At 66.2% G+C, this 113,981-nt stretch carries 100 protein-coding genes and 1 tRNA gene (2 of these 101 cut by a window edge); 55 read left to right on the forward strand and 46 right to left on the reverse strand.

Annotated features, from left to right (window positions below):
• Positions 1-405, reverse strand: partial view of a VOC family protein gene (locus tag AB4Z10_RS13485; RefSeq protein WP_441470893.1) — the 5' portion only. It extends 234 nt beyond the left edge of the window; the window shows 405 of its 639 coding nt (coding positions 1-405); the start codon lies at positions 403-405; its stop codon lies beyond the left edge, outside the window.
• Between the two features lie 244 nt (positions 406-649).
• The gene (locus tag AB4Z10_RS13490) at positions 650-1,315 is read right to left on the reverse strand and encodes a DJ-1/PfpI family protein (RefSeq protein ID WP_441470894.1); all 666 of its coding nucleotides are present in this window, start codon (positions 1,313-1,315) and stop codon (positions 650-652) included.
• 73 nt (positions 1,316-1,388) lie between these two features.
• Between AB4Z10_RS13490 and AB4Z10_RS13495 the strand changes: the two genes are divergently transcribed.
• Positions 1,389-2,354, forward strand: coding sequence for a GlxA family transcriptional regulator (locus AB4Z10_RS13495; protein WP_441470895.1), 966 nt, complete (start codon positions 1,389-1,391; stop codon positions 2,352-2,354).
• Positions 2,355-2,390: 36 nt separating this feature from the next.
• Here the strand turns inward: AB4Z10_RS13495 and AB4Z10_RS13500 are convergent, their stop codons facing one another.
• The 8 genes from AB4Z10_RS13500 to AB4Z10_RS13535 form a co-directional block, all read right to left on the reverse strand.
• Positions 2,391-3,569, reverse strand: a complete 1,179-nt coding sequence (locus AB4Z10_RS13500; protein ID WP_441470896.1) for an E22 family MetX-like putative esterase — start codon at positions 3,567-3,569, stop codon at positions 2,391-2,393.
• Between the two features lie 79 nt (positions 3,570-3,648).
• Entirely contained in the window at positions 3,649-5,406 is a 1,758-nt protein-coding gene (locus AB4Z10_RS13505; protein WP_441470897.1) for an AsmA family protein, read from the reverse strand.
• Between the two features lie 94 nt (positions 5,407-5,500).
• Positions 5,501-7,186: an ABC transporter permease gene (locus tag AB4Z10_RS13510; RefSeq protein ID WP_441470898.1), complete on the reverse strand. Its 1,686-nt coding sequence runs from the start codon at positions 7,184-7,186 to the stop codon at positions 5,501-5,503.
• Complete coding sequence (locus AB4Z10_RS13515) at positions 7,183-8,193, reverse strand: extracellular solute-binding protein (RefSeq protein ID WP_441470899.1); 1,011 nt, start codon at positions 8,191-8,193, stop codon at positions 7,183-7,185. The genes AB4Z10_RS13510 and AB4Z10_RS13515 overlap by 4 nt, the downstream gene beginning before the upstream one ends.
• 223 nt (positions 8,194-8,416) lie before the next feature.
• The gene (locus AB4Z10_RS13520; protein ID WP_441470900.1) at positions 8,417-9,493 is read right to left on the reverse strand and encodes a DUF2865 domain-containing protein; all 1,077 of its coding nucleotides are present in this window, start codon (positions 9,491-9,493) and stop codon (positions 8,417-8,419) included.
• A 147-nt stretch (positions 9,494-9,640) separates the two neighbouring features.
• Positions 9,641-10,051 (reverse strand): MAPEG family protein, encoded by a 411-nt coding sequence (locus tag AB4Z10_RS13525; RefSeq protein ID WP_441470901.1) that lies wholly within the window; start codon positions 10,049-10,051, stop codon positions 9,641-9,643.
• Between the two features lie 70 nt (positions 10,052-10,121).
• Positions 10,122-11,615, reverse strand: coding sequence for an IMP dehydrogenase (gene guaB, locus AB4Z10_RS13530; protein ID WP_441470902.1), 1,494 nt, complete (start codon positions 11,613-11,615; stop codon positions 10,122-10,124).
• A 186-nt stretch (positions 11,616-11,801) separates the two neighbouring features.
• On the reverse strand, positions 11,802-12,119 hold the full coding sequence (locus tag AB4Z10_RS13535) for a hypothetical protein (RefSeq protein ID WP_441470903.1): 318 nt from the start codon (positions 12,117-12,119) through the stop codon (positions 11,802-11,804).
• 288 nt (positions 12,120-12,407) lie between these two features.
• Between AB4Z10_RS13535 and AB4Z10_RS13540 the strand changes: the two genes are divergently transcribed.
• Positions 12,408-13,847, forward strand: a complete 1,440-nt coding sequence (locus AB4Z10_RS13540) for a DHA2 family efflux MFS transporter permease subunit (protein ID WP_441470904.1) — start codon at positions 12,408-12,410, stop codon at positions 13,845-13,847.
• A gap of 38 nt (positions 13,848-13,885) precedes the next feature.
• Here the strand turns inward: AB4Z10_RS13540 and AB4Z10_RS13545 are convergent, their stop codons facing one another.
• Together AB4Z10_RS13545 and AB4Z10_RS13550 are read right to left on the reverse strand one after the other, a co-directional pair.
• Complete coding sequence (locus AB4Z10_RS13545; RefSeq protein ID WP_441470905.1) at positions 13,886-14,626, reverse strand: RlmE family RNA methyltransferase; 741 nt, start codon at positions 14,624-14,626, stop codon at positions 13,886-13,888.
• An 11-nt stretch (positions 14,627-14,637) separates the two neighbouring features.
• The gene (locus tag AB4Z10_RS13550) at positions 14,638-15,756 is read right to left on the reverse strand and encodes a Ppx/GppA phosphatase family protein (RefSeq protein ID WP_441470906.1); all 1,119 of its coding nucleotides are present in this window, start codon (positions 15,754-15,756) and stop codon (positions 14,638-14,640) included.
• A gap of 218 nt (positions 15,757-15,974) precedes the next feature.
• Here AB4Z10_RS13550 and glpK point away from each other — a divergent pair, with 218 nt between their 5' ends.
• The 14 genes from glpK (at position 15,975) to AB4Z10_RS13620 (ending at position 29,727) form a co-directional block, all read left to right on the forward strand.
• The gene (gene glpK, locus AB4Z10_RS13555; RefSeq protein ID WP_441470907.1) at positions 15,975-17,477 is read left to right on the forward strand and encodes a glycerol kinase GlpK; all 1,503 of its coding nucleotides are present in this window, start codon (positions 15,975-15,977) and stop codon (positions 17,475-17,477) included.
• 211 nt (positions 17,478-17,688) lie between these two features.
• Positions 17,689-18,381 carry an MtnX-like HAD-IB family phosphatase gene (locus AB4Z10_RS13560; protein WP_441470908.1) on the forward strand — a complete coding sequence of 231 codons (693 nt, stop codon included), beginning with the start codon at positions 17,689-17,691 and terminating at the stop codon, positions 18,379-18,381.
• Positions 18,374-19,819: an aspartate aminotransferase family protein gene (locus AB4Z10_RS13565; RefSeq protein ID WP_441470909.1), complete on the forward strand. Its 1,446-nt coding sequence runs from the start codon at positions 18,374-18,376 to the stop codon at positions 19,817-19,819. The genes AB4Z10_RS13560 and AB4Z10_RS13565 overlap by 8 nt, the downstream gene beginning before the upstream one ends.
• A gap of 18 nt (positions 19,820-19,837) precedes the next feature.
• Complete coding sequence (locus AB4Z10_RS13570) at positions 19,838-20,761, forward strand: arginase family protein (protein ID WP_441470910.1); 924 nt, start codon at positions 19,838-19,840, stop codon at positions 20,759-20,761.
• On the forward strand, positions 20,758-21,120 hold the full coding sequence (locus tag AB4Z10_RS13575; RefSeq protein ID WP_441470911.1) for an EamA family transporter: 363 nt from the start codon (positions 20,758-20,760) through the stop codon (positions 21,118-21,120). The genes AB4Z10_RS13570 and AB4Z10_RS13575 overlap by 4 nt, the downstream gene beginning before the upstream one ends.
• Positions 21,121-21,131: 11 nt before the next feature.
• The gene (locus AB4Z10_RS13580; RefSeq protein WP_441470912.1) at positions 21,132-21,983 is read left to right on the forward strand and encodes an alpha/beta hydrolase; all 852 of its coding nucleotides are present in this window, start codon (positions 21,132-21,134) and stop codon (positions 21,981-21,983) included.
• A gap of 65 nt (positions 21,984-22,048) precedes the next feature.
• Positions 22,049-23,140 (forward strand): GNAT family N-acetyltransferase, encoded by a 1,092-nt coding sequence (locus AB4Z10_RS13585; RefSeq protein ID WP_441470913.1) that lies wholly within the window; start codon positions 22,049-22,051, stop codon positions 23,138-23,140.
• A complete protein-coding gene (locus tag AB4Z10_RS13590) occupies positions 23,137-23,544 on the forward strand; it encodes a DMT family transporter (protein WP_441470914.1) in 408 nt (135 codons plus the stop codon). The genes AB4Z10_RS13585 and AB4Z10_RS13590 overlap by 4 nt, the downstream gene beginning before the upstream one ends.
• The gene (locus AB4Z10_RS13595; RefSeq protein WP_441470915.1) at positions 23,531-23,953 is read left to right on the forward strand and encodes a DUF2147 domain-containing protein; all 423 of its coding nucleotides are present in this window, start codon (positions 23,531-23,533) and stop codon (positions 23,951-23,953) included. Before AB4Z10_RS13590 ends, AB4Z10_RS13595 begins: the two co-directional genes overlap by 14 nt.
• A gap of 61 nt (positions 23,954-24,014) precedes the next feature.
• A complete protein-coding gene (locus AB4Z10_RS13600) occupies positions 24,015-25,742 on the forward strand; it encodes a sensor histidine kinase (protein ID WP_441470916.1) in 1,728 nt (575 codons plus the stop codon).
• Entirely contained in the window at positions 25,739-27,115 is a 1,377-nt protein-coding gene (locus AB4Z10_RS13605; RefSeq protein WP_441470917.1) for a sigma-54-dependent transcriptional regulator, read from the forward strand. The genes AB4Z10_RS13600 and AB4Z10_RS13605 overlap by 4 nt, the downstream gene beginning before the upstream one ends.
• 161 nt (positions 27,116-27,276) lie before the next feature.
• Positions 27,277-28,014 carry a MipA/OmpV family protein gene (locus tag AB4Z10_RS13610; RefSeq protein ID WP_441470918.1) on the forward strand — a complete coding sequence of 246 codons (738 nt, stop codon included), beginning with the start codon at positions 27,277-27,279 and terminating at the stop codon, positions 28,012-28,014.
• Positions 28,015-28,312: 298 nt separating this feature from the next.
• Positions 28,313-28,915, forward strand: coding sequence for a DUF6538 domain-containing protein (locus AB4Z10_RS13615; RefSeq protein ID WP_441470919.1), 603 nt, complete (start codon positions 28,313-28,315; stop codon positions 28,913-28,915).
• 224 nt (positions 28,916-29,139) lie between these two features.
• Complete coding sequence (locus AB4Z10_RS13620) at positions 29,140-29,727, forward strand: SH3 domain-containing protein (protein ID WP_441470920.1); 588 nt, start codon at positions 29,140-29,142, stop codon at positions 29,725-29,727.
• A 125-nt stretch (positions 29,728-29,852) separates the two neighbouring features.
• Here AB4Z10_RS13620 and AB4Z10_RS13625 read toward each other — a convergent pair.
• Positions 29,853-29,926: transfer RNA gene (locus tag AB4Z10_RS13625), tRNA-Gln, on the reverse strand.
• Between the two features lie 276 nt (positions 29,927-30,202).
• Between AB4Z10_RS13625 and AB4Z10_RS13630 the strand changes: the two genes are divergently transcribed.
• Entirely contained in the window at positions 30,203-31,552 is a 1,350-nt protein-coding gene (locus AB4Z10_RS13630; RefSeq protein ID WP_441470921.1) for an amidase, read from the forward strand.
• A gap of 74 nt (positions 31,553-31,626) precedes the next feature.
• Positions 31,627-32,739, forward strand: a complete 1,113-nt coding sequence (locus AB4Z10_RS13635) for a M20 family metallopeptidase (protein ID WP_441470922.1) — start codon at positions 31,627-31,629, stop codon at positions 32,737-32,739.
• 160 nt (positions 32,740-32,899) lie between these two features.
• Here AB4Z10_RS13635 and accC read toward each other — a convergent pair whose 3' ends face one another.
• The 4 genes from accC to AB4Z10_RS13655 form a co-directional block, all read right to left on the reverse strand.
• Positions 32,900-34,261, reverse strand: coding sequence for an acetyl-CoA carboxylase biotin carboxylase subunit (gene accC / locus AB4Z10_RS13640; protein ID WP_441470923.1), 1,362 nt, complete (start codon positions 34,259-34,261; stop codon positions 32,900-32,902).
• A 41-nt stretch (positions 34,262-34,302) separates the two neighbouring features.
• A complete protein-coding gene (accB, locus tag AB4Z10_RS13645) occupies positions 34,303-34,758 on the reverse strand; it encodes an acetyl-CoA carboxylase biotin carboxyl carrier protein (RefSeq protein ID WP_441470924.1) in 456 nt (151 codons plus the stop codon).
• Positions 34,759-34,830: 72 nt separating this feature from the next.
• Complete coding sequence (gene aroQ / locus AB4Z10_RS13650; RefSeq protein WP_441470925.1) at positions 34,831-35,286, reverse strand: type II 3-dehydroquinate dehydratase; 456 nt, start codon at positions 35,284-35,286, stop codon at positions 34,831-34,833.
• A gap of 128 nt (positions 35,287-35,414) precedes the next feature.
• Positions 35,415-36,221 (reverse strand): DsbA family protein, encoded by an 807-nt coding sequence (locus tag AB4Z10_RS13655; RefSeq protein WP_441470926.1) that lies wholly within the window; start codon positions 36,219-36,221, stop codon positions 35,415-35,417.
• A 183-nt stretch (positions 36,222-36,404) separates the two neighbouring features.
• Between AB4Z10_RS13655 and AB4Z10_RS13660 the strand changes: the two genes are divergently transcribed.
• Both AB4Z10_RS13660 and AB4Z10_RS13665 read left to right on the forward strand, forming a co-directional pair.
• Complete coding sequence (locus AB4Z10_RS13660; protein WP_441470927.1) at positions 36,405-37,595, forward strand: pyridoxal phosphate-dependent aminotransferase; 1,191 nt, start codon at positions 36,405-36,407, stop codon at positions 37,593-37,595.
• Between the two features lie 76 nt (positions 37,596-37,671).
• A complete protein-coding gene (locus AB4Z10_RS13665) occupies positions 37,672-39,984 on the forward strand; it encodes a mechanosensitive ion channel family protein (RefSeq protein ID WP_441470928.1) in 2,313 nt (770 codons plus the stop codon).
• Between the two features lie 53 nt (positions 39,985-40,037).
• Here the strand turns inward: AB4Z10_RS13665 and AB4Z10_RS13670 are convergent, their stop codons facing one another.
• Positions 40,038-40,391, reverse strand: coding sequence for a hypothetical protein (locus AB4Z10_RS13670; RefSeq protein ID WP_441470929.1), 354 nt, complete (start codon positions 40,389-40,391; stop codon positions 40,038-40,040).
• Between the two features lie 134 nt (positions 40,392-40,525).
• Positions 40,526-43,306 (reverse strand): Rne/Rng family ribonuclease, encoded by a 2,781-nt coding sequence (locus AB4Z10_RS13675; protein WP_441470930.1) that lies wholly within the window; start codon positions 43,304-43,306, stop codon positions 40,526-40,528.
• A gap of 639 nt (positions 43,307-43,945) precedes the next feature.
• Between AB4Z10_RS13675 and AB4Z10_RS13680 the strand changes: the two genes are divergently transcribed.
• The 3 genes from AB4Z10_RS13680 (at position 43,946) to prfB (ending at position 49,339) form a co-directional block, all read left to right on the forward strand.
• A complete protein-coding gene (locus tag AB4Z10_RS13680; RefSeq protein ID WP_441470931.1) occupies positions 43,946-45,211 on the forward strand; it encodes an N-acetylmuramoyl-L-alanine amidase in 1,266 nt (421 codons plus the stop codon).
• 386 nt (positions 45,212-45,597) lie between these two features.
• Positions 45,598-48,045, forward strand: a complete 2,448-nt coding sequence (locus tag AB4Z10_RS13685; protein ID WP_441470932.1) for a penicillin-binding protein 1A — start codon at positions 45,598-45,600, stop codon at positions 48,043-48,045.
• A 165-nt stretch (positions 48,046-48,210) separates the two neighbouring features.
• Positions 48,211-49,339 (forward strand): peptide chain release factor 2 gene (gene prfB, locus AB4Z10_RS13690; protein WP_441470933.1). Its coding sequence is split into 2 segments (ribosomal slippage): positions 48,211-48,279 and positions 48,281-49,339, totalling 1,128 coding nucleotides; the frame shifts between segments, so codons are not numbered across the junction.
• A gap of 74 nt (positions 49,340-49,413) precedes the next feature.
• Here the strand turns inward: prfB and AB4Z10_RS13695 are convergent.
• On the reverse strand, positions 49,414-50,721 hold the full coding sequence (locus tag AB4Z10_RS13695) for a M23 family metallopeptidase (protein WP_441470934.1): 1,308 nt from the start codon (positions 50,719-50,721) through the stop codon (positions 49,414-49,416).
• Between the two features lie 82 nt (positions 50,722-50,803).
• Positions 50,804-51,268, reverse strand: coding sequence for a peroxiredoxin (locus AB4Z10_RS13700; RefSeq protein WP_441470935.1), 465 nt, complete (start codon positions 51,266-51,268; stop codon positions 50,804-50,806).
• Between the two features lie 311 nt (positions 51,269-51,579).
• On the opposite strand from AB4Z10_RS13700, the gene AB4Z10_RS13705 reads away from it, so the two are divergent.
• On the forward strand, positions 51,580-54,933 hold the full coding sequence (locus tag AB4Z10_RS13705) for a hypothetical protein (RefSeq protein ID WP_441470936.1): 3,354 nt from the start codon (positions 51,580-51,582) through the stop codon (positions 54,931-54,933).
• A 15-nt stretch (positions 54,934-54,948) separates the two neighbouring features.
• Here the strand turns inward: AB4Z10_RS13705 and tyrS are convergent, their stop codons facing one another.
• Both tyrS and AB4Z10_RS13715 read right to left on the reverse strand, forming a co-directional pair.
• Positions 54,949-56,202 (reverse strand): tyrosine--tRNA ligase, encoded by a 1,254-nt coding sequence (gene tyrS, locus AB4Z10_RS13710; RefSeq protein WP_441470937.1) that lies wholly within the window; start codon positions 56,200-56,202, stop codon positions 54,949-54,951.
• 191 nt (positions 56,203-56,393) lie between these two features.
• Positions 56,394-56,621: a DUF1127 domain-containing protein gene (locus AB4Z10_RS13715; protein WP_441470938.1), complete on the reverse strand. Its 228-nt coding sequence runs from the start codon at positions 56,619-56,621 to the stop codon at positions 56,394-56,396.
• 128 nt (positions 56,622-56,749) lie between these two features.
• On the opposite strand from AB4Z10_RS13715, the gene gcvA reads away from it, so the two are divergent.
• Positions 56,750-57,697 (forward strand): transcriptional regulator GcvA, encoded by a 948-nt coding sequence (gcvA, locus tag AB4Z10_RS13720; protein WP_441470939.1) that lies wholly within the window; start codon positions 56,750-56,752, stop codon positions 57,695-57,697.
• A gap of 9 nt (positions 57,698-57,706) precedes the next feature.
• On the opposite strand, the gene AB4Z10_RS13725 is transcribed toward gcvA, so the two are convergent.
• Positions 57,707-58,378 (reverse strand): alpha/beta hydrolase, encoded by a 672-nt coding sequence (locus AB4Z10_RS13725; protein ID WP_149129147.1) that lies wholly within the window; start codon positions 58,376-58,378, stop codon positions 57,707-57,709.
• 293 nt (positions 58,379-58,671) lie between these two features.
• Between AB4Z10_RS13725 and AB4Z10_RS13730 the strand changes: the two genes are divergently transcribed.
• The 8 genes from AB4Z10_RS13730 (at position 58,672) to AB4Z10_RS13765 (ending at position 66,504) form a co-directional block, all read left to right on the forward strand.
• Positions 58,672-59,877, forward strand: coding sequence for a cysteine desulfurase family protein (locus AB4Z10_RS13730; protein WP_441471086.1), 1,206 nt, complete (start codon positions 58,672-58,674; stop codon positions 59,875-59,877).
• Between the two features lie 60 nt (positions 59,878-59,937).
• Positions 59,938-61,410 carry a Fe-S cluster assembly protein SufB gene (sufB, locus tag AB4Z10_RS13735; protein WP_441470940.1) on the forward strand — a complete coding sequence of 491 codons (1,473 nt, stop codon included), beginning with the start codon at positions 59,938-59,940 and terminating at the stop codon, positions 61,408-61,410.
• 110 nt (positions 61,411-61,520) lie between these two features.
• Entirely contained in the window at positions 61,521-62,273 is a 753-nt protein-coding gene (sufC, locus tag AB4Z10_RS13740) for a Fe-S cluster assembly ATPase SufC (protein WP_441470941.1), read from the forward strand.
• Positions 62,273-63,622: a Fe-S cluster assembly protein SufD gene (sufD, locus tag AB4Z10_RS13745; RefSeq protein WP_441470942.1), complete on the forward strand. Its 1,350-nt coding sequence runs from the start codon at positions 62,273-62,275 to the stop codon at positions 63,620-63,622. Before sufC ends, sufD begins: the two co-directional genes overlap by 1 nt.
• Positions 63,622-63,828: a tautomerase family protein gene (locus AB4Z10_RS13750; protein ID WP_038365758.1), complete on the forward strand. Its 207-nt coding sequence runs from the start codon at positions 63,622-63,624 to the stop codon at positions 63,826-63,828. Before sufD ends, AB4Z10_RS13750 begins: the two co-directional genes overlap by 1 nt.
• A 2-nt stretch (positions 63,829-63,830) precedes the next feature.
• Positions 63,831-65,084, forward strand: coding sequence for an aminotransferase class V-fold PLP-dependent enzyme (locus tag AB4Z10_RS13755; protein ID WP_441470943.1), 1,254 nt, complete (start codon positions 63,831-63,833; stop codon positions 65,082-65,084).
• A gap of 55 nt (positions 65,085-65,139) precedes the next feature.
• Positions 65,140-65,499, forward strand: a complete 360-nt coding sequence (locus tag AB4Z10_RS13760) for an SUF system Fe-S cluster assembly protein (protein ID WP_441471087.1) — start codon at positions 65,140-65,142, stop codon at positions 65,497-65,499.
• Between the two features lie 114 nt (positions 65,500-65,613).
• The gene (locus AB4Z10_RS13765) at positions 65,614-66,504 is read left to right on the forward strand and encodes a PhzF family phenazine biosynthesis protein (protein ID WP_441470944.1); all 891 of its coding nucleotides are present in this window, start codon (positions 65,614-65,616) and stop codon (positions 66,502-66,504) included.
• On the opposite strand, the gene AB4Z10_RS13770 is transcribed toward AB4Z10_RS13765, so the two are convergent.
• A complete protein-coding gene (locus AB4Z10_RS13770; protein WP_441470945.1) occupies positions 66,499-66,855 on the reverse strand; it encodes an MmcQ/YjbR family DNA-binding protein in 357 nt (118 codons plus the stop codon). The two genes, AB4Z10_RS13765 and AB4Z10_RS13770, sit on opposite strands and share 6 nt — an antisense overlap.
• A 7-nt stretch (positions 66,856-66,862) precedes the next feature.
• A complete protein-coding gene (locus AB4Z10_RS13775) occupies positions 66,863-67,930 on the reverse strand; it encodes a malate/lactate/ureidoglycolate dehydrogenase (RefSeq protein WP_441470946.1) in 1,068 nt (355 codons plus the stop codon).
• Between the two features lie 206 nt (positions 67,931-68,136).
• On the opposite strand from AB4Z10_RS13775, the gene AB4Z10_RS13780 reads away from it, so the two are divergent.
• Positions 68,137-68,526: a HesB/IscA family protein gene (locus AB4Z10_RS13780; RefSeq protein WP_441470947.1), complete on the forward strand. Its 390-nt coding sequence runs from the start codon at positions 68,137-68,139 to the stop codon at positions 68,524-68,526.
• A gap of 108 nt (positions 68,527-68,634) precedes the next feature.
• Here AB4Z10_RS13780 and AB4Z10_RS13785 read toward each other — a convergent pair whose 3' ends face one another.
• On the reverse strand, positions 68,635-69,693 hold the full coding sequence (locus tag AB4Z10_RS13785; protein WP_441470948.1) for a GGDEF domain-containing protein: 1,059 nt from the start codon (positions 69,691-69,693) through the stop codon (positions 68,635-68,637).
• Positions 69,694-69,879: 186 nt separating this feature from the next.
• Positions 69,880-71,349, reverse strand: coding sequence for a DEAD/DEAH box helicase (locus tag AB4Z10_RS13790; protein ID WP_441470949.1), 1,470 nt, complete (start codon positions 71,347-71,349; stop codon positions 69,880-69,882).
• A gap of 162 nt (positions 71,350-71,511) precedes the next feature.
• Here AB4Z10_RS13790 and AB4Z10_RS13795 point away from each other — a divergent pair, with 162 nt between their 5' ends.
• Positions 71,512-72,207 (forward strand): alpha/beta fold hydrolase, encoded by a 696-nt coding sequence (locus AB4Z10_RS13795; protein WP_441470950.1) that lies wholly within the window; start codon positions 71,512-71,514, stop codon positions 72,205-72,207.
• 2 nt (positions 72,208-72,209) lie between these two features.
• On the opposite strand, the gene AB4Z10_RS13800 is transcribed toward AB4Z10_RS13795, so the two are convergent.
• The 3 genes from AB4Z10_RS13800 to parE form a co-directional block, all read right to left on the reverse strand.
• Entirely contained in the window at positions 72,210-72,470 is a 261-nt protein-coding gene (locus AB4Z10_RS13800; RefSeq protein WP_441470951.1) for a hypothetical protein, read from the reverse strand.
• 71 nt (positions 72,471-72,541) lie between these two features.
• Complete coding sequence (locus AB4Z10_RS13805) at positions 72,542-73,513, reverse strand: LysR family transcriptional regulator (RefSeq protein WP_441470952.1); 972 nt, start codon at positions 73,511-73,513, stop codon at positions 72,542-72,544.
• Between the two features lie 159 nt (positions 73,514-73,672).
• Entirely contained in the window at positions 73,673-75,754 is a 2,082-nt protein-coding gene (gene parE / locus AB4Z10_RS13810; protein WP_441470953.1) for a DNA topoisomerase IV subunit B, read from the reverse strand.
• A gap of 337 nt (positions 75,755-76,091) precedes the next feature.
• On the opposite strand from parE, the gene AB4Z10_RS13815 reads away from it, so the two are divergent.
• From AB4Z10_RS13815 to AB4Z10_RS13825, 3 genes are all read left to right on the forward strand, one after another.
• A complete protein-coding gene (locus AB4Z10_RS13815; RefSeq protein ID WP_441470954.1) occupies positions 76,092-76,292 on the forward strand; it encodes a hypothetical protein in 201 nt (66 codons plus the stop codon).
• A gap of 71 nt (positions 76,293-76,363) precedes the next feature.
• The gene (locus AB4Z10_RS13820; RefSeq protein ID WP_441470955.1) at positions 76,364-77,581 is read left to right on the forward strand and encodes a glycosyltransferase family 4 protein; all 1,218 of its coding nucleotides are present in this window, start codon (positions 76,364-76,366) and stop codon (positions 77,579-77,581) included.
• A 7-nt stretch (positions 77,582-77,588) separates the two neighbouring features.
• Positions 77,589-78,971: a hypothetical protein gene (locus AB4Z10_RS13825; protein ID WP_441470956.1), complete on the forward strand. Its 1,383-nt coding sequence runs from the start codon at positions 77,589-77,591 to the stop codon at positions 78,969-78,971.
• A 197-nt stretch (positions 78,972-79,168) separates the two neighbouring features.
• Here the strand turns inward: AB4Z10_RS13825 and glnA are convergent, their stop codons facing one another.
• Together glnA and AB4Z10_RS13835 are read right to left on the reverse strand one after the other, a co-directional pair.
• Entirely contained in the window at positions 79,169-80,578 is a 1,410-nt protein-coding gene (gene glnA, locus AB4Z10_RS13830) for a type I glutamate--ammonia ligase (protein ID WP_441470957.1), read from the reverse strand.
• 96 nt (positions 80,579-80,674) lie between these two features.
• Positions 80,675-81,013, reverse strand: coding sequence for a P-II family nitrogen regulator (locus tag AB4Z10_RS13835; protein ID WP_441470958.1), 339 nt, complete (start codon positions 81,011-81,013; stop codon positions 80,675-80,677).
• Between the two features lie 283 nt (positions 81,014-81,296).
• Between AB4Z10_RS13835 and AB4Z10_RS13840 the strand changes: the two genes are divergently transcribed.
• Entirely contained in the window at positions 81,297-82,823 is a 1,527-nt protein-coding gene (locus tag AB4Z10_RS13840) for an NAD(P)H-hydrate dehydratase (protein WP_441470959.1), read from the forward strand.
• A 68-nt stretch (positions 82,824-82,891) separates the two neighbouring features.
• On the opposite strand, the gene AB4Z10_RS13845 is transcribed toward AB4Z10_RS13840, so the two are convergent.
• On the reverse strand, positions 82,892-83,437 hold the full coding sequence (locus tag AB4Z10_RS13845) for a PRC-barrel domain-containing protein (protein ID WP_441470960.1): 546 nt from the start codon (positions 83,435-83,437) through the stop codon (positions 82,892-82,894).
• 241 nt (positions 83,438-83,678) lie between these two features.
• Here AB4Z10_RS13845 and AB4Z10_RS13850 point away from each other — a divergent pair, with 241 nt between their 5' ends.
• Positions 83,679-83,885 (forward strand): hypothetical protein, encoded by a 207-nt coding sequence (locus AB4Z10_RS13850; RefSeq protein WP_441470961.1) that lies wholly within the window; start codon positions 83,679-83,681, stop codon positions 83,883-83,885.
• Positions 83,886-84,024: 139 nt separating this feature from the next.
• Here AB4Z10_RS13850 and AB4Z10_RS13855 read toward each other — a convergent pair whose 3' ends face one another.
• Positions 84,025-84,192 carry a hypothetical protein gene (locus AB4Z10_RS13855; protein WP_441470962.1) on the reverse strand — a complete coding sequence of 56 codons (168 nt, stop codon included), beginning with the start codon at positions 84,190-84,192 and terminating at the stop codon, positions 84,025-84,027.
• A gap of 184 nt (positions 84,193-84,376) precedes the next feature.
• Between AB4Z10_RS13855 and AB4Z10_RS13860 the strand changes: the two genes are divergently transcribed.
• The 4 genes from AB4Z10_RS13860 (at position 84,377) to AB4Z10_RS13875 (ending at position 88,479) form a co-directional block, all read left to right on the forward strand.
• On the forward strand, positions 84,377-84,652 hold the full coding sequence (locus AB4Z10_RS13860) for a hypothetical protein (protein WP_441470963.1): 276 nt from the start codon (positions 84,377-84,379) through the stop codon (positions 84,650-84,652).
• 197 nt (positions 84,653-84,849) lie between these two features.
• Positions 84,850-85,509 (forward strand): peroxiredoxin, encoded by a 660-nt coding sequence (locus AB4Z10_RS13865; protein WP_441470964.1) that lies wholly within the window; start codon positions 84,850-84,852, stop codon positions 85,507-85,509.
• Between the two features lie 104 nt (positions 85,510-85,613).
• A complete protein-coding gene (locus AB4Z10_RS13870) occupies positions 85,614-86,501 on the forward strand; it encodes an MBL fold metallo-hydrolase (protein WP_441470965.1) in 888 nt (295 codons plus the stop codon).
• Positions 86,502-87,438: 937 nt separating this feature from the next.
• Complete coding sequence (locus tag AB4Z10_RS13875; protein WP_441470966.1) at positions 87,439-88,479, forward strand: zinc-dependent alcohol dehydrogenase family protein; 1,041 nt, start codon at positions 87,439-87,441, stop codon at positions 88,477-88,479.
• A gap of 155 nt (positions 88,480-88,634) precedes the next feature.
• Here AB4Z10_RS13875 and AB4Z10_RS13880 read toward each other — a convergent pair whose 3' ends face one another.
• The 4 genes from AB4Z10_RS13880 to uvrA all read right to left on the reverse strand — a co-directional run bounded on the left by AB4Z10_RS13880 (position 88,635) and on the right by uvrA (position 94,604).
• Entirely contained in the window at positions 88,635-88,961 is a 327-nt protein-coding gene (locus AB4Z10_RS13880; RefSeq protein WP_441470967.1) for a hypothetical protein, read from the reverse strand.
• A gap of 627 nt (positions 88,962-89,588) precedes the next feature.
• Positions 89,589-90,095, reverse strand: a complete 507-nt coding sequence (locus AB4Z10_RS13885; protein ID WP_441470968.1) for a hypothetical protein — start codon at positions 90,093-90,095, stop codon at positions 89,589-89,591.
• A complete protein-coding gene (locus AB4Z10_RS13890) occupies positions 90,082-91,455 on the reverse strand; it encodes an HD domain-containing protein (RefSeq protein WP_441470969.1) in 1,374 nt (457 codons plus the stop codon). The genes AB4Z10_RS13885 and AB4Z10_RS13890 overlap by 14 nt, the downstream gene beginning before the upstream one ends.
• 227 nt (positions 91,456-91,682) lie before the next feature.
• The gene (gene uvrA / locus AB4Z10_RS13895) at positions 91,683-94,604 is read right to left on the reverse strand and encodes an excinuclease ABC subunit UvrA (protein WP_441471088.1); all 2,922 of its coding nucleotides are present in this window, start codon (positions 94,602-94,604) and stop codon (positions 91,683-91,685) included.
• A gap of 260 nt (positions 94,605-94,864) precedes the next feature.
• Between uvrA and AB4Z10_RS13900 the strand changes: the two genes are divergently transcribed.
• The 3 genes from AB4Z10_RS13900 (at position 94,865) to AB4Z10_RS13910 (ending at position 97,337) form a co-directional block, all read left to right on the forward strand.
• Positions 94,865-95,533 (forward strand): GntR family transcriptional regulator, encoded by a 669-nt coding sequence (locus AB4Z10_RS13900; protein WP_441470970.1) that lies wholly within the window; start codon positions 94,865-94,867, stop codon positions 95,531-95,533.
• A gap of 296 nt (positions 95,534-95,829) precedes the next feature.
• The gene (locus AB4Z10_RS13905) at positions 95,830-96,396 is read left to right on the forward strand and encodes a biotin transporter BioY (RefSeq protein ID WP_441470971.1); all 567 of its coding nucleotides are present in this window, start codon (positions 95,830-95,832) and stop codon (positions 96,394-96,396) included.
• Positions 96,397-96,581: 185 nt separating this feature from the next.
• Positions 96,582-97,337, forward strand: a complete 756-nt coding sequence (locus AB4Z10_RS13910; protein ID WP_441470972.1) for a metallophosphoesterase family protein — start codon at positions 96,582-96,584, stop codon at positions 97,335-97,337.
• A gap of 181 nt (positions 97,338-97,518) precedes the next feature.
• Here the strand turns inward: AB4Z10_RS13910 and AB4Z10_RS13915 are convergent, their stop codons facing one another.
• Positions 97,519-97,740: a hypothetical protein gene (locus AB4Z10_RS13915; protein WP_441470973.1), complete on the reverse strand. Its 222-nt coding sequence runs from the start codon at positions 97,738-97,740 to the stop codon at positions 97,519-97,521.
• Between the two features lie 929 nt (positions 97,741-98,669).
• Between AB4Z10_RS13915 and AB4Z10_RS13920 the strand changes: the two genes are divergently transcribed.
• Complete coding sequence (locus AB4Z10_RS13920) at positions 98,670-99,407, forward strand: SDR family oxidoreductase (RefSeq protein ID WP_441470974.1); 738 nt, start codon at positions 98,670-98,672, stop codon at positions 99,405-99,407.
• Here AB4Z10_RS13920 and AB4Z10_RS13925 read toward each other — a convergent pair.
• Positions 99,358-100,299, reverse strand: coding sequence for a LysR family transcriptional regulator (locus AB4Z10_RS13925; RefSeq protein WP_441470975.1), 942 nt, complete (start codon positions 100,297-100,299; stop codon positions 99,358-99,360). The genes AB4Z10_RS13920 and AB4Z10_RS13925 overlap by 50 nt on opposite strands.
• 334 nt (positions 100,300-100,633) lie before the next feature.
• On the opposite strand from AB4Z10_RS13925, the gene AB4Z10_RS13930 reads away from it, so the two are divergent.
• From AB4Z10_RS13930 to ssb, 4 genes are all read left to right on the forward strand, one after another.
• Positions 100,634-101,626 carry an ABC transporter substrate-binding protein gene (locus AB4Z10_RS13930; protein WP_441470976.1) on the forward strand — a complete coding sequence of 331 codons (993 nt, stop codon included), beginning with the start codon at positions 100,634-100,636 and terminating at the stop codon, positions 101,624-101,626.
• Positions 101,623-102,480, forward strand: coding sequence for an ABC transporter permease (locus AB4Z10_RS13935; RefSeq protein ID WP_441470977.1), 858 nt, complete (start codon positions 101,623-101,625; stop codon positions 102,478-102,480). The genes AB4Z10_RS13930 and AB4Z10_RS13935 overlap by 4 nt, the downstream gene beginning before the upstream one ends.
• Before the next feature lie 117 nt (positions 102,481-102,597).
• Positions 102,598-103,863, forward strand: a complete 1,266-nt coding sequence (locus AB4Z10_RS13940) for a 3-phosphoshikimate 1-carboxyvinyltransferase (protein ID WP_441470978.1) — start codon at positions 102,598-102,600, stop codon at positions 103,861-103,863.
• A 165-nt stretch (positions 103,864-104,028) separates the two neighbouring features.
• Positions 104,029-104,589: a single-stranded DNA-binding protein gene (gene ssb, locus AB4Z10_RS13945; protein ID WP_441470979.1), complete on the forward strand. Its 561-nt coding sequence runs from the start codon at positions 104,029-104,031 to the stop codon at positions 104,587-104,589.
• A 232-nt stretch (positions 104,590-104,821) separates the two neighbouring features.
• On the opposite strand, the gene AB4Z10_RS13950 is transcribed toward ssb, so the two are convergent.
• The 5 genes from AB4Z10_RS13950 to AB4Z10_RS13970 form a co-directional block, all read right to left on the reverse strand.
• Positions 104,822-105,094 (reverse strand): hypothetical protein, encoded by a 273-nt coding sequence (locus AB4Z10_RS13950; RefSeq protein ID WP_441470980.1) that lies wholly within the window; start codon positions 105,092-105,094, stop codon positions 104,822-104,824.
• Between the two features lie 159 nt (positions 105,095-105,253).
• On the reverse strand, positions 105,254-105,520 hold the full coding sequence (locus tag AB4Z10_RS13955; protein WP_441470981.1) for a YMGG-like glycine zipper-containing protein: 267 nt from the start codon (positions 105,518-105,520) through the stop codon (positions 105,254-105,256).
• A gap of 12 nt (positions 105,521-105,532) precedes the next feature.
• Positions 105,533-107,362: an SLC13 family permease gene (locus AB4Z10_RS13960; protein WP_441470982.1), complete on the reverse strand. Its 1,830-nt coding sequence runs from the start codon at positions 107,360-107,362 to the stop codon at positions 105,533-105,535.
• Between the two features lie 50 nt (positions 107,363-107,412).
• Positions 107,413-108,618, reverse strand: a complete 1,206-nt coding sequence (locus AB4Z10_RS13965) for a M20/M25/M40 family metallo-hydrolase (RefSeq protein WP_441470983.1) — start codon at positions 108,616-108,618, stop codon at positions 107,413-107,415.
• A gap of 49 nt (positions 108,619-108,667) precedes the next feature.
• Positions 108,668-110,218 carry an AbgT family transporter gene (locus tag AB4Z10_RS13970; RefSeq protein WP_441470984.1) on the reverse strand — a complete coding sequence of 517 codons (1,551 nt, stop codon included), beginning with the start codon at positions 110,216-110,218 and terminating at the stop codon, positions 108,668-108,670.
• A 283-nt stretch (positions 110,219-110,501) separates the two neighbouring features.
• Here AB4Z10_RS13970 and AB4Z10_RS13975 point away from each other — a divergent pair, with 283 nt between their 5' ends.
• The 3 genes from AB4Z10_RS13975 to AB4Z10_RS13985 form a co-directional block, all read left to right on the forward strand.
• Complete coding sequence (locus tag AB4Z10_RS13975) at positions 110,502-111,734, forward strand: alpha/beta hydrolase (protein ID WP_441470985.1); 1,233 nt, start codon at positions 110,502-110,504, stop codon at positions 111,732-111,734.
• A 286-nt stretch (positions 111,735-112,020) separates the two neighbouring features.
• Positions 112,021-112,905: a helix-turn-helix transcriptional regulator gene (locus tag AB4Z10_RS13980; protein ID WP_441470986.1), complete on the forward strand. Its 885-nt coding sequence runs from the start codon at positions 112,021-112,023 to the stop codon at positions 112,903-112,905.
• A gap of 99 nt (positions 112,906-113,004) precedes the next feature.
• Positions 113,005-113,981, forward strand: the 5' portion of a protein-coding gene (locus AB4Z10_RS13985; protein WP_441470987.1) for an MFS transporter. Its footprint extends 193 nt past the window's final position; the window shows 977 of its 1,170 coding nt (coding positions 1-977); it begins with the start codon at positions 113,005-113,007; the stop codon falls past the right edge of the window.

Genomic DNA, 113,981 nt, shown 5'->3' on the forward strand with positions numbered 1-113,981 from the left:
GAGCGGAAGCGAGCCGTCTATCGGGATTGCAAAATCGAACGACGGTTCGGCCCAGGGCAGCGCGATCTTCTCTCCGAAGATGTGTCCGCGCGCCGCGAGCACGGCGTCGATCGCGTCGGTGCGGGCAACCCATCCCCTCAAGCGGCGGCCCGAATCCCAGTCGGCTCGCACCTTCCGCTGATCGTCGAGGCCGAACCAGCGCGCGCGGCCGGGCGGCGCGGCGTCCGGGTCGCGGGCCACGATCTCCAGATAGACCCGGCCGCCGAGCTGGAGCAGATGGTTGTACGTGCCCATATAGCCGTGGCGCTGCCCGAAGGGCACGTCGATATCGAGGCAAGCCCGGACATGGGCCACCCCTTCGGCGAGGGTCGGTGCGATGACGGTGAGGTGATCGAGCTCGAGCATGGTCCATCCGGGGCCGCATTCTCGGGCATCGTCGGCCGGTCAGCGGCGTTACATCCTCCGCTTCCGTTCAACCTTAACATCCCACTGCCGCGCGCGGCCAAGGGGGCAAGATCGCGCGGCCATGCGGGAGCGCCGTGGCGGCAGCCTATCGCCTGTCGTAGGCCCGGGCCTCCGGGATGCCGATACGAGCTCGTTGATCGTCGGTATCGCAGCCGGCGGGTGTGGCGCAGCTCGCCGCCGGCGCTCACTTCCGCAGGAGGATCGCCTCCCGCTCGGCGCGCGACGCGGCCATGCGGCGGCGGGCTTCGGCCACGATGGCGGGCGTCGCTTCCTCCGGCGTGCCGGACCGGAACGGCGGCGAGGGGGCATATTCCAGCGAGAGCTGGATCGTCTCGGCCTCAGCCCGGCTGGTCAATGCCGCCACGACCGTCAGGCCGAAATCGATGCCGGAGGTGACGCCGCCGGCCGTGATGAGGTTGCCGTCCTGCACGACACGCTCCTTTACGGGGATCGCGCCGAGATGGCTGAGGAAGTCATGCGCATTCCAATGGGTAGTGGCGCGCTTGCCGGTGAGGAGGCCGGCGGCGCCGAGGACCAGGGACCCGGTGCAGACGGAGGTGAGGTAACGCACCAGCGGCGCCTGCCTGCGCAGGAAGTCGAGCACCGTCTCATCGGTGAGGAGCGCGTTGATGCCGCCTCCGCCGGGAATGCAGAGCACATCGAGGGGCGGGCACTCCGCCAGCGTCGTCGTCGGCGTCAGAGGAAGGCCGGTCGCCGACCGCACCGGTGCCAGCGTTTTCCAGATGAGGTCGACACGGGCTCCGGGGAGCGAAGCGAAGACCTCGTACGGCCCGGTGAGATCGAGTTGCTGAACGCCGGGGAAAACGAGAAGGCCAAAATGAAACGACATGGAGCAGCTCCTGATTGACAGGGGCACGATAGCGGACCAGCCTTTGGCTGTTCTGTCAAACACCCCTCGTTTCATGCCAAAGACGCCGCGTCGTATCGAGATCCTGACCTTTCCGAAGGGGCAGATCCTGGACGTAACGGGACCGCTGCAGGTCTTCGCTACGGCCAACGATCTTGCCGCCATGGCGAGAACTGACGTGCCCTATGAGACGCGGGTGGTGGCGGCCGAACCCAACGTGATGACCTCGGCGGGACTTGCGCTGCTGACGGAGCCGCTTTCCGGGCCGGACCAACCCGTCGACACGCTGGTCGTCGCCGGCGGCTATGGCATCCAGGCCGCATGCGACAGCCCGGCCCTTGTCGCATGGCTACGCGAGCGGGCCGGTGCGGCACGGCGCGTGGCCTCCGTCTGCAGTGGCGCGTTCCTGCTGGCGACCGCCGGATTTCTGGACGGCAGGCGCGCCGTCACCCATTGGGGGCGCTGTGCCGAGTTCGCGGCGCGCTTTCCCGACGTCCGCCTCGATCCCGATCCGATCTTCATCCGCGACGGCAATGTCTGGACCTCGGCCGGGGTGACGGCGGGGATCGACCTCGCTCTCGCGCTCGTCGAAGCGGATCTCGGTCGCGAAACGGCGCTGGCGGTGGCGCGCCAGCTCGTTGTCTTCCTGAAGCGCCCGGGTGGGCAGTCCCAGTTCAGCACGGCGCTCGCCCTGCAGGGGCGGGACGAGCGCTTCGACGGCCTGCATGCCTGGATCGTCGAAAACCTCCGCAGCGACCTGTCGCTCGAACGGCTGGCCGCGCGGGCGAATATGAGCCTGCGCAGTTTCGCCCGCCATTACCGCACGGCAACGGGCCGGACCCCGGCCCGGGCCGTTGAAGAGATCAGAATCGAGACGGCGCGCCACATGCTGGATCAGGGGCACTCTGTCGCCCGCGTCGCCGGCCGCTGCGGCTTCGGCTCGGAGGAAACGCTGCGGCGCGCATTCCTCAGGCGGCTCGGCACGACGCCGCAAGCCTACCGCGAGCGGTTCGCGGGATAAGCCGGAACCGCGCGCGGGTCTGGAGGAGTCCGGTTCCTACTTCGCCAGGAACGCCCGGATGGCGCCTTCCGCCTGCTTCATCGACATCACGCCGTCGAGATGACCGCGGACGCCGTCGATGGTCACATGGGTGATGTCGCGCCCGGCGTCCTTCGCCGCTTTCACCGTGCGCTCCACCGCGTCCGGGGTGAAGACCAGATCCTTCGGCTGCGTCACCAGCAACATCGGCGCCTTGGTCTTCGCCATGCCGTCGGCGAGCGAAGTGCTGCCGGCCGCGAAGAGCTGGTTGGCCTTGACCAGATAGAGGAAGTGATTGGCGTCGGAGACCTTGGCTCGGGCTGCGCCGGCGTTGTCGAGCACGCTCTGGACCTGGAACTTGTTGGCGAGCGCCTTGGCCGGGTCTTCCCCTTCCTTGGCGGGGCGGCGCCCGAAGGTGGCGTTCGCCCATTCCTGGTGGTTCGCCTGCAGCGTCACCGCTGTCAGCGCCTTGGCGAGGCCGGCAAGCGGCGGCGTCTTGCCGTAATAGTCGCCGTTGTTCCAGTTGGGGTCGACCAGGATCGGCGCCGCCCAGACGTCGAGCCAGCCGATCAGCATCGCATCGGCCTCGGCCGCGCCGATCACCGGCATCGCCTTGGCGACCATCTCCGGATGGCTCGCGGCCCATTCGAAGGTCTGGAGCGAACCCATCGAGGGGCCGGCGACCAAGGCAAGCTTTTTGATTCCAAGGCTTTCGACGAGAGCCTTCTGAACTTCGACGAAGTCGCGGACGGTGACGATGGGAAAGTCGAGCGCGTAGGGCTTGCCGGTGTCGGGATTGACCGAGGCGGGGCCGGTGGTGGTCGTCTTCGGGTCGCCGGTGTTGAGGTTCACAAGCGTGTCGGACGCGATGACGAAATACTTGTCGGTGTCGATCGCCTTGCCGGGGCCGATGATCGCGTCCCAGTAGCCGGGCTGTGCGTCCTTGGCGTCGTATTTGCCGGCGGCGTGCGAGTTGCCCGAGAAGAAGTGGCAGATCAGCACGGCATTGGACTTGTCGGCATTGAGCGTACCGTAGCTCTCCCAGCCGACTCGGACCTGCTTCAGCGTGCGTCCCGATTGGGTCGTGAAGCTCGGCAGCTCGAAGACCTTCTTCTCGGTCATCAGATCCTGTGCGTCGGCCATTCCCGCTGCGACCCATCCTGCAAGGGCGAGAACGCCCGKGATCCATTGCCTCATCACCGCTCCCCCGTTCCGGCCGTCAGGCGGCCTTTGCCGCATCAGAGCGGATTTCCGCGCGCGGCGGAAGTCGCTTCGATCAGCGCGTGAGGAGAGACGGGAAGGACGTGCCGCTGGCGGGGCTCAGGAAGGCCTCGGTCTCGAGCTCGAAGAGCGGGGCGGTCACCGGACCCTTGAGGCTGAAAGGTAGTGTCAGCGTGCTGGTCGTGGACGCCAGCGACGCGGCCATGTCGAGGATGCGGGTGCGTAGCGACGCGTTGCCGCTCAGGTTGAGGCGATAGGACTGCCCGCTCATCTGGGCGTCGGTCAGGACCATCAGCCCGCCGGCGATGCCGGCATTGGCGGTCAGGCTCTCGAACGGCGTCTTGCCCTGGCGCCAGTCGCGCAGGGTCTGGGCGGGCGCGCGCTCGGCGCGGCGCAGCAGGTCGACGAACGCAATCCCGCCGAACTCGCCTTGCTTGACCGACAGATTGGCACGTCCGGCCAAAGAGCCGAGCAATTCATCGAAGGTCCGGCCGACGCCGTCGAGCGCCAGCTGGAAGGTGGCGTTGCCGCTCAGCCGCGACAGCTGCGGCAGGTCGGTCGACGCCTGCCCGAAGTTCACGCGCTCGAGCCCGGCCTGGAGCTTCACATCGACCCCGGCGGGGGCGCTAACCGCCAGGAGGCGCGTCTTGACGCTGCCGCCATAGGCGCCGGCCCGGAGCAGCCCGGTCTCGAAGCGCCCCTTCTTGATCAGGAGATAGCTGGCGACGTCGTTGAGGCGGGCGCCATTCAGCTTGGCGGCATCGACCGAGATTCTGAGGTCGATCTCGCGCTCGGTCCAGCCGTCGAGATCGAGCGGGCCGATATCGCTGGCGTCGACGGACGGGATCGGCAGGCGATTGACGAGGCGGCCGATATCGAGCGTCGCCCCTGCCAGCGTTCCTGACAGCGCGAAGCGTCCGGCCCCGGTCTCGGAGAGTTTGAGCACGCCGTCGAGACGCTCGCCGTCGAGGCTGGCGATGGCGTTGTTGAAGGAGGCTTCATGCGGCTTGAGCTGCAGATCGGCCGACAGCGTCAGGGCCCCGAGCGCCGCGGACAGGCGCGAATCTTCGCCGAACCAGCGCAGCAGCTGGGGAATGGAAGGGGTGGACAGAGCGAGAAGGCCATTGATGACCGGTTCGTCAGGCGCGGACCGCGTGCCGTCGAACCTGAGCTTCAAAAGCGACGAATTGGCCGAGAGCGCAGCCTTGCCGTTGCGGCCGACCATTGGCCAACGCAGGCTCACCTCGGTTGGGACGCCGCGCCAGGTCAGCGATCCCGACAATTCCAACGGCTCGTTCAGGCTGCGTTCGTCGATGACGAGATGGACGTCGCGGACCACGCTCTGGATCGCGCCGTTCGCGCGCAAGAAGAGCGAGCCGCCCTGGACGACGATCTTGCTCTGGCTGCGCAGCCGCTCGATCTCGGCCAGCGGCGCGGCAAGCCACTCCGTCACGCCGTCGCTGCCGGGCGCGACCGCCACATCGATCTGCGGCGCGACGAGGTCGATCCTGTCGAAGCTGAGCGTGCCGGTCAGCAGGGGCAGCAGGCGCAGATGCGCCCGCACGCGAACCGCTTCGCCCGAAAGCGCGCCGTCGCGCTGGCTGAAGCTGACCTGGGACAGGCTGATGCGCGGGAACGGCAGGAGCGCGATCTCGGCGCGCTCGACGGTCTCGACGACGAAGCCGGTCTTCTTGGCGATTGCGGCGACGACGTTGCGCTGCACCCGCTCGAGCGCAAGGTCCCACGGCTGCAATCCGAGCAGGCCGATCAGGACAACAAGGCTGAAGGCGAGGATCGCTGCGCGTCTGGTCATGGACTTCCGAATCGGCACCGGCCGAAATCAGCCAGCCCCCTGGCGGCGGATGGTGTAGGCTGATGTCGATGGCTTGTCGAGGCCGGGAAACCCGCTATCCCGCACGATTTGTGCCGGTTTTGGCCAGAAGCATGGCAGGATAGAGGCCGGCGAGGATGATCAGCAGGGCAGCGAGCGCCCCGTCCTCGAAGACGCCGCGCGAGGCGTGGCCATAGACCACCGTCGCCAGCGTTTCGAGGTTGAGCGGGCGCAGCAGCAGCGTCGCGGGCAGCTCCTTCAGGCAATCGACGAAGACGAGCAGCGCTGCGCCTGCGACGGCCGGGCGCATCAGCGGCCAGTGGATGCGGCGCAGGATCTCGGGCTGGCCGGCGCCGAGAGCGCGCGCGGCATCGTCGATCCGCGGCGAAACGCGGCTGAGCCCACTCTCCACGCCGGAGATGCCGATGGTCAGGAAGCGCACGACATAGGCGATAACCAGCGCCGCGCCGGAACCGATCAGCAGCAGGCCGGGCTTGATACCGAACAGGGCCGTGATCGCGTTGGCCAGCCCATTGTCGAGCGCGGCGATCGGGATCAGCAGCCCGAGCGCGAGCACGGTGCCGGGCACGGCGTAACCCAGCGAAGCGAGGCGGGCGAGGGGCTTCAGCCAGGTTTCGCGGCCGGCGCGGCTGGCCGTGGCGATGCCGAGACCCAGCAGCAGCACGATCGCGGAGGCGATGCCGGCGAGGAGGAGGGCATTGCCCAGCAACCTCAGCAGGGCGGCGTCGAACTGCGCCAGTAATCCGCGTCGCAGGATTTCGGCGGCGAGGTAGCCGATCGGCAACATGGCGCCGAACAGAACGGGCAGGGCGCAGGCAACCGCCGCCAGGAACGCTGCGCGAGGCCGCAGCGGCCGGCGCCCGAGCGGGCGCGGCTGCCGCACGGGCAGGGCGAAGCGACGCTGTCCGCGCAGGCGGGCCTCCGTCCAGATCAGCAGGAAGATGACAAGCAGCATCACGCAGGCGATCTGTGCCGCCCCGGGCAGCGAGCCCCGGTTGATCCAGGTGGTGTAGATCGAGAGGGTCAGCGAGCGGACGCCGAGATATTCAGTCGCGCCGATGTCGTTGAGCGTCTCGAGCAGGACGAGCGTCAGCCCGGCCGCGAGCGCCGGCCGGGCGAGCGGCAAGCCGATGCGCCAGAACAGCCGGCCCGGCGTCGCGCCGAGATTGCGCGCCGCCTCGACGATCGTCGCGCCCTGGATGCTGAAGAGGGCGCGGGTGCTGAGATAGACGTAAGGGTAGAGGACAACAGCCATGATCGCGATCGCGCCGGGCAGGTTGCGCGGATCGGGAAACCAATAGTCCCGCAGGGTGCGCCAGCCGGCGAGCGCCCTCAGCGCGCTCTGCAGCGGTCCCTGGAAGCCGAGGAATTCGACGTAGATATAGGCCGTCAGATAGGTGGGCAGCGCCAGCGGCAGCACCAGCAGCCATTCGAAATGCCGCCGGCCCGGAAACTCGAACTGCGTGACCAGCCAGGCGGTGCCGACACCGAGGATGGTGCTGACGACGCCTACCCCTGCCAGCAGCAAGCCGGTCTGGAGCAGTGCGGACGGCAGCACGTTGGCGACGAGATGCGGCCAGATCTCCGCGGCCTGCGAGGCTGACAGGGCGGTCGCCACGAGCGCCAGCAGCGGCGCCAGGACGAGCCCTGCGCCCGCGAGCGATGCCAGTGCAAAACGCGTCGACGGCCGCCATGTGAATGGCGGCCGTCGCGAAGCGGTGAGCGGAGCGCTCAGGCTCAATTGTCGAAACCGACCTTGTCGACGAGATCGGCGGCGGGCTTGCGCTGCTTGGCGACCTCGGAGAGCGGCAGCTTGTCCGGCGTGACCGCGCCGAGCAGCTTGACGGCGGCCGAGTCGGTGACGGCGCTGTTGACCGGGAACTCGAAATTGCCGTTGGCGTAGAGGGCCTGCGCCTTTTCGCCGAGCATGTACTCGATCAGCTTGACGGCGTTGTCCTTGTTCGGGGCGTTCTTGGCCAGCGCGGCAGCCGAGACGTTCACATGGGTACCGCCATCGGCGAAGGTCGTCTTGAGCGGCTTGATCGCGTCGTACCAGCCCTTCTGCTCGTTCTTCGCCTGGCTCATCAGGCCGATATAATAGGTGTTGATCACAGCGACGTCGCAGAGGCCGGACTGGATGTCGCGCGCCACATCGCGGTCGCCGCCACCGGGCTTGCGGGCAGCGTTCGCGCGCAGGGCCTTGAGGTACGATTCGGTCTTCTCCAGGCCGTTATGGGCGATATAGGCGGCGAAGAAGGCGTTGTTGTAGGGGTGCTGGCCGGCGCGGATGCAGAACTTGCCCTTCCACTTCGGATCCGCCAGCTCTTCATAGGTGATCGCGTCCTGCGCGACGCGCTCCTTCGAGGCAACGACGATGCGGGCGCGCTTGGTCAGCGTGACCCAGTTGTTGTCCGGACGCAGCTGCGCCGGGACGATCTTGTCCACGGTCTGCGAATTGATCGGCTGGGTGACGCCGGCATCGACCGCAGCATTGATCTCGCCGACATCGACCACGAGCATGACGTCGGCCGGGCTGTTGGCACCTTCGGCGCGGATGCGCTCCTGCAGGCCGTCCTTCAGGAAGACCGCGTTGACCTTGATGCCGGTGTCCTTGCTGAAGGCTTCCAGCGCCGGGTTGAGCAGGGCGGGCTCGCGCGTCGTGTAGAGATTGACCTCCTGGGCGAGCGCCGGTGCGGCGAGCAGGCAGGACGACAGCGTCAGGGCGTGGAGGTGCTTCTTCTTGATCATTCTTTCGCTCCGTCGGTTCAGGGCGCCAGGGCGCGACGGGCGAGGGTTAAAGGGGCGCCGACACTGCTGTCAACGGAATCATCCTTTAAAATCAGAGCCTTGTATGAGTTCCAGACTGTTTCTTATTTTGATGAATTCTAATCTTCTGGCCATGGCATTGGAATGGCGAAGCGATTCCGCGCCATGCGAGTCGTACGTCTTCCGTCTAAGCCGCGCTTCGGCGTCAGCGTGACGCAGCCGTGATCGGGATCAGGCGCACGGCGACCCGCGTCCCGGGATCGATCGAGCCACGCAGCACAGCATCGCTGGCGACGGTCTCATCCTGCAGATAGGCCTCCCGCACCAGCATCTGCCGCCTAAGGCTGCGCGCCTCCGCCTCCATGCGTGAAACGCCGACCCGTTCGTCGATCTGCTGGCGCTGGGCCGTGCTCAGCTCCGGCGCCGTGCGAAAGTCGCGGAAGTCGCGCCGGCTGTAGGGCCAGCTCGATCCGCCGGTGAAGGTCGAAACCTTGCCGTCGAGGACGACGCTGTCGCCGGGGCGGAGCGTGATGTCCCGCAGGAGCGAGATGCGTCGCTCGCCGGCCTGGACGATGGCGGGGCGACAGGCAGGGTCGGCAGCCTTCTCGTGGCTATAGGCCATCGGCAGCGCCGCATAGCGCTGGCCATCTGCTGCGACGGCGGAGTCGATGCTGGTCGAGCCCGCGGCTGCTCGAAAGACCTTGACCGGAATGCCGGGGTTCATCGCCTTGCAAAGCGCTTCGTGGGCGTTCAGGTCGCTAGCCGACCGCAGATGGCCGATAGGGGCATGGAAGCCATCGCAGAGCCGCACGCAGAAGGTCTGGGCATTGTTCGCGGAAACCAGGGCGGCACCGGCTTCGGCCGGTCTGTGCGGGCGGGCTGCAACCTTCTTCGGGCTTTGCCTGAAGGGGTTGAGCGCGATCGGCGGGTGGGCGATGCGCCCATCCGGCCGCATCTGCATCAGGGGCAGGCGCCAGCCATTCGTGGCCGGCGCATAAGCGGTCGGGCGGGTCGATGCATAGGAGGCGCTCTGCGCCGGAGCGCGTGCAGCCCTGCGCGCGGCTTCCTCGAGGAAGAACGAACGGATGCCGGCATCGTCGTCCGCCTGGACCAGCGAAGCCGTCAGCACCATGCCGCCGCAGCCGACGGCCATGCCGAGCACGGTCGCCGCAGCCCAGCGGCCGGCACGCGAGCGGGCCGGGGCCTTGCTGACAGAGCCGGCGTAACCGGTCTCGCCGCTGCGGGACAATGCCCGCACGGGGATTTCACGGACACGCAACATCGCGTCACTCCAACCTGCGCTTGTTCACCGTCCGCCGCTGGTTGGGTGTAGTTTACGTTTCGTTAAGATTCAACGCTTTCGCTGCGCCACGCTCCGCAAACGCCTGAAATGCTTAACGACAGGCGGCAGGGCGGCGGGCGAGGGTGCTCAGACGACGGCGAGCAGGACGCCGATCCACATGCCGACCAGGGCGAGGGCGCCGATGCCGTAGACCGCTCCGCGCACGGGCAGCTTGTTGGGGCCGATATGGATGAGCGTGTGGATGACGCGGGTCGCGACATAAACCCAGGCCAGCAGTGCCATCACATAGCTGGTGGCGCCGACCTCCATCGCGAGCATGATGAGCGCGAAATAGATAACCGGCGTCTCGAACTGGTTCGAGAAGTTCGCGGAGGCGAGGCGGGCGGGCACAGGATAGCGCTCGGTCGAAACCGTCACGTCTTCCGGCCGCACGGCGCCGGAGGAGAAGGCGTCCTTCCGGCGCAGCATCAGGATGACGCCGACGATGAAGATCCAGAGGATCAGGGCCAGCGTGGGATAGACGAGCTTCAGGGTCATGGTCGCGGTCGCCTCGTGTCGGCACTGGCCAGGATAGTCCCGGCCAGTGCTGCACGAAGCTTGCGCGGACTCAAGACCGGGTCGGGTAGTTCGGGCTCTCGCGCACGATCGTCACATCGTGGACATGGCTCTCGCGCAGGCCGGCGCTGGTGATGCGGATGAAGCGGGCCTTGTTGCGATAATCCTCGAGGTTGCGGCCGCCGACATAGCCCATGGCGGCGCGCAGGCCGCCAGCGAGCTGGTGGAGCACGGTGGAAACCGGCCCCTTATAGGCGACCTGGCCCTCGATGCCCTCGGGCACGAGCTTCAGCGTGTCCTTGATGTCTTGCTGGAAGTAGCGGTCGGCCGAGCCGCGGGCCATCGCGCCGACCGAGCCCATGCCGCGATAGGCCTTGTAGGAGCGGCCCTGGTACAGGAAGGTTTCGCCCGGCGTCTCGTCGGTGCCGGCGAGCAGAGAGCCGACCATGGCGCAGGAGGCGCCAGCGGCAAGTGCCTTGGCAAGGTCGCCAGAATACTTGATGCCGCCGTCGGCGATGACCGGAACCCCCGCCTTCGCCGCCGCCGAGGCCGCGTCCATGATCGCGGTGAGCTGCGGCACGCCGACGCCCGCGACGATGCGGGTGGTGCAGATCGAGCCCGGGCCGATGCCGACCTTGACCGCGTCCGCGCCGGCATCGATCAGGGCCTGCGCCCCGCCGGCAGTGGCGACGTTGCCGGCGATGACCTGGACCGAATTGGAGAGCTTCTTCACCCGGCTGACCGCGTCGAGCACCTTCGACGAGTGGCCATGGGCGGTATCGACGACGATGAGATCGACGCCGGCGTCGATCAGCATCTCCGAACGCTCGAAGCCCTGGTCGCCGGTCGTGGTTGCGGCAGCGACGAGCAGGCGCCCTTGCGCGTCCTTTGCCGCGTTCGGATGCGCGACCTGCTTCTCCATGTCCTTGACGGTGATCAGGCCGATGCAGCGGTAGTGATCGTCGACGACCAGCAGTTTCTCGATGCGGAACTGGTGCAGCAGGCGCCGGGCCTCCTCCTGGCTCACGCCCTCGCGCACCGTGATCAGCCGTTCCTTGGTCATCAGCTCCGAGACGGGCTGGGCCGGGTTGGCGGCGAAGCGCACATCGCGGTTGGTGACGATACCGACGAGCTTGCCTTTGTGCCCCTGCGGGCCGCGCTCGACGACCGGGATGCCGGAGATGCCGTTCTGCTTCATCAGCGCGAGCGCGTCGGCCAGCGTCTCGTCGGGGTAGATCGTGATCGGGTTGGCGATCATTCCCGACTCGAACTTCTTGACGAGGCGCACCTGCGCCGCCTGCTGGTCGGCCTCGAGGTTGCGGTGGATGACGCCGAGGCCGCCAGCCTGCGCCATGGCGATCGCCATGCGCGCTTCCGTCACGGTGTCCATCGCCGAGGCGATGATCGGCAGGTTGAGCGATATCGACTTGGTGAGCCTGGTGCGGATGTCGACATCCGCCGGCATGACCTCGGACGGGCCGGGCTCAAGCAGCACGTCGTCGAAGGTGAAACCGTCGCGAATCAGACCGTCGAGGGAAAGCGCCATCGTCAACTCCGACGCCGGGCAAGCCGGCTTTCTAGGGGCCGGGCGGATGCGCCCATGGCCAAGTTGACGAGGCCCGTTAGCATGTGCGCCCGCGCTCCGCTAGTGCGGGGCGCGGAGAATTTTGCAGTGCGGCAAAATTCCCGGCGCATCGCTGCCCCGAGATCGGTCGCGAGAAGCCTGCCCGTTTCAGTTGCGCGATCGCAACGGCACGGCCGGGGCGTCCGGCATCACGCCGAAGCAGCCCATTGCCATGGCCATATGCCCCATCTGGTTCGCCAGGCGTTCGCAGTCGCGCTGCCTCACGCAGTTGTTGTAGCGAATGCTCTCGCCATAGCCCTGCGGCGCGGCCTTGTCCTGACAGGCCATCTGCCAGTCGGTCATCGCAGCGGAAGCAGGGGCGGCTGCCGCGCCGTAGCTCAGCCCGGCAAGCAAGGCCAGGCCCGCCAGCCGCACGCCGCCGGGAATACGTCGCGAAACCGTGGAAATGATCGAATTAGGGATCATGTCAGCTCTCCGGAGGTTACGACGCGCGCCCCTCGCGCCGATCCGGACCCAGGCCGGATACCGTAAAGATGGTGGCTTCCGGGCACAGGAAGGAGTGCGGCACACGCATGGCGGATTTGTGTTGGAGGATGGGCCATAAGATCAGCGCATGGCGGGAGCGCGTAGCAATCGCGTGAAATGGCCGGAAATCGCAACTTCGCCTCTCGTCACGCCGCTGCCCTGGCATTAATAACCTAGCTTATGATTTCAACGCCGCTCACATCAGTGTGAGTGCGGAAGGTTATCGCCTTGCAACGCGCCAAACTGCTTCCTCTCATCGTCGCCTGCGCGCTGTTCATGGAGAACACCGACTCGACCGTGATCGCGACCTCGTTGCCGGTGATCGCCAAGTCGCTGGGCGAGGACCCGATCGCGCTGAAGCTCGCTCTGACCTCCTATCTGGTGAGTCTCGCCGTCTTCATCCCGATCTCGGGCTGGATGGCCGACCGCTTCGGCGCCCGCACGATCTTCCGCTCGGCGCTGTGCGTCTTCATGCTCGGCTCGATTCTCTGCGCCGTGTCGAACTCGCTCGGCGCCTTCGTCGGCGCGCGCTTCGTCCAGGGCATGGGCGGAGCGATGATGGTCCCGGTCGGGCGCCTCGTCATCCTGCGCAGCGTCAGCAAGTCCGAGATCGTCGGCGCGCTGGCCTATCTGACGGTCCCGGCGCTGGTCGGACCTGTCGTGGGGCCGCCGCTCGGCGGCTTCATCACCACCTATTTCGACTGGCGCTGGATCTTCTTCATCAACATTCCCATCGGCGTTATCGGCATCGTGCTGTCGAGCCTGTTCTTCGAGGATATCCGCGAGGAGGACGTCGCGCCGCTGGATGTGAAGGGCTTTCTGCTGTCCTCCTTCGGCTTTGCCAGCCTGATGCTGGGCCTGGCGACGGGCGGCCGGCATCTGGTTCCTCAAGTCGTTTCCTATGGTTGCGTGCTGGCCGGGGCGGCGGCGCTGGCGGCCTACTGGTTCCATGCCCGGCGGGTGCCCTATCCGGTGCTCAATCTGTCGCTGTTCCGGATTCCGACCTTCCGGATCGGTGTCATCGGCGGCTCGATCTTCCGCACCGGCATCGGCGCGATCCCCTTCCTGCTGCCGCTGATGCTGCAGCTCGGCTTCGGGCTCGACGCCTTGCAGTCGGGCCTGATCACCTTCGTTTCGGCAGCAGGCGCGCTGATCATGAAGACGCTGGCGAGGACGATTCTGGCGCGCTACGGCTTTCGCAGCGTGCTGGCCATCAATGCCGTGATCGGCGCCGCCTTTCTCGCCGCCTCCGGCCTGTTCACCCCGACCACGCCGCATGCGATCATGCTCTCCGTGCTGCTGATCGGCGGCTGCTTCCGCTCGCTGCAGTTCACCGGCATCAACGCGCTCAGCTATGCTGACGTCTCCAACCGCGACATGTCGAGCGCCACGAGCCTGTCGAGCGTCGCCCAGCAGCTCTCGCTCAGCATGGGCGTGACCATCGGCGCCTTCGCGCTGGAGGCCGCCAACACCTTTAATGGCGGCAAGGCGCTCGCAGCCGGCGATTTCTGGCCGGCCTTCGCGATCGTCGGGCTGGTGTCGGCTTCCTCGGTGCTCTGGATGGTGCAGCTTGCCCCCGACGCCGGAACCGAAGTTTCGGGTCACGTCCCGGTGAGCGCGCGCAAGGTCACGGCCGAGGCGCTCGCCGACCAGAAACCGCTGGAGTAGCGGATCCGGCGCCTTGAAACTGCTGGCTTGCGTCGCCTTCAGGCGTCAGCGGTTTCGTCGGCCTGCTTTCGGCGATAGCCGGTCGCCAGCACATACAGTTCGGAGGAATCGGCGCGGCTCGCGGCCGGCTTGACGTTCCGGACGGTGGTGAAGTCGCGCTTCAGGCCGGCAAGAAGTTCGGCGCTGTCTCCGCCCTGGAACAGCTTGGCGAGGAAGAAGCCGCCCGGCGCCAGCACGCTGTGCGAGAATTCCAGCGCCGCTTCGGCGAGCGCGATGATCTTGAGATGGTCGGTCTTCTTGTGGCCGGTGGTGTTGGCGGCCATGTCGGACATGACGCCATCGGCTTGTCCGCCGAGGCGTTCGGTCAGCAGGGCCGGGGCCTCCTCGGCCATGAAATCGAGTTCGATCAGGTCGACGCCGGGGATCGGATCGACGGGCAGCAGATCGATGCCGACGATGCGGCCCTTGCCTCGTTCGAGCCCGATGCGCTTGGCCGCGACCTGGCACCAGCCGCCCGGCGCGCAGCCGAGATCGAGCAGGCGCTGGCCGGGCTTCAGGAACTTGTAGCGGTCGTCCATCTCCTCGAGCTTGAAGGCCGCGCGGGAGCGGTAGCCCAGTTCCTTGGCCCGCTTCACATAGGGGTCGTTGAGCTGGCGCTCGAGCCAGAGCTGCGAGGAATGCTTGAGCTTGCCCGCCTTCTTCACCTTGACGCGCATGTCGCGCGCACCTCCGGAGGCTTTGCCGTCGCCGGTCTTGCCACCCGATTTTCCGATACTCATGGGCCCTTAACCTATTTCCGCCGCCACCAGGCACGGTCTTCGTGCATCATGCGTAGCAGGATGCCTTCGCGCAGTCCGCGATCGGCGATGCGGACGCGCTCGCTCGGGAAGGCGCGGTGAATCGCCTCGAAAATCGCACAGCCGGCCAGCACCAGATCCGCGCGTTCGCGGCCGATGCAGGCATTGGCCGCCCGGGCGGCATAATCCATATCGATCAGACGGTCGATGACGGCGGCGACGTCGTGCTGGTGCATCCACAGCCCGTCGACCTCGCGGCGGTCATAGCGGGGCAGGTCGAGATGGATGCCGGCGACGGTCGTCACCGTGCCGGAGGTTCCAAGCAGGTGGAAGCCCTTTGAGTCGCAGGCGGCAGAAGCCTTTTTCGCAAATGGCTCAAGCGCTTGCGTGCAATCCTGAACCATCTGTTCGAAGAGCTCGCGGCTGACCTCGATACCGCCGTAGCGTTCAGCCACGATAACGACGCCGATCGGCAGCGAGGCCCATTCGCGGATACGGGCGGCAGGGTCGCGCGCCTCGCTGCGCCCGCCGAGCCAGACGATCTCGGTCGATCCGCCGCCGATGTCGAAGACGATGACGCTCTCGGCCGCCGGGTCGGTCAGCGCCGCGCAGCCGGAGACGGCAAGCGCCGCCTCGGTGCGCTGGTCGATGATTTCGAGCGAGAGCTCGGCCTCGGCTGCGACGCGGCGGATGAAGTCTAGCCCGTTGGTCGCCGCACGGCACGCTTCGGTGGTGACGAGGCGGGCACGGGTGACCCCGCGATTCGCCATCTTGCCGCGGCAGATCTTCAGCGCCTCGACCGCACGGTCCATCGCCGCATCGGCCAGGCGGCTGCTGGCAGCGAGCCCTTCGCCAAGGCGGACGATGCGGGAAAACGCATCGACGACCCGAAAGCCGTGCTGCGCGGGGCGCGCGATCAGGAGCCGGCAATTGTTGGTGCCGAGATCCAGCGCTGCATAGGTCGCGGCGGGCTGCTGATCGATCGATGCCGGGTTGTAGCTCTTGAAGGCGGCGGAAACAGATGCGCCACCGGCCCGTTGCGGATCGGTGGTATGCCTATGCGGCGACGCCACATGCGTGACGTCCCGTTGCTGCCGGTCCTCGACCGCCACCGTTTCCAATCCCTCGACCTGCCAGCACGGGGCTGGACAGGGGCCGCAGCGTCGTGCGGCCGGTTGCTTCGTCGTCAAGGTAACTACAGGGCAAGCCCCATGCCAAGCGGAACCTTGCAGAGGCACCGCCCGGCCTTGCGCGAGCGGCGGCTGATCGGCCAGTGTCCGCCGGCCGGCCCGCCTGCCGGCCAAGACGCATGAAGGGCAAGAGATTCGCCATGGCTGCCAGACACATCCTCGCCATCGACCAGGGCACGACATCCTCGCGGGCGATCCTGTTCGATGCCTCGCTCGCGGTCGTCGCGGCTGCCCAGCAGGAGTTTCCGCAGCATTTCCCAGCATCCGGCTGGGTCGAGCATGAGCCTGAGGATATCTGGGAGAGCGTGCTGGCGACGGCCCGCGAAGCGATCGCCAGGGCCGGGCTGCATGCGGGCGACATCGCGGGAATCGGAATCACCAACCAGCGCGAGACGACGCTGATCTGGGACCGCCGGACGGGCAAGGCGATTCACCGCGCCATCGTGTGGCAGGACAGGCGCACGGCGCAGGCCTGCGCCGACCTCGTGGCGGCGGGCCACGAAAACCTCGTGGCCGAGCGTACCGGCCTGCGCATCGACCCCTATTTCTCGGCGACCAAGATCGCCTGGCTGCTGCACAACGTGCCGGGCGCGCGGCGGCGGGCCGAAGCGGGCGAACTCGCCTTCGGCACCATCGATTCCTTCCTGCTGTGGCGGCTGACGGGCGGAGCGGTACACGCCACCGACGCCACCAATGCAGCGCGCACCATGCTGTTCGATATCGGCCGCGGCATCTGGGACCCGGAGCTCCTGGACCTCTTCGACATCCCGGCGGCGATCCTGCCGGAGGTGCGCGACTGCGCCACCCATTTCGGCGATACGGCGCCGGAGCTGTTCGGAAAGCCGATCCCGGTGCGCGGTATCGCGGGAGACCAGCAGGCGGCGACGATCGGGCAGGCCTGCTTCACGCCCGGGATGGTGAAGTCGACCTACGGCACCGGCTGCTTCGCGCTGCTCAATACCGGCGACACGCCGGTCCGCTCGAAGCATCGCCTGCTCAGCACGGTCGCCTACCAGCTCGCCGGCAAGCGGACCTATGCGCTCGAAGGCTCGATCTTCATCGCGGGTGCTGCGGTGCAATGGCTGCGCGACGGACTCGGCATCATCGAGAAGGCCAGCGACACCGGCCCGCTGGCGGAGGCGGCCGATCCCGAGCAGGACGTCTATCTGGTGCCAGCCTTCGTCGGCCTCGGCGCACCGCACTGGGACGCCCACGCACGTGGCGCGATGTTCGGCCTGACCCGCAATTCCGGGCCGCGCGAGTTTGCCCGCGCAGCCCTTGAAAGCGTCTGCTACCAGACGCTCGACCTGATCGAGGCGATGCATGCCGACTGGCCGGAAGCCGGGCAGGGCGGTCGCTCGGTGCTGAGGGTCGATGGCGGCATGGTCGCGTCGGACTGGACGATGCAGCGCCTCGCGGACATCCTCGACCTGCCGGTCGACAGGCCGACGGTGCTCGAGACGACGGCACTGGGCGCAGCCTATCTTGCCGGGCTCGACGCCGGGCTTCTGCCGGAGCCGGGGCGCTTTGCCGACCAATGGCGGCTGGAGCGTCGCTTCTCGCCTGCCATGGCAGGCAGCCAGCGCGAGCGCAAAGTCAGGGGCTGGCAGGACGCGGTGCGGCGAACGCTGAGTGCGGGATAGGCGCGTCTTGCAGTGCCCGTCGCCGAATCTCTTCGGCGTGCACGCCCGGCTTCATGCTCCAGCGTCGGGATACTCCAAAATTTGATGGATACCCCAATTTTAAGAGCCGGCTGACGCGTCGACTCGTAAGAAATCATAATTAAATCAATGCATTGCAGGATGGCACGACGCTTGCCATTGGCAGCTCCGCGAAACGGGAGCTTCCGCGCAGATGCAATGGCAGGCCATCGTCGATTTCGACGGCACGATTTCAGAGAAGGACACGACGGACTCCGTCCTGGCCCGATTCGCCGAACCCGGTTGGGAAGCGATCGAGGATGACTGGGTCGCAGGACGCATCGGATCGCGGGAGTGCATGGAGCGGCAGGTCGCGCTGCTGCGCGCCTCGCCCGATGTCTTCGACAGCTTCGTCGAAAGTTTCGCGATCGACTGGGGATTTGCCTTCTTCGTCCGGGTCTGCCAGCGCCACGGCGTGCCGGTGACCGTGGTTTCGGACGGGCTCGACCGCACGATTCATACCGTGCTTCGCCGGGCCGGGCTCGCCGGGCTGCCGGTCATCGCCAATCACCTCGAACCGGTTGGTGCGGATCGCTGGCGCCTGACCTCGCCGCATGCTTCCCGCGACGGCAGCTGCAGCAGCGGAACCTGCAAATGCAGCGTGGCCAGCAGCTTGGGGCGGCCTGCCACCATCCTGGTCGGCGACGGCCGGTCCGATTTCTGCCTGGCCGAGCGCGCCGACCTCATCTTCGCCAAGAACGGCCTGATCGCCCATTGCGACCAGGCCGGGGTGGAACACCGCCCATTCTCCCGGCTCGCCGAAGCGGCGCGCATCCTGGACGACATGCTGACCGGCGTCGTTCCTGCCGCAGCGAGCCATCACATCAAGGACTTGATCAATGGATGACGGATTTCCCCAGCACGGCCGCACCGCAGCCGCTCCCGCTGCGGTGAACTTGGCCTCGGTTACCGCCGAGGAGGCCCGCCTGCTCGCGCTCGAGGCGGAGTTCTGCTCGCATGGCGATACCGTGCACTACACGCAGTTCCCGAAGATCTTCTCGGGCTGCGAGGGCTCCTTCATGCTCGATGCTGCCGGCAACCGCTTCCTCGACTTGCAGATGTGGTACTCGGCCGTCAATTTCGGCTACGCCAATCCGCGCCTCAACGATGCGCTCAAGCGCCAGATCGACACGCTGCCGCAGGTCGCGAGCCAGTATCTCCATCGCGAGAAGATCGAACTCGCGGCGATGATCGCCAAGGATGCGCAGCGCAAGTTCGGCGCCAAGGGGCGCGTCCACTTCAATGTCGGCGGCGCGCAGGCGGTCGAGGATTCGCTCAAGCTCGTGCGCAACGCCTCGAACGGCAAGAGCCTGATGTTCGCCTTCGAGGGTGGCTATCACGGCCGCACGCTCGGCGCCTCCGCCATCACCTCGTCCTACCGCTATCGCCGCCGCTTCGGCCATTTCGGCGAACGCGCACACTTCATCCCGTTCCCCTACCATTTCCGCGGGCCGAAGGGCATGAGCAAGGAAGAGTATGGCGAGCATTGCGTGCAGCAGTTCGCCCGGCTCTTCGAGAGCGAATATAACGGCGTCTGGGATCCCAAGGTCGGCCAGGCCGAATATGCAGCCTTCTACGTCGAGCCGCTGCAGGGCACGGGCGGCTACGTCATTCCGCCGCCCAACTTCTTCACCGGCTTGAAGAAGGTGCTCGACGACCACGGCATCCTGCTCGTCGTCGACGAGATCCAGATGGGCTTCTTCCGGACCGGCAAGCTCTGGTCGATCGAGCATTTCGGCGTCCAGCCGGACGTGATCGTCTTCGGCAAGGCCGTCACCAACGGGCTCAACCCGCTCTCCGGCATCTGGGCCAAGGAAGCGTTGATCAACCCGACCGTCTTCCCGCCGGGCTCCACGCATTCGACCTTCAACGCCAACCCGCTCGGCACCGCCGTGGCGCTCGAGGCGATGAAGATGATGCACGAGGAAGACTACGAGACCATGGTCATGGCCAAGGGCGCGTATTTCCTCGACGGGCTCCAGGAGCTGAAGCGCCGGCATAAGATCGTCGGCGAGGTCGACGGCCTCGGCATGGCCCTGCGCATCGAGATCTGCGAGCCGCATGACAGCTATACGCCGTCGAAGCGGTTGGTCGACCTGATGTGCGACGAGGGCATGAAGGCCGATCTGGAGATCGATGGCAGGCGCTACGGCCTCGTGCTCGATATCGGCGGCTACTACAAGAACGTCATCACTCTCGCGCCGGCTCTGACCATGAGCTACGAGGAGATCGATCTGGCGATCGCCCTCCTGGACCAGCTCTTCGCCCGCGTGGCTGGCGCCTGATCCGACCGGAGACGGCTGTTGCGCCTGCAGGTGATCGATCTCGACGGCAGCGTCGCGCGGCAGGAGCCGCTGCGCCGTCGCATCGATGCGGGGGAAGCTTCCCGCATCGATGCGACGCGTCTCGCCGCGCGTCTGCGCATCGTGGCGAGCCGCGGTGCGCGCGCGCGCCTACTGGAGCAACTGGCGGCCGAGGACAGAGGCGGGAGCGGACCACCGGTCTACTTCTACGGTTCCGGGGATTTCCATCACCTCGCGGCGCTGCTGATCGCAGGAGTCTCCGAGCCGGTGACGGTCGTCCATTTCGACAACCATCCCGACTGGGTGCAGTTTCCCGCGACGGTCAATTGCGGCGCCTGGGTCAACCGGGCGCTGGAGCTGCCCCAGGTCCGCAAGGTCATCACCATCGGTCCCTGCAGCGGCGATCTCGTGCGCCCGGAATGGCAGTTCGCCAATCTCAGGGCGGTCGCCGAGGAGCGGATCGCGCTCTATCCGTGGCGGCACGAACCTTCCCGCGTCTGGGGCCGGTACGGAACGGCTGCGAGTTTCCGGCAGGAGGGAAACCATCTGCATTGGCGCAATCTGGCCGATGAGGACTGGGCTCATTTCCTCGACGACCTCGTCGCCACGATCCCGACCGGGGACGTCTGGCTCAGCATCGACAAGGACGTCCTGGGGCGGGACGAGGCGCTGACCAACTGGGACCAGGGCGATCTGCCGTTTGCTCATCTGCTTGCCGCGATCGAGCGGCTGGCGGGCGCACGTCGCGTCGTCGGGGTGGATGTCTGCGGCGACTGGTCCGAGCCGCGCTTCTCCGATCCGTTCCGCGCGACGCTCGCCTACTTCGATCACCCGCGGCCGCTGCGGCCTTCTCCGGAAGAGCTCGCCGTCAATGCCCGGGTGAATGCCGAACTCATCGACTGCTTTGCGCGGGTGCTGCCGTGACCGTGAACATCGTCCTCTGGTTCATCCTGTCGATCGTCTGCGACGTCGTCGGACAGCTCTGCCTCAAGCTCGGTGCCGACAGGTTGCCGCAGGGCGCCGGGCTGCGCGAGCTCACCGTGGCGCTCGGCCGCTCCGGCTGGGCGATGGCCGGCGTGCTGACCTATGTGGCGGAGTTCTTCATCTGGCTGCGGATCCTCGCCGAGGTGCCGCTCTCGATCGCCTTTCCCATCGCCAGCCTCAATTTCCTCGCCATCACCTTCGCCAGCGCGGTTCTGCTCGGCGAGCGTGTCGGTTCCCGGCAATGGGCCGGAGCTTTCCTCATCACCTGCGGCGTGGTCATCGTCGCTCGAACAGTCTGACGGAACGAGACGTGACGACGCGCGATTTCAGCCTTCGCTATGCCGGCGGCCGGACCGGCTTCCTCCTGATCCACGGTTTGGGCGGAACCCCGACCGAGATGCGCCTCGTGGCGCGTGCGCTCAATCAGGCCGGCCACACGGTGCACTGCCCGCAGCTCGCGGGCCATTGCGCTGGAGAAAGCGAGCTGCTGGCGACGGGCTGGCGCGATTGGGCCCAGAGCGTCATCGACGAGCTCGACCGGATGCGCCTGATCTGCGACCGCGTCATCGTCGGGGGCCTTTCGATGGGCGCTGTCCTGGCGATGCACGTCGCTGCCGCGCGGCCCGAAGCCGTCGATGGCTTGGCTCTCTACGCGCCCACGCTCTGGTACGATGGCTGGTCGATTCCGCGCTACGCCTTCCTGCTGAAGTGGCTGATCAACACGCCCATCGGCCGCCGCTACAGCTTCGTCGAGCGCGAGCCTTATGGCGTCAAGGATCTGCGCACGCGCGCGCTGATCACCGCCGCGATCACCCGCGGCGACAGTTCGGAGGCGGGTCTGCTCGGCACGCCGTCCGGCGCGCTCCAGCAGATGTGGGCGCTGATCGCCCAGACGCGACGCGAGATGCCGGCCATCACCTGCCCGGCCTTGCTCGTCCACGCCCGCGAGGACGATGTCGCCAGCCTGTCGAATGCGTTCTACATCCAGCGCCGGCTGGGCGGGCTCGTCGATGCCGTCATCCTCGACGACAGCTATCACCTCGTCACGATCGACCAGCAGCGCGGCATTGTCGTCGAGCGCTCGCTGGCGCTCGCGGCACGGCTTGCGAAGCGGGAGGTCCGGGAGAAGGCGGCGGGACTGCGCGTCGTCGCTGCCGAATGAACCCGCTTGCCGCCCGGATTGTCGGAAGCGTGGCCGCAATCGATCCCGCGGCTTGGGATGCGTGCTTGCCCGGCGAGGCGGAGTGCCACGCCTACTACAGCGCCTGCGAGGCGGCAGCAGCTTCCTCCGGGATTGGACTGCGCATGCCGGCGGTCGTCGTCGAGACGCAAGGCGAGGTGGTCGGGGTCGCGCCCTTCTTCCGACTGAACTACCGACTCGATACGCCGCTTCAAGGCAGGCTGCGCGGGCTTGGCGATGCGCTGTTTCGCCATGTGCCGGGCCTTGTCACCCTCAAGGCTCTCTGCGTCGGCTCTCCCTATGGCGAGCGCTGCCATCTCGGCTTTTCGCCGCGGCTGGATACGGCCGGCCGCGCCGCGGCCTTTCGGCAGCTGGCTGAAACCCTCCAGCGGCAGGCCGCGGCCGAAGGCGCGCATCTCGTCGTCTGGAAGGATCTGGCGCCGGAGCAGGAGCGGGAGGCTGGCGCCTTCCTTTCCCGGGCAGGCTTTGCGCGCCTGGCCAGCCTGCCGGTCGCCGTACTCGATCTGCCTTTCCCGGACGAATCTGCCTATCTGGCGTCGCTGTCAGCGGCAACGCGCAAGGACATCAGGCGCAAGCTCTCCAAGGCTGGCGAAGTCCGGATCGAGTTCCGTACCGACATCGCCGGGCTCGAGCGGGAGATCGACGCCCTCTACGAGTCCACGCGCGCCCAAAGCGGCTTGGATTATGGCGAGCTCGAGCTCCTGCCACCCGGCTATTTTGCCGGGATCTCGCGGGCTCTGGGCGAGCAGGCCGTTTTTGCGCTCTACTGGATCGGAGGCGAGCTTGCGGCGTTCAATCTGCTGCTGGTCGAGGCCGATCGCGTCATCGATAAGTTCCTGGGCATGCGTTACCCGCTCGCGCGTGAGCACAATCTCTACGTCGTGAGCTGGATGGCGAATGTGCGCTTCTGTCTCGAACGCGGCATCCGCCTGTTCCAGAGTGGCCAGACCGCCTACGCATCCAAGCTCCGTTTCGGCAGCCGGCTCGTTCCCTCCACCATCCATGTCCGCCATCGCCGCGCCCCCCTGCAATGGGCGCTGCGCTCGCTTAGCCCCTGGCTCGGCTTCGACCGCTTCGATCCCGATCTTGCCGAACACGCCGGAAAGAAAGCCGCATGAGTGCCGTCACACCTGCCGAAGCGCCCTCGCGCTGGCGCCAGCTAGCAATCTGGCTGGCGTTCATCGGGCTCGACACCGGAACGCAGCTTGCCTTCAAATGGGGCGCCGATGGGCTCGGCGACATGGATTTCGGCCTCGCGATGCTGACGCGATCGCTGGAGCTCCCCGGCGTCTGGTTTGCAGTCGTTGGCTATCTCGGAACCTTCGTGGTGTGGATGGCGATCCTGCGCGACATGCCGCTCAGCCGTGCCTTCCCGATGACCGGATTGGTCTATATCACCGTGCCGTTGTTCGCCTGGGCGGCCTTCGGCGAGCGGATCGATCTGATGCGCGCCGTGGGCATTGCCTTGATTATCGCCGGAGTGATCCTGCTCGGTGGGGAGAGTGACGATGAGCAGCCGTAGCCTGCAAATCGCGTTCGTTGCGGCGGCGCTGATGGGGCCTCTGCCGGCCCGCGCCGATCCGATGTCGGATGTCGTCGGTCGCTGGCGCGATTCCGACGGGGAGTCGGAGATTGCGATCGCCCGCTGCGGCGCAGCACTGTGCGGCCGGATCGTCTGGCTGAAGGAGCCGCGTTTCGACCGCTTCAATCCCGACGCGAAGCTGCGTGCTCGCTCGCTCCTGGGCATCGAGGTTCTGAGCAGGTTTTCTCCCGGCGGGGACGGGAAACTGGCCGGGGAGGGCTACAATCCCGCCGACGGCAAGACTTACCGCACGACGATGGAGCTCGCGGCGCAGAGCACATTGGTGGTCCGCGGCTGCGTCCTCGGTGGCCTGATCTGCGACGACGACACCTGGACGAGGCAGCCGTGAACGCCGCGAGATCACGAAGCGCCGAACGGGGAGGTCGCCTCGCGTCGTTCCGGGGCCTGTCGTGTCTACCCGGATGAYGACGCTCAGGCTCAGGCTGGTGATCGGCTTCCTGCTGGTCATCGTGCCGGCGATGCTGGCATCGGCCTTTGTCGCCGCGAAGCTGATTTCCAACGCGTTCGAGGACAATGTCGCGCATTGGCTGGGCGAGACTTCTCGCTTCTTCGGGTTGGAGGTCGCCGAAGCCGCGCAGGAGGCGCAGCGCGTTGCCGGCGTCATCGGGAGCCGGCTGGAACGGAGCCCGAGCGACGTCAAGATGCAGCATACCGTCGAGCGCGAATTCGGTGTGCTGAGCTCGGTCGGGTACGATCTCATTGCCGTCTATCGACCCGGCGGGGAAGTCATCTTCTCCTCGCGCCGTTTCTCTTCGGTCGGGTCTCTGCCCGAGAAGACGGGGCAGGGATTGTTCAGGATCATTGCCGACGGCCGGCGCTGGATCATGGCGGGAGCCGTCCAGTCCATTCAGATCAACGGGCAATCCGCCAACCTTCTCGTGGGCTCGTGGCTCGACGACAACTACCTGGGCGGGATCAAAGTGGTCACCTCGCTCGAGGTGCACCTGTTCTCCGACTTCGGCGGCGAGCTCGAACCGATCGTGCAGACGCATAACGATCGGCAGATCACCGTGCCCAAGGCGATCCTGACGCGGCTCGATGCCGGCGAGGATGAAATCTTCGATGCGGACGCCGATGGCGGGGGCTACAGAGCCGTCTATACCGGCTTTCGCGGCATAGACGGCAAGCTGGCGGCGATCAGCTTCATCGGCCTGCGCAGCGAGGCAGGCTTCTTCGAGCAGCTCGGCCGCGAGCGGCTGTTCCTCGGCATATTCCTGTTCGGAAGCTGCATCGCGATTGTCGTCGGCATATTGATGTCGGAAGTGCTCGTGCGGCCGTTGCGTGCCCTGACGCGGGGCGTCAGGGCGATTGCAGCGGGTGATTTCGGTCAGCGCGTCACGGCCAGCGGCGGCCGCGAGATCGCGCAGCTCGCCGCTGGCTTCAATGGAATGGCCGAGCAGCTGGGCAAGCTGCATGATCTCGAAATGGAATTGCGCCGCCGCGACAGGCTTTCGGCGCTCGGGCAGGCGGCGATGGTGATCGCGCACGAGGTTCGCAATCCGCTCGGCATCATCAAGACGTCTACGGAAGTGGTGCGCAATCGCTCCAAGCTCGGTGCTACCGAGGGGAAGATGCTCGGCTATGTCATCGACGAGGTTCGCCGGATCGAGACCTTGATGCGCGACTTTCTCGACTTCGCTCAGCCGAGACCGCTCGTGCGCAGCCACTTCCCGTTGCGCAATGTCATCGAACGGGTCGCGGCCATCGCGACGCCCGAGCTTTCCCGGCGCGGCATCACCCTTCACATCGACGACCAGAGTGGAGGCGCCCAGATCAGCGGCGACCCCGACCAGCTTCACCAAGCCTGCCTCAATCTGGTCCTCAATGCCATGGATGTCATGCCCTCGGGTGGCACCATCTACGCGAGCTTGGCAGCGAATTCGGATACGGTGTCGCTGACGATCCGCGACGAAGGACCTGGCGTTCCCGACGCGATCCGGGGCGAGGTCTTCAATCCGTTCTTTACCACCAAGGCGAAAGGTACGGGTCTGGGGCTCGCGAAGGTGCAGAGCGTGGCGGCGGCGCATGGCGGAACGGTTGCTTGCGAATGTGCACCGGGCGAGGGTGCGGCCTTTACCCTCGCATTGCCGCGGGCCGAAACGGGAGGGCGCTCTTGAGCCACACCATCCTGGTCGTCGATGACGAGGAGCGTCTGGCCGACGTGCTGGCGGCCGCACTGGAGGATCTCGGCTATCGCACGACCGCTGTGACGAGCGTGCAGGCAGCCCTTGCGGCACTGGACCAGTCGCGCTTCGACCTCGTGCTCACCGATCTTCGGCTGCCGGTCATGGATGGGCGCGACCTGCTGCGTGAAGTGCGCAGCCGCTGGCCGGATATTCCGGTCATCATCCTGACGGCCTTCGCCGCTGTGCGCGATGCGGTCGAGCTCATCAAGGAAGGCGCGTTCGACTACATCGCCAAGCCCTTCGAGATGGAGGATGTCGCGGCGACGATCAGGCGCGCGCTGCGCCTTGCCGATGTGGTGCGGGACAATGAGCGCCTGCGCAGTGAGCTGGAAGGGCGCCACAGCTTCGATACGCTCATCGGCAACAGCGCGTCGTTCCGCCGCGTAATCGAGCAGGTCACCGAGGTTTGCGAGACCCGGGCGACCGTCATGCTGAACGGAGAGAGCGGCACGGGCAAGGAACTGGTCGCCCGGGCGATCCATTTCAACAGCCCGCGCCGGGGGCGGCCCTTCATCGCCGTGAATTGCGCCGCCATCCCTGAAACCCTGCTGGAGAGCGAGCTCTTCGGCCACGTCAAGGGCGCCTTCACCGGCGCGCTGGCCAATCGAGTCGGCCGTTTCGCGGCGGCTGAGGGCGGCACGCTCTTCCTCGACGAGATCGGTGACATGCCGCTTGCGATCCAGGCGAAGCTGTTGCGTGTCGTCCAGGAACGCAGCTTCGAGCCCGTGGGCGCCAACCGCAGCCAGAGCGTCGATGTCCGCCTGATCGCGGCGACGCATAAGGACATGCGCGAAGAGGTGGCTACGGGCCGCTTTCGGGAAGACCTGTTCTATCGGCTCAATGTCTTTCCGATCCAGCTGCCCGCATTGCGAGAGCGGCCTGAGGACATTCCGCTTCTGGCGACGCATTTCCTGGCGACGCTGTCGGAATCGATCGGCAAGCGGGTCGCCGGCTTCTCACCGGCCGCACTCGCGGCCATGGCGGGGCATGACTGGCCGGGCAATATCCGCGAGCTGCACAATTGCATCGAGCGGGCGCTCATCGTCGCCAAGACCGCGCAGATCGATGTCCAGGATCTCCCGCGCGACCTGTTCGAGGGGCAGCGTCGGGCTGGCCGCGACGCACTGCCGCGCGATCTCGACGCTGAACTCGAACGGATCGAACGGGATTTCATCATCGAGGCGCTGCGCCGGAGCGAGGGCGTGCAAGTGAAAGCGGCACGGATGCTCGGCATCGCCGAACGCAGCCTCTGGCATAGAATCAAGAAGCTCGATATTCGAGTGGGCCGGACGGTGGTCGAATGATTGGCGGGCTTGTAGCGGCACTGTCGCGAAAGCGCGCCAGAGCGAAGTTTGGCGCGTTTGCCGCCCATGGAGGAACCGTGTCGCGTATCGGTTTTGGAAAGATTGGTTGCCTCGTTCTGCTTTCGGCGACGTCCGCGGCGGCGGCTGAGCCGACCCCGGCCTTGACGGATGCAACGCCGGCCAAGGGCTGGATCGTGACGCTCGGCGGATCGTTCCAGATGGGCCCCAAATACGAGGGGGCGAATGCCGTGGGCCCCTCCTTCATGCCCTCGCTCAGCTGGCGCCGCGTCGGCGAGCCGGCGGGCTTCAGCGCGCCCGACGACAGCCTCGATTTCGCGATCTATGAAACCGACCGCTTCAGCTTCGGCGTGGCGGGAGGTTGGAAAACCGGGCGCTACTCCTCATCCAGCGTCAAGCTTTTCGGCATGCGAGACGTCCCCTGGGCGATCGAGGCCGGCATTTTCGCCGAGTACTGGCCGATCCTCGATCGGCTGCGCACGCGCATCGAGATTCGGCAGGGCTTCAACGGACATCAGGGCATCGTTGCCGATCTCTCTGCCGACTGGGTCGAGCGCATGGGACGCTTCACGCTGTCGGCGGGCCCGCGGCTCTCGCTCGGAAGCGCTTCCTACATGCGCACCAATTTCGGTGTGACCGTGCCGGAATCGCTGATCAACGGCTTTATCGCCCCGTACCGGCCGTCCGGCGGCGCCAAGAGCCTCGGTGTGGCGGCGGCGCTCGAATATACTTGGTCCGAGCAGTGGTCGACGACGCTTTTCGCGCGCTACGACCGCATGATCGACCAGGCCGCGCGCTCGCCGCTTGTCAGCACGATCGGCCAGCGTGACCAGTTCACGGTCGGGCTTGGCGCGAGTTACTCGTTCAGAATGGACCTCTGATCCGGCGACTCGAATCCGAGGCCGCCTGACCGCAGCCTCGGATTCGGGCGCCATCAGGCACCGGAAGTCGCTGGATTAAATCTGCGCGCAGCGGCAAGCACCGCTCGGCTCCGCACGTCACTGGATTTTGGTGATTTTCTGCAAACGCCACGCCGAAAAGGCTGGCTGGGGGACTAGGAGCCTCATTTTGGGTTTCTGAAGCTCCCTTAAATAGCTGTAAAATCTAGAAATTGAAGCGTTGCCGTGGGCTACCAGGTTGGGCTACTGATGAGCTACCGATTTGGATAGAAGTCGCGCCATGGCATTCGATAAGCGCTATCTCAAGAAGCACGGCAACCAATGGATTGTCGTCGTAAAGGTCCCCGAACGGCTCCGTAAGGCTGTCGGGAAGGCACACCTCAAGCACCCTCTACACACTGACAGTCTCGCCGTGGCGAACCGGGAGAAGTTCCGTGTCGTCGCCACCCTCAAGGATGAGCTGTTGAAGGCTGAGGCCGAGATGCGCCGCAAAGCCAAGGAAGCCCCGGACCCCTTGGCGGATGAAGCCATGCAGTGGCGGGAGGCGGTGCAGCAGTCCGAAGCGGACCCTAGCTTCTACGCCTATGAGGACGACGAGGGGAACCTAGTCGAAGACGGCCACGGCCTCACCCTGTCCCTTGTCCGCGACCGCGCGGAAGAGATCGCAGTGAAGGAGGGTGTCGTCCGGGCGAAGGACTTCCATGACGTTGCTACAGGGCAGGCTACGCCCATCAACCGGCTGATAGATAAGTGGCTGGCCGAGCGCCCGATGAAGCCGCGCCAGCAGGTGGACTATCGCCGTGCCGTGGAGAAGTTCTCAAGCTGGCTCGCCGCCCAGCGACTCCCCGCGTCGATTGAGGCCGTAAAACGAACACAGCCATAAGGCGAAAGATGCAAAGCTCTCTGACTTGTGGTTGCCAGAGGGCTGACTTAGCGTCGTTCCGTGTGGAGGGCGCTTAGCTGGGTTAGATGGGGCGCAAAAACTCCGGCGGCTGGCTTATCCTTGGGTTGATTGGCCTGGGTCTCTTCAAATGTGGGGACTCCAAGACACCGAGTCCGCCCCCAACAGCCTATTCTCAGCCACCTTCAGTCACCCAAAGCGCTCCCATGCAGACCGCCCCGCCAGCTCAGCCGCTGACGGCTTCCCGCAGCCTGTTCGCTGAGCCGACCACGAATGGTTACAGGGGGGAGCCAGCAGCTCGGGCAAGGCTGATCAAGCGCAGCCTCTATGTGCGCGGCAAAGACGTCCCGATGCGGGCCGAGCCGCATGCCAAGGCAAAAATCCTCAACCGCATGCCGAACGGAATGGAGGTTGGCGAGCTGTCACGCCGCGAAGGCTGGGTTGAGATACGGCACCCGATTTCGGCAATCGAAGGTTGGGTGAGCGCGAGGCGGCTAAGCGAGATGCCTCGGCAGACCGACGAAGCGAAGACCGAGGAACAGCCGAAGCCGAAGCGGAAGGAAACACCGGGCCTTGAAGTTCTGTCCGATGCCGCGATCATCGCCAAGCTCATCGCGCTCGATGCGTCGGCTTACTCGGGCAACTGTCGATGTCCCGAGAACAGGGACCGAGCAGGCAGGCTATGCGGGAAGCGAAGCGCCTATTCGAAGCCCGGTGGCTGGGCTCCGCTCTGTTATCCCGGCGACGTGAGTCGGGAGGCGATCGCACGATTTAGGTCAGAGGGGGGGCGATAGCAGCAAGAATGCCGGGCCGCGCGGCGGAGCCAGGATACCAAAATGGGCTACCGCTGGGCTACCAGAGCGATTTTGACCCTTCGCAATTGCTTGATTTTATTGAACTTTGAGGTGCCACGCGGGAGTGGCTGGGGGACTAGGATTCGAACCTAGACAACCAGAGTCAGAGTCTGGGGTCCTACCGTTAGACGATCCCCCAACGAAGTGGCGCTTCGTGGCGCCGCGTTGGTGAGCCGGGGTCTAATCAATGCGGTCCGGCTTGGCAAGAGCTGAATTCACCCCGCACCCCAAACATTTCACAGGAACATGTCGTTCGCTGCGACATCGCGGGGATCGCCTGTGGCGGCGGCGGGGCCGCCTTGCCTGCACATAGCTATGCTGTTGGTCCGCAGCATGCCAAACATGCGCGGCTTCCTCCGAAGGGCGGCCTGCCTGCTCCTCGATATCCTCCGCCTCCACCCGGTCCGACAACATCATGGCTCGCACTCTTTCCGCCCTTGCCGACGATCTCGCCTCCGGCCGGACCACTGCGCTTGCCCTCGTGCGCGAGGCGCAGGCTCGGATCGACGCGCCGGAGGGGGAGGGCAAGCTCGCCTTCGTCAAGGTCCATCGCGAGGCGGCGCTCGCCGCGGCCGAGGCGATGGACAAGCTACGGTCTGCGGGGCTGGCGCCGTCGCCCTTTGCTGGCATCCCGATCTCGGTGAAGGATCTGTTCGACCTCGCTGGCGAAGCGACCACGGCCGGCTCGGTCGTACTGGCCGATGCGGCTCCGGCCGAGCGCGACGCGCCGGCAATCGCACGGCTGCGGCGCGCCGGCTTCATCGTGATGGGTCGGACCAACATGACCGAGTTCGCCTTCTCGGGGCTCGGCCTCAATCCGCATTACGGTACGCCGGCTTCGCCCTATGACCGCACGGCACGCCGCATTCCCGGCGGTTCTTCTTCGGGGGCAGCCGTGTCGGTCGCGGACGGCATGGCCTATGCCGGTATCGGCTCGGACACCGGCGGCTCCTGCCGCATCCCCGCGGCGTTCTGCGGCATCGTCGGCTACAAGCCGACCGCAGCCAGCGTGCCGCGCGAGGGTGCCTTTCCGCTGTCGCAGACGCTCGATTCGATCGGGCCGCTCGCCAACAGCGTCGAATGCTGCCGCGTGCTGCACGAGATCATGAGCGGAGCCGAGCTGCCGAAGGAGGTCCCGACCAGCCTGGGCGGGCTGCGCATCGCCGTGCCGCAGACGGTCGCGCTCGACGGGCTCGACGCCCATGTCGCGGCGAGCTTCGACCGGGCGCTGGAGTTGCTGGCGAAGGCCGGCGCCGTCGTGATGGATACGCCCCTGGAACGCTTCGCCGAAGTCGCCCGGATCAACGCCAAGGGCGGCTTCGCTGCCTCGGAGGCCTACGCCCATCACCGCGCCCTGATCGAGGCGAAGGGCGATGGCTACGATCCACGCGTGCGGACGCGGGTTCTGCGCGGCCGCAACCAGGATTGCGCCGACTATATCGAGCTCACCCATGCGCGGGCCGCTTTCGTCGCGGCGATGCGCGAGGAGGTTTCTGCCTTCGACGTGCTGGCCATGCCGACCGTGCCGACCGTCGCGCCGACCATCGCCGAGCTCGCCGAGGACGACGAGGCCTTCACCCGCATCAACCTGCTGATGCTGCGCAACTCGACGCTGGTCAACATGATGGATGGTTGTGCGATCTCGCTGCCGATGCATCGTGCGGGCGAGGCGCCGGCCGGGCTGATGCTGGCACGGGCCGGCGGCGGCGATGCTGCGCTGTTTGCGATCGCAGAGGCGGCGGAAGCGGCTCTGGCCGGCCGCTGAGCCGCGCCCGGAGCCTGCGAGCCATGCATGGAAATGGCCTTCCGGGCCTCCGCATCTTTGGAGAACATGACCCCATGAATCAGAACGATGCCGCCGCCGCGCTCTCCGTCTGGGTTGCGCTCGAGAGTCCCACGAACCATGCCGCCGGGCTGAACGGCATGATGGATCTGGTCCAGAAGGATGTCGAAGGGCTGCCGATCGCGCTCGAGCGCATTCCCGGCCGCGACGGGCTCGGCGACATGGTCATGCTGCGCGCCGGCCTCGACAACGGCCAGCCGGCGGTCGCGGTGATGTCGCATCTCGATACGGTGCATCCGGTCGGCACGAGCTCCAAGGAGCTGCCGGTCAGGATCGAGGGAGACCGCCTCTACGGCCCCGGCGTCTACGACATGAAGGGTGGCGCCTGGCTCGCGTTGCAGGCCTTCAAGCAGGTCGCGATCGCCGGCAGCGCCAAGCGGCCGCTGGTCTTCCTGTTCACACCGGACGAAGAGATCGGTTCGCCGACCAGCCGCGGGTTGATCGAGGAGATCGGCCGGAATTCGTCAGCGGTGCTGGTCACCGAGCCGGCGCGGCAAGGCGGCAGGATCGTCACGGCGCGCAAGGGCGTCGGCCGCTTCGATGTCAGGCTGGAAGGCCGGCCGGCCCATTCCGGGTCGCGCCATGCCGATGGGCGCAGCGCCATCCGTGAGGCGGCGCACCAGATCCTCGCCGTAGAGGGCATGACCGACTATGCCCGCGGCATCACGACGAGCGTTGCCCTGGTCGGCGGCGGAACGGCGGCGAACGTCATCCCGCAGCATGCCTGGTTCAGCGTCGATTGCCGCGTCACCACGCTCGCCGATGGCGTGATGATGGAGAACCGCATCCTCAGCCTCAAGCCGCACGACCCCGATGTGAAGCTGCGCATCACCGGCGGCATGAACCGGCCGCCCTATGAGAAATCGGCGATGGTGGCGGAGCTGTTCGCCAAGGCGCAGAAGGTCGCGGCCGGCATCGGGCTCGACCTGCAGGACTGCCCGATGACGGGCGGCGGTTCGGACGGCAACTTCACCGCCGCGCTCGGCGTGCCGACCCTCGACGGCCTCGGCATCGACGGCGACGGCGCACATACGCTGCAGGAATACGCGCTGATCTCCTCGATCGCCCCGCGCCAGGCGCTGATGAAGGGCCTGCTGGAGACGATTTGAAGCTCCCGTCCCGGGGCACGGGCTTCCTAAGGGAAACGCAGCTCATCCCGGACGACCGTAGGGACACCCGGGATGCCCCCCGGGGTTTCCTTTCCAATATGAACAAAAAAGCCCCCCGCGAGATGCGGGGGGCTTTGTCTTTTCCTGGGTTGCCGGGCTCTCAGGTCTGAGATTCGCCCATGCCGCCGGCGGCGAGGAATTTCTCGAGCCAGTGGATGTTGTATTCGCCGTTGAGGATGTCCGGGTTGCGCACCAGGGTCCGGAACAGCGGCAGGGTCGTGTCGACACCGTCAACGACGAACTCGTCGAGCGAGCGGCGCAGGCGCATCAGGCACTCGTCGCGGTTGCGGCCGTGAACGATCAGCTTGCCGACCAGCGAGTCGTAGTGCGGCGGGATGGTATAGCCCTGGTAGGCAGCGGAATCGACGCGCACGCCGAGGCCGCCCGGCGTGTGGAACGAGGCGATCTTGCCGGGCGAGGGGCGGAACGTCGCCGGATGCTCGGCATTGACCCGGCACTCGATGGCGTGGCCCTCGATGACGATGTCCGACTGCTTGAGCGAGAGCGGCGCGCCGGCGGCGATGCGGATCTGCTCGTTGACGAGGTCGATGCCGGTGATCATCTCGGTGACGGGATGCTCGACCTGGATGCGGGTGTTCATCTCGATGAAGTAGAACTCGCCGTCCTCGTAGAGGAACTCGATCGTGCCTGCGCCGCGATACTGCAGTTCGCACATCGCCTTGGCGCAGACTTCGCCGATCCGGTCGCGTTCGCTGGCGTTGAGGGCGGGCGAGGGGCCTTCCTCCCAGACCTTCTGGTGGCGGCGCTGCAGCGAGCAGTCGCGCTCGCCCAGATGGATCGCATGACCGCGGCCGTCGCCGAGCACCTGGATCTCGATATGGCGCGGCTTCTCGAGATATTTCTCGATGTAGACCGCATCGTCGCCGAAATTGGCCTTGGCTTCGCTACGGGCCGTGGCGAGCAGAACGGAGAGTTCCGCCTCGTTCCGCACGACCTTCATGCCTTTGCCGCCACCGCCCGACGCGGCCTTGATGATGACCGGGAAGCCGATCTCGCGAATGATCTTCAGCGCCTCCTCGTCATCCGCGATGCCGCCTTCCGAGCCTGGCACGCAGGGGATGCCGAGGCGCTTGGCGGTGCGCTTGGCCTCGATCTTGTCGCCCATGCTGCGGATATGCTCGGCCTTGGGGCCGATGAAGGTGATGTTGTGCTGCTCGAGGATCTCGGCGAAGCGGGCGTTCTCGGAGAGGAAGCCATAGCCGGGATGCACGGCATCGGCGCCCGTGATCTCGCAGGCGGCGATCAGCGCGGGGATGTTGAGATAGCTCTCGCGCGCCGACGGCGGGCCGATGCAGACGCTCTCGTCGGCGAGGCGCACATGCATCGCGTTGGCATCGGCGGTGGAGTGGACCGCGACCGTCGCGATGCCCAGTTCCTTGGCTGCGCGCAGGACACGCAGCGCGATCTCTCCACGGTTTGCGATCAGGATCTTGTCGAACATCTTGAAACCCAAATCCGACCCGGCGGCGAGCGGCGCCGCGCTCACTCGATCACCAGCAGCGGCTCGCCGTATTCGACCGGCTGGCCGTCTTCGACGAGGACGGCCGTGACCGTGCCGGCGCGGGGCGCGACGATGTCGTTGAAGGTCTTCATCGCCTCGACGAGCAGGATGCGCTCACCCTGCTTCACGACGCTGCCGACCTCGACGAAGGGCTTGGCCTCGGGCGAGGGGCGGCGATAGGCGGTGCCGACCATCGGCGAGGTGACCGCACCCGGATGGGCGGCGGTCGGCTTGCTCTCGACCGGGGCGGCCGCGACCGGCGCGGCTGCGACGGCCAAGGGCGCCGCGGCCGGGACCTGAACGGTCGTGGTGATGCTGCGGGCGACGCGGACGCGCAGATCGCCCTTCTCGACCTCGATCTCGGTGAGATCGGTCTGGTTCAGGAGCTCGGCGAGCTCGCGGACAAGTTCGGGATCGATCGGGCTCTTGGTCGCCATGGCGGGTGTCACCGTCTTCTTTAGATTCTCGGATGGGCCGGCCGCAGAGCTGCCGTCCCGTTCATTCGGTTTTCAGGCGGCCTTCGCCGCCCGCTTTTCCAGCAGCGGCACGATGGCATCGAAGGCCAGCTCGTAGCTCGCGACGCCGAAGCCGCAGATCACGCCCACGCAGACCGGCGCCATATAGGAATGGTGCCGGAACTCCTCGCGTGCATGCACATTCGAGATATGAACCTCGATCGCCAGAGCATCGACGCCCTTGATCGCATCGCGCAGCGCCACCGAGGTGTGGGTGTAGGCACCGGCATTGATGACGATGCCGGCCCCGGCAAGGCCCGCCTCCTGGATGAAGGTGACGAGCTCACCCTCGAAATTGGTCTGGCGGAAGCTGAGATCGACACCCCCAGCCTCGGCCCGGCGCCGCAGCCTTTCCTCGACGCCGGCCAGTGTGACCGCGCCATAGGTTCCCGGTTCGCGGGTGCCGAGCAGGTTGAGGTTGGGTCCGTTCAGGACGTGGACGGCGACCATGGAAGGCGTTGATTCCGGCGCCGCGCGCGGGCGGCAGGAGCCGCCCTCATAAACGTTGCGGGGCGGCAGGGGAAGCCTGAAGGGCGCCCGCCGGCCCGATGACGCCGCAGCGTGAGCGCCGTTGCGGGTCAGCCGGCGCAGTCGGTCTTGCCGCAGCGGCGCACGGAGTCGATCTTCTGCTTCAGCGCGGCCTGGCCGACGGCGCCGAAGACGATCTCGTCGCCGACAATGAAGGCGGGCGTGCCGGTGAGGCCGAGGCGGTCGCCGAGCGCGACCGTGTCCTCGATGGCCGCCTTGGTGGCCGGGGCCTCCATGTCCTTCTTCAGCCGCTCGACATCGGCGCCGGCCTCCTTGGCGACTTCAAGCGCCTTGGCAGCGTTGACCTTGCCCTTCACGGCCATCAGCTTGTTGTGGAAATCGAAGTACTTCTGGCCCTGGAGCTGGCTCTTGACGGCAACCGCGACGCGGCTCGCCTCGACCGAATCGGGCCCGAGGATCGGGAAGTCCTTCAGCACGACGCGGAGCTTCGGATCGCTCTTGGCGAGTGCCGTCACGTCCTCCATCGCCCTTTTGCAGAAGCCGCAGTTGTAGTCCATGAACTCGACGAGGGTGATGTCGCCTTCGGGGTTGCCGATGATGACGGAGGTTGCCGGGTCGCTGATCCGCGCCTTCTCGGCGGCGACCGCGCCGCGCTGCGCCTCGGCCTGGGCGACGGTGTTGCGGCGCTCGAGCTCGATCAGCGCATCCTGGATGATCTCGGGATTCTTCAGCAGCGTCTCGCGGATCAGGTCGGTCACCGCCTTGCGCTGCTCGGGCGACAGGGGCTGGCCCTGTGCCATGGCGGGCACCGCGGAGACCGCGAGCCAGAGGCCGAGCGCGAGGGCGGCGGGCCGCAGGCAGGCGCGCGCCAGGCTGGTGAGGGTCCGGAAAGCCATCTCGTTGTCCTTTCAAAGCCGCCGGGCGGAGAATGACCCACCGGAACAAAGCACTCGTAAGCGCGAGCTTGTGTGTCTTCGCCGCCCGAAGGTCAAATCACAGCTCTGCCAGCAGGGCGGCGGTTGCGGGCAGGCTCCGGCTCGGCTACGCGGGCTCGGCCCCTCGATGAACCGGACAAGTCGATGCAGAAGCCCCCGTTTTCGCCCGCTGCGCTGCCTGCCCTCGCCGAGCGCGCCGAGCGTGTCGCCCCCTTCATCGTCATGGACGTGATGAACCAGGCGGCCGCGATCGAACGTCGCGGCGGCTCGGTGGTGCATATGGAGGTCGGCCAGCCCTCGGCGCCGACCCCGGCCTCGATCCGCGCTTCGGTGGCGCGGGCGCTGGAAGACGGGCGGATCGGATACACGCAGGCTCTCGGCACGGATTCGCTGAGGGATCGCATCGCGCGCCATTATCGCGAAGCTTATGGCGTCGACGTGGCGGCCGAGCGCGTGGTGGTGACGACAGGCTCGTCGGGCGGCTTTATCCTGGCCTTCCTCGCCTGCTTCCAGCCGGGGTCGCGGATCGCGATCACGGCGCCGGGCTATCCGGCCTATCGCAACATCCTCATCGCGCTGGGCTTGGAGCCGGTCGCGATCGAGGTCGGGCCCGAGACGCGCTTTGCGCTGACGCCCGAGCTGATCGAGCGCGCCCATCGGGAAAAGCCGCTGGCCGGCGTGCTGACGATGAGTCCGGCCAACCCGACCGGCGTGGTGATGGCGCCGGACGCGATCGCCGAGGTCGCGGCCTGCTGTCGCAGGCTCGGACTCTGGTACATCTCGGACGAGATCTACCACGGGCTGACCTATGACGCGCCCGCTACGACAGCCCTTGCGGCCGACCAGAACGCAATCATCGTCAACTCGTTCTCGAAATACTATTGCATGACCGGCTGGCGCGTCGGCTGGCTCATCGTGCCCGAGCGGCTGGTGCGCACCATCGAGCGGCTCCAGCAGAATTTCTCGATCTCGGTGCCCTATCTCAGCCAGGTGGCGGGAGAGGCGGCCTTCGACGCGACGCAGGAATGCGAGGCGATCAAGGCCGGCTATGCGCAAAACCGCGCCTTCCTGCTCAAGGCCTTGCCCGAGATAGGTCTCGGCGATTTCCTGCCGGTCGACGGCGCCTTCTACATCTATCTCGATATCGGCCGGTATTCGAACGATTCCATGGCCTTCTGCCGCAGCGTCCTCGAAGAGGCCGGCGTCGCGATCACACCGGGGCTCGACTTCGACGAAGGGCGCGGCGCCCGCACCGTGCGACTGTCCTTCGCGGGCTCGCTGGCGGAATGCGAAGAGGCGGTCTCCCGCATCGGTGGCTGGCTTGGGAAACGTTGAGGCATAGTGCCTCGTCCCCCTTGCAAGAATCCGCAGAACCTCCGCATTCTCCGCTTGGGATAAGGGGAGATCGACCATGGACGTCGCTGCAGCCGGCAGGGCTTCTGCGAGGCGCTTTTCGGCGCTGTCCTCAGCGATCCTGATCTCTGCGCTCGTTTCGGTCGCCCTCCTGCTCGCCTTCGGCTTGATCGGGACGGCGCGCGCCGAAACCGAGGCCCCGGTCGTCCTCAACCTTCGCGGCGACGAGACGCCCGAAACCATCCGCAGGATGGTCGATGCGCTGTCGGGCCGGCCAGTGGAGATCCGGGTGGGCGGCGTGCCGACCGCGCCGCCCGCGGCGCTCCCGAAGGAGACCCCGGGCAAGGCAAAGCCGTCTGCGGCAACTCCCGCGCCTGCGCTGTCGATGACGGATGAGGAGGGCTTCCAGGCCGAAGTCAACGCGCTCGTCGACCGTTTCGTCGACGGCGTCGAATATGGCAGCACCTCGATTCCCGCGATCGGCGAACTGCCGGCCGACTGGGACCAGTCCTGGCAGCGTAATCTCAATGGCCGGGAGGGTCCGACGGCCGGCTGGCGCGTCTTCGGGATCATCTGCCTCGCGCTCGCCGTCGCCCTCGCGTTCCGGATCGCGACGGCCCGATGGTTCTGGCGCAAGCGCCAGCCTGCGGGGCCGGAGTTCACCCCCCGCCTCATCGCCTCGTCCTGGGGGCTGCTCCAGGATGTCGCGGCGATCCTGCTGGCTCTTGCCGTGGTGCGGATCGCCCGCAACGCCTGGCTCCCCGACAGCGACCTTGCGAACATCGCGCTGTCGATTGGCGCCAACGGAGCCGCGATCGGCGCCATCTATATCGCGGTCGGCCGGTTCCTGCTCTCGCCGGGCACCCCCGAACGCCGCATCATGCCACTGCCGCGCGCCGAGCGGCATTTCCGGCTGCTCGCCGTCTACTCCGTCGTGACGCCATTGATCGTGACGGGCATCCTGCTGGCCAATCAGGTCAGTTCGGGCCCGCGGCCAGTCACCGGGCTCATCGCGCTCACCGGTCTTTTCGTCACGCTGTTCAAGCTCTGGTGGTTCCACGATGCGCGGCACGATCTCGCGGCGCTGGTCCTGTCCGGCTCGTCCGAGCCCGGGCCGATCCGACGTTTGATGGCGGCAGGAGCGGCATGGTTCTACATGGCGACGACGGTCGTGCTCTGGATGGTCAGCAGCGGCGCGGCGATGATGTCGAACGGCGGGCGTTGGGCCGAAGCGTCGGCCCTGTCGCAGGCTGCGCTCATCATCGTCCCCATCGTTGCCGTCGGTGTCGCCAGTCTGCTCCGTTGCCGCGCGGCGCGGCGCGAGGCGGAGCAGGGCGTAACACCCGTGCTGCGCGCCACCGGTGCCGCTTTGCGGGCCGCCGCCGTCGGGTTGATCTGGGCGGCCGGCTTCTTCATCCTTGCGCGCCTCTGGGCGGGGCTTCTGCTTGGTGTCAGTTCGGCGCAGTTCGCTGCCGTCATGCGCCAGACTGGCGGCGTCGCGGTGTTCGCCTTCGTCGGCTGGGTGGCCCTGGTCTTCCTGCACGCGTTCTTCGATGCCTATGCGCCGCGACACCGCGTGGTCGGCCCCGCCGATGAGGACGTCGCGCATGAGGAGGACGTGCCGAGCCGTCTGGCCACCGTGCTGCCGGTGCTGCGCGGCGTCGTGCTCGGCGCCGTGCTCGGCCTCACCGTCCTGGTGGTGCTCTCGCGCCTGGGCGTTGATATCGGTCCGCTGCTGGCAGGTTTCGGTATTCTCGGCCTCGCGATTTCCTTCGGCTCGCAGGCCCTGGTGCGCGACATCGTCTCGGGCGTGTTCTTCATGCTCGAAGATGCCTTCCGCGTCGGCGAATATGTCGATACCGGCCGGCTCAAGGGCACGGTCGAGAAGATCTCGCTGCGCTCGATGCAGCTGCGCCATCAGAGCGGGCAGATCCACACCGTGCCCTTCGGCCAGGTCCAGTCGCTGACCAATGCCAGCCGCGACTGGGCGACAGTGAAGTTCAATGTCCGCCTCGACCATTCCGCCGATCTCGAGCAGGCGCGCAAGGCCATCAAGAAGGTTGGCCTCGCCTTGCTGGAGGACCCCGAATACGGGCCTCACTTCATCGCGCCGCTCAAGATGCAGGGTGTGGCGGATATTACCGACCAGGCGATCGTGGTCCGGCTGAAATTCACCGGCAAGCCCAATCAGGCGTCGATGCTGCAGCGCGAGGCGCTCAAGCGCGTCTATCGCGCGTTGAACGAGGCGCACATTCCCTTCGCTTCCAACGCCGTCACCGTGCGCGGCGGCGAGGGAGGAGCGCAGAGCCAAGCTGCCGCCGCGATCTCGACGGTGCCGCCGCCGACCCCGCTGGCGCCGGCAGCGAGCTGATAGGCGAGAGACGGGTTCGCCGATCGGCTCGCGGTGAAAGCTGATCGGAACGGCTAGAGCAAGAAGAACAGGCCGAATCCCACGACAGTCAGTCCGCCCCCGAACAGACTGGCGAGGCGGGCCGTGCTGGCGACGACGCCACGTTCAGCGCTACGATTTGCGCGCTCGGCGTGGTCGAAACCCGCCTCGGCGCGATACTGGCTGGCGTGGAGATCGGGCGTCATTTGCGGGCCGATCGGCCGATTGCCTTCGAGTTCGATCCTGACTGCGAGGAAGACGACGAGGAGGCCGAGGAGCCCGACGCCGAACCAGCCTATGGCGCACCAGGCGAGATAGGCCAGACCGAGCAGCCCGATCGCGCACAGGAGGAGGAGAACGTCACGTTCCCTGTTTCGAGGCGGCTGCATCGGCTTCTTCCCGGCTCGGCGATCATCCATCGACCACAATGCCGAGCCGGCGCCAGGCTGCCAAGCACCGCGAAAAACAAAGCCCGCCGCGGGTGGCGGCGGGCTTCGTTATCTACCGTTCGGAAACCGGGCGCTCAGGAGCGGCCGGCGAGCCTGTTCCACCAGCCGCCGCGCTTCGGCCGGTTCGGGTCCGGCTCCGTCAGCACGACCGCGACGGGCTCCTCGGCCGGGGCGGGCGCGGGGGCCGGCTCGGGCGCTGCAGCGGGCTCGGCCGGGGCCGCGGCTTCCTCGGCGGCTTCCGTTACGGCTTCAGGCTGCGCCTCAGCGGGGGCCGGAGCGGTGTCCGCGGCTGCTTCCCCGCCTTCGGTGATCGGCACGACCTTCTTGCGCGAGCGGCTGCGCTTCGGCTTCTCCGCAGGCGCGGCTTCCGCCGTGACCGTCTCAGCCTTGTCTTCGGCCTCCTTGGCGGCCTCAGCCTTCGGCTTGCGGGCGCGGCTGCGCTTCGGCTTCGCCGGCTCGGCAGATGCCGCCTCTTCGGCGGCCGGTTCCGGCGCGGCTTCGGCGACAGGCGCCTCGATCACGGCCTCGGCAATGACCTCGACATCCGCGCCCTCGGCCGCGTCGTCTCCCTCCTCGCCCTCATCACCCTCGGCGTCCTGGCCCGCGTCGAGCTGCTGGCCCTGGTCGTCGCGCTCTCCGCCACGCCGACGACGGCGGCGACGGCGGCGGCGGCGATTCTCGCGGTCGCCTTCGCCGCGTTCGCCCTGGGCTTCGCCGGCGGTCGTCTCGTTGTCGCCGGTCTCGGCGTCGAGAGCGGCAGCCTCAGCAGCAGCGTCCAGCGCCTCGTCATCGACATCGGAGGCGATGGCTTCGGCCTTGAAGCCGGTCGGGATCACGCGACCTTCATTGCCGACGAACTCGCCGCGCTCGACCTCGAAGTAGCGAGTGCCTAGCAGGTTCGGATCGGTCGAGATCGTGATCGCGATGGCGAACCGGTTCTCGAGATCGGTGAGATGGGCGCGCTTCTGGTTGAGGACGTAGAGCGCGACCTCCGGCCGGGTGCGGACGGTCAGGTTGTGCGAGGCGCTCTTGATCAGCGTCTCCTCCAGCGCGCGCAGGATCTGCAGCGCGACGGACGGCGTCGAGCGGATCATGCCGGCGCCGGCGCAGTGCGGGCAGGGCACCGAGGAGCTCTCCAGCACGCCGGTGCGGATGCGCTGGCGCGACATCTCCAGCAGACCGAAGGCGGAGATGCGGCCGACCTGGATGCGGGCGCGGTCGTCCTTCAGGCACTCCTTCAGCTTCTTCTCGACGGCGCGGTTGTTCCGGTTCTCCTCCATGTCGATGAAATCGATCACGATGAGACCGGCGAGGTCGCGCAGCCTGAGCTGCCTTGCGATCTCTTCCGCCGCTTCGAGATTGGTCTTGAGCGCAGTGTCCTCGATGTTGTGCTCGCGGGTCGAGCGGCCCGAGTTGATGTCGATCGCGACCAGCGCTTCCGTCTGGTTGATGACCAGATAGCCGCCGGACTTCAGCGTCACGGTATTGGAGAACATAGCGTCGAGCTGGCTCTCGACGCCGAAGGCGGCGAAGAGCGGGGTCTGGTCGCGATAGGGCTTCACGCTCTTGGCATGGCTCGGCATGAGCATGCGCATGAAGTCCTTGGCCTCGCGATAGGCCGTCTCGCCGGCGACGTGAACCTCGTCGATGTCCTTGTTGTAGAGGTCACGAATCGAGCGCTTGACGAGGTTGCCCTCCTCATAGACCAGCGCGGGCGCGACCGAGGCGAGCGTCAGCTCGCGCACGCTCTCCCACATCCGCATCAGGTATTCGTAGTCGCGCCGGATCTCGACCTTGGTGCGCGAGGCGCCGGCCGTGCGCAGGATGAGGCCCATCCCCTCCGGAACCTCGAGCTCCTGGGCGATTTCCTTCAGGCGCTTGCGATCCTCGGCGTTGGTAATCTTGCGCGAGATGCCGCCGCCCTTGCCGGTGTTCGGCATCAGCACCGAATAGCGGCCGGCGAGCGAGAGATAGGTGGTGAGCGCCGCGCCCTTGTTGCCGCGCTCTTCCTTGACGACCTGGACCAGGATGATCTGGCGGCGCTTGATCACCTCCTGGATCTTGTACTGGCGGCGCGACTGGCGGTGCGGGCGCTCCGGCATGTCGTCGAGGGCGTCGCCGCCGCCGAGCTGCTCCGGCTGCTCGTCGGCCTCGTCGCCGTTTTCCTCGTCGTCGCCGTCCTCGGAGCCTTCGTCCTCGGAAGGCTTGCGGGCCTCGACTTCCGAAGCCTCGGCGTCTTCGGCGGAAGCCTCATGAGCCGAGTCGGTCGTCTCGACCGTCTCGAAGGTCAGCGGCGCGGCATTCTCGGCGGCGTCCTCGGTCGTCGATTCGGCAACCGCCGGGGCGAAGTACTCGCCGAAGGCCGGCGCGCCCTCGTTGACCATGGCGGCTTCCTTGCCGTCGGTCTCGACACGCTCCTCGGCGTCCTCGCCATTCGCCTCGACCTCGGCCGAGACGGTCTCGTCGGCGACAGCCTTCTTCGCGCGATTGTCGCGGTCTCCGCCACGGCGGCGATCGCGCCGGCCGCGCTTCTCGCGGCGCTCCTCGTCGCGCTCCTCGTCACGCTCGGCCCGCGCCTCGTCGTCGATGAGCGCCTGCCGGTCGGCGACCGGAATCTGGTAGTAGTCGGGGTGGATTTCGGAGAAGGCGAGGAATCCGTGCCGGTTGCCGCCATATTCGACGAAGGCAGCCTGGAGCGACGGCTCCACGCGCGTCACCTTGGCGAGATAGATATTGCCGCGGAGCGGCTTCCGGCTGGCGGATTCGAAATCAAACTCTTCGACGCGGGATCCGCGGACCACCACGACCCGGGTCTCCTCCGGGTGGGTGGCATCGATAAGCATCTTGTTGGCCATATGAAACTTCCATTGGCGCGGTCGCCGGTGCAGGCGCGGCTACGGATGACAATCCGCCGTCGCGTGCAGGGGCGCCGCGTGAAGGCCGGAACGAGCCGGCATGTTGCAGGAGGTGGGAAAGACTGGCCTGAACAGGAATACGGTTCGGGACACCCGCTCGGGCTTGAAGCCCGGCGCGGTCCCGCAGGTTCGGACGGTTCACCTGAGGTGCTAGCGTCGTCTTATGCCCCGTCATCTGTCCTGACCTGCGATGTGCCTGCCTGGCGGCCGGCCCATCGCGTTTGCACGCTCGCGAGACAAGGTGGGGCGCAGAACACTCGCAATCCCCATACCAACCGTCTGCGGACGATCCGTTGCGGCTATCCCGCCGCCGCTCCCGAGGGAGAAGGTGGCACAGCCTGACCGGACGCCGACGGATCGCTCGATCCGGGTGTGTCCCATGGGCAGGCTGACGGGCAGCCAATTCCATTACAGACAGGTGATGGTGATTTGCAAGTCACATGACGGCCGCATTTCGCCGACCCCGTCCCCAAGCGGTTCACGCCCTCCATAAGAGGTGGTAACCGCCTCTTAAGATTTCACCCCCGTTATGGTTAAGCCTTGGTGACATCAAACGGGATTTTCCAGCTGTTTTTGCGCATGCGCCACGCTGTTCAGGGCCCTGAAGGTCGGTCGTCCCGCGGTTTCCTGCGGGGCGCTGCCCTCATCGCCTTTGCGTGCGGGCTCGCGCTCGCCTCTGCGCCGGCCCGCAGCGAGAGCAAGCCGCAGACCGAGTATCCGGTCGCGACCGACGCTCGCCTCGAGCAGAGCGGCGAAAGCGTGCGCCTGACCATGACGCTGTCCTCGATTGTGGAAGTGGAGGCCTGGGTGCAGGCATCGCCCGACCGCGTCATCGTCGAGATGCCGTCGACCAATTTCCAGATCCAGGGGAATGCCAGGAAGACGGCCGGCTTCGTCAGTGCCTATCGCTACGGCCTCTTCACTGCCGACAAGGCCCGAATCATCATCGATCTCTCGCAGCCGGCCACGATCGCCAGGACCGAGGTGAAGCCCGTGCGCGGCGGCTTCGGCGAACTCACGATCGAATTGAAGAAGACCGCGCGCGCCGATTTCCTCGCCGAAGCGGCCAAGACAAAGAAGGCGCAGGAGACGCCGGCACCGGCGATCCCTGCCGTCAAGCCGCCCGGCGAGACACGCCGAATCGTCGTCATCGACCCCGGCCATGGCGGCATCGACCCCGGCACCATGGTCGCTTCCATCTCCGAGAAATCTGTCGTGCTGGCCTTCGGCAAGGCGCTCAGGGAGCTGCTTGAAGCATCCGGCCGCTATCGCGTCGTGATGACCCGCGACGACGACCGCTTCGTCTCGCTCTCGGACCGGGTGCAGACGGGGCGCAGTGAGCAGGCGGACCTGTTCATCTCGATCCATGCCGATTCGCTGATGCAGGCGCAGGATGTGCGCGGGGCCACAGTCTATACCCGCTCCGAACGGGCGACCGACGCCGAGGCCGCCAAGCTCGCCGCCAAGGAAAACGAGGCGGATGCCGCCGCAGGCCTGGAGACGCGCGAGGAAGTGCAGGATGTCGCCGGCATTCTGATGGATCTCGCGCGACGCGAGACGCGGACCTTCACCGGCGTCTTCGCCCGCAACCTCGTCGACAAGCTCGGCGGCTCGATCAAGATGCACAAGATCCCGCTGCGCTCGGCGCGCTTCTGGGTGCTGAGCGCGCCGGACGTGCCCTCGGTGCTGATCGAGCTCGGCTATATGTCGAGCCCGAAGGATGCCGAACTGCTCAATTCCCCAGAATGGCGCGACAAGGCCGTGGCGGCGGTTTCCGCTGCTGTCGACGAGTATTTCGCGAGAGCGCGCGCCTCCGTCGGCAAGGCTGCGGAGAATCGCAACTAGCGCGTTTTCGGGCGAGGTGAATGCCGGTTCGCGTGAAGAAAACGCGATCAAACGACGAAACGGGGCAGCTCTGCGATTCGCAGAAGCGCGAAAATGCTCTGGAACCGGATCCGGTCAGGTTGAAACGACCCGATCGGCCAATCCGTCTTTCACATATCGATCACATATCGATGGAGAGCGGATGATTCGATCGGATTGCAGTGCAATCTGATCGGCGGGGGCTCCAGTATTGCGGTGGAACCGCTTCGTTCCGACCCATTGTCGGATCATGCGAAATGTGGTCTCAAGGCCACGGTTCCGCCATCTACGTCATGTTATAGCTCTGATTTGCGACGCGCCCCGATTTGGCGCCCGCCGGGTGGCAAAGATGGGGTCCAAGGCCTGAGATGCGGTTCATTCTGCGAATCTTCGGATGGTTGTTCGCCGCCGGTGCGATCGCCTTCGTGATCGTTGCTGCCTTGGCCGGCGGCCTGATCTGGCATTATTCGCAAGACCTGCCCGACTACGCCCAGCTCCGGAACTACGAGCCGCCGGTGATGACCCGCGTGCATGCGGGCGACGGCAGCCTGATCGCCGAATATGCCCGCGAGCGCCGTCTCTACCTGCCGATTCAGGCCGTGCCGAAGCTCGTCGTCGACGCCTATATCTCGGCCGAGGACAAGAACTTCTACAAGCATATGGGCGTCGATCCCGAAGGCCTGGTCCGCGCCGCGATCTCCAACTACCGTAACCGCAGCGCCAATCGCCGGCCGCAGGGCGCCTCGACCATCACCCAGCAGGTGGCGAAGAACTTCTTCCTGAGCCCCGAGCAGTCGATCGAGCGCAAGATCCGCGAGGCGCTCGTCGCGCTGAAGCTCGAATCGACCTACTCCAAGGACAAGATTCTCGAGCTCTACTTGAACGAGATCTATCTCGGCGCGCCGGCGCCGGGGCAGGGCAGCTATGGCATCGCCGCTGCCGCGCTGAACTATTTCGGCAAGTCGGTCCATGAGCTCAACCTGCAGGAGGCGGCTTACCTCGCCGCCCTGCCGAAGGCGCCCTCCGATCTGCATCCCTTCCGCAACCGCGACCGCGCGATCGAGCGCCGCAACTACGTGATCGACCGCATGGTCGAGAACGGCTACGTCAAGCGCGAGGTCGCCGAGGACGCGAAGAAGCAGCCGCTCGGCGTCAATCCGCGCACGGTTTCACCGAATCAGATCGCCGCCGGCTATTTCGCCGAGGAGATTCGGCGCGAGCTTCAGGACCGTTACGGCGAGAAGAAGCTGCTCGAAGGCGGCCTGTCGGTGCGCGCCACCGTCGATCCCAAGACGCAGTTGATGGCACGCAAGGCGCTGGTCGACGGTCTCGTGCGCTTCGACGAGGCGCGCGGCTGGCGCGGCGCGATCCAGAAGCTCGATATCGGCCGCGATTGGGGCGCCGCGGTTGGCGAATTGCCGGTCCTCGGCGACGTCGCACCCTGGCGGCTTGCCGTCGTGCTCGAATCCAGCGGTGACAGCGCCAAGCTCGGCCTGCATCCGCTGCGCGACAATGCCGGCCATCTCAACAAGGAGCGCCAGACCGTCACCCTTGCTGCCGACGGCATCAAGTGGACGCGCCGCGCGCGCGTCTCCCAGGCCGTCTCGGCCGGCGACGTCGTCTATGTCGAGCCGATCGACAGCCGGCCCGGCTATGTGCGCCTGCGTCAGCTCCCGGAGGTCAACGGCGCCATCGTGGTGATGGACCCGTTCTCGGGCCGTGTGCTCGCCATGGTCGGCGGCTTCTCGCATGACCAGTCGGAGTTCAACCGCGCGACGCAGGCGCTGCGGCAGCCCGGTTCGTCGTTCAAGCCCTTCGTCTACGCGACCGCGCTCGACAACGGCTACACCCCGTCCAGCATCATCCTGGACGCGCCGATCGAGATCGATCAGGGGCCGGGGCTCGGCATGTGGCGGCCAGAGAATTTCGACGGCAAGTCGACCGGCCCGCGCACGCTGCGCTACGGCATCCAGTTCTCGAAGAACCTGATGACGGTGCGCCTCGCCAAGGATGTCGGCATGCCGCTGATCGCGGAATATGCCCGCCGCTTCGGCATCTATGACGATCTTCAGCCCGTGCTGTCGATGTCGCTCGGCGCCGGCGAGACGACGGTGATGCGCATGACCGCCGGCTATTCGATGCTGGTCAATGGCGGCCGTCGCATCCGTCCGACCCTGATCGACCGCATCCAGGACCGCACCGGCACGACCATCTATCGTCACGATCAGCGCGTCTGCGAAGGCTGCAATGCCGACAAATGGGCGAACCAGTCGGAGCCGCGCCTGGTCGACAACCGCGAGCAGGTGCTCGATCCGCTGACCGCGTATCAGATGGTCTCGATCCTGGAAGGCGTCGTCAACGCCGGCACTGCGACAGTGGTGAAGTCGGTCGGCAAGCCGCTCGCTGGCAAGACCGGCACGACCAACGACGCCAAGGACGTCTGGTTCGTCGGCTTCTCGCCGGATCTCGCGGTCGGCGTCTATATGGGCTTCGACAAGCCGAAATCGCTCGGCACTTCGGCCACCGCCGGCCAGTATGCCGCGCCGATCTTCCGCGACTTCATGACGGTCGCGCTGAAGGACAAGCCGGCCACGCCGTTCCGTGTGCCGGCCGGCATCAAGCTGATCCGCGTCGACCCGAGGACCGGCATGCGGGCCGGCGGCGAGGGCGGCATCCTCGAAGCCTTCAAGCCCGGCACCGCCCCTCCGGACAGCTATTCGGTGATCGGCGCGGCGGGTGACGGCAGCGCGCCGCTTTCCGTCGGCCCCGGCGGCGGCGGGCGCGCCATCGGCTCGGGAACCGGCGGCCTCTACTGACGCCGGCACGGGACTTTTCGATGCCCGGAGCGATGCTCCGGGCATTTTGCATTCCCTGGACCAGGCACGCTCTTGCAACTCGCCTCGGCGCGGGCGTTTACAGCCGGCGCATTCCCCCCTATCTCAGCCCTCGAACACAGATCACAAGGACGTTTCGACGGAATCATGCGCCCCGAAATCCAGACGCAACTCGACAACGCCAAGCAGTCGATCGGACTGCTGAGGAGGCATCTTTGACTGGGATCAAGCCCAGCGCCGCCTAGCGGAACTCAACGCTCTCTCCGAGGGCCCCGATTTCTGGAACGATGCCGAAGCCGCGCAGAAGCTGATGCGCGAGCGGACCTCGCTGGAAACCCAGATCGAAGGCATCAGCAAGCTCGAGCGTGATCTCGACGATGCGCTGACGCTGATCGAACTCGGCGAGATGGAGGAGGACGACGCCACCGTCACCGAGGGCGAGCAGGCGATCAAGGCCATTCAGGACGAATCGGCGCGCCTTCAGGTCGAGACTCTGCTCTCCGGCGAAGCCGATATGCTCGACACCTATGTCGAGATCCATCCCGGCGCCGGCGGCACCGAGAGCCAGGACTGGGCCGAGATGCTGCTGCGCATGTACCGGCGCTGGGGCGAACGGCGGAAGTTCAAGGTCGAGACGCTCGAATACCAGGACGGCGATACCGCCGGCATCAAATCGGCGACGCTCCAGTTCAAGGGGCACAACGCCTATGGCTGGCTGAAGACCGAATCCGGCGTGCACCGGCTCGTGCGCATCTCGCCCTTCGATTCGAATGCGCGGCGGCAGACCTCGTTTGCGTCGGTCTGGGTCTATCCGGTCGTCGACGACCGCATCGTCATCGATGTGAAGGAGTCGGACTGCCGGATCGACACCTACCGCGCCCAGGGCGCCGGTGGGCAGCACATCAACACGACCGATTCCGCGGTGCGCATCACGCATATTCCCAGCGGCATCGCGGTCGCCTGCCAGCAGGAGCGCTCGCAGCACAAGAACCGGGCCAAGGCCTGGGAAATGCTGCGCGCTCGCCTCTACGAGGTCGAGCTGAAGAAACGCGAAGAGAAGGCCAACGCCGAGCAGGCTTCCAAGACCGATATCGGCTGGGGCCACCAGATCCGCTCCTATGTGCTGCAGCCCTATCAGCTCGTGAAGGACCTGCGCACCGGCGTGAGCTCAACGGCGCCTTCGGAGGTGCTCGACGGCGATCTCGATCCCTTCATGGAGGCGTCGCTGGCCCAGCGCGTCTACGGCACGGAGGTCGAGGTCGAGGATATCGACTGAGCCTTGCTCCGTTTCCCACGGTCCAAACAGAAAAAGCCGCGCAGGTTGCGCGGCTTTTTCATTGGATCAGAGGCTCAGAGTGCGTTGGCGAAGAGCTTGCCGCCAGCCCGCAGGAACCGTGTCGGGTCGACCGGTTCGTCGTTGATCCGGGTCTCGTAGTGCAGATGCGGCCCGGTCGAGCGGCCGGTCGAGCCGACCCGGCCGACCACCGTGCCGGCCTTGACCGTCTGCCCGACCGAGACCGAGATCGCCGACATATGGGCGTAGCGCGTGCTCAGGCCGTTGGCGTGCTCGACTTCGACCATGTTGCCGTAGCCGCCATTGTACTCCGCCGCGACGACCTTGCCGGGCGCCGTGGCGAGGATCGACGAGCCAGTCTCGGCGCGGAAGTCGACGCCCGTATGCATGGCGAGGCCCCGGGTGAAGGGGTCGGTCCGGTAGCCGAAATTGGATGTGAAATCGTGGTCGCCGGCCATCGGCCGGGCGAGGGGGAGCTGATCGATGACGCCGCGCAGGCGCATGACCGAGGCCATGCGCGGCTGCAGGGCGGCCAGCGTCGCCTCGAAGGGGCCGGCGGCGGGGTCCAGCTTGACCGGGACGAAGGGTCCGCCGACGCCTCCTGCGCTGTCCGGAGGCGTGAGGCGCTCGGCGTCGAGGCCGGTTTCCGCCAATGCGCTGCGGAGCCGCTTCTGAGTGGCGGCCAGCGTTTCGTCCATATCCTTCAACGCGACGATCTGAGCTTCGGTCGTGCTGGCCATGGCCTTGTCGAGCCGGGTCAGGGTTGCTTCGACGCGCTTCGCGGGCGGCTCGGCCGGTGCCTCGCCCGACTGCCAGCCCTCGGCCGCGTTGGCGTCGGCGCCACGCAGCGGCGGCGCTTCCGGCGCGGGCATCGGCTTGCTCGGCATGATCGGCGCGAAACTCGTGACGCCCGAGGCGCGGATCGGCTCGCCCGGCTTGATGACGTTCGCGCGCAGCGGCAGCTTCACGGCCGGCACGAGGCCGCTGGATTGAAGCGTGTCGGCGAGGGCGGCGACGAGCGACTGGCGCGATTCGAGTTCCGCCTGCCGGGTCGCAAGCTCGTCGACGCGGGTTTCGACACCGTCCTGGTCGAGCAGGGCGCGGCTGGCATAGCGGTCGATATCGGCGCGCAGGGCGGCGATTCGGTCCTCATAGGCGTATTGGCGGGTCGTTTCGCGGGCGATCAGCCGGGCGGCGAGATCGTCCCGGCTGAGGATGTACCAGCCGGCGCCGCCGGAGCAGGCCGTGGTCAGGGCGAGCCACGCCAGCCCGGCGACCATCGTAGAGCGGCGGATCGTGTAGGTCTTGTGGGTGACCAGGCCGACGGTCGAGAGAGCTGGGCCCGTTTGTGACTGATGATGCATACGCGGAACCGGAAAGAACGCTGCCGATGCCGCGATTAGAGATCGTTAGGGTTAATCTTTCGCAAATTCGGACGGAGCCGGCTCACAAGGCCCGAGCGGCCGCCAGCACTTCCTCGGCATGGCCGGCGACCTTGACCTTGCGCCAGATGCGGGCGAGGCGGCCCTCGGCGTCGATCAGAAATGTCGATCGCTCGATCCCCATGTACTTTCGGCCATACAGGCTCTTCTCGACCCAGATGCCGTAGGCGGAAGCGAGCTTCTGCTCCTCGTCGGCCAGCAGCGCGAAATCCAGCTCATATTTGCGCTTGAAATTGCCGTGACGTTGCACGGAATCCGGGGAGACGCCGATAATCTCCGTGCCGCAATCCGCGAAGGCCTGGCGCAGGCGGTTGAAGGCGATCGCTTCCTCGGTGCATCCCGGGGTGTTGTCCTTCGGATAGGCGTAGAGAGCGACCTTCCGGCCGCGCAGCTCCGACAGACCGACCTCGCCGCCGCCGTCGCGCGGCAGCCTGAAATCGGGCGCCGGATCTCCTTCCTGCAATGTCATGGCCGTTGCCTTCCTTTTGTCGCCTTCTCACTGCATGGACCGCCGAACACGACAAGGCAGGCCGGCGATACCATCGGTCAGCGAAGCATGTGGCACGTCCTTTCCGGATTGCCGAATCGCTTCGTCTGGCCTCATCGACATGCATGCCGTCTGGCGGGATTGCGGCAAGAGGCGAACAGACGCACTCTGCGGCAGGCCGATGCCCGGCGCCGAAAAGGACCACGCGCATCTTGGCGGATGAGGAAGTAGGGGCCACGGCTTCGGGGCGAGCGGAAGCGCAGCCCGAGCGCGAAGCCTGTGAAGTCGAGATCGTGAAGCGCCGCGCGAAAGCCGGGCTCGCGACGATCTGCGTCGCGATCACGGTGGCCATTGTGGTTCTGGCAGGCGCGGCGGTCACGCTTCTGGCGACCGGCATCGTCCCGTTGTCGGGCCTCGAGGGGCGTATCTCCGCAGCGATCGAGGAGCGGCTGGGGCCGGGCTGGGAAGTCGAGGCCGCATCGGCGGAACTCAGCCGGACCGACGGACATTCGCAGCTCAAGGTTCGTCAAGTCCTCTTCCGCCATGCCAGCGGCGCCATCATCCGCGCCCCTGAAGCGGTTCTCGGCTACGAGCCGCTCGCTCTCCTCAAGGGCGATATCCGGCTGGTTTCGGTCGATCTGCGCGGGGTCAATGTCCGCCTCGGCGTCAACAAGGAAGGCGTCCTCGTCGTCAATGCAGACTCGGCGCCTGCCGAGACCCCGCCGACACCGGCACTGCCAGACGCCGCGCAATGGAACGCCTTCACCGGCATCATGGGCGCGATCTCGATGCTGGCGCGCGGCGACGGATTGCTTGGTTCGCTGGAGACCGCCGGCATGAACGGTGCGCGCCTGGCGCTCGTCGATCCCGATGGTCGCCTGAAGGCCGGCCTCGAGGATGTCGAGATCAGGCTCACGCGCTCCGGCGAGCGCGGAACCCGCCTGACGATGAAGGGGCGCACCGGCCAGCGCTGGAAGGACATCGCCGTCGATCTGTCGACGGAGGCCGATGGAACGCAGCGGGCCGACATCAACATCCTGCGCTTCGAGCCCGCGGAGATCGTGGCGCTGGCTTTGGGCACCGGGGTGAGCCTGGAAGGCTTGCCGCTCCAGGGCAAGGCGACGCTCCGCCAGACGCCGGACGGGCACAAGTCGATCACGGCGCAGATCGATGTCCATGCCGGCCATGTCCGCTTCCCGGACGGGCCGATGCCGCCGCTGGCGGTCGATTCCGTTCATCTCGAACTGGCGAGCGGCGCCGATCTCACGCAGCTCGACATCCAGAAGGCCGAGTTCAAGGCCGGAGCGACGCAACTGACCGCGACCGGCTCTCTACGCACCGACGATGGGGCCTGGCGGCTTGCCCTCGACGCCAGGGGTCAGCTCGCCGGCCTCGATGCGACGGATGCCGCCGTTCGGATCGATAGCCTGAAGGCAGCGCTCAAGATCGACCCGGCGAACGCTACGGTGACGATCGAGCAGGCAGCGATCCGCGGACCTGCCGCGACCGTCGACATGACCGCCTATATCCAGAAGCAAGGCGAATCCCCGCTGCAGCGCTTCGCGATCAAGGCGAGCGATTCCGACGTGCGGGCGCTGCTCGCGATCTGGCCCGAGTTCACCACCCCCCAGGTGCATCAGACCCTGCACCATCAGCTCGCAGCCGGCCGGATGAAGTCGCTGTCCGTCGATCTCGACCTGCCGGCGGCCGATCATGCCCGCCTGATCCGCGGCCACGGCCTGCCGGACGGCGCCCTTTCGGTCGTGATCGATGCCAATCAGGTCCGCTATCTGCCCGATCCCGGCCTGCCGCCGCTGGCGGATGCCACCGTCACCGGCAAGGTGACGGGGCGGACCGTGCAACTGGCGATCGGCAATGCCACCGCCGAGCTCGGCAATGGACGGCAGTTGCAGCTCAGCGAAGGCAGCTTCGCCATGCCCGACTACGCCGTACATCGAGCCCCGGGCCGCATCGGCTTTCGTTCGCAGGGCTCGATGGACGCGCTGGCCGCGCTCTTCGCCTTTCCGGCCCTCAAGGATTTCAATCTCGGACAGATCGACCCCGGCGCCATCAAGGGCGCGAGCGATCTGAAGGTCACCATCGCGCTGCCGCTCGCACATGATCTCAAGCCGGACGAAATCACCGTCACCGGCGCGGGAACGCTGACGAATGTCAGTTCGGATACGCTTCTTGGAACGGAGAGGCTGGAAGGCGGCAATCTTTCCGTCAATGTCGACCGCAACGGTCTTGCCCTGCGCGGCGATGCACGCATCGGCGGCGACAAGGGCACCATCGAGCTGAAGCAGAACGGCAAGGGGCAGGGCGAAGCCACGCTGCAACTCAACCTGGACGCCGCCGCTCGGCAGCGGCGTGGACTCGGCGCGGATTCAGGTATTTCGGGCACGCTCCCCGTGAAGGTCACGAAGCTTCTCGGCAAGGGCGGCGATGGGCCGCCGCGCATCGAGATCGATCTGACCAAGGTGGCGCTCGATGGCGTCGTTCCCGGCCTGAGCAAGCCTGCTGGCCGGCCCGGCAAGCTCAGCTTCCTCTATGTCTCCAGTGCCGACGGGCCCGACCTGGAGGACTTCACGCTCGATGCAGCGCCTGCCCTGATCAAGGGGCGGGTGGAGCTGAACAGGCAGAACGGCCTCGACGCCGCCAGCCTCTCGCAGTTCCGGATCTCTCCCGGCGACAATCTGAAGCTCGACGTGAAGCGGGACGGCAATGTCACCAAGCTCGCGGTGCGCGGCGCCGTGGCGGATCTGCGCCCCTTCATCAAGGATATCCAGGGCGCTGCCCCTCCATCCAGGGGCGCAGACAAGGCGGGGCCGAAGGATAGCGACTACGACATCGATCTCGATGTGCCGATCCTGACCGGCTTCAACAACGAGGCCATTACCAACGGCACGCTCAAGCTCTCCAAGCGGAGCGGCGAGGTGCGGTCGGCAAACTTCCAGGGGCGGATCGGCAAGGCCGATGTGACGGCGCGCCAGGGCCGGCAGGGTGAGCGCCTTGTCGTTCAATCCGAGAACGGCGGCTCGCTCCTGCGCTTCCTCGATCTCTACAACAAGGCCCATGGCGGCGATCTCGTCCTGACCATGGGGTCGGGAGCAAGCCAGAGCGGCGATCTGATGTTCCGGAACTTCATCGTACGCGACGAGCCGGCCCTGCGTCGCGTGGTCGGTGCTCAATCCGCAAACGCCTTCTCGGGGGATCGCCCCGAGGAGCAGCGTATCGACACCTCCGAGGTCGCCTTCACCAAGCTCAAGGCGGAGTTCACCCGCTCGACCAGCCGGCTCGACGTTTCCGAGATGGTGATCTGGGGCCAGCAGGTCGGTTTCACCCTGCAGGGCCATGTCGACTATGGGCGTGACCGCGTCGATATCGGTGGCACCTTCGTGCCAGGCTATGCCTTCAACAACGCCTTCGCCCAAGTGCCGGTGGTCGGCGCCTTGCTCGGCGGCGGCAGCCAGTATGGCGGTCTCTTCGCCGTGAACTTCCGGATTTCGGGCCCGGCCAGCGCGCCGACCATGACGATCAATCCGCTCTCTGCAATCGCACCCGGCATCCTGCGCCGCTTCGTCGATCCGCTCGGCGGCGCGCCGGCGCAACGCCCGGTCCAGCCGGGCGAGGCGCCGCGACGCTGAGCGACGTGCTGCGGCCTATTCGGGCCGCAACAGGATGTGCTTCTTCTTGCCGAAGGAGAGCTTGATCACGCCTTCCGACGACAGGTCGGAGAGCCCGAGCAAAGCGCGCTCATCCGTTACGACCACGTCGTTGACGCGCAGGCCGCCGGCCTTGACCTGGCGGCGGGCCTCGCCGGTGGAGGGCACCAGCCCCGCCTTGACGAAGGCGGTCAGCACCCCGACGCCCGGCTCGATCTCGGCCCGGGCGATCGCGACGCTCGGCAGGTCGGCCGCGAGCGCGCCTTCTTCGAAGGTCTTGCGCGCGGTCTCGGCGGCGGCTTCCGCCGCCTCGCGGCCATGGACGATCGCGGTGATCTCGGTGGCGAGAATCTTCTTCGCCTCGTTCAGCTCGGCCCCACCGAGCGCGGCGAGTCTGGCGATCTCGTCCAGCGGCAGCCGGGTGAACACCTTGAGGAAGCGGCCGACATCGGCGTCCTCGGTGTTGCGGAAATACTGCCAGAAATCATAGGGGCTGAAGACGTCGGCATTGAGCCAGACCGCGCCGTTGGCTGTCTTGCCCATCTTGGCGCCGGAGGAGGTCGTCAGCAGCGGGGTCGTCACGCAGTAGAGCTGCGGGCCGCCCATCCGGTGCGAGAGATCGACGCCGTTGATGATGTTGCCCCACTGGTCGGAGCCGCCCATCTGCAGACGGCAGCCATAGCGGCGGTTGAGCTCGACGAAGTCGTAGCCCTGCATGATCATGTAGTTGAATTCGAGGAAGGACAGAGACTGCTCGCGGTCGAGCCGGAGCTTCACCGAATCGAAGGACAGCATGCGGTTGACCGAGAAATGCCGGCCGACATCGCGCAGGAACTCGACATAGTTCAGCTTCAGCAGCCAGTCGGCATTGTTGGCCATCATCGCGTCGGTCGGCCCGTCGCCATAGAGCAGGATGCGGCCGAAGACCCGCTTGATGCTCTCGATATTGCTGGCGATCTCCTCGACCGTGAGCAGCTTGCGCTGATCGTCGCGGAACGAGGGGTCGCCCACCATGGAGGTGCCGCCGCCCATCAGCGTGATCGGGCGGTGGCCGGTCTCCTGGAACCAGTAGAGCATCGTCAGCGAGATCAGGTTGCCGATATGGATGCTGGTCGCTGTCGCGTCATAGCCGACATAGGCCGTCTGGGTTCCCTGCCGGCACAGAGCATCGAGGCCCGCCGGATCGGAGACCTGATGGATGAGGCCGCGCTCGTCGAGCACGCGCAGGAAATCGGACTTGTAGGTGGTCATGGCGGCTTGCGATCTGGTGAATGTCGTTCCGCCGTCGTCTAGAGCATGGACCGAAAAGTGGAAACCACTTTTCGGAAAATCCGATGCCAAACAAAGAGCTGGATCGCCACTTTGCGCCCGACAGGACACCAGGCGATCCAGCATGTTCAGCCAAAGTGGAAACCGCTTTTGCGGCAGGAGCACCTGCTGGCTTACCCTGGGACGCGGTTGAGCCAGAGCGCCGCAGGGGCGGATGGGCGCGGCGGGTCGACGATCTCGCGCGACAGTCCGAGATCGCAGAGGGCACGATCGTCGAGCGTTGCGAGATAGCGCTGCGCCCGGGCGGCAGCGAAGTGGCGCCGCCAGACCAGCAGCCAGCCGAGCGGGAAGGAAGCGCCGCTCTGCGGAGCGAGCGGTGCCGTTTGCGACAGACAAGTCATGATCCGACCCTCGGGAAGGCGGGCGGCGGCGCCCGCTGATGTGAGTTCGAATCTGGACGAGCCGCGGCGCCGTCACAAAGCGGAAGATTGTCATCTGCCATAAAGACAGCTTATGCTTCGGCATGCCCATGCATCCACCGCCACCGAAGCTTCCGCCCCTTGCAGCGGTCCGCGTCTTCGAGGCCGCGGCGCGCCACCAGAACTTCACCCGCGCGGCTGAGGAGCTTGGCATGACGCAGGCCGCGGTGAGCTATCAGATCCGGTTGCTCGAGGATCGCGTCGGTGCGGCGCTGTTCGTGCGCCAACCGCGCCAGGTTGTTCTGACGGCGATCGGCCAGCGGCTCGCCGGGCCCGTTGCAAAGGCGCTCTTCGATATAGGCACCGTGTTTCGCGGGCTGTGCGAGGAGAACCAGGCCGTCCTGACGATCTCCTCGCTGCAGACCATGGCGATCACCTGGCTGTCGCCGCGCCTGGCCCAGTTCCAGGTCGAGAATCCGCAATTCGAGGTGCGGGTGGGAACGACAGAGCACCTCGTCAATTTTGCGACGGAATCGGTTGATCTCGCATTGCGGTACGGGCGGGGGGAATGGCCCGGCCTCGTGGCGGAACGGCTGTTTGCCTGTCATTACGCGCCGCTATGCACGCCCGAGCTGCGCGAGCAGCTGCAGCTGCGCGAGCCCCGGGACCTGCTGCGGGCGCCGATGCTGAGCCCGATGGATATCTGCTGGAAGAGCTGGTTCGCCGATGTCGGCGTCGACGTGCCCAAGCTCGGTGGGCGCGCGACGATGGCGCTGCAGATGCAGGCGATGAGCATTCAGGCGGCGCTGCGCGGGCATGGCGTCGCGATGGCGATACCGGAGCTCTTCGCCTACGACATCGCAGCCGGGCGGCTGGTCTTCGCCATCGACCATGCCGTTCGCGACGAGCGTTCCTATTGGGTCGTCTACCCGCAGGAGCGCCAGCGCGAGCGCAAGATCAGGCTGTTCCGCGACTGGGTTCTGGCGGAAGCCCGGGCAGCCTGCATGAAGCTGCCCGTTCTCGCCGGAAGCCGGGGCGTTACCGTCCCGGCGGTCTGAGCCTCCGGGTCAGGCCTGTTCCTGCTCGGACTTGAGGATCTCGGGGCCGACCTTCCGGTCAAGATAGACGCCGACCTGCTCCATGAGCTGCTCGACGCGGCCGTCGAAGAAGTGGTTCGCGCCGTCGACCACGGCATGCTCGATCTGGATGCCCTTCTGGGTCTTCACCTTCTCGATCACCGCCATCACCTCCTTCACCGGGGCGACGCGATCCTCGGAGCCATGGACGAACAGGCCCGAGGACGGGCAGGGCGCCAGGAAGGAGAAGTCGTAGCGGTTGGCCATTGCCGCGATCGAGAGGAAGCCCTCGATCTCCGGGCGGCGCATCAGCAGCTGCATGCCGATCCAGGCGCCGAAGGAGACGCCGGCGATCCAGCAGCTCTTGGCCTCGGGGTTGAGCGCCTGCATCCAGTCGAGCGCGGCGGCCGCGTCCGAGAGCTCGCCGGCGCCGTGGTCGAACTGGCCCTGGCTGCGGCCGACGCCGCGGAAATTGAAGCGCAGCGCCGAGAAACCGCGGTTCACGAAGGTGTAGAACAGATTGTAGACGATCTGGTTGTTCATCGTCCCGCCGAATTGCGGGTGCGGGTGCAGGATGATCGCCAGCGGCGCACCGCGCTTCTTGGCGGGCTGATAGCGGCCCTCGATACGACCTGCCGGCCCGTTGAAAATCACCTCTGGCATCGTCTCACCGCTTCCTGTCGGGGACGCCGGCACGGGCGGGCAGAAAGCGGGCGCATGCCTGCTCGAAACCCGGCCGCCCTTGACGACGCCACCATGCGCGCCCTAGATAAAGAGCGCTTAGAATAGTTCTAACAGCCGTGAACAAGTCGAGAACAAAACGGTGGATCGCTTGAGCGGACCGCGTCTCGACCGTTCCGGCCGGTTCGGATGGGCGGCTATAGCACGGCGCACAGGTGCGATTTCAAGCATTTCGTATCGACGAGCCGGGCAATGACGATGATGGAGCAGGAAGGATCGTGACGGCGGGGCGTGCCTATCTCGACCACAACGCCACCACCCCGGTCCGACCGGAGGTGTTGAAGGCGGTCGCGCATGCTCTTTCGCTGCCGGGCAATCCGTCTTCCGTTCATGGCGAGGGGCGGGCTGCGCGCGGCGCGCTGGAACGCGCGCGTGAGCAGGTCGCGGCGCTCGTCGGGGCCAAGGCGTCGAACGTCGTGTTCACCAGCGGCGGGACCGAGGCCAATGTCACGGTGCTTTCGCCCGGCCTGATGGATTGCGATGGCGGGCGCGACTGCGTGCGGACGCCCGCCTCGCTGCTGCTTCATAGCGCGACCGAGCACGCCTGTGTGCGCGAGGGGCATCGTTTCCCCTCCGGTGCCGCCGAGGCGATGCCGGTTGACGGCAATGGCGTGATCGATCTGGGCTGGCTCGACGAGCGGCTGGCGCGTTTCGTGGCGGATAGTCCTGGCGCGCGGGCGTTGGTCTCGATCCATCTCGCCAATAACGAGACCGGAGTCGTCCAGCCGATCGCCGACGCCGCCGAGATCGTGCATCGCCATGGCGGCTTGCTGCACAGCGACGCCGTGCAGGCGGCCGGCAAGATCGCCATCGACATCATGGCTGTTGGCGCCGACGTGCTGACGCTCTCGGCGCACAAGATCGGGGGTCCGAAGGGCGTCGGCGCAATTGTCTTCCGCACTGGTGCGCTCGAACTCGCCGACAAGCCAATGCGCGGCGGTGGGCAGGAGCGCGGCTGGCGCGCGGGAACCGAAAATCTCCCGGGAATCATCGGCTTCGGTGCCGCAGCTGAAGTCGCGCGCGAGCGTCTCGTTGAAGAGGCGGAGCGCGTCGCGAACCTGCGCGACCGCCTGGAAGCAGGGCTGGCCACTCTCTCGCCGGAGACGGCGATCTTCGGCCGCGCTGCGCCACGCCTGCCCAACACCAGCGCCTTCGCGACGCCGGGCCTCAAGGCCGAGACCGTGCTGATCAAGCTCGATCTGGCCGGGGCCGCGCTGTCCTCCGGCTCGGCCTGCTCCTCGGGCAAGGTCAAGCGTTCGCATGTGCTCGACGCGATGAAAATCGACCCCGCCATGAGCGCAGGGGCCTTGCGGGCCTCGCTCGGATGGACCACCTGCGAGGCAGATATCGACCTTTTCCTCGCGGCCTACGGCAAGCTCGTGGCCGCGGACACCGATCGGAGCGCCCGGGCTGCCGCCTGAGCGTTCCGCAACACGAAGACTGAACCGGCGGGCCCTTGAACCCGCGACTGGAGACTGAGCATGGCAGCGGTCCAGGAGACCATCGATCAGGTCAAGTCGATTGACGTGACCGAGTACAAATATGGCTTCGTCACCGAGATCGAGGTCGAGAAGCCGGCCAAGGGCCTGACCGAGGACACGGTCCGCTACATCTCGGCCCGCAAGAACGAGCCGGAATGGATGCTCGCATGGCGGCTGGACGCCTTCCGCCGCTGGAAGACCATGATCGAGCCGACCTGGTCGCGCGTGAACTATCCGCCGATCGATTATCAGGACCTCTATTACTATGCCGCGCCCAAGAAGGGCGCTTCGCCGAAGTCCCTCGACGAGGTCGATCCGGCGATTCTGGATACCTACAAGAAGCTCGGCATACCGCTGCGCGAGCAGGAGATTCTCGCCGGCGTCGCGCCGGAGAACCGCGTCGCGGTCGATGCGGTGTTCGATTCCGTCTCGGTGGTGACGACCTTCAAGGAGGAGCTCGCCAAGGCCGGTGTGATCTTCTGCTCGATCTCGGAGGCCATCCAGGAGCATCCGGAGCTGGTGAAGAAGTACCTCGCCAGCGTCGTGCCGGTGACGGACAACTATTTCGCCACGCTCAACAGCGCGGTCTTCACCGACGGCTCCTTCGTCTACATCCCCAAGGGCGTGCGCTGCCCGATGGAGCTGTCGACCTATTTCCGCATCAACGAGCAGAACACCGGCCAGTTCGAGCGCACGCTCATCATCGCCGACGAAGGCTCCTATGTGAGCTATCTCGAAGGCTGCACGGCGCCCAAGCGCGACGAGAACCAGCTTCACGCCGCCGTGGTCGAGCTGATCGCGCTGGACGACGCCGAGATCAAGTACTCGACCGTACAGAACTGGTATCCCGGCGACGCCGACGGCAAGGGCGGCATCTACAACTTCGTGACCAAGCGCGGCGATTGCCGCGGCAGGAATTCGAAGATCTCGTGGACGCAGGTCGAGACCGGCTCGGCGATCACCTGGAAATATCCGTCCTGCATCCTGCGCGGCGACGGATCGCGCGGCGAGTTCTACTCGATCGCGGTATCCAACGGGGCACAGCAGGTCGATAGCGGCACGAAGATGCTGCATCTCGGCAAGAACACGACCTCGAAGATCATCGCCAAGGGCATCGCGGCCGGCAAGTCGGACTCGACCTATCGCGGCATGGTCTCGGCCCATCGCAAGGCGACCGGCGCGCGCAACTTCACCAACTGCGACTCGCTGCTGATCGGCGACCAGTGCGGCGCGCACACGATCCCCTATATCGAGGCCAAGACCGCGACGGCGATCTTCGAGCACGAGGCCACGACCTCGAAGATCGGAGAGGACCAGATGTTCTACTGCCAGCAGCGCGGTCTTTCCGAGGAGGAGGCGGTGGCGCTGATCGTCAACGGCTTCGTCAAGGAGGTGCTGCAGCAGCTCCCGATGGAGTTCGCCGTCGAGGCGCAGAAGCTGATCACCATTTCCCTTGAAGGCTCCGTGGGCTGACGCCCGATCGTTTCCGAGATGCCCGGGCCAAGCCCGGGCAGGACGCCAGGACCAAGCGCGTCATGGTCGGGCTCGCCCCGACCATCTCCTGCAGAATGGAACTCTGAACAATGCTCGAAATTCGCAATCTGGTCGTCAAGATCGCCGACGAGGACAAGCAGATCCTCAATGGCCTGAACCTCACCGTGAACGACGGCGAGGTCGCCGCCATCATGGGGCCGAACGGCTCCGGCAAGTCGACGCTCAGCTATGTCATCGCCGGCAAGGAGGACTATGAGGTTCTCGACGGCGAAATCCTGCTCAACGGCCAGAACGTGCTGGAGATGGAGGCCGACCAGCGCGCCGCCGCCGGCATCTTCCTCGCCTTCCAGTATCCGCTGGAGATCCCCGGCGTCGCCACCATGACCTTCCTGAAGGCCGCGATGAACGCCCAGCGCAGGGCACGCGGGCAGGACGAGCTGCTGACGCCGGACTTCATCAAGCAGGTCAACGCCGCCGCCGACAAGCTCGGCATCGCCAAGGACATGCTGCGTCGCCCGCTCAATGTCGGCTTCTCCGGCGGTGAGAAGAAGCGCATGGAAATCCTTCAGATGGCTCTGCTTTCGCCGTCCATGTGCATCCTCGACGAGACCGATTCCGGCCTCGACATCGACGCGCTGCGCATTGTTGCCGAGGGCGTCAACGCGCTCCGCGACAAGAGCCGTGGCTTCCTGGTCATCACCCACTATCAGCGCCTGCTCGACCATATCGTGCCGGACACCGTCCACGTCATGTCGAAGGGCAGGATCGTGAAGACCGGCGGCAAGGAGCTGGCGCTCGAGCTCGAGAAGAGCGGCTACGCGGCCTATGGGGAGGCGGCGTAATGGCCATTGTCACCCCGCTGAAGACGGCTGCCGAGCAGCAGCTCGTCCAGCAATACGCGGACAGCAAGGCCGAGCTGCCCGGCGGCCCGGCCGTGCGCAAGCTGCGCGAGGAAGCCTTCGCCGGCTTCGAGGCCAAGGGTTTGCCGCATCGCCGGCTCGAATCCTGGCGCTATACCGACCTGCGCTCGCTGTTGCGCGAGGCACGCCCGCTCGCAGGCGGCACCGCCGTCACCGAGGCGGTGAAGGCACGGCTTGGCGAGCTGAAGCTCGGCGGCCTGCGCCTCATGCTGGTCGACGGCGCCTTCGCGCCGGAACTGTCCACGCTCGACGCGATTCCCGAGGGCGTCTCGGTGCAATCGCTTGCCGATGCGCTGGTCTCGCCGCGCGAGGATCTGACCCGCATCCTCGCCGGCCCCTCGGTCGGCGCGGACGACACCGGCCTGATGCTCAACACCGCGCTGATGCGTGACGGCGTCTTCGTCGAGATCGCCGAGGGCGTCGAGCTTGAGCAGCCCGTCGTAATCATCTCGCTCGCCTCGGGCGAGGAGGAGCGGGCGGTGTTCCACCGCTCGGTCGTGCTCGCCGGCAAGGGCGCCAAGGGAACGATCGTCGAAGTCAGCGAGGCGGCGGGCACCGCCGCGCAGCAGATCAACGGCGCCATCGTCTTCGAGACCGGTGACGAAAGCGAGATCCAGCATATCCGCCTCGTCACGCGCCAGGCCGCCGCGAGCGTGCAGGTGCAAAGCCTGCTCGTCACTGTCGGTGCCCACGCCAAGTTCGACTCCTTCGCCCTCGTCGCCAACGCGGGCACGCTGCGCCAGCAGCACTTCGTCCGCTATGCCGGCGAACACAGCGAGATCGGCCTGCGCGGCGTCAATCTGCTCCGTGGCTCCGAGCACTCCGACGTGACGCTGATCGTCGACCACGAGGTGCCGCACGGCACCAGCCGCGAGCTGTTCAAGACGATCGCGGGCGGCGAGGCCACCGGCGTCTTCCAGGGCAAGGTCATCGTGCGCCAGCATGCGCAGAAGACCGACGGCAGCATGAAGAGCAACGCGCTGCTGTTGAACGACGGCGCGACGATGTTCAACAAGCCCGAGCTCGAGATCTTCGCCGACGACGTGGTCTGCGGCCATGGCGCAACCGTGGCGCAGATCGACGGCGACCAGCTCTTCTACCTGATGGCGCGCGGCCTGCCGCGGCCGCAGGCGGAAGCGCTGGTGCTGCAGGCCTTCGCCGGCGAGGCGGCCGAGTTCATCGCCGACGAGAACCTGCGCGATCTGGTCATGGCCGAGGTCGAATCCTGGCTCAAGGCCCGCGAGGCCGCTTCCGAGGTGAGCACCGTCTGATGCCCTACATCAATCTCCAGATCACCAAGGGCGCGACGCGCGAGCAGAAGGCGCAGATCGTCAAGGAATTCACCGAGACGCTCGTGAAGGTGCTCGGCAAGAACCCGCAGAACACCCATATCGTGATCCAGGAGATTGAGCGGGAGGATTGGGGGCATGCCGGCGCGCTCGTCGCCGACCGGCAGCCCGGCACCGGAAAGGCGTGAGGATGAACGCGGTCACCGGCCAGCCCGTGCTAAAGCCCTATGACGTCGAGACCGTCAGGCGGGATTTCCCGATCCTGTCGCGCGAGGTCTACGGCAAGCCGCTCGTCTATCTCGACAACGCCGCCTCGGCGCAGAAGCCCGAGGTGGTGATCGAGGCGATGTCGCGGCTGATGCGCGAGGACTATTCCAACGTCCATCGCGGGCTGCACTATCTCGCGAACGCTTCGACCGAAGCCTATGAAGCCGCTCGCGAAAGTGCGCGGCGCTTCCTCAATGCCAAGCACCTTGAGGAGATCGTCTTCACGCGCTCCTCGACCGGGGCGCTCAACACGGTCGCATCCTCCCTCGGGCGCCATCTGAACCTCGGCGAGGGTGACGAGATCATCGTCTCGATCCTCGAGCACCACTCCAACATCGTGCCCTGGCACTATTGGCGCGAGCGCCATGGCGCCGTGCTGAAATGGGCTGGTATCGACGAGGACGGCAATTTCCTCGTCGAGGAATTCGAGAAGCTGATCACGCCGCGCACCAAGGTCGTCGCGCTGACGCATATGTCGAACGCGACCGGTACCATCGTGCCGATCGCCGAGATCGCCAAGATCTGCCGGGCGCACGGCATCCCGCTTGTGGTCGACGGCAGCCAGGGCGCCGTGCACCTGCCGGTCGACGTGCAGGCGCTGGGCTGCGACTTCTACGCCTTCACCGGCCACAAGACCTATGGGCCGACCGGTTCCGGCATCCTCTGGGGCCGCAAGGAATGGCTAGACAAGCTGCCGCCCTATGAAGGCGGCGGCGAGATGATCGTCACCGTCACCGAGGATACGGTGACCTATAACGACCCGCCGCATCGCTTCGAGGCCGGCACGCCGGCAATCGTCGAGGCTGTGGGGCTGGGCGCTGCGCTCGACTACATGATGGCGCTCGGCCGCGAGAACATCGCGGCGCATGAGGCCAGGCTCGGCGCCTATGCGATGGAACGTCTCGGCGAGATGAATTCCATCCGCATCTTCGGCAAGGCGAAGGAGAAGGGCGCGATCGTCGCCTTCGAGATGAAGGGCGCCCATGCCCATGACGTCGCGACGGTGATCGACCGCGCCGGTGTCGCAGTTCGCGCCGGCACCCATTGCGCCATGCCGCTTTTGGCACGATATGGGGTGACATCGACCTGCCGTGCCTCCTTCGGCCTCTACAACACGCTGGAAGAGGTCGACAAGCTGGTGGAAGCCCTGCGGAAGGCCGAGAGCCTTTTCGCCTGATAATCGAGGATTTTGAGCCTTGGCCACCTCCGAGCCCATCGCGTTGAAGGAAGACTTGAAGCCGAACGAGCCGCAGGTCGGCTCCGGCACGTCGCTTCCGCCCGAGGAGATCGACCGCCTGACCGATGACATCGTCGCGGCGCTGAAGACGGTCTACGACCCCGAGATCCCGGCTGACATCTACGAGCTCGGCCTGATCTATCGCGTCGACATCGCCGATGACCGCCAGGTCACCATCGACATGACGCTGACCGCGCCGGGCTGCCCCGTCGCCGGCGAGATGCCGGGCTGGGTCGAGAACGCCGTCAGCACGGTGCAGGGCATCGCGGGCGTGACGGTCAACATGACCTTCGACCCGCCCTGGGATCAGTCGCGTATGTCCGACGAGGCGCGCGTCGCTCTCGACATGTGGTGAAAAACGCCGGCTTCATGCCGGCGTGATGGATCGCATTCCATCGCTTCATTGGCTTTCGGCGCGTCCCGCTGGCAGGAAAGGCGATAGAGCCTCAGCTGCCTTTCGGAGCCTGCCATGCCGAGCTTTCCCTTTGAGACCGTCGACGTCTTCACCGACACGCCATTCGGCGGCAACCAGCTCGCCGTCTTCACCGATGCACGCGGCCTCTCCGACACCCAGATGCAGGCGCTGGCGGCGGAGATGAACTACAGCGAGACGACCTTCGTTCTGCCGCCGGACGATCCGGCCAACGACGCCAGGGTCCGGATCTTCACGCGTACGCATGAGATGCCTTTTGCCGGGCATCCGAATGTCGGCACGGCTTTCGTGCTCGCGCGCCACGGTCGCGACCGCGGCGGCGTGCTGCGCTTCGAGGAGATCGCCGGGCTGGTCGAGGTCAAGGTCGCGCGCGATGCCGCAGGCACGGTCACGGGGGCGACGATCGCCGCGCCCCAGCCCCTGACGAAAAGCATCGAGCTGCCGGCCGACGCGATCGCGGCCTGCGCGGGTCTGGCGCCATCGGATATTGTGGTGACGAACCACCAGCCGGTTCGTGCCTCGGTCGGGGTCTTCTTCGTTCTCGCGGAAATGACCGTGGAAGCGCTTTCCCGCGCCACGCCGGATCTGAGCCGTTTCCGGGCGGTGCGCGACGGCACGCCGGGGCTGGAAGGCCGCCTTTCGCTGTTCCTGTATGCGCGGGACGGCGCCGCCGATATCCGCGCGCGGATGTTCGCGCCGATCAGCGGCACCTGGGAGGATCCGGCGACCGGCAGTGCCAGCGCCACGGTCGCAGCCCTGCTGCTCTCGCTCAGTGGCAAGAACGATGCGAGCTTCACGCTGACGCAGGGCGTCGAGATGGGCCGGCCCAGCCTTCTGCACCTGACCGCGCGCCGTGGCGAGGACGGCATCCGCGCCACCGTCGGCGGCTCCTGCGCGCAGATGTTCCGGGGCGAAGCGCTCCTATAGGCCGAGCTCTGCACGCACCCGCTTCGTCAGCCCGGCCGCGGCGAGGCGGTGGCTCTCGCGCAGATAGTCCTGCAAGGCATCGTCCGGCATGCTCTCGGCCGTGAGCCATTGGATCCATTTCATGCCGCGCGAGGCGAGGTAGGGCGCCGGCCGAAGGCCCGGCTGCTCCCTGAGGATGTCGAAGGTCATAGGCGAGCATTTGAAGCTCACGGCCATCTCGCCGTCTTCCTGCTGCCGGGCGATGGCGAAGACCTTCCCGCCGACCTTCCAGACATCGGCGCCGCCCCATTGCACGACATGGCTCGTCGCCGGCAGCGAGGCGCAGAAGGCATTGTAGGCCTCGGGCGACATGTCGGCCTCAGTAGCTCTCGGCGTCGATGCCGTGGCGTGCCGCGGCGGCCTTGATCTGTGACCAGGTCTCGTCGTCGAGCGGGATGCCCGCGGCGCCGCGCTCGGCCCGGACCTTGCGCTCCTTGTCGCCCGGCGCGAGCACTGGATTGGCCGGGTCCTGCGGCTTCGCCGCGCGCACGAAGGCGAGGTAGCTTTCGGTGCGGCTCTTGCGCAGCTCGGCATCCGGCTCCAGCCGGGCCGGATCGATGATCACGCCGAAGAGCGAGTTGATGATCCAGCTCTTCTGCGGCTTCTGGTCGATGCGGGCGGCGCCCATCAATCCGGCCGATAGCAATTCGGCGATCAGCGAAAGGCCGGCGCCCTTGTGGTCGCCGAAGGGCAGCAGCGCGCCGAGCGGGTGGTCCGGGCTGGCGAAGACATGCGCCGGATCGGTGGTCGGTCGGCCTTCGCCATCGATGATGTAGCCGGGTGGCACCTGCTCGCCTTTGTTGAGGGCGACGCGGGCCTTGCCGTGGGCCATGCGGCTGGTGGCGAAATCGAGGATGAGCGGCTCGCCCCCGGGAACCGGGATGCCGATCGCATGCGGATTGGTGCCGAAGCGCGCCTCCTTGGCGGCATAGGGCGCGACGATGGGCGGGCGGCCGGCGACATTGACCCAGAAGAACGAGATCAGCCCGGCGGCTGCGGCGACCTCGGCATAGTGGCCGATCCGCCCGATATGATGCGAATCAAGCAGGTTCACGATGGCGACGCCGCCGGCCTTGGCCATCTCGATGGCGCGATCCACGGCGTTGCGCGCATTCGGCTGGCCGAGCGCGACCGCCCCGTCGATGATCAGGAAAGGCGCGGCGTCGACCCGGGCCTGCGGCTGCGATGTCGGGCTGAGATTGCCGTCAGCCAGCGACTGGAAATAGAGCGGGATCATGCCGACCCCGTGGCTGTCATGGCCGCTCAGATTGGCGAGCACGAGATGGTCGGCGGTTTCCTGCGCCTCCGCTTCCGTCCAGCCGGCCTTCATCACCATATCGTGGACGAGGGCGCGCAACGATTCGGGACGGTGCAGGCGATGAGGCATGGTTCTTCCGGGAGTTGGGCGGCCAGGCAGGATGAAACCGCCAGAGTGCATGCCCCGGGCGGATGCGCAATGCATCTGGCGATGGACGCAGGGCTGGGGATTGCATGGCGAGCTGCGTCCATCTCGACGCGAGCCGCCGCGATCCCTATGTTAGAGATGCAATCTTGCTTCACCGGGCCTTGAACCCGGTCGAGGAGGGACGAGGAATGTTTTCGATACCGGGCCTGAAGGTCATTTCGCTGACCGACGCAGCGGCCGCCCGCATCCGCGAGATCATGGCGCAGTCGGCTGGCGGCGACATGCCGGCGCTCGGCCTGCGCGTCGGCGTCAAGAAGGGCGGCTGCGCCGGGATGGAGTACACCTTCGAAATCGCCCGCGCGGTCAACAAGGGCGACGATGTCGTGACCGAGAAGGACGCGACCGTGGTTGTCGACGCCAAGGCGGTGCTGTTCCTGCTGGGCACCGAGCTCGATTTCAAGACCGACCGCTTCTCCTCGACTTTCGTCTTCAACAATCCCAATCAGGTCTCGGCCTGTGGCTGCGGCGAGTCGGTCGAGATCAAGCCGCGCAGCGAAAGCGCGCTCACGGCTCCCTGAACGGTCGACGTGGCCGCGCTCAGGCGGCTGGGCGAGCAGAGCGCCGCCCTCAAGCGCTGGACACAGGGCTCGCGCGGGCGGCCGCCTGCGAGGCGGCCGCCGGACCGCTCAGGCCACGCGGCTCGTCGTCTCGAGCACGTCCTCGGTAACCGTGCGGTTGCGGCCGTCGCGCTTGGCCTGCATCAGCGCCTGATCGGCCCGATCGACCAGCGAGCCGGCGGTGTCGCCGCGGCGGTAGCTCGACACGCCGAGCGAGATGGTGATGCGGCCGAGATTCTCGCTGGTCGAGCGCTTGATCAACTCGCGGGTCAGCAATGCCTGCCGGACGGTCTCGGCGCCGAACTTGCCGGCGATCAGGTCGGCCTCGGGCAGGATGATAGCGAACTCCTCGCCGCCGAACCGGCTGATGACCGCCTTTTCCTTGAACTTGTCCTTCATCGTGCGGGCAACCAGGCGCAGAACCTGATCGCCGGTGAGATGGCCATGGGCGTCGTTGAAGCGCTTGAAGAAGTCGATATCGGCCATCACCAGCGCGAAGGGTTCGCGCCGCAGCGTCGCCTGATCGATCGACTTCTGCAGCATCTCCTCGAAATGCCTGCGATTGGCGAGCCCGGTCAGCGGGTCGGTCAGGGCTTCGGCGCGGGTCGATTCCAGCGCCTCGCGGAGGTTGCGGATCTCGTTGGAGCTGTTGCGCAACTCGGCTTCGAGCTGAGCCTTGCGCGTCACCTCTTCGCGGGTCGAGAGCACGAGCGCCTCGACCCACTCACGCAGCTTCTGCCGGTCCGTCATCGGCGGCACGTCTTCCGACATCGCCGTCAGGCGGCCGTGAAAGAGCTCGCTCGACCCCAGGGCCTTGTCGACCAGTTCCATCATGGCATCGATCTCGCCGAGGACCTGGAGGCTGGTGCGTTCGGCCTGACGGGAAAAGCGCTCCGTGCTGATGAAACGCTCGTAGAGGCTGTCGATGTCGGCAGCGGTGACCTTGCCGTCGTTGCCGGCGAGGATGGCGTTCATTGCCATGCTGACGGCCGGCATCTCGCCGCTGAGATGCGCGTACCAGACCTCGAAAGCGCGGGGATAGCTCGGCGAACCGTGGTGCCGCATAGCGGCGACGACGCGCTCGGCGAGATCGTTGGTGCGGGCGGAAACCGAAGCTTCGTCGTCCATGCCTTCGCCATTCCGATATGAAGCGGAATCGTGGCCTTCGGCCACGTCAGCTTCGATTGATCCAATCGAAGCGGGACATCCTGTCCGTCTATACGGCGGCATGCGCCCGTCCGCTGCCGCGGTGTTCCCGCAGCAGCGACGATCAATCTAGTCAGACGACGTTAAAATCGGGTTGATGACGCAAGGTTATCCGACGCGGGCAGGACGCAGCAGAAAGGCCGGCACGTGATCGCCGAGTCCCTTGACCTGAGGCCCGTCATCCTCGTCGCGCGAGCGGGAATTCCGGCCGCGGCGCGTGCTGTCCTGCTCGCGACGCGCGACCGGCGCAGCCGAGACCTCGGCATCCGGCCTGACGGGCTGGCGGCGTCCGGCGTTGCGCGGGCTGTCCTCGGCTTTCTCGGCCGCTTGAGGGCGAACCGGTTCGGTGGCAGCACGTGAGCCGTGTTCCGGCCGCCCGCGTCCGCGCGCGGGGCGCTTGTCGTCACGGCGACCGCGCCGTTCCTCGCGCGGCTCGCCGGGAGGCAGATCGGCGACGCTGCCGCCTTCGAAGGCGATCGTCTGGCCGGTCAGCTTCTCGATCGCGGCGACGAGCTTTTCGTCATGGCGGGTAACGATGGTGAAGGAGGCGCCTTCGCGCCCGGCGCGGCCAGTACGGCCGATGCGGTGGACATAGTCCTCGGCATGGGTCGGCACGTCGAAGTTGAAGACGTGGCTGACGGCCGGGATGTCGAGGCCGCGCGCGGCGACATCGCTGGCGACGAGGATCGGATTCTCGCCGGTGCGGAAGGATTCGAGTGCCGCCATGCGGGCGTACTGGTCCATGTCGCCATGCAGGGCGACCGCCGGGAAGCCGTGGCGCAACAGCGATTTGTGCAGCGTCGCGACATCGCGCTTGCGGTTGCAGAAGACGATGGCGTTCTGCAGGTCGGTCGCGCCCTTGATCAGGCGACGCAGCGTCTCCCGCTTTTCGAAATCCTGCGAATTCGAGGCGATCAGGCGCTGGGTGATCGTCGTCGCCGCCGTCGCCGGGCGCGAAACCTCGACGCGGACCGGATTGTGCAGGAACTGCTCGGAGATGCGGGTGATCTCCGGCGGCATGGTCGCCGTGAAGAACAGCGTCTGCCGGGTGAAGGGCACGAGCTTGCAGATGCGCTCGATGTCCGGGATGAAGCCCATGTCGAGCATGCGGTCGGCTTCGTCGATGACGAGCAGCTCGACGCCGGTGAGCAGCAGCTTGCCGCGCTCGACATGATCGAGCAGGCGGCCGGGCGTCGCGATCAGCACATCGACGCCGCGCGTGATCTTGGCGTCCTGGTCGCCGAAGGAGACGCCGCCGATCAGCAGCGCCACCGAAAGCTTCTGGTTGACGCCGTAGCGGACGAAGTTTTCCTCGACCTGCGCAGCGAGCTCGCGCGTCGGCTCCAGGATCAGCGTGCGTGGCATCCGGGCACGGGCACGGCCGTTTTCCAGAATGGTGAGCATCGGCAGCGTGAACGCTGCGGTCTTGCCCGTGCCGGTCTGGGCGATGCCCAGAACGTCCTTGCGCGCAAGGACATGCGGAATGGCCTGGGCCTGGATGGGGGTCGGCGTGCTATAGCCTGCGGCCGTGACAGCCGTCAGAACCTTTTCGCTCAAGCCGAGTTCGGCAAATGACATCGCTTATGGCGCTTCTTCAGGGTCGGTGAAACGCGGTGGGGCGACCTGCTCGACCACCGCGTTGGCGCGACAACACTTCCTGCGCGCCTTCGGACCCGTGTGGAATGCAAAGAAAACGCGGCAAAGTCAATCATCTAACCTTGAAAGGACTGCTTTAGCCCCATGAAGGAACCGCTTGTCCTCGTTCCCGGGCTAAGCGCCAACGCCTCGCTCTATGCGCCGCAATGGCCCGCGCTTGCCGATGGACGCCCGATCCTGGTCGCCGAACACAGCTTGGACGACACGCTTTCAGGCATCGCGCAACGCCTTCTGGCGGCAGCGCCGGCCCGCTTCGCGCTCTGCGGCCTGTCGATGGGCGGCTATGTCGCCTTCGAGGTCCTGCGGCAGGCCCCGGAGCGCGTGACGCGCCTTGCCTTGCTCGGCACCACCGCCAAGCCGGCAACGCCGGAAACCAATGTTCCGCGCGAGCAGATGATCGCGTTGACGGAAAAAGGTGCCTTCGACAACGTTACGACCCTGCTCTGGCAGAAGCTCGTGGCGCCGGCGCGGCTCACCGACGAGCCGCTGCGGTTGCTCGTGCGGCAGATGGCGGAGGATGTCGGCGCGGACGGCTTCATTCGGCAGCAGCGGGCGATCATGCAGCGGCCGGACTCGCGGCCGGCGCTGGCCAGCTCAACCTGTCCGGTACTGGTTCTCGTCGGCGAGAAGGACGAAATCACACCTCCCGCGGAGGCCCGCGAAATGGCCGCGCTGGTCGGCGGGCGCGGGCGACTGGCCATTATTCCGGGCAGCGGGCACCTCTCGACGCTGGAGGTGTCAGACGGGGTCACCGCAGAGCTGCTGCGCTGGCTCGACTGAGCTCAGCGGGGCAGGGCGCAGGGATCGAGGCGGGTGTCGCTGGCCGCCTTCGTAATCGAGCCGGTGGTCAGCGGATCGACCGGCTGGCGCTTGGAGACGGCGAGGCTGACAGCCGCCATCCGCTCCTTGTCCAGCGGCACGGTACGGCTCGACATGAAGTTGGCGGCGATCACCGACAGGAAGGCGATGGCCGCGCCGGCCTTGGCGACATCGGCGACCACCGTGCCGCGGTCGTTCTTCCAGAACAGTTCGATCAGGCGCATGGCGCACTCTCCGCGTCTCGTGACCTCACGAGCACCACAGACGACCTTACGGAAGAGCCGTAAAAGCTTGGTTAGCCGGTTCTTGCTGGAAATCGCTCGATCTGAGTGATCTCAACCGGCTTGATCGCATCTCCCGCCAGGAGCGACCGCTGGTCGCGGAAGAGCTTGCGCAGCGCGCCGAGCACGGCGATGACGCCGGGCCGGCTGCGCGAGATATCGTGCGAGACCAGATAGATGTCGTCGCCGGTCAGCTCCGGTGGCGGCTCCAGCCGACGCAATGTCGAATCCGCATCGCCCATGAAGCAGGGCGCCATCGAGAGGGCGCCAGCCGAGCGGATGCTCTCGTAGCGGGCCGCCGAGTCGCCGACGCGCGCGGCAATCGGCCTGCCGGCGGCATAGGTCATGATGTAGTCGTCGATCCGGGACGAGGTTTCACGGTTGACCGAGATGATCGGGGCGGTGGCGGGGTCGACGTCGTGCCGGACATAGAGCGCCTGCATCAGACGGCCGAGCTTCTGCGCGTAATGCCCCGGCTCGATCGGCACCTTGCTCATGCGCAGCGCGATATCGGCCTCGCCGCGGGCAAGATCGAGCCGGCTGCGCGTGCTGATGATGACGATCTCGACGCCGCCGGCCGCGGCCGAGAGCGCGGTCGCATGCATGGTCAGAAGGAGGCTGATCGACGTCGTCGCGGTGACGCGCACCGGAGCATTGGCACGCGGTTTCGCCGCCTCCGCGCGGATCGCGAAGCGGCGAGCGGCAGCCTCGATCTCGCCGGCCTCGGCCGCAAGCTCCAGTCCAATCACCGTCGGGACGAGGCGATTGGCCTCGCGCGCGAAGAGCTGGAGGCCAAGGTCGCGCTCGAGCGCCTTGAGGCGGCGCGCAACAGTGGCCTCGCTCAGCCCGAGCTGAGCCGCCGCCACGGCCATCGACCCGCCGACGGCAATGGCGTGGAAGATCCGGATGTCGTCCCAGGAGGCGCTCCCGGCGGCTGCCGCCAGATCGCCGTCGCGTCGAGATGGAGATGGAGCAGGCTCGGCCATAGCGTCAGCGGCCAGTCGCCCGCCGCGGTCCGGCGCTTGTCGTCATGACGTTCTGTGGAGAGGGGCGGGTTCGGCATCCGCGAACCCTGCCTGCAACGGCAGCGTCGGGCAGCCCGGCGGCCGTGAAGCCCAGCCCCTCAGAGTTGCGGGGCTCGTTCGTCACAGGTCGATAAGCTCCCCGGCGAAGGCGGCGCGTTCCTGGATGAAGGTGAAGCGTGCTTCCGGCTTGTTGCCCATCAGCCGCTCGACCGTATCCGAGGTTTCCTCCTTCGCCTCATGGTCCACCATGACCTTGAGCAGAATGCGCTTGGCTGGGTCCATGGTGGTTTCCTTGAGCTGCTGCGGCATCATCTCGCCCAGGCCCTTGAAGCGTGAGATCTCCGGCTTCTTGCCCTTGAATGCGGTCTCCAGCAGTTCGTCCTTATGAGCGTCGTCGCGGGCGTAGATGCTCTTGCCGCCATGCTGCAGCCGGTAGAGCGGCGGCACGGCGAGATAGAGATGCCCCTTCTCGATCAGCCGCGGCATCTGCCGCCAGAAGAAGGTGACGAGCAGCGACGCGATGTGGGCGCCGTCGACATCGGCGTCCGTCATCACGATGACCTTGTCATAGCGTAGATCGTCCTCGCGGAACTGCGTGCCGATACCGCAGCCAAGCGCCAGGATCAGGTCGGCGAGCTGCTGGTTGGCATTAAGTTTCTCGCGTGTCGCATTGGCAACATTGAGGATTTTCCCGCGCAGGGGCAGAATCGCCTGATTCGCGCGGTTGCGCGCCTGCTTGGCTGAGCCGCCGGCCGAGTCGCCCTCGACGATGAAGAGCTCCGAGCCGGCCGCGCCGGCATTAGAGCAGTCGGCGAGCTTGCCGGGCAGGCGCAGCTTGCGTGTCGCGGTCTTGCGCGAGACCTCCTTTTCGAGGCGCCGCCGCAAGCGCTCCTCGGCACGATCCACCGACCAGTCGAGCAGGCGCAGCGCTTGCTGCGGGGCGGCGGCGAGCCAATGATCGAACGCGTCGCGCACCGCGCCCTCGACGATGCGGGAGGCTTCCAGCGTCGCCAGCTTGTCCTTGGTCTGGCCCTGGAATTCCGGCTCGCGGATGAAGACAGAAAGCATGGCCGCGCAGGTCGCCATCACATCGTCGGAGGTGACCTGCGCCATGCGCTTCGACTGGCCGATGCGTTCGGCATGGTCGCGCAAGCCGCGCAGCAGGGCGATGCGCAGGCCCTGCTCATGGGTGCCGCCATCAGGCGTCGGAATGGTGTTGCAGTAGGAGGAGGAGAAGCCGTCCTCGCCGGTCGCGAGCCAGGCCACGGCCCATTCGAGCGAGCCATGGCTGCCTTCCTTGGTGATCTTGCCCGAGAAGATCGGCTCGGCGACCAGGTCCTTGCCCTCGATCTCGCGGCCGAGATAGTCGCGCAAGCCGCCGGGGAAGCGGAACACGGCCTCCGCCGCGACATCGCCTTCCGGCTTCAGCAGCGACGGCGCACAGGTCCAGCGGATCTCGACGCCGCCGAAGAGATAGGCCTTCGAGCGCGCCATGCGGAACAGGCGGGCCGGGGAGAAATGCGCGCCTTCGCCGAAGATCTGTGCATCGGGATGGAAGCGCACCTTGGTGCCGCGCCGGTTGGCGACGGCGCCGACCGTCTCCAGCGGTCCCTGCGGCAGGCCGCGCGAGAAGATCTGGCGATAGAGCGTCTTGCCGCGCGCAACCTCGACCTCGAGCCGGTCGGACAGCGCATTGACGACGGAGACGCCGACGCCGTGCAGGCCGCCCGAAGTCTCATAGGCCTTGGAGTCGAATTTTCCGCCGGCATGCAGCGTCGTCATGATGACTTCGAGCGCCGATTTGCCGGGGAATTTCGGGTGCGGATCGACCGGAATGCCGCGGCCGTTATCGGTGACGGCAATCGAGCCGTCCTCGAACAATTCGACATCGATGAAGGTGGCATGGCCCGCCACCGCTTCGTCCATGGCGTTGTCGATCACCTCGGCGAAGAGGTGGTGCAGCGCGCGCTCGTCGGTGCCGCCGATATACATGCCGGGCCGGCGCCGGACCGGCTCCAGTCCCTCCAGCACTTCGATGGCTGAGGCGTCATAGCCGGCCTCGGAAAGCGTGCCGTTGCGCGGCGCAGCGCCGGAACCGGCCGGCGCCTTCGGAGCTGCGGCCGGCGAGCGCGCTTCCGGCTTGGGATCAGCCGCGCGAGGCCGCTCCGGCTCCCCGCCGAAAAGATCGCCGTTCTCGTCCATCACTGCCTGATGTTTCCTGATTCGTTCCGCCCAATCCTAGTGCATGAAGGACGGATTGTGCGACTTGGTTATTTGATCCGGCATTCGATCAGGCTCGGTTGCGGCACCGGGCGCCGCGCCTAAGCCGATCTGCTTATAGACAGCTCCCCGACACATCGAAACTCTCTCGTTGGAGCCATGCACCGGTCGTCATCTGCGTGTGACGTTGCCGTGGCAGAAGAGCACCGGAACCGAGGCATTCAGCCTGCGTTAACCATCGCCACCGAGGATCGGTGTCACGATCGGGCCTATGCGGAGAATCGCAATGCGCTATGATCGGGCTGGGAGGGAGAAGACCGTGGCGTCGCGTCAGTCAGTGCCGGTGAAGGGCATCGCGGGTCTGCAGCGCACGGCGCGCCTCGCGGGGGAATGCTTCGGCCATGAGGATGTCGTCGGCGGCTCCCTTTCAGCGGCGCCCGAAAGCGCCTTATCGCGCTGGCTGTGGTGGGGCGCAGCGATCGCCGCAGCGGCCGGGCTCGCCGCTCTGCATTTCTACTGATCGCTCGGACGGCCTGCGCAGAAATATCAACCTTTTGGCCCTACCCCTGAGGGCGGAGGGGCCTTCCGCACATGCGTTGCGTCATCGTCAGCGATTTTGGTTCGGTCAATGGCGGCGCGGCGAAGGTTGCGATCGAAAGCGCGCGTGGCCTCGCGGAGGCCGGCGTCCGGATCGTCTTCGCCTGCATGATCGGTCCCGTGTCCGAGCGGCTGCAGCACCCGAATATCGAGGTGGCACTGTTCGAGGGCGAAGAGGTCTGGAAGGTCGGCAGCCGGCTCGCCGCCGCCCGTCAGGGCATCTGGAACGCAAAGGCGCATGACGCGCTCGGCGCCCTGCTGCGCCGGCAGCCGCCCGGGGAAACGCTCGTCCACCTGCATCAATGGACCAAGGCGTTCAGCCCGGCCGCCATCGCCGCCGCCGGTGAGAGCGGCTTGCCGGTCGCCATCACCATGCACGACTATTTCTCGTTCTGTCCGGTCGGCGGCTATTTCGACTTCCGCGCCGGCAGACCTTGCCACCGCCAGCCGCTGTCGGCGTCCTGCATCGGCAGGAATTGTGATCGCGCCTCCTATGGCCACAAGCTCGTCCGGGTCGCGCGCCAATGGCGCTCGGACGCGGCGCTGCATCGACTGCGCGCGCCGCTCTTCATCCATGTCAGCCCCTTTGCCCGCAGCTTCGCCGAGCCCTTCCTGCCGAAGAATGCCCGCCACATCGTCGTCGAGAACATGATGGAGGCGCAGAAGCGCGCGCCAGCCGATGTCGCGGCCAACCGCCACGCGCTCTTCCTCGGGCGCTTCACGCAGGAAAAGGCGGCCGATCTTCTGGCTGAAGCGGCGGTTGTCGCGGGAATGCCGGTGCGCTTTGTCGGCGAGGGGCCGATGGAGACAGAGATCCGGCGCCTCAACCCGGCGGCGGAGGTGCGGGGCTGGGTTCCGGCCGACGCCGTGTTCGATGAGATCGAGCAGGCGCGCTGCCTCGTCCTGCCGTCGCTCTGGTACGAACCCGGGCCGCTCGTGATCGCCGAGGCGCGCTCGCGCGGCGTGCCGGTCATCCTCGCCCGCACGACCGGCCCGGCGAGCTGGATCGGCGACGGTGAGGATGGGCTTCTGGTCGAGGGCGGCGACGTCGCCGGTCTGGCCAAAGCGCTGGCGACATTGCGCGACGACGATATCGCGACCCGCATGGGCGCCGCCGCCTATCGCAACTACTGGGCCGAGCCGCTGACTCTCGAACGGCATGTCAGGCGGTCGATGGCGGGCTATGAAGCCCTGCTGGCACAGGCGGCGTGAGGGCGGCATGGCGAAGCTCGGTGCGCTCGCAGCCTATCTATACCAGGCGGTCTTCGCTTTCGGGCTGCTGATCGTTCTCTCGCATCTGCTGCCGGCCGGCGACTACGCCGCCTATTCGCTGTTCGCCTCGATCGCGCAGTTCGGAGCGATCGCCTTCTTCGAATGGGTGCGCTTCGCCTGTAGCCGCTTCTATCCCGGCCCGGACGCAGCGAGCGAAGCGGCGGAGCGCGGCACGATCACCCTGGAGTTCGTCATAAGCGCCGCGCTCTGTGTCGTTGCCGGGCTTGCCGCGATGACATGGGGCGCATCGGCCTGGACCGGGCTGGCAGGGGCGGGCGCGGCGATCATGATCGCCGCAGGAGAACTGCACCTGACCATGCTGCGCTTCCGCGGCGCCTTCAGCCTGTTCTCGCGGCTGCAGAGTCTGCGCGCCTCGCTGATCGGGGCCGCGACCGTCGGCGGAGCCCTCGTCTCGGCCGATTTCATCCATGTCGTCATGGGCGTCCTGCTCGGCAACGCCCTGTATTGCCTCATCGCCTTCATCGCCGCGCGCCATGTGCTGGGTTGGTCCCTGCGGGCCGATATCGGCGCCGCGCGGCGTCATCTCGCCTATGGCGGGGTCTCGGCCGGCGCCTCCATCGCAGGGCTGCTGGGACCCCTCGGCCTGAAGGCGATCCTGGTCTCCGCCTTCGGCGCCACGCCCGCCGCCGGCGCGCTGCTGGCGCTCGACCTGCTGCAGCGCCCCTTCATCCTGATCGTGTCCTCCCTGCAGGCGATTCGCTATCCCGACCTCGTCGCGCTTTATGATCGCTCGGGCGCCGGGGGCGCCCTTCGGCAGGAGCTCGGGCGCTACTACGCGCTGCTCGCAAGCCTGACGCTGGTCGGCGGCGCATTGCTGCTGGCCGTGATGCAAGGGGCGGCCGAGCTCGTCGTCCCGCGCGACCTGCAGGCGGCATTCCTGCGGACGGCGCCGGCTTTCACGCTGATGGCGCTGATCCGCGCGCTGGTGCAGGCGCTGCTGCCGACACCGGCGCATCTGCTGCGGCGCCTGCTTGCCATCGCCGGCCTCGCAGCCCTGGATTGTGCCTTGATGTGTGCCGGTGCCCTGTTTGCGATGTGGCTGGCGCCCGGAGGCGACGCCGTCATCGCCATCGGCGCCGCCCTGGGCGCGGGGCTTGCGATGCTGACGGGCCTGCCGCTGCTGAGGCTCTTGCCCTTCGAGATGCCCTGGCGCCCGGTCGTGCTGGCGATCCTCGCTCTGGTCGCGGCCCAGCTTATCGCGACAGGGATGTCCGGAAACGTCCTGCTGTCGACGGTGGCGGGTCTCGCCGCTGTCCTGCTTCTGGGCGCAGCGCCGATGCTGACCGCCTTCCGCTGGGCGATCCGATAGACCTCGAACTCCGCCGGGCTTTCGAACGAGGGGACCTGCGTTCCCGGGCGGGGGCGTTTGCGTGAAGCGGGCGCCCGGCTCTCATTCGGCAAGCGCCAACGAAAAACCGGGGCGTTGCCGCCCCGGCTTCCCGGCTGGCCGCGGGTCCGCGGCCGTTGGGATCGCCGGCCGGCTCCTTGCGAAGCCGGCCGAAACCCTCAGTAGGAGTAGTACATCGCGAACTCGATCGGGTGCGGCGTCATCTCGAAGCGCGCCACATCCTGCATCTTGAGCTCGATGTAGCTCTCGATGAAGTCGTCGTTGAAGACGCCGCCGGCCTTGAGATAGGCGTTGTCCTTCTTGAGCGCTTCCAGCGCCTCGCGCAGCGAACCGCAGACGGTCGGGATCTTCTTCAGCTCGCGCGGCGGCAGGTCGTAGAGATCCTTGTCCATCGCCGGGCCGGGGTCGATCTTGTTCACGATGCCGTCGAGGCCGGCCATCAGCATGGCCGCGAAGGCGAGGTAGGGGTTCGCCATCGGATCGGGGAAGCGGACCTCGACGCGCTTGGCCTTCGGCGAGGTCGTCCACGGAATACGGCACGAAGCCGAGCGGTTGCGCGCCGAATAGGCGAGCAGCACCGGAGCCTCATAGCCCGGGACGAGGCGCTTGTAGGAGTTGGTCGAGGGGTTGGTGAAGGCGTTCAGCGACTTGGCGTGCTTGATGATGCCGCCGATGTACCACAGGCACTCCTGCGAGAGGTCGGCATACTTGTTGCCGGCGAAGAGCGGCTTGCCGTTCTTCCAGATCGACTGGTGCACGTGCATGCCCGAGCCGTTGTCGCCATAGATCGGCTTCGGCATGAAGGTCGCGGTCTTGCCGTAGCTCTGGGCCACGTTGTGGATCGCGTACTTGTAGATCTGCATCAGGTCGGCGGTGTGCGTCAGCGTGTCGAACTTCATGCCGAGTTCGTGCTGGGCCGAGGCGACCTCGTGGTGATGCTTCTCGACCTTGACGCCCATGGCCTGCATGGCCGCCAGCATCTCGCCGCGCATGTCCTGCGCCGAATCCTGCGGCGGAACCGGGAAGTAGCCGCCCTTGGTGGCGATGCGGTGGCCGAGATTGCCGCCCTCGTAATCGGCATAGCCGTTGATCGGCAGCTCGACGTTATCGAGCTTGAAGCCGGTGTGGTACGGATCGGCCGCGATCTTGACGTCGTCGAAGACGAAGAACTCGGCCTCGGGGCCGACATACACCGTGTCGCCGATGCCGGTCGACTTCAGATAGGCCTCGGCCTTCTTGGCGATGCCGCGCGGGTCACGGCCGTAGGGCTCACCGGTGGCCGGCTCGAGCACGTCGCAGTTGATGACCATCGTGGCGGCCGAGAAGAACGGATCCATCGTCGCGGTGGTCGGATCAGGCATCAGCAGCATGTCGGACTCGTTGATGGCCTTCCAGCCAGCGATCGAGGAACCGTCGAACATCGTGCCTTCGGCGAAGATGTCCTCGTCGACCATGCCGACGTCGAACGTCACGTGCTGCCACTTGCCGCGCGGGTCGGTGAAGCGGAAGTCGACGTATTTGACGTCATTGTCCTTGATCGCCTTGAGGACATCCTTGGCGCTTTTCATTTCAGCATTCCTCTTGCCAGCAGTTTTCAAACTCGTAGGCCGTCGCTGGCTCCAATCCAGCCGCGGCCTTTGATCCCTTGATGCGGGGGAAATAGCTCAGATCGCGTCCGCGCCGGTCTCGCCGGTCCGGATGCGGATCGCCCCCTCGACCGTCGATACAAAAATCTTGCCATCCCCGATGCGGCCGGTCTGAGCGGCCTTGACGATGGCTTCGATGGCGCGGTCCACCATTTCGTCGTTCAGCACGATCTCGATCTTCACCTTCGGCAGGAAGTCGACGACGTACTCGGCGCCGCGATAGAGCTCGGTATGGCCCTTCTGGCGGCCGAAGCCCTTTGCTTCGAGCACCGTGATACCCTGCAGGCCGACCTCCTGAAGCGCCTCCTTCACCTCGTCCAGCTTGAAGGGCTTGATGATCGCTTCGATCTTCTTCATGCGCCGATCGACCTCCACTGCGCTTCCAGGGTCCGGCACGTGCCGGAAAGAGAACTGCAAAAATCCGTCGTCGCGGGCTGGGCGCCCCTCGGCTTCGAACGATTGCGACCGTACGTCTGCTCATAGCATTGGCGCAAACGCCCCGCCATGCGGCAGCCCCCTTCGAAGCGCCCGTGCAGGAGGCAAAAAACAGCACAAAAATGGATCATGTGCCTAATTTTATAGCAAGTCATTCGAGGCGCCTTCTCTTGCGATATCGCGCCAGGCCGTCCCATCATGTCGCATGACGATTTCTGAAGCCGAAGCGATGCAGCTATCGGGTCTCGCCCTGCTTTCGACAGACCAGATGCGCCGGGCGGACGGCATCGCGATCGCCGCCGGCACGGCGGGCATCGCTCTGATGGAGCGCGCTGGAAGCGCGGTCGCCGAGGCTACGTTGCGGCGCGTCGGGAAGGGGGCCAGGGTCGCGATCGCCTGCGGCCCCGGCAACAATGGCGGCGATGGCTTCGTTGCGGCCCGGCTGCTGCATGCGCACGGGGTCACGGTGCAGGTCGCGCTGCTGGGTTCTCCGGACGCCCTCCGGGGCGATGCCGCGCTCGCGTTCGCGCAGTGGAGCGGGCCGGTTCTACCGCTCGCATCGCTCGCCGACGGGGCGATCGATCTCTATGTCGATGCGCTGTTCGGTGCAGGCCTCGCGCGGCCGCTTGCCGGCGAGGCAGCTGAAGCCGTCACGCTCATGAATGGCGCGGGCCGCCCGGTGATCTCTGTCGATATTCCCAGCGGCGTATCCGGGGATACCGGTCAGGCCGAAGGCCCCGCCGTTCGCGCGACTGAAACCGTGACCTTCTTCCGGCTGAAGCCCGGCCACCTCCTGCTGCCGGGACGCTCCCTCTGCGGGGAGATCGTCGTGGCCGATATCGGTATTCCCGCCGCGGCGGCATTGTCCGAGATCGCGCCGGCTGCCTTCCGCAACGAACCGGCACTTTGGCTCGCTGCCGTGCCGCATCACGGCCTCGACACGCATAAGTTCCGGCGCGGGGCCGTTGCTGTCGCCGCAGGCGGCATCGCCGGTGTCGGCGCGCCGCGTTTGAGCGCGCGGGCTGCGTTGCGGATCGGCGCCGGGCTCGTGACGATCCTGTGCGCGCCGGGGGCTCTGGCAGCCCACGCCTCGCGCGGCCCGGACGCAGTGATGCAGCGCCCGGTGGCGGGCGGCGAGGCGCTTGCGGAATTCCTGCAGGACCGGCGGATCTCCGCGATCGTGGCAGGCCCGGCGCTGGGACTGGATGAGCGGGCCGCCGCCCTGGTCCGCTCAGCCCTCGCCAGCGACAGGCCGGTCGTGCTCGATGCCGACGCCCTGACCTTGCTTGCGACATCGCTGCGCGAGGAGGCCTCGCCCCCGAACCCCGCTCATCCTCGCGTGTTCACGCCGCATGAAGGTGAGTTCCAGCGCCTGTTCGGCAAGGAACCCGCGATTGCGACGGAAGCCTCGAAGCTGGAGCGCGCGCGCAAGGCGGCGGCTCGCTCGGGCGCCATCCTCGTCTACAAGGGGGCTGATACGGTCATCGCCGCGCCGGACGGGCGGGCGGCGATCAACGCCACCGGCTCGCCGGCTCTGGCCACTGCGGGTTCCGGCGATGTGCTGGCGGGGCTGATCGCTGGCCTGCTCGCGCAAGGGATGAGCGCCTTCGAAGCGGCTTGCGCCGCCGTTTGGCTGCATGGCCGGGCAGGAGAGGCGCTTGGCATGGGGTTGATCGCGGACGATCTGCCGGAGGCGATCCCGCCATTGCTCCGCAACCTGTCCGTCGGGTGAAGCGCCACGCCGAGGAGAAGCCCGCCCTTGTGGGGCGGGCCTCGCTCGGCTCCCCAAGCGAGTATCGCTTAGCTGCCCGAATAGGTTACGGCAGGCGCCGCGTGGAGCTGGTCCTTGGTCATCGTGATCTTGCCGTGGTCCGGATACATCGCCGGCGCCTTGGGAGCCGCCGCGGCCGGAGGCGTGGACGGCATCGCGCCGCCGGTCCCGGCTGCACCACTGCTACCCGACGAGGCCGGCGCCGGCGCGGGAGGCGCGATCGGCTGGTCGCTCCAGCTCACCTGCTCGAACGGAATCGCAACATCCTTCGAGCCGATACCGAGGAACCCGCCAACGCCGATAGTCACCATCTCGACCTTGCCGGTCTTGTCCATGATCACTTCCGTGACGTCGCCAACTTTCTTGTCGTCAGGGCCGTAGATGTCGACGCCGATCAGCTTGGTGGCGCGCCACTTGCCGTGGCCGGCGAGATTGGTCGGGGCCGGCATGCTGCTCTCGGCAGAGGTCGAGGCTTTCGGCGCTGAAGACGGCGGCGAGGGCGCATTGGTCTGGGCGAGCGCGGTCGCCGCGAGCAGGCTCGCGGCGACAGATGCGAACACAACATGTTTGATCATGTTTTCCTCCTGAGTGCTTCCGCAGAGATGCGGGTCGTCTTAACAACAACCGCGAGTAAAATTTGTTCAGATCCTGTGTTTCGAAGCTGGCCCGAAGCATTTCGGAAAATAACATCTATCCGAAGACGGTGACTTCGATTCGGTCCTGAAAGAATTTGCTCGCGGAACGAGGCCATGCTCGTATGCTGCGGAGGAAGAACGCCGGGAGCACGGCACTGTTCCATCTGAGGAGGAGACTGCAATGTCGCCGGCTATGGTTACGGTTGCGCTGAGCAGGGAGGTTCTGGCAGCGCTCGATCACTACATCACCACGCAGAACCCGCCCCGCACCCACGCCGAATTGATCGCCGAGATCGTTTCGCAATGGGCCGCGACGCATGGCGGGCAGGGCGGTCCGCCGGATGAGGGGTTGCGCCCCGAGGAACTCAACGCCAGCAACGACTCCTAGAGAATGTCCGCGTTTCTCCGAATCGCGGACATTCTCTATCTCTTTGTTTTATCGTACTTTCTTCACGAAAACTGATGTCCGCTTCGCTCGAAAATGCTTGAGGGGTGCGCGTATTGCCCCCCGGCTAGCTGCGCCGACATCAATCGTCGGCGTCGTCGCGGCGAAGCTCGAAGGAGAGCATAGCTTCGGCGAGGGCATGTAGTTCCTTTTCCTTGTCCGGGGTGTCCGGCAAGGCGTTCAGTTCCTTCACCCGTTGCTGGGCGCGGTCGTAGTCCTCGTCGCTATGGATGACGATGGGCAGTTTCACGTTGCGATCTCCTTTGCTCGTCTAGCTCGCCGCCCCGCCTCCAGGGCGCATCGCGGCGATCCTGCGCTCGTCGGGAGCCGATGAAGCGGCCAGGTGGCGCACTTCGGTTCCGAAGGCCCCGCTTAAGCGTTCGGCAAGGGCATGTCGGTCATCATAGGGCTCTGGGATTGGACGGGAAGAGGCGATGAACAGGTTGTTCCTCCTGGCGCTGCTGGCCGGCGGCACTTTGCCGGCTGCGTCGCTGCCGGCCGCGGCCTTCTGGCAGCGCTCGCAGGTCTCCCGCTGCAACGACGCGACCACCGAGGCTGAGCGCCAGAGGCTGCGCTGCTGGGAGCTCAACGCCTATGCCGATCCCGGCTGGCCGGCGCTCGGTGCCGGCGTTGGCCTGGGAGGTGCCTATTACCTCGGGCCGCCGGCCCCGCCTGTGCATAAGGGCGGCGTAACGCGCCGCCTCGGCTGAACGCGCGAAAACTGCCGTCTCCCTGCGTAAGGGGCTCGCGAAGCAGCCGGCGTTCGTGCCAGAATTGCGTAGCGCGCCGACAAGGCCAGACGCCTTTTGCCAAAGACGCACTTGTTTGACGTGACGGCGATCGGAGATGCCGCCGGCTGCCGACCTTGCAAGCCGTCTCCGTGACGAAGGAAGAGTTGGAGGAATCCATGACCCTGCGGATCAATGACACGGCCCCGGACTTTGCAGCCGATACGACGGAGGGACCGATCCAATTCCATGACTGGATCGGCGACAGCTGGGCGGTTCTGTTTTCCCATCCCAAGAACTTCACCCCGATCTGCACCACCGAACTCGGCATGATGGCCGGCATCAAGGGCGAGTTCGACAAGCGCAACGTCAAGATCATCGGCATCTCGGTCGATCCGGTGGAGAGCCACCACAAGTGGAAGGCCGACATCCAGACCGCGACCGGTCACAACGTCACCTATCCGATGATCGGCGACAATGAGCTCAAGGTCGCCAAGCTCTACGACATGCTGCCGGCCTCGTCCGGCGACACCTCAGAAGGCCGCACGCCGGCCGACAACCAGACCGTGCGTTCGGTCTTCCTCATCGGCCCGGACAAGAAGATCAAGCTGACGCTCACCTATCCGATGACGACGGGCCGGAACTTCCAGGAGATCCTGCGCGCGATCGACTCCATCCAGCTGACGGCGAAGTATCCTGTGGCGACCCCGGCGGACTGGAAGCCGGGCGAGGATGTCGTCATCGCCGGCTCGGTCTCGGACGAGGACGCCTCCAAGCGCTTCGGCCTCTTCGAACGTGTCCTGCCTTATCTCCGCAAGACGAGGCAGCCTTCCGCTTGAGGAGGCTACGGCGCCCGCGACAGGCGTGGCGGGTGCCGATCGGCCCGGAGGCATTGCCTTGCCGCGGCCGTATTCGGCGTTGACGCAGGCAGGGGAGCGTTGAAGTGGACATCACGCAGCTCAAGCCGTCGGTCCGGGGATTCTACGATCCGCCGACCGGCTCGATCCAGTACGTCGTCGCCGACCCGGTGACGCGGCACTGTGCGATCATCGATGCGGTCCTCGATTTCGACGAGAAGTCCGGGGCGGTCGGCACCGAGAATGCCGATGCCCTGCTCGGCTACCTGCAGGCCGAGGGCCTCACCCTCCAGTGGATCCTCGAAACCCACCCGCATGCCGACCATCTCTCGGCCGCGCATTATCTCAAGAGCAGGACCGGCGCGCCGACTGCGATCGGCGAGCGCATCGTCGACGTCCAGAAGCTCTGGAAGGCGATCTACAACTGGCCCGGCTTTCCGGCCGACGGCTCCCAATGGGACCACCTGTTCGCCGATGGCGAAGAATTCCTGATCGGCGAGATGCCGGTCCGGGTCCTGTTCTCCCCCGGCCATACGCTCGCCTCGATAGCCTACCTCGTTGGCGATGCGGCCTTCATCCACGACACGCTGTTCATGCCCGACAGCGGGACGGCGCGGGCCGATTTTCCGGGCGGCGATGCCGGCCGGCTCTGGCGCTCGATCCAGGCCATCCTCGCCTTGCCGGACCGGACGCGGCTGTTCACCGGCCATGACTACCGGCCGGAAGGCCGGCCGCCCCAATGGGAGAGCACGGTCTCCGAGCAGAAGGCCGCCAATACCCACATCGTCAAATGCCGGAGCGAGGCGGAGTTCGTCGCCCTGCGCGAGGCGCGCGACAGGACGCTGCCGATGCCGCGCCTGATCCTCCATGCCCTGCAGGTCAACATCAATGGCGGGCGCCTGCCGGAGCCCGAAGCCAACGGGCAGCGCTACCTGAAGTTTCCGCTCAACGCGCTGAAGGCTTGCGGCGCCTGAGCCGAATAGCGAACGGGTCGGGCATCTGCGCCGGTGGCGCGGCGCTCTTCTCGGCAGGCTCGAGCGCTCGCGCCTCGCCTTCGCTGCGGCGAGGACGGTGGTTCACGCATGCTTCTGATCGCCCGCGCGAAGCGCACGAGCGTGAGAACGGGGCTGGCGGAGCGCCGCGAGGCGCGGGGTAGAGTGACCACTTCCATTGAGCCAGGAAGCGGCGCGGATGGAGCCCCATCCGCACGCCCCGCGGCGCTCCGCCTTCGGCGATTTCAGTCTCCGGGCCGCGCTTCTACGGCTCTTCGGTGCCGGCCCCGCTCGCCTCGACGCCAGCTCGGTTCTTCACCTCGTCGCGTCTCGGCTTGCGGGGCCTTTCCCGTCGAACGTCCCAGCGATGCTCCTCGCGCAGGGGCCATAGTACCCCCAGGGCGGTGCCCCGAAGCCTCCCGGGAGCGGGGCGTAACCCCCGCCCGCAGGCGCCGGCCCTCACCCAACCTCCAGCATACCTCCGGACGGCCGCCCCGTTTGGGTGATGGGCGATGGCAGGATAGGGGACAGGCGAGGGGCGGGGATAAGTCCGGTTGGACAAGCGTCATGCGCGGGCTCGCCCCGAGCATCTCATGACGGCGAGACTCCGGCGCCTCCTCCGGCCCGAGAATGACGAGGAGGCGAGGGAACCGCGACGCCTCTTTCCTTCTCCCGCCCATCCCGGGCCTGCCCGAGATCAGCAGTTGAAGTGTCGAAGCCGGCAACAGCGGCTTCGATGCGGGAGAAGGTTCCCCGCGCAATTCATCGCCGGGCGGCCCGCAGCATCACAGCCGCAGGACGTGGATGCTCGGGACAAGCCCGCGCATGACGCCGAGGCAAGGCGACCCCGCCGCCACGCAATTGACGATTCCACCGGCACTGCCCCATGACACGGGCCTCGACAAAGGAGTGCCCCGCCATGAAAGCCGTCGTCTACGAAGCCTTCGGGCAGGCCCCCGAACTGCGCATCCTGCCGGACCCAGTGCCGGAGCCGCACAGCGTCATCATCAAGGTCGAAGCGACCGGCCTGTGCCGCAGCGACTGGCATGGCTGGGTCGGCCACGATCCCGATATCCGCCTGCCGCATGTGCCGGGCCATGAGCTGGCCGGCGTCATCGCCGCGGTCGGCCGCAGCGTCGTGCGCTTCCGCGAGGGCGACCGCGTCACCGTGCCCTTCGTCGCGGGCTGCGGCTCCTGCCCGCAATGCCATTCCGGCAACCAGCAGGTCTGCGACGACCAGTTCCAGCCCGGCTTCACGCATTGGGGCTCGTTCGCGGAATATGTCCGCATCGACCGGGCCGATTTCAACCTTGTGCGCCTGCCCGAGGAGATCGATTTCGCGACGGCGGCCAGCCTCGGCTGCCGTTTCGTGACCTCGTTCCGCGCCGTGGTCGACCAGGGCCAAGTCTCGGGCGGGCAATGGGTCGCCGTCCACGGCTGCGGCGGCGTCGGCCTCTCCGCGATCATGATCGCCAATGCGCTCGGCGCCCAAGTCGTCGCCGTCGACATCTCCGACGACAAGCTGAAGCTCGCCCGCGAGGTCGGCGCCGCGGTGACGATCAACGCCAAAACGCAACCCGATGTCGTCGCCGCCGTCCGCGACGCCACAGGCGGCGGCGCCCATGTCTCGCTCGATGCGCTCGGCCATCCGCAGACCTGCTTCAATTCGGTGGCGAACCTGCGCAAGCGCGGCAAGCATATCCAGGTCGGGCTGCTGCTGGCGGAGCAGGCGACGCCGCCGATCCCGATGGCGCAGGTCATCGCCCACGAGCTGGAAATCCTCGGCAGCCACGGCATGCAGGCGCATCGCTATGGCGCGATGCTCGACATGATCAGCGCCGGCAAGCTCACCCCGCAGCAGCTCGTCGGCCGCCGCATCGACCTCGCCGCATCGATCCCCGCGCTGATGGCGATGGACCGCTTCGAGGGCACGGGCGTGACGATCATCGACCGGTTCTGAGGGGGCGGCGAGGGGCGTAAGCCAGCGTCGCGACCGCCCTCACTCGCGTCATGCTCGGGCTTGACCCGAGCATCTCATGACGAAGAGGCTCCGACGCCTCATCCGGCTAGAGATTCTCGGGTCTGCGCTGCGCTCCGCCCGAGAATGACGCCCTGTTATTCCCCGCCCCGAGCGATCTCCCCGGCGACGCGGGCCTGCGCCCGCTCCATCGCCTCGCCGGGAGAGAGCCCGGCAGCGCGGTTGTCCAGCGCGTAGCGGATCTCCCGGCGCTCATCGTCCGGAATCGCCTGCATGAAGGCGCGCAGGCAGGCCGTGTCCTGGCCCTGGCAACGGCGCGCCCGGCTGCAGGCCTTGTTCGCGCAAACCTCCCAGACGCCGAGAATGTCGGCGAAGCGGCGCAGGATCAGCGGCCGCGCCCTCTGGCAGCTCTCGAAATCGGTGATCGGCGGAATCTCGGTGGGGGTGTTCTGGCGTTTCGGCATGGCGGGTCTCCCTAGGGTCAGGCACGCAGGATCATCCGCCCGCGCGGATGCGCGGCGGGAGCGAGCGGGGCTGGCGGAGCGCCGCGAGGCGCGAGGGATATCCGCAACCGTTGAGCCAGGCTGCGGCGCGGCGGGATTGAGCCACCCGTCGCACGCCCCGTGGCGCCAAGCAGGCAAGTTTACGCAGCCTGCGAACACTTGGCTGCGTGCTCCGGCGACTTTTGGCTCCGGGCCGCGCTTATCGGGCAAAGGCGGTTCGGGATGGGCCGGTTTCGACGCCAGTTTCCCTCAGCAGGTCGTCGCGCCGTCGCCATGCCCCTCCGTCACCGGCCGAGCCTTCCAGCGAGCTCCTCGCACAGGGACCGTAGTGTCCCCAGGGCGGTGCCCCGAAGCCTCCCGGGAGCAGGGCGTACCCCCCGCCCGCAGGCGCCGACCCTCACCCAACCTCCAGCATACCTCCGGACGGCCGCCCCGTTTGGGTGATGGGCGAGGGCAGGATAGGGCGGGTGAGAAGGGGCGGGGATAAGTTTGGTGTCAGGAGGAAAGCCGCAGAGCCGCAACGCTTCTCTCTCCGGGGCGGGAGAGGGTGGCGAGGAGTATTGCCCGTTTTGCTAAACGATCAATAATTCATTCTGGGGATAGGCCGATATCCCTCAACAAAGCCAACGCCTTTTGCAGCCGACCATTGTCCGTCTTGCCTGCCTTGCGAACTTCAATTTCGGCTCGCCAATCATCGACTTTCTCGATGAAAGCAAGCCAATGAACCGTGGCGGCGAGTTCCAGTACTGTGGCCGTGCATCCGGAGAATTTCTCTAACAGCGCGCGCGCGCGCACAGCATTCAAGGCCCCAAGACTATCGGGGGGGGGGCTGTCAGTCTTGAAGGTGCTGTATGGGGCGCCATCGGCTACACGAAAACTCACTGTTTCGTTAAGGTTTCCCCAAAACTTCGCGTCTGTGACTGCATCTGAAATCACTTCAGAATATGGCCCGTAATGATGGTACTCAAACGGTGCCCCGCTCTGCATACCAAGCTGATCCAAGAGGTATATGACCTTTTGGATGCGAATACGGCCAACGAGCGCCCCGCCCGATAGGGCGACTGTGCCGACCACCAAATTATCAAGCTGCGGCATAGCTCTCTCCAGAGATGCTCAGGACTTTCTTGCGATCGGTATCGTTAAGGAAATAATAACGAAGTATTTCTTGCTCTTGAAATAGCGCAGCGATGGGCTTTGACAAAGACGTTATGTCAACAATCTTGCCGCCGTCGCGGCGAACGTAGACTTTCTTGTGCGGCTTAACGCTCTCTTTGCTTGGGTCTTTATAAATAGAAAGTGGGGCTCTATCCTCAAATACTGTCTTTCCGATATCGTTTTTCATTGTTTGATCGAGGAATTTGCGCCGTGCAATGTCGGTTGGCTGTGGGTTTACCATGTCAATTGCAACGCCTTTCAGGATTTTCCGAGAGCAGATGCGCTCAGCAAAATCTCGAATCGGGCCATCGCCTTTAACAGCAGATATCTCCAAGGCGCTCCAGACAACCGCATCATCAAGGGCGAAATAACTTTTTAGGTCCGGTGTTGCCTTGCTGTAATAGGCTCTCAATGGGTGATCTCTCGGCACGGCAAGGTGGGCCTTCGAGCCTTTGGCTGCCTCCTCACTGAATGCAAGCAGGAACGCAGACAGCATTTGTTCGATGCCGCGCGTAGCTTTATGTAAATAAACCTGCGAGTAAAGGTGAAATCTGGCAAGTATGAAATTCTCAGCCGCCTGCATCGCTTTTTCTTCAAAGGCGAATGCCTGAATGGTGTCCCCAGTTTCTTCTGTGTCTTCGCCGCTGATTGTTGTGACCTCTACAACGCGCAAGTTGTCTAGAAGCCAATCAAAATCTATCGCTCCGGCCCCAGAGCCGGTCATTAGACGATCGCGCCGTAGATAATCAAGGCGATCCGCGTCGAACGAGCTCGAAACTACAGAGGAATAAAGATCTTGCTCGTCGCCTCGAAGCATTGCTGCGATGTCCTCGGCAACAGATCCGTCCCCTCCAAAGCGCTCTTTAAGGATGCGGCGGATATTACCATCTCTGCGGCAGATAAGTTCCGCTGTCCAATGCTCATGATCTCGGTATTTTTCTTTAGGAAGTCTGATTTTTTCAGCATTCTCAAATGCATGGCTGAATGGGCCGTGGCCAAGGTCGTGCAAAAGCGCAGCTAATAAAGCTGCGCGAACCCTATGTGGTTTTCGTTTGTCACCCGGCACGTAACGTTCAGCAACTTCCATCAACTGACGCGCGATATGGAAGACCCCAATCGAGTGAGCGAGTCGCGTATGCGTGGCGCCTGGATATGTAAACTCCGATACTCCAAGCTGTTTTACACGCCTAAGCCGCTGAAACTCAGGTGTGTCGATAAGCTCCCACGCGGCTCTATCAACCTCATCATCGAGGTTGAACGTGATGAGCCCGTGTATCGGATCTCGGATGCGCTTCAGCATAACCATTGCCATGAACAAATAGGGAACAAAATTGATTCATGCAACTGAATTCCTAGCGATCACGGCTTTGACACTTCAGCAAGAATCAATCGCAGTGAGCGCATAGAAGCGATCTTGGATTGCAGCTCATGGCCAGCGCAACCAAGTTTATGCCAGTTCCACAAGACGATGAGGTTTGTTCGCGAGCTAGGTTTTCTGGCTCTCCGGCTAATGCGGTGGTGGTGCGCCTACTCCGCTGCCTGCCGTGCCACGCTCTTCCCCTTCTTGATCGGCCGGCGGTCGAGCACTTCCTTGAGGAAGCGCGCGGTGTGGCCCTTGCCGATGCGGACGATGTCCTCCGGCGTGCCTTCGGCCACCACCTGGCCGCCGCCGTCGCCGCCTTCGGGGCCCATGTCGATCACCCAGTCGGCGGTCTTCACCACCTCGAGATTGTGCTCGATCACCACCACCGAATTGCCCTGGTCGACCAGCTCGTGCAGCACCTCCATGAGCTTGGCGACGTCGTGGAAATGCAGGCCGGTCGTCGGCTCGTCGAGGATGTAGAGCGTGCGGCCGGTGGCGCGCTTCGACAGCTCCTTGGAGAGCTTGACGCGCTGCGCCTCGCCGCCCGAGAGCGTCGTCGCCTGCTGGCCGACCTTGACATAGTCGAGGCCGACGCGCGCCAGCGTCTCCATCTTGTCGCGGATCGAGGGCACCGCCTTGAACAGGCCCTTCGCCTCCTCGACCGACATGTCGAGCACGTCGGCGATCGACTTGTCGCGGTATTTCACTTCGAGGGTCTCGCGGTCGTAGCGCTTGCCCTTGCAGACGTCGCAGGTGACGTAGACATCCGGCAGGAAGTGCATCTCGATCTTGATGACGCCGTCGCCCTGGCAGGCCTCGCAGCGGCCGCCCTTGACGTTGAACGAGAAGCGCCCGGCCTGATAGCCGCGCGCCTTCGCCTCCGGCAGGCCGGCGAACCATTCGCGGATCGGCGTAAAGGCGCCGGTATAGGTCGCCGGGTTCGAGCGCGGCGTGCGGCCGATCGGCGACTGGTCGATATCGATGACCTTGTCGAGATGCTCGATGCCCTCGATGCGGTCATGCGGGGCCGGGTGGTCGATCGCGCCGTTCAGCTTGCGCGCCACCGCCTTGTAGAGCGTGTCGATCACCAGCGTCGACTTGCCGCCGCCGGAAACGCCGGTGATGCAGGTGAACATCCCCAGGGGAATCTCGACATCGACATTCTTGAGGTTGTTGCCGCGCGCGCCGACGATCTTGAGGCTGCGGCCCTTCTGCGCCTTGCGGCGCTTGGGCGGCACCGGCACCGACATCTCGCCGGTGAGGTATTTGCCGGTGAGCGAGTTCGGGTCGTCGAGAATGTCCTGCGGCGTGCCCTTGGCGACGATCTCGCCGCCATGGATGCCGGCGCCGGGGCCGACATCGACGACATAGTCGGCCGTCAGGATCGCATCCTCGTCATGCTCGACCACGATCACGGTGTTGCCGAGGTCTCTTAGCCGGCGCAACGTGCCGAGCAGGCGCTCATTGTCGCGCTGGTGCAGACCGATCGAGGGCTCGTCCAGCACATAGAGCACGCCGGTGAGGCCCGAGCCGATCTGCGACGCCAAGCGGATGCGCTGGCTCTCGCCGCCCGACAGCGTGCCGGAGGCGCGGGCGAGCGTCAGGTATTCCAGCCCGACATCGAGCAGGAAGGTCAGCCGGTCGCGGATTTCCTTGAGGATGCGCGGGGCGATCTCGTTCTGCTTCTTCGACAACCGCGACGGCAGGTTGGTGACCCAGTCCAGCGCGTCCTTGACCGAGAGCTTCGAGACCTCGCCGATATGGCGCATGTCGATCTTCACCGCCAGCGCCTCGGGCTTCAGGCGATAGCCGTGGCAGGCAGCGCAGGGCGTCTCGGACATGAAGCGGCCGATCTCCTCGCGCGCCCAGTCCGATTCCGTCTCCTTCCAGCGCCGCTCCATATTGGTGATGACGCCCTCGAAGGGCTTCTTCACCTCGTAGCTGCGCAGGCCGTCATTATAGGCCATGCGCACGGCTTCCGTGCCCGTGCCGAACAGGATCGCCTTGCGCGCGCTCTCCGGCAGCTCCGACCAGGGCTTGGTCATCGAGAAGCCGAAATGCCTGGCGAGCGCTTCCAGCGTCTGACCGTAATAGGGCGAGGTCGACTTGGCCCAGGGCGCGATCGCGCCCTTCTTCAGCGTCATCGAGTGATCCGGCACGATCATGTCCGGGTCGATCCGCATCTCGTGGCCGAGGCCGTCGCAGACCGGGCAGGCGCCGAACGGGTTGTTGAACGAGAACAGCCGCGGCTCGATCTCGGGAATGGTGAAGCCGGAGACCGGGCAGGCGAACTTGGACGAGAAGGTGACGCGCTTGGCCTCGCCGTTCTCCTCCTTCTCGTCGGCATACTCGAAAACCGCGATGCCGTCGGTCAGCTCCAGCGCCTGCTCCAGCGAATCCGCCAGCCGCGCGCCGAGGTCGGGCCGGATCACGATCCGGTCCACGACCACGTCGATGTCGTGCTTGAACTTCTTGTCGAGGGCAGGGGCGTCCGGGATCTCGTAGAACTCGCCATTGACCTTGACGCGCTGGAAGCCGCGCTTCAGCCAGTCGGCCATCTCCTTGCGGAACTCGCCCTTGCGGCCGCGCACGACGGGCGCGAGCAGGTAGCCGCGCGTCTTCTCCGGCAGCTCGGTCATGCGGTCGACCATCTGCTGCACGGTCTGGCTCTCGATCGGCAGGCCGGTCGCGGGCGAATAGGGGATGCCGGTGCGCGCCCAGAGCAGGCGCATGTAGTCATGAATCTCGGTGACGGTGCCCACGGTCGAGCGCGGGTTCTTCGAGGTCGTCTTCTGCTCGATCGAGATGGCGGGAGAGAGCCCGTCGATCTGGTCGACATCGGGCTTCTGCATCATCTCGAGGAACTGGCGGGCATAGGCCGAGAGCGACTCGACATAGCGGCGCTGCCCTTCCGCATAGATCGTGTCGAAGGCGAGCGAGGACTTGCCCGAGCCCGAGAGGCCGGTGAACACCACGAGCTTGTCTCTGGGAATGGCGAGATCGACGTTCTTGAGGTTGTGCTCACGCGCGCCGCGCACGGTGATGGCGCGGCTGTTCGGATCGGCCGTGCGGTTGCGGTCGAACATGTCTTCCAGCGCAGCGGCCTGGGCAGCGGCGGTTTCGGTCTTGCGGGCCATCGGGGCGTCCGTTGCGGTGAAGCGCTACAGATAGGGCAAAAGCCGGGCCTTTCCAGCCTCGCGGCGATCTGCCCGGCATGAATAGCACGCAGCCGTCCCGGCTGCTGCCGTCGTCCTGACAGAAAACGTCAGCAGCGGCGAGGGTTCATGTGGGGACGATCCGGCGGATCGCAATCGACTCCGGCGCACGGCCGAATTATCTATAAAACATGACGAAGCCTGCCGAAGTCACCATCGCCGTCCGCATCGCCAGAACCCTTGCGGACAGGATCATCGCCGGAGCGATCGAGCCGGGAGCGCGGTTACGGCAGGACCACATCGCGGAGGAATTCGCGACGAGCCATGTCCCGGTGCGGGAGGCCTTCCGCCGGCTGGAGGCGCAGGGGCTGGCGATCAGCGAGCCGCGCCGCGGCGTCCGCGTCGCCTCCTTCGACCTGTCGGAGGTGAAGGAGGTCGCGGCGATGCGCGCGACGCTGGAGGTGCTGGCGCTGCGCCATGCCGCGCCGCATCTCACCGCCGCCATTCTCGACGAGGCCGAGTGGGCCCGGCGCGATTGCGACGCAGCGACCGATGTCCGGGCCTGGGAGGAGGCGAATCGCCGCTTTCACCGCACGCTGGTCGCGCCCTGCGGCATGAGGCGCCTGCTCGCGACGATCGACGACCTGCATGCGGCGAGCGCGCGCTTCCTGTTTTCGGCCTGGCGCTCGGAATGGGAAGCGCGCACCGATCACGACCACCGCACGATTCTGAATGCTCTGCGCAGCGGAGACCTTGAAACCGCGACGGCGACGCTGGCGCGGCATGCCCAGTGGATCGGCGAGCGGCCCGTCCGCACCGCCTCGGGAGCGACGCGCGGGGCCTTTGCGATCGTCGGGTGAGGGGGAAGAGCTGCGAACTCGGTCCCCGTAAAGATGCACATAACCCGGCCGTCATGCTCGGGCTTGACCCGAGCATCTCCTGCCGAAGAGGGCTCCCCGTGCCCATTCCGGCAAGAGATTCTCAGGTCTCCGCTGCGCTGCGCCCGAGAATGACGCTTGGGCCAGACGGAAGATTCCCAGGAATGCCAACCGGCTTCGCAACGAAGGGCGCGCTTGCCTTTTCCATCGATATATGGACTTTCTCATAGATCAAAGGTCAAAATTATAGATAATTTGACCTCGATGAAGGAGTGACCATGACCGATCTTGCCCTCAGCCGATCCTTCAGCCCGCTGCGGCTGGAAAGCCGCTCGCTCGCCTGGCAGGCCGGCGCCGTGATCGTCGGCAGTCTGCTGCTTGCGCTGTCTTCGCAGATCAAGGTGCCGATGTACCCGGTGCCGATGACGATGCAGACCTTCGCGGTGACGCTGATCGGCGCGCTTTATGGCTGGCGCCTCGGCGCCGTCACCGTGATCGCCTGGCTGGCCCAGGGCGCGATCGGGCTGCCCGTCTTCGCCGGCGCCGTCGGCGGCGCAGCCTATTTCGCCGGCCCGACCGGCGGCTATCTGCTGGCCTTCCCCTTTGCCGCAGCGCTCACCGGTTGGCTCGCCCAGCGCGGCTGGAACGGCAGCCGGGTCGGGCTCGCCTTCGCCGCGATGCTGGCCGGCAATGCGCTCTGCCTGGTGATCGGCGTGGCCTGGCTCGGCGTTCTCATCGGCCTGCCCAAGGCGGTCGCCCTCGGCGCAACGCCGTTCGTCCTGGGCGCCATCCTGAAGTCGGCCCTTGCCGCCGCCGCGCTCAAGGCCTTCGCTCCGCGCGGCTGAGCTGCGAACAACCCTCGCATCGCGACCCGGCGGGCTCGGCCTGCCGGGTTTTTCTATTCGACGTCCAGGATCCAAGGTGCCCGTCGTCGCATATGTCTCAGTTGGGTCGGAGGCAGACGTTATCAAACAAGGCTTGGATTGATCGGCATCGCCGGGCATTTGCGAATCACTGGAGCTTCCGAAAAATGCGCATCGCCGTTCTCGCCGATATCCACGGCAATGTCCTGGCCCTGGACGCCGTGCTGGAGGATCTGCGCCGGCGTGGTGGTGCTGAGCTGTTCGTCAATCTCGGCGACAGCGTCTCTGGTCCGTTGTGGCCGCGCGAGACTATGGAACGGCTCCAGGCGCTCAACCTGCCGACGGTGCGCGGCAACCACGACCGCCGCGTCGCCGCCGGCCCCCATGACGAGATGTGGGCCTCCGACCTCTACGCTCGGGAGCGACTGACCGCGGCGCAGCGCGAAGTGCTTTTCACCCAGCCGCTTACACTGGAGATTGCGCCCGGCGTCATCGCCTTCCACGCTCGCCCCGACGACGACGAGAAGTATCTCGCCGATACGGTCGTCAATAGCCAGTTGGTGCGCGCGCCTTTGGCGGCGATCCGGCGCCGGCTGAAGGCGCTCGACCCCGGGTGCCGCATCGCGCTGTGCGGCCATAGCCACCGCGCGGAACTGATCCGCATCCCGGACGGTCCCATCATCTTCAACCCGGGCAGCATCGGCTGCCCCGCCTATGACGATTCCACACCACCGGCCCATGTCTCCGAGCAAGGCTCGCCGCACGCACGCTACGGTATCGTCACCTTGGATGGTGCAGGCCAACCGGACCTTTTCGAGGCCATCGCCGTCGACTACGACCACGAAGCGGCGGCGCGCCAGGCCGAACACGCGGGACGGCCGGAATGGGCCCACGCGCTCAGAACCGGGTTTATGTCCGGCTGAGCGAAGCGCAGGCCGGGCTGCTCGAGCTTCACGCTGACCGGGCTTTTTCAACACAAGTGGTCGGAAGCCGACTTTCGGCGCGTGCGTCGGAGAATGCTTGCTTCCCGGCAGAAGGCCAGCCCCAACTGTTGGCGCATCACGGGCTGGCAGTGCAGACCCCGTCGGCATGGATTGTGCTCGGTCAGGTTTTCTTGCCGGACAAGCGGGATGATGCGTCAGCAATCATCTCCCGACCATGCTGGGTCATGCCTTCGTTTCCAAGCAGTGATCCCGCCATCTTCACAACAAGCCCCCCTACCATGCGAAAGGTGCTCAGGCCGGTCCTGCCCATGCTGCCGGCACCTGCAACTGCTTCGAGTTCGGCATCATTTAACTGAACAGAATTGTTGCGGTCGTCGCTCATGATCAGGCTCCCTCGCGTTTCATGGATTTGATGCGAGAATTAGGCGCGCTCATCCTTACAGGAGCCTTACTCCTCCGCGCGCTCGGGACGGGGCAATGTTGAGCGCGCTCACTCGCCTGCGCTCGGATGGCTGGGGCAGCTTCCGAAATGGGTCGGAAGCTGACATTTGCTCCCGCTGCCTAGGCAGCTAATGTGGGCTCTGAGACGGGCTAACGGGACGTTCCTATGAATAGCAGGTCAGCAATAATTTGTGCCGCGCTTTTAACATCTCTCGTCCAGTTTGCGATTATTTTTCTAGTTCTAGTTAGATTTGAATTCGGTGTCCGTGACGTGATAATCTCCGCTTTAGGCGCAATGGCATTTAGCATTGTTGTTTTGTGCGGTTTTTGCCTTCCTGTTCAATTGATAACATCGAATATAAATAGACGTAAAACATTTTTTATTCTAAGTTATATAATTGGATGCATTTTTATTTCAGTTTTCATCCATAATTATACGACGATTGTTTTGGGATGGCCGCTGGATAAGACCAATACGTTGACGTTGGATGAAACAGCCATTGGCATTATGTTTGTGACTATATTGATGATGCCGTTAAATTTTCTCAGCGCATATCTATTCGATGGGTTGTCTCGGCTTTTTCTGCGTTCATCTCAGCTAAGCGGTTGAGCCACGCAAGGGCAGAATGTGCCCGGAGCGCCGTCAGCTTTGGGTCGGTAGCAGAAGTTGGCGGGTGGTCCGGAAGCTGGCCGATGCCGCCGCGCCGGCCTTTATCGCCAGCCCCCCGCGTCGGAGCCGCCCGTGGCATTCGCGGGGCGCGCCACCCTCCGTCTTCGATCGGCATCGCCGATGACATCATCGGTTCATTCCGTTTCCCCTCGAGCCGACAAAGCTGGAACACAGTCGGCAGATCGGAAATGGAGACCGAGATGACCGACCACAGAACGGGCCCGCGCCGCATCCTCATCGCCGGGGGGAGCTCGGGCATGGGCTTCACCCTTGCGCGGCGGCTGATACGGGCCGGAGACCATGTGACGATCGTCGGCCGGAACCCTTCCCGGCTTCGGCGCGCGCACGATGATCTCGGGGCTTCTCCGCGGCTCACGACATTCGCTGCCGACATCACGTCAGAAGGCGAAGTGCAGGCTCTGTTTGCGGGCGGGGACCTGTTCGATCACATCGTCTGCACGGCAGCCGACTTTACGGGCGCTTACGAACTGCTGCCTGCGCTCGATCTCGACGCGGCCCGGCGCGCCATCGACAGCAAGATCGTTGGCCCGATCCTGCTCGCCAAGCACGGCAGCCCGAGGCTCGCCGCCGGGGGATCGCTGACCTTCACATCCGGCATCGCGGCCTACCGGCCGATGGCGCGGGGAACAGTGGTCGCAACCATCAACGCGGCACTTGAAGGCCTCGTCCGGGCCCTGGCCGTCGAACTGGCTCCGATCCGTGTGAACGCAGTATCACCGGGCTGGGTCGACACGCCGATATGGCAGGCGGTGGCGGGCGAGCGGAAGGTGGAGGTTCTCGCCGGAATGGCGGAACGCCTGCCGGTCGGCCGCGTCGGTCAGCCGGAAGATATCGCCGATGCCGTAGCCTTCCTCATCGGCAACGGGTTCACGACGGGCACCGTTCTTCACGTCGAGGGTGGTCATCGTCTCGTTTGAGAGAACGCCGCGCTCGTCCCGCCCGGGCCAGGAGGAGCGTGAGGCCAGGCGACTGAACGCGTCGGCGACGCCATACCATGTCGAGCGTCGCCACGAGTTCGAACCCAGGCGATGGGATCGCGGCGACGGCACTGCGCGCGAGCGCTTCCCTCGCGGCGAGCCGAGGCACCAGGGCATAGCCGCTGCCAGCCGCAACGAGACGCACGATTGCCTCGATGCTGCCGACCTCCGCGAACGGCCGTGGCGGCGTCAGGCCGGCCCGGCGCCAGGCCTGATCGAACAGATGCCGGTAGACGCAGCCGGGCTCGGTCGTAATGAACGGCTCGGCGGCGAGGGCAACCGGATCTGAAGGAGGCGCGAAGGCGCTTCCGACAGCCGGCGGCCCGATCATGACCAGAGGCTCCCGAGCAAATTCCCGCCGAGCGAGCCTTTCGTCCAGAGCGCCCCTGCGGAACAAAAAGGCTATGTCGTTCGAGCCGTCGAGAAGGCGCTGCAGCAGGTGATCGCTGCCCGCCACCTCGATGCGCATCCGAAGCTCGGGCTGGTTCTGTCGGAGGTCGGCGAGCAGCGCCGGCAGAACCTCCGCCGCAACGGTCTCGAGCGTGCCTATGACAAGTGACCGGTCACCCGAGAGGCTCGCGATCTTCACCGCGGCCTGAGCGTCATCCATCGTCGTCAGGATTTCCTGGGCATAAGGCACCAGCGCCTCTCCGGCGGCCGTCAGACGAAAGCCCTGCTTGGAACGCAGGAACAGGCTCGCTCCCAGAGTGTCCTCGAGGATCTGGATCTGGTCGCTCACGCTGGATTGGGCAAGGTTGAGCTCGCTGGCCGCCCGCGTAGCCGTCCGACAGCGCGCGACAGCGAGGAAAGTCTGGAGCAGGCGCGGGGTCATGTTTCGTGAAACTAGATCATGTCCCCTGCCGATGCGATCACGATTCTCCGGCTGCCGGGGAGCGGAACTTCGTATCGCCCGCGTCGGGGGCGCGAACGGACTGCCCCGCCACGTCGCTCGTTTCTCGTCGCAGCTGCGCTTCGCCGCCGTCACGCGCATAGTCCTGACGGGTGCTGACAGGGTAGGGTGTGGTTTCGCCGCTCCACTTGAGCGATGCTCCCCACAAAGAGGCCGGAAGAACGGATCAATTCGCCGGGCTCCGCGTTACAGCGCGAACCGCCCGCGCGATCGGCCCCGGCGGCTTCTGTCATGGTCAAGCGGGGGAGCGATGACGATGAAAGCTTTTCTTGGAGCCGCAACGCTTGCCATCGGCCTCGGGCTCGGCGCCCCGGCCATCGCCTGCGAGCTCGACCGCCCGTTGAAGATGGCGGGCCTCGACTACGATTCCGCCGCCTTCCACACCGCCGTCGCCAGCGCGATCGCCGAGCGCGGCTTCGGCTGCAAGGTCGAGCGCGTGCCCGGCGCCATCGCGCCTCTGGTCAACGGGCTGGCGCGCGGCGATGTCGACATCGTCATGGAAATCTGGATGGCCAACCCGGTCGAGGCCTGGGTCAAGGCGGCCGAGGCGGGCAAGGTCGAACCGCTGGGCACCGCCTTCCCGGATGCCAACGAGGGCTGGTTCGTGCCGCGCTATCTGGTCTCCGGGCCGGACGCCAAGGCGCCCGACCTGAAGTCCGCTGAGGATCTCAAGCGCTACAAAGACCTGTTCGCCGATCCCGAGGAGCCGGGGAAGGGGCGCTTCTATAACTGCGTCGCCGGCTGGGTCTGCGAGGGCATCAACACCAAGAAGCTCGCGGTCTACGGGCTCGCCGGGGATTTCACCAATACGCGGGGCGGCTCGGGCGAGGCACTGGTCGCTGCGATCGAGGGCGCGCTCAAGCGCAAGCGCCCGGTGCTGTTCTACTACTGGGGGCCGAGCTGGCTGCTGGGCGCCTATGACCTCGTCAAGCTCGAGGAGCCGCCGTTCGACCCGGTTGTTTGGGCGGAGCTGAAGGCGAGCGACACCCCCAAGCGCGCCACCGCCTATCCGACGAGCAAGGTGGTGATCGGCGCCAATGTCGAACTCGCCAGGAAGGCGCCCCAGCTGGCGAGCTTCCTGAAGAGCTACGGCACGACCAGCGACATGACCTCGAAGATGCTCGCCGAGGCGCGCGAGAAGGGCGTCACGCCCGAGCAGCAGGCCGTGGTCTTCCTCAAGACGCAGCCTGACATCTGGCGCAAATGGCTGCCGGCCGATATCGCCACGAAGGTCGCGTCGAGCCTGTGACGACCGCTTTGGTGCCGGAGTTCGGCAAGGCGCTGCAGGCCGCCGTCAACCGCGGGGTCGATGCCGTCGTCACTGGCTATGGCGACAAGCTCGACGGCCTCGGTGCGACGCTGACCGCCCCGGTCCGGCTGGTCGAGACGGCGCTCCAGCACATTCCGGTTCCGGCTTTCGTCCTGGCGGTCGCAGCCGGCGCCTGGCTTGCGACGCGGCGGATCGGCTTTGCGCTGGCGATGGCGGCCCTGCCGGTGGCTCTGGCCGGGCTCGGCGTCTGGGGCGAGGCGATGCAGTCGCTTGCCCTGGTCGCGGTCGCCGTGCTGTTCGTCGTGCTGCTCGGATTGCCGCTGGGCGTCGCGGCGGCGCGGCTGCCGCACCTCGGCCGGGCGCTCGCGCCGCTCTACGACCTGATGCAGACCATCCCGAGCTTCGTCTATCTGATCCCGGTGGCGATGGTGCTCGGCCTTGGGCGTGCGCCGGCACTGGTCGCGACGCTGATCTATGCGCTGCCGCCCTTCGCGCGGCTGACGGAACTTGGCCTGCGCGGCGTCGATCCCGGTTTCATCGAGGCCTCGCGGGCGCTGGGCCTGAAGCCACGGCAGACCTTCTGGCTGATCGAGCTGCCGCTCGCGCGGCTCACCATCCTGCAAGGGCTGAACCAGGCGATCATGATGGCGCTGGCTATGGTCGTGGTCGCTTCGATGATCGGCGCCAAGGGACTCGGAGAGATCGTCCTGCTCGGTCTGCAGCGGGCCGATCCCGGCCTCGGCTTCGTCGGCGGGCTCGGCATCGTCCTGCTCGCCGTGTTGCTGGACCGGATGGCGCAGGCCGTCCTCGTGTCGCACCGGCGGCACGGCTGATTTTGGGGCGGAGCGGGGACGTTCGCCGCTTCTTCCGCGACAAACCGGGCCGGCCACGCTATGAGCTTGCGCGCGCCGTTTCGGCGCAGGCTTTGAAACGGGCGAAGGTTACGGACGATGAATGCGACGGTCGCACTGACGATCGTTCCGCCGGGCGCGCCGCTGCGGGGCCGGGTGGAGCCCCCCGGCTCGAAATCGATCACCAACCGCGCCTTGCTCGTGGCGGCGCTGGCCGGCGGCACGAGCCGGCTGACCGGCGCCCTGAAGAGCGACGACACCCGCCACATGGCGCAGGCGGTGCGCGCGATGGGCGTCACGGTCGACGAGCCCGATGAGACCACCTTCGTCGTCTCGGGAACGGGCCGGTTGCAACCGCCCGCCGAGCCGCTCTTCCTCGGCAACGCCGGTACCGCGACACGCTTCCTGACCGCAGCCGCCGCGCTGGTCGACGGCACCGTGATCGTCGACGGCGACGAGCACATGCGCAAACGCCCGATCGCGCCGCTGGTCGAGGCGCTGCGGACATTGGACGTGGCGGTGACGGCTCCGAGCGGTTGCCCCCCGGTTACGGTCGAGGGGCAGGGGAGCTTCCCTGCCGGGCGCGTGGAGATCGATGGCGGCTTGTCCAGCCAGTACGTGTCCGCGCTGCTGATGGCGGCGGCCTGCGGGCGTGGCCCGGTCGAGATCGCCTTGACCGGCAAGGAAATCGGCGCGCGCGGCTATATCGATCTGACGCTGGCGGTGATGAAGGCCTTCGGGGCGATAGTTTCGCAGCCGGATCCGGCGACATGGCGGGTGGAACCGACCGGCTATAAGGCTGCCGACTTCCTGATCGAACCCGATGCGTCCGCCGCCACCTATCTCTGGGCGGCTGAGGTGCTGACCGGCGGTGCCATCGATCTCGGTGTCGCCCCCTCGGCCTTCACCCAGCCCGACGCGGCCGCGCACAAGATCATCGCCAGCTTCCCGCACCTGCCGGCCGTCATCGATGGCTCGCAGATGCAGGATGCGATTCCCACTCTCGCCGTGCTCGCGGCCTTCAACCAGCGGCCGGTTCGCTTCGTCGGAATCGCCAATCTGCGGGTCAAGGAATGCGACCGGGTGGCGGCGCTGGCGCAGGGGTTGTCGCGCATCCGGCCGGGCCTCGGCCGGGAGGAGGGGGACGATCTTCTGGTCGCGTCCGATCCGGCCCTCGCCGGGCAGACCCTTCCCGCGCGGATCGACAGCCATGCCGATCACCGCATCGCAATGAGCTTCGCGCTGGCGGGCCTCAAGCTCAACGGCATCACCATCCTGGACCCCGCCTGCGTCGGCAAGACCTATCCGGGTTATTGGCGGGCGCTGGCTTCGCTCGGCGTCAGGCTGGAAGGCGACCTGCCGTAGCCTTCCAGCAGTTCGTCTGCGGCGACCGCCTGGCGGTGTGATTCGACAGGGGAAAACCATTTGAACAAAACGGGAACATCATTGATAATGCCTTAATCGGCCGATAGGGTTCGGCTCCGGTCGAGCGGCCGGTTTGTGTGAAGTGCGCAGGAAATGGAGCCTGTCATGGCTGGTAGCGTCAACAAGGTCATTCTGGTCGGCAATCTCGGGCGCGATCCCGAAGTGCGCCGCCTCGGCAGCGGCGAGCCTGTCGTCAATCTGCGCATCGCCACCTCCGAGACATGGCGCGACAAGCAGAGCGGCGAGCGCAAGGAGCGCACCGAGTGGCACTCGGTCGTGATCTTCAACGAGAACCTGGCGAAGGTCGCCGAGCAGTACCTGAAGAAGGGCTCGAAGGTTTACATCGAGGGCCAGCTCCAGACCCGCAAGTGGCAGGACCAGTCCGGCGTCGAGAAATACACCACCGAGATCGTGCTGCAGCGCTTCCGCGGCGAGCTCACCATCCTCGACAGCCGCCAGGGCGGCTCGGATGAGTACGGCGAAGGCGGCGGTGGCGGCGGCTACATGGACGATCGTTCGGGCGGCGGCGGCTCCTTCGGCCGCTCCGGCGCGATGGGCGGTGGCGGTGGCGGCGGTTCGCGCCAGCCGGCCATGTCGGGCGGTGGTGGCGGCGGCGGTGGCGGCCGTTCCTCGTCGACCCATCTCGACGACGATATCCCGTTCTAGGGCCCATTCCGATCAGCTTGCACCGCAAGCCGATCGCTAAAGCCGTCTCTTTCCAAGTGAGAGCGGATTCACCGATCAGGTTGATTCAACCTGATCGGTGAATCCGCTCCAGGTCGGCGCGCGACAGAATTCGAGCGTCCGATGACGCCATTCTCTTGCATATCCCGGAGGCTGGCCGAGAGCCTCCCGCTCAGCGGGGCTGTTCTCGCGTCGAGCGGGCGCTTCGCCGTCGTCAGCGATGGCGCCAATGCGGCGGACGCCTGCGTTGGCGGCGCTGCCGCGGCGGCTGTCCGTGCTGCCGCTGGCGATTGTAGTATAGTTGCGGCCGCTGGCTGAAGGCGACATCGGCCTCATCCAGCGCGCGCGCCATCTCTTCCCCGATGGGCTGATCGTCCCCCGCCGGGGCAGCTGTTGCGCTGGTCGCGGCGCCCATCGCGGCGCATCCGAACCCTCCAAGAATGCAGGAGAGCAATGATCTCCTGCTGATCGTCGAGGCGATGCGCATGAGATTCCCTTAAGGCAGGCGTTTCTGCATTTGGCGCAGTGCAACTCCGCGCCTCCACCGACACGCATCGGGATGATCCGCCGATCGCGCGCGGCGACACGATTTCAACCGCGCCGGCGGAAGGCCGCGCGGCTGAAATCGCTGAACCTGAAGGCCCTATCAGGGGCAGCGCGCTTCGAAGGTGCGTCCGTAGCGGTCTTGGTAGATGCAGTTGTTCGGGGTGGTCGCACGTCCGATCACGGCGCCCGTCACACCGCCGACGGCGGCACCGATCGCCGCGCCGCGACCGCCGCCCGCAATGCCGCCGATCACGGCGCCAGTGCCGGCGCCGATGAGCCCGCCACCCAGCGTCCGCTGATCGGCCGAGTTGGTATTGCAGCCCGCAAGCGCCAAGCCAATGGCAAGTACGGCAAACTTCCAACGCATCGTTTTTCTCCTTCAGAAGCGCCAGATCAACGGCACGATGAAAACTGCGACGATGAAGAACCAGATCAGGAGCGGCAGCCCGAGTTTCCAGTAGTCGCTGAAGACGTAGCCGCCCGGGCCCATCACCATCAGATTGGTCGGAGTGGCGATGGGCGTCAGGAAGGCCCCGGCTGCAGCGACGGCGGTGCTCATCAGCACCGGCCGAGGCGAAATGCCCATGCTTGCCGCGGCGGCGACGCCGATCGGGATCACGATGAGCGCCGTCGCGGTGTTGCTGATGAGCTGGCCCAGGACCGCGGTCAGCACGAACAGCCCCGCGAGCAGCGCTGTCGGCCCGGCATCGCCGACCAGGGCGACCAGATGGTCGGCCATCATCTTCGCTGCGCCCGTCTCGATCATCGCGGTCGAGAGCGGCATCATCGCGCCCACCAGGATCACGGTGGTCCAGCTGATCGCGCGGTAGGACTGTTCGACGGTCATGATACCGCAGAGAACGATGGCGCCGGCTGCGAGCAGGCCCGCCACGGCGGAGGGAACGACGCCCGTCGCGAGCATCAGCACCATTGCGAACAGGATGATGATCGCCTGCTTGGCGCCCGGTCCCATCGGGACGGCCTGGCGCCGCACCAGTTCCGGCGAGCTGACGACGAGGACGTCGGGATCGTCGAGATGCGTATCGAGCGCCTTCCAGGTGCCCTGCAGCAGCATGGTGTCGCCGGCTTGCAGCACGACGCCCGCGGCCTTGGCCGCGCCGCCGCTCGGATCCTCGCCCGCACCACGCTGGACGGCGAGGATGATCAGGTCGCCGCTCTCGGTGACCATGCCCGGAAATACGGTCTGGCCAATCAGGCCGGAGCGTGGCGGGATCACGACCTCGGCCAAGCCCGAGCGGCGGTTGAACAGGGTCTCTTCGCTATCGCTCGCGCGTTCCTCGCGGAAGGCGAGATGCATCTGCGCCGCGAAACTGGCAGCGGCTTCGGCATCGCCGCGCAGCAGCAGATGGTCGCCCTCCGCGATCGTCGTGCGGCGCAGCGGCCCGGCGGTATCGCCGTCCTGGATCGCCACGAGCTGGAGACCCGGCCATTCGTCCAGCGCAACCGCGCTGGACGGCGCCCCGACATAGGGGCAGGTGGTGCGAACGCGCAGCTGGTGGATGCCGCTCGCCAGGCCGTACTGCTCGACCAGCGTCTTGGCGTGACGGCTGAAATCGGCCGGCATCGTCGCGCCGTTGCGCTGGGGCAGCAGGCGCTCGCCGAACAGGATGATGATCGCCATGGTGCCGGCCAGAAGCGGAACGCCGGCCAGCGCGAACTCGAAGAAGCCGAAGCCGCCCACGCCGGCGTCAAGCCCGGCCTCGGAAACCAGCACGTTCACCGGCGTTCCCGTCAGGGCGAGCATGGAGCCGGCATGGCCGGCGAAGACCAGCGGCATCAGGAGCTGCGAGGAGTTGCGCTTGAGCCTGACGGCGATGACGACCACGACCGGCAGCAGCGCTGCGACCGCACCGTTGAGGCTGATCAGCGCGACCAGAAGCGCCACCAGCCCCATCATCAGCAGCAGAAGCCGCGTCCGGCTTTCCTCGCCCGCGCCCTTGATCAGGAGCTGGCCCGCCCAGGCGGTGACGCCCGTGACCTCGAGGCCGGAGCTGACCACGAAGAGCGAGGCGATGAAGATGACGGCCGGGTCGCCGAAGCCGCTGAGCGCCTGCGGCAGGGTCAGCACGCCGGTCGCCCACAGGCCGAGCGCCGTGCCTATCGCGACGAGCACGACAGGCACCTTGTTCGTGATGAACAGGACGACGGCTATCGCGATGATGATGCCGGTATAGGCGATCGGACTCACGCATCAGCTCCTTGTGGGTCCCGCTCGATCGCAGACCCGTTTGAAGGGTCTCAGTCTTCGAGCGTCGCCATCAGGATGCCGAGGCGGCAGCCCTTTTCGTACTCGGCCAGATTCACATATTCCTTGATCGTATGGATCTCGGCCTGGCCGGCCCCGATCGTGATCGTCGGGACGCCGTGCTTGTCGAGCCAGTTCGCATCGAGGCCGCCATTGGAGAACAGGTAGTTCGGCTCGATCCCGAGCATGCCGAGAGCCTTGGCCGCGCGCTTCACCACCGGCGAATCTTTGGCAAGCTCGAAGGGCGGATAGGCCGGCTTGTGGGTGAAGGTCACCTTCGCCGTTTCGCCGCCATCGTCCTTGACCTCGGCCTGCGCCTTGGCGAAAGCGGCCTTGAAGGCCTCTGCGATCTTGGTCGCGAAGGCCGCCTCGGGGCTGCGCGCCTCGCCGCGGATATAGGCGTAGTCGGTGACGACGTTGGTCGCGTCGCCGGCGGCGACCGTGCCGCCCTTGCCGCCGAAGATGCCGACATTGCTGGTGCCGCGGCCGTCGGGCTTGACGATCTTGCCGAACCAGCCTTCGCGGCGGGCCTCAGCAATGGCGATCGAGCCGACCAGCGTCGCCGAGATGCCCTTCTCGGGGGCAACGCCGGCATGGGACGCCTTGCCGGTGATCTCGACTTCCCAGTTCTCCTGGCCGACCGCGCCGATCAGCAGCTCGGAGGCGAGCTGGCCGTCGACATTGATGCACATCGCGGCGCCCCCGAGATCCTTCGGGTTAAGCTCGCGCGCGCCATGCAGGCCGCTTTCCTCACGCACCGTGAACAGCAGCGTGATCGGCGGGTGGGGCAATTTATTCTTGATCAGCGTCTCCGCGAGCACGACGAGCAGCGCCACGCCGGTGCGGGCATCGCCGCCGAGCGCCGTGGTGCCGTCGGAGACGATGCGGTCCCCCTCGCGCTTCGGCTTGGCGCCGGCGCAGAGCGGCACGGTGTCGAGATGGGTCGAGAACAGCAGCCGCGGGCCGGCCTTGGTGCCGGGCAGGTCGACGATGAGGTTGCCCGTCTCGGTCGGCAGCGGGATGCGCTTGTTGGCATCGTCGAAACGGATGGCCGAGGCAGGGACGCCGACGGCCTTCAGCGCGTCGCTGACGGCGGCGCCGATATTGGCTTCCTTGCCGGTGACGCCCTCGACCGAGAGGAAGCGCATGAGATGCGCGATGGCGGCTTCGACGTCGAGCGGAATGGAGGGTGTCGTCATGATCTGCATCCGAACGGGTTGGATTGGCGACGGGAGGGTCGTGGGAAACTCACAGGCCCCAGGGCAGGCCGAGCATCTTCCAGACGGCGAAGAGCGCGGTCCACAGCACGAACATCCACACGACATAGGGCAGCATCAGCGAGACCACCGTGCCGACGCCAGCGTTCCTGTCGTATCGCTGGATGAAGCCGACCACGAGGGCGAAATAGGCGTTGAGCGGGGTGATCGCGTTCATCGGCGAATCACCGATGCGATAGGCCGCGAGCACGGCTTCCGGCTCGACGCCGAGCTTCATCAGCAAGGGCACGAAGACGGGAGCGAAGATCGCCCATTTCGCGATCGCGCCCGTCAGCAGGAGGTCGATGATCGCGACCACCACGATGAAGCCGAGCAACAGCGGCAGGGCGCCGATATTGGCGGCCTGGAGCGCGCCCGAAAGGCTCAGCGCCATGACCGTGCCGATATTGGTGTAGGTGAAGTAGGCGACGAACTGGCTGAGCACGAAGAACAGGAAGATCGTGCCGCCCATGCTTTTGATCGATTTCTCGATCGCGGCGATGACCTCCGACAGCGTCTTCAGCGTGCCGGCACCGATGCCGTAGGTCCAGCCGGTGACCAGGAACATCAGCATGATCAGCGCGATCAGGCCGTTCATGAAGGGCGAGTTGCCGATCAGCTCGCCGGTCGTCGGGTTGCGCAGGGGCGCGCCCGCGGGGAGCGTCAGAAGACAGAACACCGCGATCAGCGCCAGCAGGCCGAACCCGGCGAAGCGCAGACCGCGCGACTCCGCCTCGGACAGCACGGCGCCTTGTTCGGTGACCGTTCCCTCGGCCGCCAGCTTCGGATCGTAGGTGCCGAGGCGCGGCGAAATCATCTTGTCGGTGATGAACGCGATGATCACGGTCAGGAACAGCACCGAGGCGATCGAGAACCAGAGATTGGAGGCGAGGCCGATCGTGCGGTTGGGGTCGACGAGGCGGGCGGCATCGTTGGTGAACTCGACCAGAACCGCATCGAGCGGCTTGATCAGCATGTTGACGGTGAAGGCGCCGGCGACCGCCGCGAAGCCCAGCGCCAGACCTGCGACCGGATGGCGCCCGACCGCGAGATAGGCGATGCCGGCAAGCGGGATCAGCACGAGATAGCCTGCATCGGCCGCGATGCTGGCGATGATGCCGACGAAGGCCAGGATATAGGTCAGCGCCCAGTGCGGCGAGACGATCACCAGCTTGCGGATCAGGGCGGTGACGAGCCCGGATTCCTCGGCGACGCCGGCACCGATCATCGCGACGATCATGAGGCCCACGGCGGTGAAGCTCATGAAGTTCGGGATCAGCGACGAATACATGAAGCGGATGCCATCGATCGTCAGCAGGCTCTGGATCGCCGTGCTCGCCGTCTCGATCTTGTGCGTGTCGGGATTGATCCGCTCGAAGGTGACGGCGGTGCCGAAGAGTCCGAGCACGGCCGACAGCACGATGACGATGCCGATGAGGATCAGGAAGATGACGACGGGGTGAGGAACCATGTTCCCCACCTTCTCGACAGTGTCGAGGAACCTCTGCATGGTCGTCTTCGGCGCAGCGGCGTCGGTCGTCATCGCTCTTATCCCCCTTGAGCCAAAGTCTTAGGCGCCAGATCTGCGGCAGGCGCGCACGACCTGATGATCCAGGCGCCGACAAGAATCCGAGTCTCGAACGCGAACCATAAATCCGGGTACGGGGAGGGCATCGGCAGAGAATCCCAAACTTTGGGCCTCCTGTCCCAAAGTTGAATCCGTCATAGCTGCGGGACTCGCTTGCGCTTGCCGTCGGCGGAGCGGTTTTCTACGGTCTGCTGCGCATGCGAAGTGCCGCCTACCGGTAACGGACAGAGTCGAAGTGATGCCAGCTCGAGGCAAAGAGAATGGCTACGCAAGCCGGGCTGGGGCCTGCTTCGCGGCGAACGACAAGCTTCGGTGCGGGCGCTGCTCGCGCATCGGCCGGATCGTTCTGTCCCGCCTTGCGCTTCTGGCATTCGCCGTCGGTCTCGGCGCTTGCGCTTCGACACCGCAAGGCCTGCTGCAGCCTGTCGCTGCGATTCCCGGAACCGACAAGGTCAACATGCTGGCGGCGACGACGCGCGCGCCTTCGCCCGATCCCGGCATTCTCTTCAGCGGCGAGCGGGGCGAGGGGGTTTCGTTCAGCAACATCGTCGTCTCGATCCCGCGCGAGCGCGAGGTCGGCACGATCCAGCTGCCGCGTTCGGTTCCCGGCAACCCGGCCACGGATTTCGTGGTGACCGCCTCGACGCCGCTGCCGAAAGCCAAGCTCGCCGACTGGTTCCGGTCGACGAGCGGGCGGTCGAAGCGCGTCTTCGTCTTCGTCCACGGGTTCAACACGCCGTTCGACCGTGCGGTCTTCCGCTTCGCGCAGCTGGCGCACGACGCCGATGCCGATGCCGCGCCGGTGCTGTTCTCCTGGCCGTCGCGCGGCTATCTGCTCGACTACAGCCGCGATTTCGACAACGCTTCCTATTCGCGCTCGGATCTGGCGGATCTGCTGGAGGTGGCGGCCGCGGCCCCGTCCGTCCGGGAAATCGTGATCCTGGCCCATTCGATGGGGAGCTGGCCGGCAGTCGAAGCGGTCAGGCAGATCGCGCTGAAGGACGGCGGCGTCCCGCGCAAGATCAGCAATCTCATCCTGGCGTCGCCCGACCTCGATGTCGGAGTCTTCCGGCGCCAGATCGAGGACATGGGCTCGAAACGGCCCCAGATCACCCTGTTCACGGCTCAGCATGACCGGGCCCTGCAGCTCTCGCGCTTCATTTCGCGCGGCGCGACCCGGCTCGGCGGCATCGATCCGACGCAGGAAGAGTATCGCAGCCAGTTCGCCGGGTTGTCCGGGATCACCGTGATCGACCTGTCGGCAGTCAATGCCGGGGACAGGATCAACCATGATCTGTTTGCGGCCAGCCCGGATGCCGTTCGCCTGATCGGCGGCAGGCTGCTTCAGGGGCAGGTGATCACCGATTTCGACGTTCCCACCCCCCTGGCTGCGGCGGGGGCGCTCGGTTCCGCGGCAACCCTTCTGGTCACGGCCCCGATCAGGGTGTTCGATGCCGCAGCGGCGCCCTAGGGTTGACGCGCTATGTTCGGGATGTCAATATTTGAATGGTACTTTTAAATTTAAAATTCCGATCAATAAATACTAGTCTTGTCATCATTTATTGATCTCGGTCAATTTCAATGGAACTTGATCGATGCCAGAATTTTAGCCTATTTTTGAAGATCCAGGACGATCGGAGTGTCCGATGCCGGCTTTCTCTCAGGGCGGAGTGAGGACGGACGTCAGCGTATTTGCTGTAGCGCACTTTTGTACGACTGATCTCCAGCCACGAGATCAGTTCGACGCCTGGCGGACTTTGCACTCGAACACCATCGAGCTTTTCCCGACGCGCGAGCCCTCGGCGGGCTTCGCAGCCGAGTTCTCCTCATGGCGCCTGGGCGAACTCGCTCTGACGCGTGTCGTCTACGCGGGAGCGCCGGACAGGCAGTGGCGGCATCGCCCCAGATCCTATCTCGACCATTGGTGCGTGGTGCTGGCGCGAACGCCTGCGGCCGATGGCCGGCTGCATGAGGAGCTGAGCTTCCGCTCCCTTGCTCTGCCCTTCGAGGGGAGGGCTCAGGACAGCGAGGTCATCACCCTCTACCTCCCGCGCGACCAGTCCGCTGCCGACGAGCAGCGCCTGGACTGGGCCCACGACCTGGCCGTCAGCCAGGATTTCGCCCCCCTGCTCATCGGCTATCTCGACAGCCTGGTGCGACAGCTGCCTCACGTCACGCCCGAGCATGCCGCGAGCCTCGAGATGCCGACAAGGGCGCTCGTCGCCGCCTGCATCATCCCGCAATCGGTCTATCACGAGGCCGCAAGGGCGCCTCTGGGCTCGGTCCTCATCGACCGGGCGCGCAGCGTCGTGCGCCAGAACATGGCCTCACCGGAGTTCGGCCCCGACCGGCTGGCCCGCCTGCTCGCAATGTCCCGCTCGAAACTCTACCGGCTCTTTGAGAACAGCGGCGGGGTAGCCCATTTCATCAACAGGGAACGCCTGCGCAAGGCGCATCTCCGATTGAGCTCGCAGCGCGAAACCCTTTCCGTCCACGCCATCGGAAACGAGGTCGGATTTGTCGATCACTCGACCTTCAGCCGGGCTTTCCGGCGGGAGTTTGGCTACAGCCCGACCGAGGCGCGAGAGCGCGGGATCCTGCGCTCCCTCGCCGATGAAGGGGACGAGCCGGCCCAAGGCTGAACGATGCGGCTTGGATCACGCGCGAGAACGCGGCTTTTCGGCCGGTGGGGCTCTGATTGCGCTGCTCGGCCGGTGCGCAGGGCGGGCCTGGCGGCAGATGTGCCCACCGGACGGCTTTCGTTTCTCTATGCATTTCTGTTCTTCGAGCTCGGGGTCAATCTCCCGTTCTTCCCGCTTTGGCTGCAGGCACAGGCTCTCGACGCCGATGCGATCGGCGTCGTTCTGGCGGCGCCGCTGCTGATACGGATCATCGCGAATCCGACGGTCGGGGCTCTCGCCGACCGGAGCGGACGCATCTCGGCGACGCTTGCGATCTGCGCAGTGCTGGTTGCGGCCGGAACCGGGCTTCTGACCGTCGCGCGCGGCTTCTGGCCGATCCTCGCCGTCGTCATCGCCATTGCTCTGGCGCAGGGGCCTTTGATCGCACTGGCCGATGCGATGACACTCGGCCGTCTTGCCGAAACACCGCGGGCGGAGCTGATATATGGGCGCATCCGCCTGTGGGGATCGCTCGGCTTCGCTGCCGCCAATCTCGCGGCCGGCTGGTCGCTCGAATGGTTTTCGACCTCCTCGGTCGTCGCATTGCTGCTGCTGTCGTCCATCCTCACCGCCGCCGCGGCGGGAAGCTGCATGGCCCCCGAAGCAAACACCTCTCGGGATGCAGAAAGCAGCGAGGTACCGACGGCGCGCCCGCTGCTGCTCGTCGGCGTAATAGCCGGCGCGGCATTGGTGCAGGCGAGCCACGCGGCGTTCTACGGCTTCGGCACGCTGCATTGGCAGGCAACCGGCGTTTCCGGACCGGCGATGGGTGGGCTCTGGGCGCTCGGCGTCCTGTCCGAAGTCGTCTTGTTCTCGTTCCTGGGCTACCGCATGAACGGTGCCTCGAGTGCTGCCGGCCTGCTGGTCGTCGCATCCGTCGCTGCGACCCTGCGCTGGGCAGCGATGTCGCAGGATCCGGGCATTTCCACGCTGATGTTTCTCCAATTGACGCATGGGGTGAGTTTCGGTGCCACGCATCTCGCCAGCATCTTTCTGCTCGCGAGGCTGGCGCCGGGCAGGATGCAGGCGCGTGCGCA

The sequence above is a fragment of the Allobosea sp. RAF48 genome (assembly GCF_052114025.1).
Taxonomy (GTDB): domain Bacteria; phylum Pseudomonadota; class Alphaproteobacteria; order Rhizobiales; family Beijerinckiaceae; genus Allobosea.

Bases quoted from the DNA above. Each gene is read 5' to 3' on its own strand.
- AB4Z10_RS13490 (WP_441470894.1), bottom strand. From the start codon at position 1,315: ATGTCGTTTCATTTTGGCCTTCTCGTTTTCCCCGGCGTTCAGCAACTC.
- AB4Z10_RS13495 (WP_441470895.1), top strand. From the start codon at position 1,389: ATGCCAAAGACGCCGCGTCGTATCGAGATCCTGACCTTTCCGAAGGGG.
- AB4Z10_RS13505 (WP_441470897.1), bottom strand. From the start codon at position 5,406: ATGACCAGACGCGCAGCGATCCTCGCCTTCAGCCTTGTTGTCCTGATC.
- AB4Z10_RS13515 (WP_441470899.1), bottom strand. From the start codon at position 8,193: ATGATCAAGAAGAAGCACCTCCACGCCCTGACGCTGTCGTCCTGCCTG.
- AB4Z10_RS13520 (WP_441470900.1), bottom strand. From the start codon at position 9,493: ATGTTGCGTGTCCGTGAAATCCCCGTGCGGGCATTGTCCCGCAGCGGC.
- AB4Z10_RS13525 (WP_441470901.1), bottom strand. From the start codon at position 10,051: ATGACCCTGAAGCTCGTCTATCCCACGCTGGCCCTGATCCTCTGGATC.
- guaB (WP_441470902.1), bottom strand. From the start codon at position 11,615: ATGGCGCTTTCCCTCGACGGTCTGATTCGCGACGGTTTCACCTTCGAC.
- AB4Z10_RS13535 (WP_441470903.1), bottom strand. From the start codon at position 12,119: ATGATCCCTAATTCGATCATTTCCACGGTTTCGCGACGTATTCCCGGC.
- AB4Z10_RS13545 (WP_441470905.1), bottom strand. From the start codon at position 14,626: ATGAGTATCGGAAAATCGGGTGGCAAGACCGGCGACGGCAAAGCCTCC.
- glpK (WP_441470907.1), top strand. From the start codon at position 15,975: ATGGCTGCCAGACACATCCTCGCCATCGACCAGGGCACGACATCCTCG.
- AB4Z10_RS13560 (WP_441470908.1), top strand. From the start codon at position 17,689: ATGCAATGGCAGGCCATCGTCGATTTCGACGGCACGATTTCAGAGAAG.
- AB4Z10_RS13565 (WP_441470909.1), top strand. From the start codon at position 18,374: ATGGATGACGGATTTCCCCAGCACGGCCGCACCGCAGCCGCTCCCGCT.
- AB4Z10_RS13590 (WP_441470914.1), top strand. From the start codon at position 23,137: ATGAGTGCCGTCACACCTGCCGAAGCGCCCTCGCGCTGGCGCCAGCTA.
- AB4Z10_RS13595 (WP_441470915.1), top strand. From the start codon at position 23,531: ATGAGCAGCCGTAGCCTGCAAATCGCGTTCGTTGCGGCGGCGCTGATG.
- AB4Z10_RS13615 (WP_441470919.1), top strand. From the start codon at position 28,313: ATGGCATTCGATAAGCGCTATCTCAAGAAGCACGGCAACCAATGGATT.
- AB4Z10_RS13620 (WP_441470920.1), top strand. From the start codon at position 29,140: ATGCAGACCGCCCCGCCAGCTCAGCCGCTGACGGCTTCCCGCAGCCTG.
- AB4Z10_RS13630 (WP_441470921.1), top strand. From the start codon at position 30,203: ATGGCTCGCACTCTTTCCGCCCTTGCCGACGATCTCGCCTCCGGCCGG.
- AB4Z10_RS13635 (WP_441470922.1), top strand. From the start codon at position 31,627: ATGAATCAGAACGATGCCGCCGCCGCGCTCTCCGTCTGGGTTGCGCTC.
- accC (WP_441470923.1), bottom strand. From the start codon at position 34,261: ATGTTCGACAAGATCCTGATCGCAAACCGTGGAGAGATCGCGCTGCGT.
- accB (WP_441470924.1), bottom strand. From the start codon at position 34,758: ATGGCGACCAAGAGCCCGATCGATCCCGAACTTGTCCGCGAGCTCGCC.
- aroQ (WP_441470925.1), bottom strand. From the start codon at position 35,286: ATGGTCGCCGTCCACGTCCTGAACGGACCCAACCTCAACCTGCTCGGC.
- AB4Z10_RS13655 (WP_441470926.1), bottom strand. From the start codon at position 36,221: ATGGCTTTCCGGACCCTCACCAGCCTGGCGCGCGCCTGCCTGCGGCCC.
- AB4Z10_RS13660 (WP_441470927.1), top strand. From the start codon at position 36,405: ATGCAGAAGCCCCCGTTTTCGCCCGCTGCGCTGCCTGCCCTCGCCGAG.
- AB4Z10_RS13665 (WP_441470928.1), top strand. From the start codon at position 37,672: ATGGACGTCGCTGCAGCCGGCAGGGCTTCTGCGAGGCGCTTTTCGGCG.
- AB4Z10_RS13670 (WP_441470929.1), bottom strand. From the start codon at position 40,391: ATGCAGCCGCCTCGAAACAGGGAACGTGACGTTCTCCTCCTCCTGTGC.
- AB4Z10_RS13675 (WP_441470930.1), bottom strand. From the start codon at position 43,306: ATGGCCAACAAGATGCTTATCGATGCCACCCACCCGGAGGAGACCCGG.
- AB4Z10_RS13680 (WP_441470931.1), top strand. From the start codon at position 43,946: ATGCGCCACGCTGTTCAGGGCCCTGAAGGTCGGTCGTCCCGCGGTTTC.
- AB4Z10_RS13685 (WP_441470932.1), top strand. From the start codon at position 45,598: ATGCGGTTCATTCTGCGAATCTTCGGATGGTTGTTCGCCGCCGGTGCG.
- AB4Z10_RS13695 (WP_441470934.1), bottom strand. From the start codon at position 50,721: ATGCATCATCAGTCACAAACGGGCCCAGCTCTCTCGACCGTCGGCCTG.
- AB4Z10_RS13700 (WP_441470935.1), bottom strand. From the start codon at position 51,268: ATGACATTGCAGGAAGGAGATCCGGCGCCCGATTTCAGGCTGCCGCGC.
- tyrS (WP_441470937.1), bottom strand. From the start codon at position 56,202: ATGACCACCTACAAGTCCGATTTCCTGCGCGTGCTCGACGAGCGCGGC.
- AB4Z10_RS13715 (WP_441470938.1), bottom strand. From the start codon at position 56,621: ATGACTTGTCTGTCGCAAACGGCACCGCTCGCTCCGCAGAGCGGCGCT.
- gcvA (WP_441470939.1), top strand. From the start codon at position 56,750: ATGCATCCACCGCCACCGAAGCTTCCGCCCCTTGCAGCGGTCCGCGTC.
- AB4Z10_RS13725 (WP_149129147.1), bottom strand. From the start codon at position 58,378: ATGCCAGAGGTGATTTTCAACGGGCCGGCAGGTCGTATCGAGGGCCGC.
- sufB (WP_441470940.1), top strand. From the start codon at position 59,938: ATGGCAGCGGTCCAGGAGACCATCGATCAGGTCAAGTCGATTGACGTG.
- sufC (WP_441470941.1), top strand. From the start codon at position 61,521: ATGCTCGAAATTCGCAATCTGGTCGTCAAGATCGCCGACGAGGACAAG.
- sufD (WP_441470942.1), top strand. From the start codon at position 62,273: ATGGCCATTGTCACCCCGCTGAAGACGGCTGCCGAGCAGCAGCTCGTC.
- AB4Z10_RS13750 (WP_038365758.1), top strand. From the start codon at position 63,622: ATGCCCTACATCAATCTCCAGATCACCAAGGGCGCGACGCGCGAGCAG.
- AB4Z10_RS13755 (WP_441470943.1), top strand. From the start codon at position 63,831: ATGAACGCGGTCACCGGCCAGCCCGTGCTAAAGCCCTATGACGTCGAG.
- AB4Z10_RS13765 (WP_441470944.1), top strand. From the start codon at position 65,614: ATGCCGAGCTTTCCCTTTGAGACCGTCGACGTCTTCACCGACACGCCA.
- AB4Z10_RS13770 (WP_441470945.1), bottom strand. From the start codon at position 66,855: ATGTCGCCCGAGGCCTACAATGCCTTCTGCGCCTCGCTGCCGGCGACG.
- AB4Z10_RS13775 (WP_441470946.1), bottom strand. From the start codon at position 67,930: ATGCCTCATCGCCTGCACCGTCCCGAATCGTTGCGCGCCCTCGTCCAC.
- AB4Z10_RS13780 (WP_441470947.1), top strand. From the start codon at position 68,137: ATGTTTTCGATACCGGGCCTGAAGGTCATTTCGCTGACCGACGCAGCG.
- AB4Z10_RS13785 (WP_441470948.1), bottom strand. From the start codon at position 69,693: ATGGACGACGAAGCTTCGGTTTCCGCCCGCACCAACGATCTCGCCGAG.
- AB4Z10_RS13790 (WP_441470949.1), bottom strand. From the start codon at position 71,349: ATGTCATTTGCCGAACTCGGCTTGAGCGAAAAGGTTCTGACGGCTGTC.
- AB4Z10_RS13795 (WP_441470950.1), top strand. From the start codon at position 71,512: ATGAAGGAACCGCTTGTCCTCGTTCCCGGGCTAAGCGCCAACGCCTCG.
- AB4Z10_RS13800 (WP_441470951.1), bottom strand. From the start codon at position 72,470: ATGCGCCTGATCGAACTGTTCTGGAAGAACGACCGCGGCACGGTGGTC.
- AB4Z10_RS13805 (WP_441470952.1), bottom strand. From the start codon at position 73,513: ATGGCCGAGCCTGCTCCATCTCCATCTCGACGCGACGGCGATCTGGCG.
- parE (WP_441470953.1), bottom strand. From the start codon at position 75,754: ATGGACGAGAACGGCGATCTTTTCGGCGGGGAGCCGGAGCGGCCTCGC.
- AB4Z10_RS13820 (WP_441470955.1), top strand. From the start codon at position 76,364: ATGCGTTGCGTCATCGTCAGCGATTTTGGTTCGGTCAATGGCGGCGCG.
- AB4Z10_RS13825 (WP_441470956.1), top strand. From the start codon at position 77,589: ATGGCGAAGCTCGGTGCGCTCGCAGCCTATCTATACCAGGCGGTCTTC.
- glnA (WP_441470957.1), bottom strand. From the start codon at position 80,578: ATGAAAAGCGCCAAGGATGTCCTCAAGGCGATCAAGGACAATGACGTC.
- AB4Z10_RS13835 (WP_441470958.1), bottom strand. From the start codon at position 81,013: ATGAAGAAGATCGAAGCGATCATCAAGCCCTTCAAGCTGGACGAGGTG.
- AB4Z10_RS13840 (WP_441470959.1), top strand. From the start codon at position 81,297: ATGACGATTTCTGAAGCCGAAGCGATGCAGCTATCGGGTCTCGCCCTG.
- AB4Z10_RS13845 (WP_441470960.1), bottom strand. From the start codon at position 83,437: ATGATCAAACATGTTGTGTTCGCATCTGTCGCCGCGAGCCTGCTCGCG.
- AB4Z10_RS13850 (WP_441470961.1), top strand. From the start codon at position 83,679: ATGTCGCCGGCTATGGTTACGGTTGCGCTGAGCAGGGAGGTTCTGGCA.
- AB4Z10_RS13860 (WP_441470963.1), top strand. From the start codon at position 84,377: ATGAACAGGTTGTTCCTCCTGGCGCTGCTGGCCGGCGGCACTTTGCCG.
- AB4Z10_RS13865 (WP_441470964.1), top strand. From the start codon at position 84,850: ATGACCCTGCGGATCAATGACACGGCCCCGGACTTTGCAGCCGATACG.
- AB4Z10_RS13875 (WP_441470966.1), top strand. From the start codon at position 87,439: ATGAAAGCCGTCGTCTACGAAGCCTTCGGGCAGGCCCCCGAACTGCGC.
- AB4Z10_RS13880 (WP_441470967.1), bottom strand. From the start codon at position 88,961: ATGCCGAAACGCCAGAACACCCCCACCGAGATTCCGCCGATCACCGAT.
- AB4Z10_RS13885 (WP_441470968.1), bottom strand. From the start codon at position 90,095: ATGCCGCAGCTTGATAATTTGGTGGTCGGCACAGTCGCCCTATCGGGC.
- AB4Z10_RS13890 (WP_441470969.1), bottom strand. From the start codon at position 91,455: ATGCTGAAGCGCATCCGAGATCCGATACACGGGCTCATCACGTTCAAC.
- uvrA (WP_441471088.1), bottom strand. From the start codon at position 94,604: ATGTTCGACCGCAACCGCACGGCCGATCCGAACAGCCGCGCCATCACC.
- AB4Z10_RS13900 (WP_441470970.1), top strand. From the start codon at position 94,865: ATGACGAAGCCTGCCGAAGTCACCATCGCCGTCCGCATCGCCAGAACC.
- AB4Z10_RS13905 (WP_441470971.1), top strand. From the start codon at position 95,830: ATGACCGATCTTGCCCTCAGCCGATCCTTCAGCCCGCTGCGGCTGGAA.
- AB4Z10_RS13910 (WP_441470972.1), top strand. From the start codon at position 96,582: ATGCGCATCGCCGTTCTCGCCGATATCCACGGCAATGTCCTGGCCCTG.
- AB4Z10_RS13915 (WP_441470973.1), bottom strand. From the start codon at position 97,740: ATGAGCGACGACCGCAACAATTCTGTTCAGTTAAATGATGCCGAACTC.
- AB4Z10_RS13920 (WP_441470974.1), top strand. From the start codon at position 98,670: ATGACCGACCACAGAACGGGCCCGCGCCGCATCCTCATCGCCGGGGGG.
- AB4Z10_RS13925 (WP_441470975.1), bottom strand. From the start codon at position 100,299: ATGACCCCGCGCCTGCTCCAGACTTTCCTCGCTGTCGCGCGCTGTCGG.
- AB4Z10_RS13930 (WP_441470976.1), top strand. From the start codon at position 100,634: ATGAAAGCTTTTCTTGGAGCCGCAACGCTTGCCATCGGCCTCGGGCTC.
- AB4Z10_RS13940 (WP_441470978.1), top strand. From the start codon at position 102,598: ATGAATGCGACGGTCGCACTGACGATCGTTCCGCCGGGCGCGCCGCTG.
- ssb (WP_441470979.1), top strand. From the start codon at position 104,029: ATGGCTGGTAGCGTCAACAAGGTCATTCTGGTCGGCAATCTCGGGCGC.
- AB4Z10_RS13950 (WP_441470980.1), bottom strand. From the start codon at position 105,094: ATGCGCATCGCCTCGACGATCAGCAGGAGATCATTGCTCTCCTGCATT.
- AB4Z10_RS13955 (WP_441470981.1), bottom strand. From the start codon at position 105,520: ATGCGTTGGAAGTTTGCCGTACTTGCCATTGGCTTGGCGCTTGCGGGC.
- AB4Z10_RS13965 (WP_441470983.1), bottom strand. From the start codon at position 108,618: ATGACGACACCCTCCATTCCGCTCGACGTCGAAGCCGCCATCGCGCAT.
- AB4Z10_RS13970 (WP_441470984.1), bottom strand. From the start codon at position 110,218: ATGACGACCGACGCCGCTGCGCCGAAGACGACCATGCAGAGGTTCCTC.
- AB4Z10_RS13975 (WP_441470985.1), top strand. From the start codon at position 110,502: ATGCCAGCTCGAGGCAAAGAGAATGGCTACGCAAGCCGGGCTGGGGCC.